Annotated in this window: 91 protein-coding genes, 4 tRNA genes and 3 pseudogenes (2 of these 98 cut by a window edge); 49 read left to right on the plus strand and 49 right to left on the minus strand. The window is 55.7% G+C overall.

The features are described 5' to 3' along the window. On the plus strand, positions 1-168 hold the end of the coding sequence (locus H4317_RS02515; protein ID WP_185888624.1) for a lipopolysaccharide biosynthesis protein. 1,092 nt of this gene lie to the left of the window's left edge; 168 of the gene's 1,260 nt are visible here — the last part of the coding sequence; its start codon lies beyond the left edge, outside the window; the stop codon is at positions 166-168. Between the two features lie 8 nt (positions 169-176). Here the strand turns inward: H4317_RS02515 and H4317_RS02520 are convergent, their stop codons facing one another. Then, a complete protein-coding gene (locus tag H4317_RS02520) occupies positions 177-998 on the minus strand; it encodes a class I SAM-dependent methyltransferase (RefSeq protein ID WP_185888625.1) in 822 nt (273 codons plus the stop codon). A 249-nt stretch (positions 999-1,247) separates the two neighbouring features. Between H4317_RS02520 and H4317_RS02525 the strand changes: the two genes are divergently transcribed. The 3 genes from H4317_RS02525 to H4317_RS02535 all read left to right on the plus strand — a co-directional run bounded on the left by H4317_RS02525 (position 1,248) and on the right by H4317_RS02535 (position 3,129). Continuing rightward, the gene (locus H4317_RS02525; RefSeq protein WP_185888626.1) at positions 1,248-1,808 is read left to right on the plus strand and encodes an RNA polymerase sigma factor; all 561 of its coding nucleotides are present in this window, start codon (positions 1,248-1,250) and stop codon (positions 1,806-1,808) included. Then, complete coding sequence (locus H4317_RS02530) at positions 1,805-2,653, plus strand: hypothetical protein (RefSeq protein WP_185888627.1); 849 nt, start codon at positions 1,805-1,807, stop codon at positions 2,651-2,653. The genes H4317_RS02525 and H4317_RS02530 overlap by 4 nt, the downstream gene beginning before the upstream one ends. A gap of 197 nt (positions 2,654-2,850) precedes the next feature. Next, the gene (locus tag H4317_RS02535; protein ID WP_185888628.1) at positions 2,851-3,129 is read left to right on the plus strand and encodes a hypothetical protein; all 279 of its coding nucleotides are present in this window, start codon (positions 2,851-2,853) and stop codon (positions 3,127-3,129) included. Between the two features lie 46 nt (positions 3,130-3,175). Here the strand turns inward: H4317_RS02535 and H4317_RS02540 are convergent, their stop codons facing one another. Next, complete coding sequence (locus H4317_RS02540; protein ID WP_185888629.1) at positions 3,176-4,165, minus strand: AAA family ATPase; 990 nt, start codon at positions 4,163-4,165, stop codon at positions 3,176-3,178. A 326-nt stretch (positions 4,166-4,491) separates the two neighbouring features. Here H4317_RS02540 and H4317_RS02545 point away from each other — a divergent pair, with 326 nt between their 5' ends. The 4 genes from H4317_RS02545 to H4317_RS02560 all read left to right on the plus strand — a co-directional run bounded on the left by H4317_RS02545 (position 4,492) and on the right by H4317_RS02560 (position 11,011). Then, a complete protein-coding gene (locus H4317_RS02545) occupies positions 4,492-9,531 on the plus strand; it encodes a beta strand repeat-containing protein (RefSeq protein WP_185888630.1) in 5,040 nt (1,679 codons plus the stop codon). 76 nt (positions 9,532-9,607) lie between these two features. Next, entirely contained in the window at positions 9,608-9,817 is a 210-nt protein-coding gene (locus tag H4317_RS02550; RefSeq protein WP_185888631.1) for a PID-CTERM protein-sorting domain-containing protein, read from the plus strand. Positions 9,818-9,930: 113 nt separating this feature from the next. Next, positions 9,931-10,479: an exosortase X gene (gene xrtX / locus H4317_RS02555; protein WP_185888632.1), complete on the plus strand. Its 549-nt coding sequence runs from the start codon at positions 9,931-9,933 to the stop codon at positions 10,477-10,479. Positions 10,480-10,552: 73 nt separating this feature from the next. Continuing rightward, on the plus strand, positions 10,553-11,011 hold the full coding sequence (locus H4317_RS02560) for an XrtX-associated membrane protein (RefSeq protein WP_185888633.1): 459 nt from the start codon (positions 10,553-10,555) through the stop codon (positions 11,009-11,011). A gap of 216 nt (positions 11,012-11,227) precedes the next feature. Here H4317_RS02560 and H4317_RS02565 read toward each other — a convergent pair whose 3' ends face one another. From H4317_RS02565 to mutS, 4 genes are all read right to left on the minus strand, one after another. Then, a complete protein-coding gene (locus H4317_RS02565; RefSeq protein ID WP_185888634.1) occupies positions 11,228-15,478 on the minus strand; it encodes a DUF8693 domain-containing protein in 4,251 nt (1,416 codons plus the stop codon). A 385-nt stretch (positions 15,479-15,863) separates the two neighbouring features. Then, positions 15,864-15,946, minus strand: a tRNA-Leu gene (locus H4317_RS02570). A gap of 133 nt (positions 15,947-16,079) precedes the next feature. Next, positions 16,080-16,155, minus strand: a tRNA-Gly gene (locus H4317_RS02575). A gap of 251 nt (positions 16,156-16,406) precedes the next feature. Continuing rightward, on the minus strand, positions 16,407-19,133 hold the full coding sequence (mutS, locus tag H4317_RS02580) for a DNA mismatch repair protein MutS (RefSeq protein ID WP_260625877.1): 2,727 nt from the start codon (positions 19,131-19,133) through the stop codon (positions 16,407-16,409). A gap of 199 nt (positions 19,134-19,332) precedes the next feature. On the opposite strand from mutS, the gene H4317_RS02585 reads away from it, so the two are divergent. The 4 genes from H4317_RS02585 (at position 19,333) to H4317_RS02600 (ending at position 24,070) form a co-directional block, all read left to right on the plus strand. Beyond that, positions 19,333-19,875, plus strand: a complete 543-nt coding sequence (locus tag H4317_RS02585) for an RNA methyltransferase (RefSeq protein ID WP_185888636.1) — start codon at positions 19,333-19,335, stop codon at positions 19,873-19,875. A gap of 182 nt (positions 19,876-20,057) precedes the next feature. Further along, positions 20,058-22,736 (plus strand): T9SS-dependent M36 family metallopeptidase, encoded by a 2,679-nt coding sequence (locus H4317_RS02590; protein WP_185888637.1) that lies wholly within the window; start codon positions 20,058-20,060, stop codon positions 22,734-22,736. 93 nt (positions 22,737-22,829) lie between these two features. Next, on the plus strand, positions 22,830-23,255 hold the full coding sequence (locus H4317_RS02595) for a hypothetical protein (RefSeq protein WP_185888638.1): 426 nt from the start codon (positions 22,830-22,832) through the stop codon (positions 23,253-23,255). Beyond that, positions 23,252-24,070, plus strand: a complete 819-nt coding sequence (locus H4317_RS02600; protein WP_185888639.1) for a J domain-containing protein — start codon at positions 23,252-23,254, stop codon at positions 24,068-24,070. Before H4317_RS02595 ends, H4317_RS02600 begins: the two co-directional genes overlap by 4 nt. A 93-nt stretch (positions 24,071-24,163) precedes the next feature. Here the strand turns inward: H4317_RS02600 and H4317_RS02605 are convergent, their stop codons facing one another. Next, entirely contained in the window at positions 24,164-24,934 is a 771-nt protein-coding gene (locus H4317_RS02605; RefSeq protein ID WP_185888640.1) for a TerC family protein, read from the minus strand. 147 nt (positions 24,935-25,081) lie between these two features. Beyond that, complete coding sequence (locus H4317_RS02610) at positions 25,082-25,579, minus strand: YajQ family cyclic di-GMP-binding protein (RefSeq protein ID WP_185888641.1); 498 nt, start codon at positions 25,577-25,579, stop codon at positions 25,082-25,084. 133 nt (positions 25,580-25,712) lie between these two features. Here H4317_RS02610 and H4317_RS02615 point away from each other — a divergent pair, with 133 nt between their 5' ends. Continuing rightward, positions 25,713-26,150: a GNAT family N-acetyltransferase gene (locus H4317_RS02615; RefSeq protein WP_185888642.1), complete on the plus strand. Its 438-nt coding sequence runs from the start codon at positions 25,713-25,715 to the stop codon at positions 26,148-26,150. Positions 26,151-26,233: 83 nt separating this feature from the next. Continuing rightward, positions 26,234-26,710, plus strand: a complete 477-nt coding sequence (locus H4317_RS02620) for a PaaI family thioesterase (RefSeq protein WP_185888643.1) — start codon at positions 26,234-26,236, stop codon at positions 26,708-26,710. An 87-nt stretch (positions 26,711-26,797) separates the two neighbouring features. Here H4317_RS02620 and H4317_RS02625 read toward each other — a convergent pair whose 3' ends face one another. The 4 genes from H4317_RS02625 to H4317_RS02640 all read right to left on the minus strand — a co-directional run bounded on the left by H4317_RS02625 (position 26,798) and on the right by H4317_RS02640 (position 31,243). Beyond that, the gene (locus tag H4317_RS02625; RefSeq protein ID WP_185888644.1) at positions 26,798-27,808 is read right to left on the minus strand and encodes an NYN domain-containing protein; all 1,011 of its coding nucleotides are present in this window, start codon (positions 27,806-27,808) and stop codon (positions 26,798-26,800) included. Between the two features lie 686 nt (positions 27,809-28,494). After that, a complete protein-coding gene (locus H4317_RS02630; RefSeq protein WP_185888645.1) occupies positions 28,495-29,235 on the minus strand; it encodes a metal-dependent hydrolase in 741 nt (246 codons plus the stop codon). Between the two features lie 138 nt (positions 29,236-29,373). Further along, complete coding sequence (locus tag H4317_RS02635) at positions 29,374-30,852, minus strand: toxin-antitoxin system YwqK family antitoxin (protein WP_185888646.1); 1,479 nt, start codon at positions 30,850-30,852, stop codon at positions 29,374-29,376. A gap of 178 nt (positions 30,853-31,030) precedes the next feature. Further along, positions 31,031-31,243, minus strand: a complete 213-nt coding sequence (locus tag H4317_RS02640) for a hypothetical protein (RefSeq protein WP_185888647.1) — start codon at positions 31,241-31,243, stop codon at positions 31,031-31,033. Between the two features lie 201 nt (positions 31,244-31,444). Here H4317_RS02640 and mfd point away from each other — a divergent pair, with 201 nt between their 5' ends. The 5 genes from mfd to H4317_RS02665 all read left to right on the plus strand — a co-directional run bounded on the left by mfd (position 31,445) and on the right by H4317_RS02665 (position 39,253). Next, complete coding sequence (gene mfd / locus H4317_RS02645; protein ID WP_260625789.1) at positions 31,445-34,975, plus strand: transcription-repair coupling factor; 3,531 nt, start codon at positions 31,445-31,447, stop codon at positions 34,973-34,975. A gap of 59 nt (positions 34,976-35,034) precedes the next feature. Beyond that, on the plus strand, positions 35,035-36,462 hold the full coding sequence (locus H4317_RS02650) for a DUF3696 domain-containing protein (RefSeq protein ID WP_185888648.1): 1,428 nt from the start codon (positions 35,035-35,037) through the stop codon (positions 36,460-36,462). 1 nt (position 36,463) lies between these two features. After that, the gene (locus tag H4317_RS02655) at positions 36,464-37,393 is read left to right on the plus strand and encodes a hypothetical protein (protein WP_185888649.1); all 930 of its coding nucleotides are present in this window, start codon (positions 36,464-36,466) and stop codon (positions 37,391-37,393) included. Positions 37,394-37,859: 466 nt separating this feature from the next. After that, entirely contained in the window at positions 37,860-38,543 is a 684-nt protein-coding gene (locus H4317_RS02660; protein ID WP_185888650.1) for a hypothetical protein, read from the plus strand. A 194-nt stretch (positions 38,544-38,737) separates the two neighbouring features. Next, positions 38,738-39,253 carry a hypothetical protein gene (locus tag H4317_RS02665; RefSeq protein ID WP_185888651.1) on the plus strand — a complete coding sequence of 172 codons (516 nt, stop codon included), beginning with the start codon at positions 38,738-38,740 and terminating at the stop codon, positions 39,251-39,253. 19 nt (positions 39,254-39,272) lie between these two features. Here the strand turns inward: H4317_RS02665 and H4317_RS02670 are convergent, their stop codons facing one another. After that, on the minus strand, positions 39,273-40,901 hold the full coding sequence (locus H4317_RS02670; protein ID WP_185888652.1) for an amidohydrolase: 1,629 nt from the start codon (positions 40,899-40,901) through the stop codon (positions 39,273-39,275). Between the two features lie 82 nt (positions 40,902-40,983). On the opposite strand from H4317_RS02670, the gene H4317_RS02675 reads away from it, so the two are divergent. The 3 genes from H4317_RS02675 (at position 40,984) to H4317_RS02685 (ending at position 42,890) form a co-directional block, all read left to right on the plus strand. After that, a complete protein-coding gene (locus H4317_RS02675) occupies positions 40,984-41,565 on the plus strand; it encodes a GNAT family N-acetyltransferase (RefSeq protein WP_260625790.1) in 582 nt (193 codons plus the stop codon). A 111-nt stretch (positions 41,566-41,676) separates the two neighbouring features. Continuing rightward, on the plus strand, positions 41,677-42,252 hold the full coding sequence (locus H4317_RS02680; protein ID WP_185888653.1) for a hypothetical protein: 576 nt from the start codon (positions 41,677-41,679) through the stop codon (positions 42,250-42,252). After that, the gene (locus H4317_RS02685) at positions 42,249-42,890 is read left to right on the plus strand and encodes an OmpA family protein (protein WP_185888654.1); all 642 of its coding nucleotides are present in this window, start codon (positions 42,249-42,251) and stop codon (positions 42,888-42,890) included. The genes H4317_RS02680 and H4317_RS02685 overlap by 4 nt, the downstream gene beginning before the upstream one ends. A 53-nt stretch (positions 42,891-42,943) precedes the next feature. On the opposite strand, the gene H4317_RS02690 is transcribed toward H4317_RS02685, so the two are convergent. Beyond that, a complete protein-coding gene (locus H4317_RS02690) occupies positions 42,944-45,466 on the minus strand; it encodes an MG2 domain-containing protein (protein WP_185888655.1) in 2,523 nt (840 codons plus the stop codon). A gap of 320 nt (positions 45,467-45,786) precedes the next feature. Between H4317_RS02690 and H4317_RS02695 the strand changes: the two genes are divergently transcribed. Then, positions 45,787-46,083: a hypothetical protein gene (locus tag H4317_RS02695; protein ID WP_185888656.1), complete on the plus strand. Its 297-nt coding sequence runs from the start codon at positions 45,787-45,789 to the stop codon at positions 46,081-46,083. Between the two features lie 90 nt (positions 46,084-46,173). Here H4317_RS02695 and H4317_RS02700 read toward each other — a convergent pair whose 3' ends face one another. Both H4317_RS02700 and H4317_RS02705 read right to left on the minus strand, forming a co-directional pair. Continuing rightward, positions 46,174-47,160, minus strand: coding sequence for an ATP-binding cassette domain-containing protein (locus tag H4317_RS02700; protein WP_185888657.1), 987 nt, complete (start codon positions 47,158-47,160; stop codon positions 46,174-46,176). Between the two features lie 94 nt (positions 47,161-47,254). Next, entirely contained in the window at positions 47,255-47,755 is a 501-nt protein-coding gene (locus H4317_RS02705) for a DUF1905 domain-containing protein (RefSeq protein WP_185888658.1), read from the minus strand. A gap of 129 nt (positions 47,756-47,884) precedes the next feature. On the opposite strand from H4317_RS02705, the gene H4317_RS02710 reads away from it, so the two are divergent. Next, a complete protein-coding gene (locus H4317_RS02710) occupies positions 47,885-48,577 on the plus strand; it encodes an SGNH/GDSL hydrolase family protein (protein ID WP_260625791.1) in 693 nt (230 codons plus the stop codon). A 23-nt stretch (positions 48,578-48,600) separates the two neighbouring features. On the opposite strand, the gene H4317_RS02715 is transcribed toward H4317_RS02710, so the two are convergent. From H4317_RS02715 to H4317_RS02725, 3 genes are all read right to left on the minus strand, one after another. Continuing rightward, complete coding sequence (locus H4317_RS02715) at positions 48,601-49,233, minus strand: hypothetical protein (protein WP_185888659.1); 633 nt, start codon at positions 49,231-49,233, stop codon at positions 48,601-48,603. A 221-nt stretch (positions 49,234-49,454) separates the two neighbouring features. Next, positions 49,455-49,883, minus strand: a complete 429-nt coding sequence (locus H4317_RS02720; RefSeq protein ID WP_185888660.1) for a hypothetical protein — start codon at positions 49,881-49,883, stop codon at positions 49,455-49,457. A 115-nt stretch (positions 49,884-49,998) separates the two neighbouring features. Continuing rightward, complete coding sequence (locus H4317_RS02725; protein ID WP_185888661.1) at positions 49,999-50,931, minus strand: hypothetical protein; 933 nt, start codon at positions 50,929-50,931, stop codon at positions 49,999-50,001. Between the two features lie 202 nt (positions 50,932-51,133). Between H4317_RS02725 and uvrA the strand changes: the two genes are divergently transcribed. The 4 genes from uvrA (at position 51,134) to H4317_RS02745 (ending at position 56,241) form a co-directional block, all read left to right on the plus strand. Further along, positions 51,134-53,968: an excinuclease ABC subunit UvrA gene (gene uvrA / locus H4317_RS02730; protein WP_185888662.1), complete on the plus strand. Its 2,835-nt coding sequence runs from the start codon at positions 51,134-51,136 to the stop codon at positions 53,966-53,968. A gap of 155 nt (positions 53,969-54,123) precedes the next feature. Further along, on the plus strand, positions 54,124-54,918 hold the full coding sequence (locus H4317_RS02735; protein ID WP_185888663.1) for a TspO-related membrane protein: 795 nt from the start codon (positions 54,124-54,126) through the stop codon (positions 54,916-54,918). A 49-nt stretch (positions 54,919-54,967) separates the two neighbouring features. Further along, positions 54,968-55,732, plus strand: coding sequence for a triose-phosphate isomerase (gene tpiA / locus H4317_RS02740; protein WP_185888664.1), 765 nt, complete (start codon positions 54,968-54,970; stop codon positions 55,730-55,732). Positions 55,733-55,887: 155 nt separating this feature from the next. Further along, on the plus strand, positions 55,888-56,241 hold the full coding sequence (locus tag H4317_RS02745) for a 7(1) septoil knot domain-containing protein (RefSeq protein ID WP_221899180.1): 354 nt from the start codon (positions 55,888-55,890) through the stop codon (positions 56,239-56,241). A 71-nt stretch (positions 56,242-56,312) separates the two neighbouring features. Here the strand turns inward: H4317_RS02745 and H4317_RS02750 are convergent, their stop codons facing one another. Further along, complete coding sequence (locus H4317_RS02750) at positions 56,313-56,576, minus strand: OmpA family protein (RefSeq protein WP_260625793.1); 264 nt, start codon at positions 56,574-56,576, stop codon at positions 56,313-56,315. 77 nt (positions 56,577-56,653) lie between these two features. Further along, the gene (locus H4317_RS02755) at positions 56,654-57,361 is read right to left on the minus strand and encodes a hypothetical protein (RefSeq protein ID WP_185888665.1); all 708 of its coding nucleotides are present in this window, start codon (positions 57,359-57,361) and stop codon (positions 56,654-56,656) included. A 178-nt stretch (positions 57,362-57,539) separates the two neighbouring features. Here H4317_RS02755 and prmA point away from each other — a divergent pair, with 178 nt between their 5' ends. Further along, entirely contained in the window at positions 57,540-58,373 is an 834-nt protein-coding gene (gene prmA / locus H4317_RS02760) for a 50S ribosomal protein L11 methyltransferase (protein ID WP_185888666.1), read from the plus strand. A gap of 76 nt (positions 58,374-58,449) precedes the next feature. Here the strand turns inward: prmA and H4317_RS02765 are convergent, their stop codons facing one another. Continuing rightward, positions 58,450-58,791 carry a hypothetical protein gene (locus H4317_RS02765; RefSeq protein WP_185888667.1) on the minus strand — a complete coding sequence of 114 codons (342 nt, stop codon included), beginning with the start codon at positions 58,789-58,791 and terminating at the stop codon, positions 58,450-58,452. A gap of 337 nt (positions 58,792-59,128) precedes the next feature. Here H4317_RS02765 and H4317_RS02770 point away from each other — a divergent pair, with 337 nt between their 5' ends. The 3 genes from H4317_RS02770 to H4317_RS02780 all read left to right on the plus strand — a co-directional run bounded on the left by H4317_RS02770 (position 59,129) and on the right by H4317_RS02780 (position 67,236). After that, positions 59,129-64,633, plus strand: coding sequence for a hypothetical protein (locus H4317_RS02770; RefSeq protein WP_185888668.1), 5,505 nt, complete (start codon positions 59,129-59,131; stop codon positions 64,631-64,633). A gap of 138 nt (positions 64,634-64,771) precedes the next feature. Then, positions 64,772-65,413: a glycerol-3-phosphate 1-O-acyltransferase PlsY gene (gene plsY, locus H4317_RS02775; RefSeq protein ID WP_185888669.1), complete on the plus strand. Its 642-nt coding sequence runs from the start codon at positions 64,772-64,774 to the stop codon at positions 65,411-65,413. A gap of 461 nt (positions 65,414-65,874) precedes the next feature. After that, positions 65,875-67,236, plus strand: coding sequence for a dipeptidase (locus H4317_RS02780; protein ID WP_185888670.1), 1,362 nt, complete (start codon positions 65,875-65,877; stop codon positions 67,234-67,236). A gap of 79 nt (positions 67,237-67,315) precedes the next feature. Here H4317_RS02780 and H4317_RS02785 read toward each other — a convergent pair whose 3' ends face one another. The 5 genes from H4317_RS02785 to H4317_RS02805 all read right to left on the minus strand — a co-directional run bounded on the left by H4317_RS02785 (position 67,316) and on the right by H4317_RS02805 (position 71,282). After that, on the minus strand, positions 67,316-67,930 hold the full coding sequence (locus H4317_RS02785) for a porin family protein (RefSeq protein ID WP_185888671.1): 615 nt from the start codon (positions 67,928-67,930) through the stop codon (positions 67,316-67,318). A gap of 248 nt (positions 67,931-68,178) precedes the next feature. After that, on the minus strand, positions 68,179-68,760 hold the full coding sequence (locus H4317_RS02790; protein WP_185888672.1) for a porin family protein: 582 nt from the start codon (positions 68,758-68,760) through the stop codon (positions 68,179-68,181). 172 nt (positions 68,761-68,932) lie between these two features. Beyond that, entirely contained in the window at positions 68,933-69,514 is a 582-nt protein-coding gene (locus H4317_RS02795) for a porin family protein (protein WP_185888673.1), read from the minus strand. 183 nt (positions 69,515-69,697) lie between these two features. Continuing rightward, positions 69,698-70,315 carry a porin family protein gene (locus H4317_RS02800; protein ID WP_185888674.1) on the minus strand — a complete coding sequence of 206 codons (618 nt, stop codon included), beginning with the start codon at positions 70,313-70,315 and terminating at the stop codon, positions 69,698-69,700. Between the two features lie 259 nt (positions 70,316-70,574). Next, the gene (locus H4317_RS02805) at positions 70,575-71,282 is read right to left on the minus strand and encodes a porin family protein (protein WP_185888675.1); all 708 of its coding nucleotides are present in this window, start codon (positions 71,280-71,282) and stop codon (positions 70,575-70,577) included. A 471-nt stretch (positions 71,283-71,753) separates the two neighbouring features. Here H4317_RS02805 and H4317_RS02810 point away from each other — a divergent pair, with 471 nt between their 5' ends. Together H4317_RS02810 and H4317_RS02815 are read left to right on the plus strand one after the other, a co-directional pair. After that, positions 71,754-72,713, plus strand: a complete 960-nt coding sequence (locus tag H4317_RS02810) for an acyloxyacyl hydrolase (protein WP_185888676.1) — start codon at positions 71,754-71,756, stop codon at positions 72,711-72,713. Between the two features lie 146 nt (positions 72,714-72,859). Further along, positions 72,860-73,546 (plus strand): DUF2306 domain-containing protein, encoded by a 687-nt coding sequence (locus tag H4317_RS02815; RefSeq protein WP_185888677.1) that lies wholly within the window; start codon positions 72,860-72,862, stop codon positions 73,544-73,546. An 11-nt stretch (positions 73,547-73,557) separates the two neighbouring features. On the opposite strand, the gene H4317_RS02820 is transcribed toward H4317_RS02815, so the two are convergent. Continuing rightward, a complete protein-coding gene (locus H4317_RS02820) occupies positions 73,558-74,601 on the minus strand; it encodes a quinone-dependent dihydroorotate dehydrogenase (RefSeq protein ID WP_185888678.1) in 1,044 nt (347 codons plus the stop codon). Between the two features lie 235 nt (positions 74,602-74,836). On the opposite strand from H4317_RS02820, the gene H4317_RS02825 reads away from it, so the two are divergent. After that, positions 74,837-74,912 (plus strand) — tRNA-Lys (locus H4317_RS02825). A gap of 160 nt (positions 74,913-75,072) precedes the next feature. Here the strand turns inward: H4317_RS02825 and H4317_RS02830 are convergent. From H4317_RS02830 to H4317_RS02865, 8 genes and pseudogenes are all read right to left on the minus strand, one after another. After that, positions 75,073-75,525 (minus strand): annotated as a pseudogene (locus H4317_RS02830) (magnesium chelatase subunit ChlI family protein); the annotation flags it as partial. Between the two features lie 381 nt (positions 75,526-75,906). Continuing rightward, the gene (locus tag H4317_RS02835) at positions 75,907-77,016 is read right to left on the minus strand and encodes a hypothetical protein (protein ID WP_185888679.1); all 1,110 of its coding nucleotides are present in this window, start codon (positions 77,014-77,016) and stop codon (positions 75,907-75,909) included. A gap of 113 nt (positions 77,017-77,129) precedes the next feature. Next, on the minus strand, positions 77,130-83,384 hold the full coding sequence (locus tag H4317_RS02840; protein WP_185888680.1) for an ATP-binding protein: 6,255 nt from the start codon (positions 83,382-83,384) through the stop codon (positions 77,130-77,132). A 280-nt stretch (positions 83,385-83,664) separates the two neighbouring features. Further along, positions 83,665-84,525, minus strand: coding sequence for an SMODS-associated NUDIX domain-containing protein (locus H4317_RS02845; protein ID WP_185888681.1), 861 nt, complete (start codon positions 84,523-84,525; stop codon positions 83,665-83,667). Beyond that, complete coding sequence (locus tag H4317_RS02850; protein ID WP_185888682.1) at positions 84,522-85,412, minus strand: ATP-binding protein; 891 nt, start codon at positions 85,410-85,412, stop codon at positions 84,522-84,524. The genes H4317_RS02845 and H4317_RS02850 overlap by 4 nt, the downstream gene beginning before the upstream one ends. Further along, entirely contained in the window at positions 85,413-85,916 is a 504-nt protein-coding gene (locus H4317_RS02855; protein ID WP_185888683.1) for an HORMA-1 domain-containing protein, read from the minus strand. It lies immediately after the preceding gene. Between the two features lie 12 nt (positions 85,917-85,928). After that, the gene (locus tag H4317_RS02860) at positions 85,929-86,897 is read right to left on the minus strand and encodes a CBASS oligonucleotide cyclase (RefSeq protein WP_185888684.1); all 969 of its coding nucleotides are present in this window, start codon (positions 86,895-86,897) and stop codon (positions 85,929-85,931) included. A 248-nt stretch (positions 86,898-87,145) separates the two neighbouring features. Next, entirely contained in the window at positions 87,146-88,612 is a 1,467-nt protein-coding gene (locus H4317_RS02865; RefSeq protein WP_185888685.1) for a sigma 54-interacting transcriptional regulator, read from the minus strand. A 1,236-nt stretch (positions 88,613-89,848) separates the two neighbouring features. Here H4317_RS02865 and H4317_RS02870 point away from each other — a divergent pair. The 4 genes and pseudogenes from H4317_RS02870 to H4317_RS19510 form a co-directional block, all read left to right on the plus strand. Then, positions 89,849-90,403 carry a TnsA endonuclease N-terminal domain-containing protein gene (locus tag H4317_RS02870; RefSeq protein ID WP_185888686.1) on the plus strand — a complete coding sequence of 185 codons (555 nt, stop codon included), beginning with the start codon at positions 89,849-89,851 and terminating at the stop codon, positions 90,401-90,403. After that, entirely contained in the window at positions 90,400-92,319 is a 1,920-nt protein-coding gene (locus tag H4317_RS02875; RefSeq protein WP_185888687.1) for a TnsB C-terminal domain-containing protein, read from the plus strand. The genes H4317_RS02870 and H4317_RS02875 overlap by 4 nt, the downstream gene beginning before the upstream one ends. Beyond that, entirely contained in the window at positions 92,303-93,190 is an 888-nt protein-coding gene (locus H4317_RS02880) for a TniB family NTP-binding protein (protein ID WP_185888688.1), read from the plus strand. The genes H4317_RS02875 and H4317_RS02880 overlap by 17 nt, the downstream gene beginning before the upstream one ends. Further along, a pseudogene (locus H4317_RS19510) lies at positions 93,190-93,600 on the plus strand (TniQ family protein); the annotation flags it as partial. The gene H4317_RS02880 and the pseudogene H4317_RS19510, both read left to right, overlap by 1 nt. Before the next feature lie 459 nt (positions 93,601-94,059). On the opposite strand, the gene H4317_RS19335 reads toward H4317_RS19510, so the two are convergent. Further along, positions 94,060-94,320, minus strand: a complete 261-nt coding sequence (locus tag H4317_RS19335; RefSeq protein WP_260625794.1) for a hypothetical protein — start codon at positions 94,318-94,320, stop codon at positions 94,060-94,062. Between the two features lie 169 nt (positions 94,321-94,489). Further along, a complete protein-coding gene (locus tag H4317_RS02890) occupies positions 94,490-94,687 on the minus strand; it encodes a hypothetical protein (protein WP_185888690.1) in 198 nt (65 codons plus the stop codon). A 647-nt stretch (positions 94,688-95,334) separates the two neighbouring features. Here H4317_RS02890 and H4317_RS02895 point away from each other — a divergent pair. After that, positions 95,335-95,535 carry a helix-turn-helix domain-containing protein gene (locus H4317_RS02895; RefSeq protein WP_260625878.1) on the plus strand — a complete coding sequence of 67 codons (201 nt, stop codon included), beginning with the start codon at positions 95,335-95,337 and terminating at the stop codon, positions 95,533-95,535. A gap of 69 nt (positions 95,536-95,604) precedes the next feature. Here the strand turns inward: H4317_RS02895 and H4317_RS02900 are convergent, their stop codons facing one another. From H4317_RS02900 to H4317_RS02935, 8 genes and pseudogenes are all read right to left on the minus strand, one after another. Further along, complete coding sequence (locus H4317_RS02900) at positions 95,605-97,428, minus strand: hypothetical protein (protein ID WP_185888692.1); 1,824 nt, start codon at positions 97,426-97,428, stop codon at positions 95,605-95,607. Between the two features lie 196 nt (positions 97,429-97,624). After that, a pseudogene (locus H4317_RS02905) lies at positions 97,625-98,719 on the minus strand (YifB family Mg chelatase-like AAA ATPase); the annotation flags it as partial. A gap of 106 nt (positions 98,720-98,825) precedes the next feature. Next, a complete protein-coding gene (gene lpcA, locus H4317_RS02910) occupies positions 98,826-99,419 on the minus strand; it encodes a D-sedoheptulose 7-phosphate isomerase (RefSeq protein WP_185888693.1) in 594 nt (197 codons plus the stop codon). 18 nt (positions 99,420-99,437) lie between these two features. Next, positions 99,438-99,839 carry a hypothetical protein gene (locus H4317_RS02915; RefSeq protein ID WP_185888694.1) on the minus strand — a complete coding sequence of 134 codons (402 nt, stop codon included), beginning with the start codon at positions 99,837-99,839 and terminating at the stop codon, positions 99,438-99,440. Between the two features lie 121 nt (positions 99,840-99,960). Next, positions 99,961-100,314, minus strand: a complete 354-nt coding sequence (locus H4317_RS02920; protein ID WP_185888695.1) for a hypothetical protein — start codon at positions 100,312-100,314, stop codon at positions 99,961-99,963. Positions 100,315-100,357: 43 nt separating this feature from the next. Then, positions 100,358-102,199, minus strand: a complete 1,842-nt coding sequence (locus H4317_RS02925; protein WP_185888696.1) for an ABC transporter ATP-binding protein — start codon at positions 102,197-102,199, stop codon at positions 100,358-100,360. A gap of 68 nt (positions 102,200-102,267) precedes the next feature. Further along, on the minus strand, positions 102,268-102,627 hold the full coding sequence (locus H4317_RS02930) for an ADP-ribosylation/crystallin J1 (protein ID WP_185888697.1): 360 nt from the start codon (positions 102,625-102,627) through the stop codon (positions 102,268-102,270). Between the two features lie 55 nt (positions 102,628-102,682). Then, positions 102,683-104,626: a hypothetical protein gene (locus H4317_RS02935; RefSeq protein ID WP_185888698.1), complete on the minus strand. Its 1,944-nt coding sequence runs from the start codon at positions 104,624-104,626 to the stop codon at positions 102,683-102,685. 291 nt (positions 104,627-104,917) lie between these two features. Between H4317_RS02935 and H4317_RS02940 the strand changes: the two genes are divergently transcribed. The 3 genes from H4317_RS02940 to H4317_RS02950 all read left to right on the plus strand — a co-directional run bounded on the left by H4317_RS02940 (position 104,918) and on the right by H4317_RS02950 (position 107,124). After that, positions 104,918-105,859, plus strand: a complete 942-nt coding sequence (locus tag H4317_RS02940) for a GNAT family N-acetyltransferase (protein ID WP_185888699.1) — start codon at positions 104,918-104,920, stop codon at positions 105,857-105,859. After that, positions 105,847-106,539 (plus strand): uracil phosphoribosyltransferase, encoded by a 693-nt coding sequence (upp, locus tag H4317_RS02945; protein WP_185888700.1) that lies wholly within the window; start codon positions 105,847-105,849, stop codon positions 106,537-106,539. Before H4317_RS02940 ends, upp begins: the two co-directional genes overlap by 13 nt. A 126-nt stretch (positions 106,540-106,665) precedes the next feature. Further along, positions 106,666-107,124 (plus strand): hypothetical protein, encoded by a 459-nt coding sequence (locus tag H4317_RS02950; RefSeq protein ID WP_185888701.1) that lies wholly within the window; start codon positions 106,666-106,668, stop codon positions 107,122-107,124. 94 nt (positions 107,125-107,218) lie between these two features. On the opposite strand, the gene H4317_RS02955 is transcribed toward H4317_RS02950, so the two are convergent. Continuing rightward, on the minus strand, positions 107,219-108,649 hold the full coding sequence (locus H4317_RS02955) for a DEAD/DEAH box helicase (RefSeq protein WP_185888702.1): 1,431 nt from the start codon (positions 108,647-108,649) through the stop codon (positions 107,219-107,221). Positions 108,650-108,792: 143 nt separating this feature from the next. Between H4317_RS02955 and H4317_RS02960 the strand changes: the two genes are divergently transcribed. From H4317_RS02960 to H4317_RS02970, 3 genes are all read left to right on the plus strand, one after another. Beyond that, positions 108,793-108,866, plus strand: a tRNA-His gene (locus H4317_RS02960). A gap of 203 nt (positions 108,867-109,069) precedes the next feature. Next, positions 109,070-110,002, plus strand: coding sequence for a PfkB family carbohydrate kinase (locus H4317_RS02965; RefSeq protein WP_185888703.1), 933 nt, complete (start codon positions 109,070-109,072; stop codon positions 110,000-110,002). 137 nt (positions 110,003-110,139) lie between these two features. Beyond that, the gene (locus tag H4317_RS02970; RefSeq protein WP_185888704.1) at positions 110,140-110,382 is read left to right on the plus strand and encodes a hypothetical protein; all 243 of its coding nucleotides are present in this window, start codon (positions 110,140-110,142) and stop codon (positions 110,380-110,382) included. 64 nt (positions 110,383-110,446) lie between these two features. On the opposite strand, the gene H4317_RS02975 is transcribed toward H4317_RS02970, so the two are convergent. Together H4317_RS02975 and H4317_RS02980 are read right to left on the minus strand one after the other, a co-directional pair. Next, on the minus strand, positions 110,447-111,211 hold the full coding sequence (locus H4317_RS02975) for a hypothetical protein (RefSeq protein ID WP_185888705.1): 765 nt from the start codon (positions 111,209-111,211) through the stop codon (positions 110,447-110,449). Between the two features lie 73 nt (positions 111,212-111,284). Further along, positions 111,285-113,021 carry a M61 family metallopeptidase gene (locus tag H4317_RS02980; RefSeq protein WP_185888706.1) on the minus strand — a complete coding sequence of 579 codons (1,737 nt, stop codon included), beginning with the start codon at positions 113,019-113,021 and terminating at the stop codon, positions 111,285-111,287. Between the two features lie 242 nt (positions 113,022-113,263). On the opposite strand from H4317_RS02980, the gene rpmH reads away from it, so the two are divergent. The 3 genes in view from rpmH to H4317_RS02995 are tightly spaced (at most 28 nt apart) and all read left to right on the plus strand, a layout consistent with a single transcriptional unit that may run on beyond the window. After that, positions 113,264-113,422, plus strand: coding sequence for a 50S ribosomal protein L34 (gene rpmH, locus H4317_RS02985; RefSeq protein WP_044015888.1), 159 nt, complete (start codon positions 113,264-113,266; stop codon positions 113,420-113,422). Between the two features lie 16 nt (positions 113,423-113,438). Beyond that, positions 113,439-113,882, plus strand: coding sequence for a ribonuclease P protein component (locus H4317_RS02990; protein ID WP_260625795.1), 444 nt, complete (start codon positions 113,439-113,441; stop codon positions 113,880-113,882). A 28-nt stretch (positions 113,883-113,910) separates the two neighbouring features. Next, positions 113,911-115,343 carry the 5' portion of a S41 family peptidase gene (locus H4317_RS02995; RefSeq protein ID WP_185888707.1) on the plus strand. The gene runs 259 nt beyond the window's last position, so 1,433 of the gene's 1,692 nt are visible here — the first part of the coding sequence; its start codon is at positions 113,911-113,913; its stop codon lies off the right edge, out of view.

A 115,343-nucleotide genomic window follows, 5' to 3' on the forward strand; every position in this document is an offset into this window, starting at 1 on the left:
CCAAGGCTAGGCATCGTGGGGGCCGCCATGGCGTCGTCGCTGTCGTATCTGGCTTCCACCACGTACCTGCTGCTGCAGTTTGGGCGGGCTACCGGAACCGGCTGGGCCGACTGGCTACCGAACCGCACCGACGTCGCGTATGCTCGGGAGCTGGTGAAGAACCGCTAACCGAGTTCCTACTGCTGGGGCCGGACGGTTACCTCAAACCACGTGGTTGGGTCGCCGAGTGGGTCGAAGGTGTGCGTAGGCAGCGGGTGAGGTGAGTAGAGGGCGCAGAGCGTGTTTTCTACCTGCACCAGCTGGCCGGTGGCCGTGGCGGGCAGTCCGTTCAGAATGCCGGCCAGTACCTCCCAGCGGGGCTGGCCCGGCTGGCGGCTGGCATCATGCCATACTACCACCGTAGTAGGGCCCACCAGATGCTCAAATACCCGGCGCGTATCAGTCCGGACGGCTTCGTAGCGGTGGTCGCCGTCAATGAAGATGACATCGAATGGCTGCCCGAGGCCGGCCAGATTGAAAGTAGCGGAGTTGCCATGCAGGTGATGCACGTGGGCGAGAGGGCGCGAGAAGAAGCCGTGCAGCTCGATGTACCGCTCACTCAGCCCCAGTGTCCGCATTTCTTCGCCCGACAGGTTGAGGGTGTACACCTCAGCCGCCACTTCGGCCACGTTGGCCGCACTTTCCCCCCGCCACGTCCCGATTTCGAAATAGCGGCACTTTGGCACGCGGCGGGCCAGAGCGCGCAGCAGCAGCAAATCCGTAGGCAGGGAGCCGCCTTCCCGAAAAGCGAAAGGCCGCACCGTGTGGTCGTCGGGAGTCAGAAAGTGCGTGAGCGGCACAGCGGGCAAGCCTTGCGGCGTGAGGCGTCGCGCCGTGTGGGCCAAAGCGCGCTGCTGCCAGGCAGTTTCGTCGGCGGCCAGCACATGGTTGAGCAGCCAGGGGTTACGAATAAGGCTGCTAAGGCCGCGCAGGGTTTTGGCAAGACGGGACACAGGCATACGGCTGAAGAGCCGCAAAGCTAACAACTCCCGCTGCTCCTTGCCTATAAAGTGCCACGCCGGGCACGCAATAAGAGCACAAGGTGGCTACGAACTGATGGTAAGAAACTTATGCGTGCTTGAGAGGGAAAATCAGGTAAATTGCCTGGTATACGGCCTGCTGCTTACTCGAAATAATAGCTCCACAGCAGCCTTTTTGTGCCGTCGCCTGTCTCCCCTTCACAACCACCGAGAAGAACACTTTCGCGCATGCCGGTTTCTTCCGACCTCGACGCCCTGCTGGCCCGTTGTCTTCGCCGCGAACCGGCGGCCCAACGGACCTTGTACTCCCGCTATGCCGGGCGTATGCTGGGTATTGCGCGGCGGTACGCCTACACGCTGCCCGAGGCAGAGGACATTCTGCAGGATGCCTTCGTGAAAGTGTTTACCCGGTTAGGCGAGTTTCGCTCGGAAGGCTCGCTCGAAGGCTGGATCCGGCGTATTGTGGTTACTACGGCCATCAACCACTGGCAGAGCGGCAAGCTGCGTCGCCAGAGCCAAGTGGAGTTGCCGGATAGCTTCGATGTATCTCCTGCGGTTTCTGCTTCGGCCCTCGACCAGCTGAACGTGCTGGAAGTGCTGAGCCTGATAGAACAACTGCCCGAAGGCTGCAAGGTGGTTTTGCTGCTTTACGCCGTCGATGGCTACTCGCATAGTGAAATAAGTGAAATGCTTGGAATACAGGAAAGTACATCCAAGGCACAGCTCAGCAAAGCCCGAAAACAACTGCTGCTGCTCTACCAGCAGCAGAATAACTTCATCCGATTATGACCCAGAACCCCGAAGATGAGCTGTTGGATGAGTCGCTGCGTGAAACGTTCAGTGACTTTACCCTATCTCCTTCCAGCCGGCTTTGGGCGGGGGTAGAAGGGCAATTGGCGGACATTCCTAAAGCACCTCGCGCGCTACCCTACAAGGTATTGCTGCCGCTGGTAGGACTGGTAGGGTTGGGAGTAGGATGGCTACTGCCGCATCCGGAAAGCACAAAGCCGACACCCAAAACGGAGCAACCAGCCGTGAGCCGGACCGAAGCGCCAGCTGCGGCACTCCAGCCAGCACCAACTACAGTTTCTCCCGATATTCTTTCTGCCGTTGCTCCAACCAAGCCGGAGGCAGGCCGCGAGCAGGCGGCAACAACTGCTGAGAAGCGGATGGCTGCACGTCATCCTCGGTTCACTGGTGTGGAAGCCCAAAGGATAACGGCTGCCCAGACGCCGGAAACAGATACGCTGGTACTGGCTGCATCTGCCGCATCACCACTGGCTGCGCTGCCACCAGCTGCAGATACATTGACAGCTACTGCGCTGCCAGCGCCGGCTGCTGTATCTGCTGACTCGCAGTTGTCGGCTGCTACTATGCAGCTATCCGCTTCTGAGGTGCGGGAAAACGAGCGTACCGGCACAGCGGGAACCGGCGCTGCTACCCGAGTGGCTACGGCAGGTGTGCTAAAGCCGGGTGAGGCGCCACGTGAATGGCGCACAGAATATCGGGTGCCCACGCACCGCATGGCGGAAAAAGGGCGGGGCTTCCGGCGGCGCATTACGCACCTCACGCAACAGGTGCGGCACGTATTCAGCCCGCGTCGGAGCAAAGCGGCAGCGCAGCCCGACTTTTAAGCCCTGTAGCCGCGGCCGCGCCACTGTTGGTCGATCTGTGTTCTGTTTAAAACAAAATTTTGCCCTACAGCAGCCTTTTAAACGGCAGCGCTGTCTGGGAAAATACTGTCCCTTCACCGGACCTGCTGAAGCACAGCAAGTCCGGTTTGTCTGGTAGCCCGAGGAAGCTGAAGAATCTTCAGTTGATTTTACTCTTTATGCCCATAGCTATGACGCCCAGTACCCGCTCCGAAGCTCCTTCGCAGCACCTTGCCCCAACTGAACCTGCCCATGACAAGTGGACTTGGGTAGTATTCGCCGTGTTGTTTGCTTTGCTGGTTGTAAGCCGGTTTGCTACCCCAGAAGCTGCTTCGGTGCTGGCCGCCGGCAAATCGGTGCTGGTAGCATCACCTGTTCCTGCCCGCCAAACCAACGCCTGGCCTCATCACACAACGTACTACACTTCTTCTACTGCGCCGGTTGTAGTGCAGCAGTAGATTACCGCCGGCCTATTTGGCACTTCACAGCGAATAGCGGAAGAAGTTAGCTGATGGGCACTTTCCGCAGGATGGCATCAATCAGGTCCTGCGTGCGGATGCCATCAGCCTCAGCTTCGTAAGTAAGCAGAATCCGGTGATTAAGGACGTCGCCGGCCACATCCTTGATGTCTTCCGGTAGCACATAGTCCCGCTCGTCGAAATACGCTACGGCTTTGGCGGCCCGGTGCAGCGCAATACTGGCCCGCGGGCTCACCCCAAACTGCACGTACTGCTGAAACTCGGGCAGGTCGTAGTCGGCGGGGCGGCGCGTGGCAAATACCAGCTCGATAATGTATTTCTCCAGCGTCTCAGAAATCTGGACCTGGTTGATCTGGTTGCGGATACCAAAGATGTCTTCTTTGGTCAGAATGGGGCTTACTTCACCTACGTAGCTCATGTTGGCCATGCGGCGCATCACTTCCAACTCGTCGGTTTTCTTGAGGTAGTCCACAAACACCTTCATCATAAACCGGTCTACCTGCGCTTCGGGTAGCGGATAGGTGCCTTCCTGTTCCACCGGATTCTGCGTGGCCAGTACCAGAAACGGCAGGTCCAGCGGATAGGTAGTCTCGCCAATAGTCACCTGCTTTTCCTGCATGGCTTCCAGCAGGGCGCTCTGCACTTTGGCCGGGGAGCGGTTTACCTCGTCGGCCAGCACCAGATTGGCGAAGATAGGCCCCTTTTTCACCTCGAACACCGACTGATTCTGGTTGTAAATCATGGTGCCTACCAAGTCGGAGGGAAGCAGGTCGGGTGTGAACTGCACGCGCTGAAAGTGCAGGTGCAGTACTTTGGAGAGGGTGCTGATGGTAAGGGTTTTGGCTAGGCCCGGCACGCCTTCCAGCAGAATGTGCCCACCGGTGAACAAGCCAATCAGCAGCCGGCCCACCATGTACTGCTGGCCCACAACCACCTTGCCTACTTCCGCAAACACCTGTTTTATTTTCTGCTGATAATCGGGAACGGGCAGGTCAGGCGAGGAAAGCGGCAGCATACGCGGAAGAAGGTAGGAAGGTTAAAGGTAGAAAAAGCGGGGAGTATCTGGGCAAATTGTATCCCGGCCGACTGGCAAATAGCTTGATGGTGGCTATATAACACAATCAATATAATTGAAAGATTTTATTTAGCACTATTCTAATTTTATCTGGTTCTGTATGGACGAAGAGTTTAATTTATTTATAGGTATATGCTTGTTATTGAGCGGGGAAATACTCAAATAGATGAACAAAATTCAGATTTTCTTCTCTTTCCGCGGCTGTTCTGCACCCGAGTGCAGTGGCCGTGGGCTACGCTTTTTTTCCAACCACTTACCCCCTTTATATGCACACACCTTTACAGTTTAACGGGCACACCACCACCCGGTGGCCCGGAACACCAACTCCGCAGCCGTGGGCTACACGGCTTCTGCTCCTGCTGGGCCTATGGCTGGCTGCCGCTACCGGCGCCTGGGCACAGGTATCCGGATATGGATTTGCTGCCTCGTCAGGCACGTATACGACTATTGAAGGCACAGCCGGAGCTACCAACGTAGCTGGTGTGCAGGTTGATACTGGCATTTCCGGGGCATTGCCCATTGGGTTTAGCTTCGTATTCGATGGTGTTACCTACACCGAGGTGCGAGCTTCCTCCAATGGCTTTCTGTCGTTCAACGCGGGAGCTGCCAGCCAAAGCACAAATAACCTGAACACGGTAGCCACCAGTAGCCGCCCACTGGTAGCACCGCTGTGGGACGACTTAGATGGGCGGGCTACCGTGGGTGGCGTAGCAAACAGTAGCAGAGCTATTTATAGCACGACGGGTACGGCGCCTAACCGGGTTTTTACCTTTGAATGGAAGAACTGGGAGTGGAACTGGAACTCTACTAACCCAGTCGTATCGTTTCAGGCAAAGCTCTATGAAGGTACCAACGTGGTGCAGTTTGTGTACCAGCCCGAATCGGGTGCGGTAGCATCTGGTTCGGCTTCGGCCGGGTTGTCAGGTATCAGCTCAGGTCAGTTCTTGTCCCTGAACAACCTTGGTGCCACTGCCACAGTCAGTTCCACTACCGAAACGACTACAATCAACGCCAAGCCGGTAGCCGGACAAACATACACCTTCACGCCGCCCAGCTGCGCTGCCCCATCCGGCATAGCCACCAACAGCGTGACCAGCACGTCGGCGAACGTAACGTTCACGGCCTCGGCTTCGGCCACGAGCTACACGGTGACCTACACGCCCGCCGGCGGCACGGCCACCACGGTTACGCCCGCTCCGACGGCATCACCGGTGGCCCTGACGGGTCTGACGCCGGGCACGGCCTATTCGGTGAGCATTGTCAGCAACTGCGCTGGCGGCTTGACCTCGTCGGCCGTTACCACCTCCTTCACCACCCTGAGCCCACCGCCCGCCAACGACAACTGCGCCGGTGCTATCAGCCTGACTTCAGATGAAACCTGCGCGCCTGTTACAGGCAGCACGCTGGGCGCTACCCGCTCACTGACCGGAACCTGCGCTGGTACTGATGACGATGATGTCTGGTACTCATTTGTCGCGACGAGCACGCAGCATACGGTGCGCGTAGTAGGGAACAGTAGCTTTGATGCTGTAATAGACGCGCGCTCCGGGAGTTGCGCCAGCAGCACAAATATTGGTTGTGTTGATGCCACAGCCAGCGGATCGGCAGAAACGCTTGTGCTCCCCGGCCTTACTGTAGGCGCAACTTACTACGTTCGGGTATACAATTACTCTTCTACGGCTCCTTCCACGGCTGCCAATGGCGGTTTTACCATCTGTATAACCAACCCGGCGAACGTTCCCTGCGCCCAGGTCACGAATGCAGCCGTAACGGCAGCATCCACCACCGGGCAACTGACCTTTACGGCTGCTACCGGCGCTACTAACTACACCCTTACGCTGGCTCCAACGGCAGGCGGCACAACTACCACCGCTACTCTGAGCAGCAGCCCGGTGAATTTAACCGGCCTGACGCCCAGCACTGCGTACACGGTCACCATCACTACGAACTGCTCCAATGGCGGAGTTTCTACGCCAGTCACCGTCAATTTCACAACGTTGGCTCCGCCTCCGGCCCCTGCCAACGATGAATGCGCGGGCGCTATTTCCTTGTCTTCCTCCACAACGTGCACCCCTACTGCGGGTTCCACGCTCGGAGCTACGGCCTCCACGGCCGCAGGCACGTGCGCAGGCACGGCCGATGATGACGTGTGGTACTCGTTCGTGGCTACCAACACCAGCCACACCATCCGGGTGGTAGGCGCCACCGGCTTTGATGCCGTCGTGAATCTGCGCTCCGGGGCCTGCCCCGGCGTGAACGTGGGCTCGTGCCAGGATGACAGCGGCGACGGCGGTACGGAAACTATTACCGCTACCGGTCTGACGGTAGGCGCCACCTATTACGTGCGTGTGTTTGATTACTACGCGGGCTCCGGCTCCGGTAATTTTACCATCTGCATTACCAACCCATCGTCCTGCACGGCTCCGACGGCTATTGCCACCAACAGCGTAACGCAGACCTCGGCCAACGTGACGTTTACGGCCTCGGCTTCGGCCACGAGCTACACCGTTACCTACACGCCCGCTGGCGGCACGGCCACCACGGTGAGCCCTAACCCCACGGCCTCACCTGTTGCCCTGACGGGCCTGACGCCCGGCACAGCCTATTCGGTGAGCATTGTCAGCAACTGCGCTGGTGGCCAGACCTCTTCGGCTGTTACCACCTCTTTCACCACGCTGAGCCCACCGCCCGCCAACGACGACTGCGCTACTGCTACGCCGATTAGCAGCATTGGGGTAGGTACTTGCGGCACGGCCGTGGCCGGCACTAACGTGGGTGCTACCGCCTCCACCGGCACGCCCGCTCCGGGCTGCGCTAGCTACCTGGGCGGCGACGTCTGGTATTCGTTGACGGTGCCTGCCAACGGCATTGTACAAGTGGAAACCAGTCAGGGCAGTGGCACCAGCATTTCAGATACGGGCTTGGCACTGTACTCGGGTAGCTGTGGCAGCCTCAGCCTGATTAGCTGTAACGATGACATTAGCAGTGGTACTAACAACTTCTCGCGTGTGCGGGCAACCGGCCTCACGCCGGGCTCGACCATCTACGCCCGCGTGTGGGAGTACAGCAATGACGCCTTTGGTACCTTCAGCATCTGCGCTCAGACCGATGCGCCATCCTGCACGGCTCCGACGGCTGTTGCTACTAACAGCGTAACGCAGACCTCGGCCAACGTGACGTTCACAGCCTCGGCTTCGGCCACGAGCTACACCGTTACCTACACGCCCGCTGGCGGCACGGCCACCACGGTTACGCCCGCTCCAACGGCTTCGCCTGTAGCCTTGACGGGCCTGACGCCGGGCACAGCCTATTCGGTGAGCATTGTCAGCAACTGCGCTGGCGGCTTGACCTCGTCGGCTGTTACCACCTCCTTCACTACGCTGGCGGCCGCTCCGCAGGATCTGACGGTAAGCAATCCGCAGAACGTGCAGGGTACCTACAATAACGTAACCATCACGAGCAGCGGTGTGGCTACCCTGACGGGCCCGCTGACAGTAAACGGTGTTCTGACGGTGCAGACTGGCGGTGTGCTGGTACAAAACTGCCAGACCATCAATGGCGCTGGCAGCTTCGTGCTGCAGGCTGGTGCTGAGCTGCGCATCTGCGACGTAGCTGGTATTGCTGCTACTGGTGCTACCGGCGCCGTGCAGGTAACTGGCACGCGCACGTTCAGCAACGATGCCAACTACGTGTACAACGGTACGGCTCCTCAGGCTTCCGGCCCCGGCCTGCCGGCGCGGGTACGCAACCTGACGGTGAACAACGCCACTGGTCTGCGCCTAAGTCAGGCGCTGAGTGTGGCTGAGGTAGTGCGCCTGACCAGCGGCAACCTGACGCTGAACAGCAATGCCCTGACGTTGCTTTCTAGCGCCGCCGGTACTGCTCTCGTGGATAACGCGGGTGGTGTGGTCACTGGCCAAGCTACCGTGCAGCGCTACATCGACCCAAGCCTGAACAGCGGCCTGGGCTACCGCCACTACTCGTCGCCGGTACAAAGCACTACGGTGGCTGATCTGACGACGGCTGGCTTCTCGCCAGTTGTGAACAGTGACTACAACGTTAGCGCTACGCCGCTGGCAGTTTCACCATTCCCAACGGTATTCAGCTACGAGCAAGCACGTGTGGCTACCAACAATGGCGCCGGCCTCACGCCCTTCGATAAGGGCTGGACTTCGCCGAACTCCACGGGTGAGCCGATGGCAGTAGGCCGTGGCTACACGGTGAATATTGCTGCTTCGGCACTGGTTGATTTCGTCGGTAGCCTCAACAGTGGCACCATCAGCACGCTGCCACTGGCCCGTGGTACGCAGGCCGATGCTGGCTGGCATCTGGTGGGCAACCCGTATCCGTCGCCCCTCGATTGGAGCACGGTGAGCATTCCGGCTGGTTTGAACGGTGCTATTTATGTGCACCAGAGCCCCAGCCAGTATGGCACCAACTACCGCAGCTACCAGAACGGTGTAGGCGGTAACCCGCTGATTGCTTCGTCGCAGGGCTTCTTCGTCCGGACCAGCACAGCAGGAGCTACTCCCACTCTGACGTTGACCAACGCCAACCGCGTAACGTCGTTTGCCCAGCAGGTGAGCTTCAACCGGGGCCCCGAAACACGGCCGCTGCTCCAACTGGCTGTGCGTAACACGGCTGGTACTTCTCTCGATGACACGTATGTGTACTTCGAGCAGGGAGCCACGGCTGGTATTGACGACCGGTACGATGCCTACAAGCTGCGCAACACGTCTTCCAATCTTTCTACGGTAGTAGGCAGCGAGGAAATGAGCATCAATGGCCTCGCTCCACTCACGGGAGCCGAAGTAGTGGTTCCGCTCAAGCTGAGTGTGCCACAGGCAGGTACCTACATCTTCCAGGTAGCTCAGTTGCTGAACTTTGGCACCGGTGCCGAGGTGTTCCTGCGCGATGCTCAATCGGGTACGCTACAGAGCCTGAGCCAGCAGCCGAACTATACGTTCACGCTGGGTTCAGCCTCCTCCGCTACCCGCTTCTCGCTGGTATTCCGCGGCACTACTGCTCTAGGCACCGGTGCTGGTTTGCTGGCAGCCCAGGTGGCGGTATTCCCGAACCCTGCTCATCACAGCTTCCAGCTGACGATGCCAGCAGTGGTAGGCGGCAAGTCGGTGAAAGCAACGCTGCTCAACAGCCTTGGTCAGATCATCACCGAGCGGACTCTGCCAGTTACCTCCACTGGAGTTCAGGCGCAGTTTGATGTGCAGAATCTGGCTCAGGGTGTTTACATCCTGCGTATGGAAACGGCCAGCGGCCCGGTTACCAAGCGCGTCACGGTAGAGTAAGTACTGCAATTGTTAGAAAGGGCCGGCTCCAATGCCGGAGCTGGCCTTTTTCTTTTCCTCATCTGACCTTCCTTATATGAAGTCTTCTCTTCTTCGTTACTTTCTTCCTGTAGCTCTGGTGCTGCTCACAACTGGTTTGGCTACTGCTCAGGGCCCTGGTTCCGGCGGCCCCGAGCCTGACCCACAACAGCCCACGGCGGTTCCTATTGATGGTGGCGCTTCACTACTACTAGCTGCCGGGGTAGGGCTGGGCTTAAAGAAGCTCCGCGACAAACGCCGCCGCTAAAGCAGGTAATTTCCGGACATTGTAGTAAAACGGCCTCGCCTTTTTGTTGGCGGGGCCGTTTGCTGTTTTGAGCCGGCTGGCTAAAGTGGGCCGGAAAACACTATTTTCGTTGTATGCCTGTTGCTGCTCCTTCAATGCCTACCCGCTCGCTCCGGCGCTTTCTGCTGCTGGCAGTTGGGTTATATCTGGTCTGGTTCTTTGGGTACGAGCAATGGCTTCGGCAGGATAACCGGCTTGATACCTTCCTTTCCATCAACATTGCTAAAGTGTCGACAGCCGCCTTGCAGCTGTTTGGCTTTCCGGCCAGCCTCGCCGCCAACAATCCGCAACTACTGCTGATTGAGCAGAAAATGGCCGTTTTTGTCGGAAACCCCTGCAATGGTCTTGTGCTGTATGTATTGTTTGCGGGTTTCGTGCTGGCTTATCCCGGGCCAGTACGGCGCAAGTTGTGGTTTATTCCGGCTGGTATTTTGGCTATCTACTTGCTGAATGTGGTACGCGTCGCTGCTCTGGCTCTCAACCACTATTACGCCCACCAATCCGTCGATTTCAACCATCATTACACCTTCACATTTGTAGTGTATGGCTGTATTTTTCTGCTCTGGATGCTTTGGGCGCGCCGGTTAGCAGTTTCCGGCGAACCAGAAGTTAGCATTAGTTAAGCAAAAAGCTATGGCTAATAGGATGCCTTCTGTCAAAGCAACACGAGGCTTCAGTAGGCTTGTACCTCGTGTTATGGCTGCTCTGGCTTTGGTTGCTGTGCTTTTCTGGGCCGGTGTCTACGATGAATCCGTGTTTGCGCTGCTCACCAACGCTTGGCGCAACCTGCTAGCAGCCTTAGGTGCTACGGATCAGCTAACGTCTATACAGCAAAATGTAAGCGGCGAAGTCACAAAGCGTAGTCTGCCAGTCGTGGCAACGTATGCCGTGGCCTACACCGGGGTGTGCCTGTTGTTGTTGCGGCTGCTGGTGCCGGCCGGCCGTATGCGACTCGTGTTCCTGCTCTATGTTGCTGTATTAGGATGCTGTGCGGTGCTGCTGGTAGCAGGCAAGCTGGCCGGCGACGTGCCCTGGCTCTACCAGCTTGGCCGTCACCTCATCGATTTTATCGTATCGCCGCTGCCCGTGCTGGTACTGGTGATACTGTTGCGTTGGTACGTCCCTGCCGCAAGTTCTCCAAATCAGGAGGTATAGCTCTACAACACGAAAAAGCCCCCTTTCCGCGAAGGGGGCTTTTTCGTGTTGTAGAGTCAGTAAATAATTTCACCCCTGAGCATTAGGCAGGAGCTTTTATCTTTAATGGGAGCGTTATAAGAACACATCCATCAGGCACCTTTTTTACCTCGCTTGTGCTATAGCCTAACGCCCTAATAACTGGCCGCAAAACCCTGATAACGGCTCAGTAATGCGTTATTGGATGACAATACGCTTGGCTACGCTGGTGGCGCCGGCTTGCAGATGCAGGGTATAAACGCCTGGTGCCAGACCAGTCGTCTCGATGGAGAACGAGGCACCGTTGGTGGAAATGACAACTGCCTGCTGGCGCACCACTTGGCCTAGGTTATTGAGCAATTCGATCTGCCCCAGTTTGACGCCGGACACAGCCGGTATATTCACTTGGAAGGCTCCGTGAGCCGGGTTAGGATAAATTGCGACTTGGGCTGATGTAAGGGCAGAAGCTGTGGCCAGTGTCCCGCGCGTAGCAAAATGCAAGATGAAACGCCCGGTGAGTGGAGTAGCGGCTTCGACAACACTCACGCCGAAAACATAGGCTGGCTGCTGGCTCAGGTTTGTAATTTGCCCTGTGGCCACGTCGGTTAGATAGGCGTCGAGGCCAGTGGGCAGGTTGCGCAGGGCAGCGGCGGTGAGGGTGTAATTTCCGGCTGCAGGTACGGCGACTGTCAGAGGTAGTGTGGTGGTAGCAGCGAAGGATGGGCGGCCGTCGATGGCCAAAAACTCGCCGGTAGCTGCTTGGCTTGTCACGTTCAGTCTGGAAGTATTTGGCAGTTTCACGGCGTCGTAGGCAGCGTCTGCCCCAGGTGTAGCCCCGGTTTCGGCATAGGCATAAAAAGTATCGGACAGGCCGGTAGAACTGCGCAATTCCAAGTGTGCCAAGGGGCGCAGGTCAACGGTGCTACGTTGGAAGGGTGTGTTGTTGTCAGGTGCAGTCAGGCGCTGGGTGTTGCGGAAGGTGAGTGTGCCTGCAGTCTGGCCCGCGCTAACCCGAGCAAAAAATCCTTGTGCCATGGGCAGCACGGGGTTGCCAATGCCATTCACATAGGAGCGGTACTGTCCGCCATATGCACTGCTGCTCTCAAATACATACATCGCAGCATCTAGGTTAGGCCGGTCGGCTGGGTCTACCAGACTCCAGTCAACCGGTGCCGGGTATGGGTTACCTAGCAAAGCCCAGCCGCCGGCAGTGGCACCAGCGCCACTGTTGCGAGCTAGTGCTACCGTCACTGGGCCGGTTTGCAAAGACCCTACGAAGTCAATGGTCTGGCTGGCATCAATGTTCACAGTGTAGCCGTGGCCAGGAAGCAGCGGGTCAGTGGCTGCAGGCGAAAACCAGCCTTGGTCGAAGGCAGCTAGATTGTTGGTTGCTGATGCCAGACGGTTTTGGTTGTAGCCAAACACCGTCGGGAAGGGAGTCACCGCATTTGGTGTGGCTGAGGTGTTGTATGCTTGGTTGGTTACTGGTGCGAAGCCATTCGTTGCTAAGTCGGCTACCGTAGTATTTTGTACTGGGGAGCTATAGTGGCGGTAACCCAACCCAGGATTGAGCGTGGAGGAAATGGCCCGCTGCACTGTCACGTTGCCGAGTACTGAGCCGCCGCTGTTCACTACCAGCGCCGTCTGTGCCGATGTTGACTCCAAGGTTAGTATATGGCCATTGGTGCTTAGGTTCCCGTCGAGCGTCAGCAGACCCTGCACCGTCACTGGGCTGCCCAGAGCCGCGCCGGCTGCACCAATACGCAGGTTCCAGAACCGGGTGCCGCTGCTGCCGCTTACGCCTTGGCCGAGGGCACCCGTAAATTCCACGGAGCCGCCAGCCGCGCTAAAAGTGCCGTTGTTGCTAAACTGGCCCTGTAAGTTCAGGGTTCCGGCGGTCAGGGTCAGGCTGGCGCCGGCGGCCAGAGTCAGGTTGCGAGCTAGGGCCGTGCCGCTAGCAATGACCGGGTAGCGCGGAGCGCCAGCGGGCACGGTTGCGTCCAGCGTGGCGGTGGGTACGCCTGCCGTCCAGTTGCCGGCTGCAAACCAGTCGGTTGAGGTTGTTCCTGTCCAGGTTGAGGCCACTGGCGGGGTGGCCGGATTGTAAATTCCGAAATAGAGAGTTGGTTTGCTACCGTCGCCTACGGCGGTGAAGTTTCCTCCGGCGTATACTTGGCCGCTACTATTGGTAGTCAGGTCGAACACAAGCGCATTGAGGCCGGTGCCAAGCGTGCTCCAAGTGGTGCCATCCCACTTGGCAATGCGGCTGGCGCTAGTGCCGCCGGCGGTGGTGAAGTCGCCTCCGGCATACAGGTTGTTGCGGCTGTCCACGGCCAGGCCCCAGATGAAAGCATTCGTGCCGGAACCTACACTGCTCCAAGCGGTGCCATTCCATTGAGCAATGTAGCTGGCGGCGGTGCCGCCCGCGCTGGTGAAGCTGCCGCCGGCGTAGAGCGTGCCGTTGCCGTCCACGGCCAAGGCAGTCACCCCAGCTTGAAACTGCGTGGCGGGGCTGAAGATTACTCCTGTGCCGAGGGCGCTCCAGGCGGTGCCGTTCCATTTGGCAATGCCATTGGTACCAACTCCGCCGGCCGTGGTGAAATAGCCACCGGCATATAGTTGCCCACCACCATCCACCACCAAGGCCTCAACGCCCCCATTCATGCCGGTGCCCAAACTGCTCCAGGCCGTGCCGTTCCACTTGGCGATGCGGCTGGCACTTATCCCCCCAGCAGCAGTGAACTCGCCTCCCGCGTACACATTGCCGCTGCCGTCCACTGCTACAGTCGCCACGTTGCTGTTTAGGCCGGTGCCGAGCGTGCTCCAGGTGGTGCCATCCCACTTGGCAATGCGGCTGGCGCTCAGGCCCCCGGCGATAGTAAAGCCTCCCCCGGCATATACGTTACCGCTGCCATCCACCGCCAGGGCATTCACGTTGGCGTTCAGGCCCGTGCCAAGGGCGCTCCAGGTGGTGCCATTCCATTTGGCAATAAAGTTAGCCGATATGCTGCCGGCGGTGGTAAAGTCTCCGCCTACGTACACATTGCCGGCGCCGTCCAGGGCCACAGCCCGCACGCGCGCCCCCATTCCTTCACCCGCCACGCCGCTGTTCAGTGCGCTCCAGGCGCTGCCGTTCCACTTAGCCAAGCGGCGCGCATTTAGGCCTCCGGCCGCCATGAATACTCCCCCAGCGTATAGGTTTCCGCTGCCGTCCAGCGCCAACGCCCAAACAATGTCATTCAGGCCTGGACCCAGACTGCTCCAGGTAGTGCCGTTCCATCTGGCGACGCGGTTGGCGCTGACGCCCCCGGCCGTGGTAAAAAATCCACCAGCATACACATTGCCGCTGCCATCCACTGCCAAGGCATTAACTTGTGAATTCGGACCCGCTCCCAGACTGCTCCAGGCGGTGCCGTTCCATTTGGCCATATTGTTGGCCGCCACACCGCTTATTGTCTGAAAGTTCCCCCCGGCGTAGAGGTTGCCTGCGTTGTCTGTTTTTAAAGCGTAGACCGGGCCATTATAGCCAAAAATGGCGCTATCGAAGCTGATGTCATTCCAAGTGCTGCCATTCCATCGGGATATATTGTAGTCGTAGAACTGCACAAAGTTGTAAGCACAGGAAGCGTATACGTTGCCATTGCCATCGACCGCCAGCGCTAAAACATCAGTAGAATAAGCGCCGTAGGACTTTGGAGGGCCGCCCAGGCTGCTCCAGGCGGTGCCGTTCCATTTGGCAATGCCACTGGCACCAACTCCGCCGGCGGTGGTAAAATAGCCGCCAGCGTACACGTTGCCGGCGGCATCCAGGGCTAGGGCCTGCACCACACTATTCAGTCCGGTGCCTAGGCTACTCCAAGCGGTGCCGTTCCACCGCGCAATACGGCTGGCGCTGATGCCGCCGGCCGTGGTGAAGTTTCCCCCGGCGTATACGTTACCGTTGCCGTCTACTGCCAGCGCGTAAACGGCTCCATTCAGGCCTGTGCCCAGGCTGCTCCAGGTGGTGCCGTCCCATTTAGCCAGGTAGTTGGCACTGACATTGCCAACATTTCGAAACATCCCGCCAATATAAACGTCGCCGTTGGGCGCCACTACCGTCGTCCGCACTTCCGCATCGGGGCCAAGGCTGGGGCCAAACGCATCCTGCCAATTCTGGTCGCCCGCGCCGGCCGTGCCCAGGGTCCGGAACAAGGGCTTGCCATCGGGCGCGGTTTGCAGCCGGTAGCCTGCCGCGTTGAACGAGCCAGTTGCGCCCGGTCGCAACGTGCCCTCGAGGGTGAGAACCTCAGCCAATGACCGGCCGCCGGCCGGAGTAGGAGAGGGACGTAGCGGTGGGGTAGTGGCCCAAGCCCGACCAACCAACAGCACCATGCTGAGCAGGATTATTAGTTGGCCGACAGCTCGTAAGGAAGGAAGGCTACAGATAGCCGAAACAGTAGAATTATGCATAGAGGGCAGGAAGCATGGGATGAAAAATAGCCAACCGTGGTACAGGTCAGCACCTATGACCGAAACTTGATTAAGTACTCACAATATAGGGCATCCGATGCAAGCAGCTAACGGTATAGTGCCAACGCATGATGGCAGAATTGGCTACTGTGCCAAATAGGTCGCAATTAGGGGCGGAGCAACTTCCAGCTCTTGCTGGGAAAAGCTAGTAAAACTAAAAAAATGACTGCTTCTACCATGGTTAACTTTCTAAAATCCAGGTCAATAGTGTGCTTGATTGCGCTCCTCAAATCGTACACCTTATTCGTGACCGGTTATACTCAGTGACAGTAAGCTGAAGATGAAAAAGCCTCCTTTCCGCGAAGGAAAGGAGGCTTTTCGATTGTACCAGAGACGGGACTCGAACCCGTACGTCCGTGAAGACAAGGGATTTTAAGTCCCTCGTGGCTACCATTACACCACTCTGGCAGGAATTTTATGCTAGCAATAGCCGGAAAGCAAGTTGAGCAAATAACTCTGAATTCCTGCTCCAGCAGCAACTTTTAGCTGCATGATACTTACCATAAAACAAAAAAAGGATGCTTCCGAAGAAGCATCCTTTTGGAGCGGGAGACGAGGTTCGAACTCGCGACCTCGACCTTGGCAAGGTCGCGCTCTACCAACTGAGCTACTCTCGCTTTTGATCTTGGCGCCGTAGTGGCGTTTTGATGTGACAAAGGTACAACGTCTTTTCTTTCTGTCAAGACTTAGGCTGCAAAAAAGCGCAATATTCTCCTTGGTAACAGTGTTTTCGGCTCATTCTCAGAGAGAAAAATTTCATAGACAAGCTATGTGCAGGCCAAATCCCACGTGGTGCAGCTGGCTAAAACCGTTCCTCAGCCAGCTACGCAATTGGGTATAGGTTCTCGCTGGGTACCCATCACCAGTGTTACCTACCGCCCACGGCCAGCTTCAGCTCATTGAGCTTGAGCAGCGCTTCGATGGGAGTAAGGGTATTTACGTCCAACTTTTCTAGCAGCTCCCGGACTCGCTCCAGGGCCGGATCAGCAGGCTCGAACATGCTGAGCTGCAGACTAGGACGGGGGGCATTGTGTACGGCCGCTGCAGGTTGGGCCTTAGGGCCACGCCGGGCCGACTCGGCGTCTGGAGTTGCGGCGGATACAGCCGCGCCATTCATTGCCACTACCTTGCCGCCATCTGGTTCGGAATCCAGACCTGTTAGCACATCGTCAAATTCAGTCGGGGCATCCGCATCTATGCCAGCGGAGGTGCGCTCCTGCTCCAAGTGGTGCATGATTTCGTTGGCGCGCAAAACGACAGACGTAGGCATGCCAGCCATCCGTGCCACATGAATCCCGAACGAGTGCTCGGAGCCGCCTTCTCGCAGTTTGCGCAGGAACAGGATGCGTCCGTCGGCTTCTTTCACGGCCACGTTGTAGTTGCGCACCCGGGGGCAGTCGTCGGCTAGTTGGTTGAGCTCGTGGTAGTGAGTGGCAAAGAGGGTTTTGGCCCGCGCCCTGGGCGAATTATGCAGGTGCTCCACAATGGCCCAGGCAATGCTGATACCATCGTAAGTGCTGGTGCCCCGCCCAATTTCATCCATCAGCACCAGGCTCCGGTCCGAGAGGTTGTTGAGGATGCTGGCGGTTTCGGTCATTTCCACCATGAAAGTGCTTTCGCCCTTGCTCAGGTTATCGGAAGCGCCCACCCGGGTAAAAATCTTATCGATGACGCCAATGTGGGCCGCGTCGGCGGGCACGAAGGAGCCAATCTGGGCCAGCAGCACAATCAGGGCCGTCTGGCGCAACAGCGCCGACTTGCCGGCCATGTTCGGGCCGGTAATCACCACAATCTGCTGGTCGTCCTGGTCGAGGCAAATATCGTTGGGGATATATTGCTCACCGGGCGGCAACTGGCGTTCAATGACCGGGTGGCGGCCCGCCCGGATATCAAGCAGCGTGGAATCGTCAACGGTGGGCTTTACGTAGCGGTGCTGGCGGGCCGTAGCCGCAAACGAAGCCAGACAGTCGGCAACGCCAATGGCGCGGGCGTTCTGCTGAATCTGGGCTACATATTCGGCGGCAAACAGCACCAACTCATTGTAGATGTTCTGCTCGATGACGAACAGGCGTTCCTCGGCGTGCAGAATTTTCTCCTCGTATACTTTCAGCTCTTCCGTGATATAGCGCTCCGCATTCACCAGCGTCTGCTTCCGAATCCAGGAGGCAGGCACTTTGTCTTTGTGCGAGTTCGTCACTTCCAGATAATAGCCAAACACCTTGTTGTAAGCCACTTTCAGCGACGAAATGCCGGTTTCCTGGATGGCACGTTGCTGCAGTTGAAACAGGTAGTCCTTGCCCGAAAAAGCCATGGCCCGCAGCTCATCCAGCTCTTTATCCACGCCATCGTTCAGCACGCCGCCCTGGTTGGTCAGGACGGGCGCATCTGCCTTGATTTTCGCCTGGATTTCGTCGCGCAGAGTAGCACAGGGATTCAGCTGATCGGCCAGCTTCTGCAGGGCCCGAATGCCCGAGCCGGCCAGCTCCGTGCGGATAGGGCCAATGGCTTCTAGGGCGCGGGCCAGCTGTGTCAGTTCGCGTGGGTTGATACGGCGTACCGCCACCTTGGAAATCAGCCGCTCCAGGTCGTTGATCTGGCGCAGGTGCTGCAGAATATTCTCCAGTAGCTCCGGCGTCTGAAGTAACGCTTCCACGGTTTCGAGGCGACGCTGAATCTGGGCGGGCTCTTTCAGGGGCAGTACTACCCATTTGCGCAGCAGCCGCGCCCCCATAGGCGTTACAGTCTGGTCTAGGATGTCAATCAGCGGGACACCACCAGGGTGCTGGGCCTGTACCAGCTCCAAGTTGCGCACCGTAAACCGGTCGAGCCACACGTACTTATCCTCCTCCAGCCGCCCAATGCTGCCGATGTGTCCCACGTCGGTGTGCTTGGTTTCGGCGAGGTAGTGGAGGATACAGCCGGCCGCTGTAATGCCTTCGCGCAGCCCGTCAATACCGAAGCCTTTGAGGGACGTGGTATTGAAGTGGCGCGTAAGCGTGTCGTGGCCATAGTCGAAGCCGAATACCCACTCATCTAGTGCAAAGTGGCAGTAATCAGGCCCGAAGTGGCTTTCAAACTCCTGGCGGCTTCTCTTGCAGAATAGCACTTCTGCCGGCTGGAAATTCTGCAGTAGCTTGCCCAAGTATTCGATAGTACCCTGGGCCACCAAAAACTCACCGGTGCTGATATCGAGAAACGAAATACCGGCTTCCTGCTTCCCGAAATGCACGGCGCAGAGGTAGTTGTTGGAGCGGCGGTCCAGCACATTGTCGTGCAGGCTCACGCCGGGCGTTACCAGTTCCGTAATGCCGCGCTTCACGAGGCCCTTAGCCAGCTTGGGGTCCTCGAGCTGGTCGCAGATGGCCACGCGCTGCCCGGCCCGTACCAGCTTGGGCAAGTAGTTGTCGAGGGCATGATGGGGAAAGCCGGCTAAGGGCGTTTCGGAGGCCGTGCCCGCTCCACGTTTCGTGAGGGTGATATCCAGAATGCGCGAGGCCGTCACGGCATCCTCACCGAAGGTTTCGTAGAAGTCGCCGACGCGAAACAGGAGCACTGCGCCGGGGTGAGCCTGCTTCAGCTCGTAATACTGGCGCATCAGCGGCGTATCGACCACGGGAGCGGGACCGAGTGTGCCGTGCGTGCGGATGGGCTTTTTGTTGGGGTCGGCGACTTTGGGCATGGAAATGTGGCGTAAGCTTTAGCTTGCGCCCGTCAGAACATTCGTTTACTAAAAATAGCTCGGCCTACGGTGCCTTTTTCAGGGCTGCCGTGGTGCCGGCTGAAGCTCCCGCTGCATGCGCAAACTTTCGATGGAAGAACTGAACCGGCTGACGGTGGCAGACTTCAAAAATACGCGAAAATTCCCCCTCACCCTAGTGCTCGACAACGTGCGCAGCCTGCACAACGTGGGCGCTGCATTCCGCACCGCCGACGCGTTTGCCATTGAAAAGATCTGGCTCTGCGGTATTACGGGCCGCCCACCGCAGCGCGAAATCACCAAAACGGCGCTGGGCTCCACTGAGTCGGTAGCGTGGGAATATGCGCCTACCACGCTGCAGGCGCTGCACCAGTTGCGAGCCGCCGGCTATGTGCTGGTGGCGGTGGAGCAAACAACCGGCAGCCAGCTGCTGCCCGCGTTTCAGCCGGATCCGGCCCGGCGCTATGCGTTGGTAATGGGCAATGAGGTATTTGGCGTGGAGGATGAGGTGCTGGCACTCTGCGACGCAGCTGTAGAAATACCGCAGTTCGGTACCAAGCACAGCCTGAATGTGAGCGTAGCGGCAGGCGTAGTGCTGTGGGATTTCATGACTAAAATGGGGTGGTCGAACATGCAATAAGCCAGATGCTTAGCCTTGTTTTAGGGGGCTGTTTGGCTTCTGTAAAACAAGTGACAGTATTGCCTGTCGCGGCTATCTGAAATTCCCGATTTCCTACGTAGATTTGAGACGAGACACCTGCTGGCAGGTGTAGTTTGAACCTAACGACTTTTCCAATTTCCCATTTTTACTTTCCTAACCGGATGAAATCAACTTTTACAATGCCAGGCAGCCGGGCGCTGTTGCTGGCGGCTATGCTGGCGGTGCCCGGCTTGGCTGCTGCCCAGCAGGCGCCTGTGACCCAGGCGCTGTCGGCTCTAACGAGCAAGGCAGTACGCCAGGGGCTGAGCGAGCAGGACATGGCCAGCCCGGCCATCACCAGCCAGTATACTGATGCCAGCACTGGCCTGACGCACGTATATCTGCGCCAGCGTCACCAGGGCATTGAAATTCATGGAGCAGTAGCTAACGTACACGTGGCCAGCAATGGCCGTGTGGTAGTGTTGCACCACAATTTTGTGTCTGGTGTGGCGGCTAAAGTACGTTCTACTACGCCTTCACTCACGCCTGCACAAGCCGTAGCTGCTGCGGCCCGGGCCCTGAATATGCCTGCGCCCCGCTCCCTGAGCGTGGAGCAGGAAGGCCGTCCGGCCGAAGGCATGGTTTTCAACGATGGTGGCATTTCGCTGGATAAGATTCCGGTGAAGCTGATGTACCAGATCAAAGCCAACGGCGAGCTTGCGCTGGCCTGGGACGTGACGCTGGCTCCGCAGGATGCCATGCACCACTGGAATGTGCGCGTAGATGCACAGAGCGGCCTGCTGCTCGACAAAACTGACTACACTGTTTCGGAGCCCGTATCGTTTGCTGAAATGACCCAGCAGGCGATGGCGTCGCGCGGCTGGCAGCAGGTGCTGGCTACGCCCGCTACGGCCAACCGTGTGAACGTGCCCAACTCCTACAACGTGTTGCCTCTCTCGATTGAGAGCCCCAGCCACGGTGCTCGTCAGTTGGTAGTAGACCCTGCCGATCTGACGGTTTCGCCCTTCGGCTGGCACGATGTGAACGGCATAGCCGGCGCTGACTCCACCAACACGAAAGGCAACAACGTGTATGCCTATTTGGATCGTAACGGTGTAAACGGATTCCGCAAAGGTGCCAGCCCTGACGGTGGCCCTACGCAGATCTTTGACTTCCCCTTCGCCACTTCGGCGCAGCCTGAAATCAACAAAGACGCCGCCGTAACCAACCTGTTCTACTGGAACAACGTGATGCACGATGTGATGGCCAGCAAGGGCTTCACGGAAGCAGCCGGCAACTTCCAGGTTAAGAACTACACCACTACCAACGGTACAGCTACACCCGGCGGCAACGACCCGGTGCGGGCAGAAGCACAAGATGGTGCTTCCCTGGCAACGCCTAACCTGAACAACGCTAACTTCTCGACTCCAATTGACGGCTCGGCTCCACGGATGCAGATGTTCGAATGGTCGGGCGTTACTTCTGTGACCGTGACGGCTCCGGCTTCTGTGGCTGGCCCACTGTCGGCGCAGGAAAGCGCGCAAGGCCGTTCTCTGTCTGTGGTTGGCCCTATCACGGGTACGCTGGTTCCGGTGAATGATGGTTCGCCTCAGCCTATGCGGGGTTGCAACGTGCCATTCGTAAACGCGGCAGCTGTCAATGGAAACATTGCCTTCATCCGTCGTGGCAAGTGCAACTTCTCAGCTAAGATCAAGAATGCCCAGGATGCCGGCGCCCGCCTTGTGGTGGTAATGGACAGCATCGTGGGTTCGACGGCCCTCGTGACGATGGCTGGCACGGCTCCCGATTCCATCGGTATCCGGATTCCTTCGCTGTTTATCAACTACGTGGACGGCTCCCGTCTGCTGGCGGCCATCACGGCTGGCCAGACCGTAACGCTCACGGCTGGCACTACGCCTCGCCGCGACGGTGACTTCGACAACGGTATCATCTCGCACGAGTATGGCCACGGTATTTCTACCCGCCTCACTGGCGGCCGCCTGAACTCAAGCTGCCTGCCCAACACCACCGGTTACGAAACCATGGGTGAAGGCTGGAGCGACTTCTTCGGCTTGTGGATGACGACCAAGCCCGGCGACGTAGGTACTACGCCCCGCGGTATCGGAACGTACGCCGTTTCGGAGCCGGTTGCCGGCGCAGGTATCCGCACGCAGCCGTATACCACCAACATGCAGATCAGCGACCTGACCTACGATAATCTGGGCACTCCTGGCTACACCGAAACGCACTCCGTAGGTGAAATCTGGTGCACGGCGCTGTGGGATATGAACTGGGCCATGATTGCGCGCCACGGCTACAACGCCAACCTCAAGGCGCTGACCGGCGGCAACAACATGACGCTGCGCTTGGTGCTGGAAGGCATGAAGCTGCAGCCCTGCACACCTGGCATGCTGGACGGCCGCAACGCCATCCTGAAGGCCGACTCGCTGCTCTATGGCGGCTCGAACTCGGACATCATCTGGCGTGCCTTCGCTCGTCGGGGTATGGGCTTCGATGCAATCCAGGGTCTGGCTACCAGCGTAACCGACAACTTCGCCGGTTTCGCGCTGCCTACTACGCTCAGCACCAACAAGCAGCTCAACGAGCAAATGCTGGAAGTATATCCTAACCCCGCTCGTGACCAGGTATTGGTTCGCACGCAGGTGAGCAGCAAATCGGCCGTATCGGTAGAGTTGCTGACCATGATGGGGCAGGTAGTACGCACGATGTCGGTACCGGCTTCTACTATCCAGCAAGCTGGCGTGAAGCTGAACACGGCCGAATTGGCTAACGGTGTGTATGTAGTACGCCTGACTACTTCGGAAGGCACTATCACCAAGAAAGTAGCGGTGCAGCACTAAGCCAGCTGGCTTTCTGTTGCTACCAGAGCAAAACCCGTCCGGCAGTATGTCGGGCGGGTTTTTTGTGCTACTTGCTTCCTGAATTCTATTCTGATGTCTATTGAAATGCCTCCCACCAGCCGGCCCGACTCGGCGCTGTTGGCCCTGCGGCCTACGCTACCGCAAGTGCAGCCAGCCTCCGGCGACGCCACGCCCGCTGATTTTCTGCACCATACGCTGCGTCCGGTTCTGAAGCTGCAGAACGACGTTCTGCTAGCCGTTGTGGCTGACTTTGTGCGCGACCATCATATTCCGTTAGCCTCCGCTTCACTTACTGAGCAGCAGCGGCTAGTGGCCGAGTTACTGACCCGCAATACCAAGCTGCGGTACACTGTGGTCGGAGTGGTAATTGGCCTGTTTACGACACCCGAATTGGCATATTACCGGCAGTACCGTTCAGAGTTGAATCGGCGTTTGTTGGAACTGGCTACCCGGCGTGTGCAGGACCAGACAGCCACGGTAGTAGCCTTGGCAGCATGAGCACTCATTATATGGTACTGGGTGTGAGCGAGCAGGCTACTGCCGCCGAAATCCGCCAGGCATACCGGCGCCTCGTGCTGCTCACGCACCCCGACCGCACGCCCGATCCGGCTGCTCACCGCCGCTACATAGCCATCAACGAAGCCTATGAGACACTAAGCAATGCTACCCGTCGCGCTGCCTACGACCAGCAACTGCGCCGACTGGTTCAGCCGGCTCCAGAAACAGATGCTGATACCGAGCCGCACCCGGACCCGGCCTTACGCCGCCGGGGGTATCGCCGTGCCAAGGCAAGTGCCCGGCCTCCTCTTCAACCGATGCACATACGTTACGCCGCCGAATTTCGGCGCATTTTGCCCCGCTTTCGGATTGTGGCCTATCTGAGCCTACTGAGTGTAGCGCTCCTCACCGTTGACTTCAATCGAACAGAAACGCTATCTGACGAAACAGTGCAAGAATTCGAATACGTGACCCGAAGTAGTAAGAGAGGCTCGTCATCTTACTTTATTGTGTACACTCAGAATTCCAATTTTAAGGTAGATAACGATACGGAGCTTGAAAAAGGCGACCAAATACGAGTGCTGCAAACGCCATGGTTTGGCAAAGTGAAAACTGTAATGATACGCTCTGGCAAGATGCAGGGCGATACACTGCAAATCAGTCGATTCGACTTCCTGTGGATGCTGTGCGTGGTAGTGGCAGGTAGCGCCCTATTGTTTTTGTGCGTCAGCCTTCGTCCCGACCGCGCTTTTAATGTGGGGTTTACCAATTCCGTCGCTGTTTTCTTTTTATTTCTCTACCTGTGTTTTGTCTAACAAATCAGGGAAGGTTGGTACAAACCCGTAATCAAAAACGCCCGCAACCAGAGTTGCGGGCGTTTTTAGTAAGTAGTAAGCCACTGCCGGCGCTTAGTCGTATTGCGAGTCGCGCAGATGAACTGGGGTGGCTTTCTTGCGCAGGCGCATATTCAACACTTCTACTACCAGCGAGAAGAACATAGCGAAGTAGATGTAGCCTTTCTCGATTTCCTTGTGGAAGGCTTCCATCACCAGCATTACCCCAATCATGATCAGGAAGGAGAGGGCCAGCATTTTGATGGTAGGATTGCGGTTCACGAAATCGGCCACTATACCCGAGAAGACCAGCATTACGCCCATCGACAGAACGACAGCCAGCACCATAATCAGTACATTATCCACAAGGCCCACGGCCGTCAGGATGGAGTCGAAGCTGAACACGATGTCGATGACGATGATCTGCAGAATGGTGCTGGCCATGGTGGCTTTGCCTTTGCCGCCATGCTCTTCTTCTTCCTCACCCTGGAGCTTGGTATGAATTTCCGTAGTGCTTTTGCCAATCAGGAACAGACCGCCAGCCAGCAGAATAAGGTCGCGGCCCGATACCCCGAACGGCTCTGCCATCCACGGCAGGTTCACGCTGAATAAAGCGGCTTTCAGGCCCACAATCCACGTGATACTCATGAGCAACCCGATGCGGCACACCAGCGCCAGCAGTAGTCCGATGCTACGGCCGCGGGCATGCTGCTCTTTGGGCAGCCGGTTCACGATGATGGATATGAAGATGATATTGTCGATACCCAGCACGATTTCCATAAAGGTCAGCGTGAGGAGGCTGATCCAGGCCGGAGCGCTGGAGAAGACCGAAAAATCGAAGTTCATGGAGTGGTAGGCTGGTAAACGTAAAGGGGAGAGGAGTAGAGCTTTGGCGACTTAGGGGCCGGTAGGGGCCGGAGTGCAGGTACGCGCCTGCCACTGAAAGCTGAAAGTGCATCAGCCTCGCTAGGGCAGCAGATGCTGTGGACCCACTTAGCTTTTCATATTCACGAACTGCAGCGGCTGGCCAATGTCGGCGGAGTGTTGGCGGAGCACAGCAATGGCAGCCTGCAGGTCGTCTATTTTCTTGGCCGTCACGCGCATTTGGTCGTCCTGCATCTGCACCTCCACTTTCAGCTTAGCGTCTTTGATAGCCTTGCTGATTTTGCGGCCCGTGTCCTTGTCCACGCCGGCGCGCACTTTGATGGTCTTCTTCACGAGGTTGCCGCTGGCTTGCTCCTCCGCCGAAAAGTCCAGCGCCGTGCCATCAATTCCCTGCTTCACTACGCGACCCAGCAGAATATCTTCCAGCGCCTTCACCCGCATGGAGTTTTCGGAACTGAGCAGAATAGTATTGGCCTTTTTATCAAGGTCAATACCTCCTTTGGTATCGCGCAGGTCGTAGCGGGTCTGTAGTTCTTTTTTCGCCGTGTTTACCGCGTTTTCCAGCGTTTGCGGATCCACTTTGCTTACAATGTCGAAAGATGCCATGGGGAGGAAAGAGAAGGTATGGAAGCCAATACGCCAAACCAGCGGGCCGGTTGAGGCGAAGGCCAAAGGTAGGAAGTTGGGGATGATTCAGCGGGTGCTACTTTTGCCGGTATCATCCTTGGCCAGCCTCCCCATGTCCGTTCATTCTCCTGCTACTCCTGCCGAGTGGGCCGCCTATTTCCGGCTCCGCTACGAAGTGCTGCGCCAGCCCTGGCAGCAGCCCGAAGGCTCTGAGCATGCCGAGGATGATGCCGCCCCGACTACCACACACGCCCTGCTGCTTGCTCCTGATGGAAAGGCGCTGGGCGTGGGGCGCCTGCATCCTTCCGGCCAGCGGCAGGGCCAGGTGCGCTTTATGGCGGTAGCATCAGCAGCGCAGGGCCAGGGCGTGGGGCGCCAGATACTGGAATTTCTGGAAGCCGCCGCCCGCCGGCAAGGTCTCACGGAAATAGTGCTGCACGCCCGCGAAAATGCTGTGCCGTTTTACCAGCAGCTCGGCTACCTAGTAGTGGCTCCGTCGCACACGTTGTTTGGCACTGTAGCCCACCAGCTGATGCGTAAAGCTTTGTAGAAGTAGCGGCCGCCACCGAATAGTCGCGTAGGTGTTGCCCAAAGTAGCTACTTTTCCTGCCACTTACTTCTCTCTTTCTCAACATGGAGCAGCTTCCTGACGTTGGCACGCTGATAGCCATCTACAACCAGATAAATAGCTACGGCCGCACCAATGGCATGGTGCTGACCGTCTCGGAGCCCGGCGAAGTGCGGTATGCCATGACCATCCGGGAAGAGCACCTCTCCTCACCAGGCACCTGCCACGGTGGCGTGCTGGCGGGCCTGATGGATGCTGCGCTGGGAGCTGCCGCGTTGTCGTTGGCCTTCACCCGCGGCGAACTGGTATCCACGGTCGAATTCAAGATAAACTACCTACATCCGGTCCGGCTCCATGACCATCTGCTGGCCCGCGCCCACGTAGAACATGCTGGCAACACGTTGGTAGTCACGAGTGCGGCCATTGAATGCACTACGCGGAGCCTAGTTGTGGCGCGGGGTATGGGCACGTTCAACCGCTACCCAGCAGATAAGCGCGACTTTCACCGGCTGCTCTTCCCCGATACTGAGCCAGCGGAGTAGTTGCTTTGAATCAGTAGAAAGCAAAAAGCCGCCAGCGCTCAGGGAAAGCAGCCGGCGGCTTTTTATAGCCGAACCAAGGGCAAAAACTTACAAGTGCTCGGATGAGTCTGCCGACTCATGCTCGTGCGATTCTTCATCATCGTACTCGTCGCCTTCTTCCATAGCAGGAGCGGCCACTTTGCGTACGTTGCGGGCACAGTCCTCGTCGCGGTGGTTGCGGCCTACCGTGAATTCTACCCAGTCGCCTTCGCGCAGCTCGTTGAAGTCGCCTTCCGCCATATCGGCATAGCTGAAGAACAGGTTATTGGGCGGCATCACTACGAAGCCAAAGCCGTTCTTGAGGTTCTTGATGGTGCTGATGCCAATAGTGCCAACCGGGCCGGCAGCAGTAGGGCCGGTGGGGCGCACAGGTTTCGCTACGGCTGGGAAAGGAACCGGGTCCGGCGTGTTCACAAACATGCTTTCGATCAGCTCATCAGTATCGACGAGGCCTTGATCAATGATTTCGTGCATTTGCACCGGGTAGGTGGCCTGCTCGAGCAGGTGCTGCGAAGCGCGGGTTACGCGGGCTTCGCCTTTGAAATCCACGTACTTGAAGTCCCAGTTCAGCAGCATCACACGCGTGCCGATGGTGTTGAGCTTCTTAATAAGGGGCACGTAGTCCGAGTCGCCGGCAATAAGAACGATAACGTCGTAGCTTTTGTGCAGGGCCAGTTCCAGCGCTTCCAACGATAGCCACACGTCAATGCCTTTTTCCTGCAGGCGCCCATCACGCGTTTTCAGGGGCATATAGTGCGTGGCGATGCTCATGTTCATGAGAATATCGTCGAGCAACCGGTCATGGAACAGCCGGTCTTTGTCGCGCGCTTCTGTGGCCGAAAGGCGGCCACGGAAAAAGTGAGCGTCGATGATGCGGCTCAGGCGCACATCAACATCTTCTTCTTCCGCTACCTGATGCCGGATAAACTCGTGCAAACCTTCTAGGCTAATACGGGCCTTGCGGTCATGCTGGAAGTAGTAGTAATCACTGATCTTCAGGAAATAATTGCCGTCATAAAAGACGCCTATCCTAATCAGAGGGCTATTTATCTGGTTCATACAGAAAAAGGTTTGAGGGTAAGCAGGAGGTGTGTAGGGGGTAGAAGAGGCAGATAATTCGGTTCGGCTGCGGCTGGTATGGCACAGTCTTGTGCCAAAGATACAATACCCAAGTGTTTAGCTGCCTGAAGCACGTAGTATATTGGGTGAGTACCATCATATTACAGCACAGGTAGTTGAATTCTTTGCCTGGCTAGCGTCCACGCCGAAGGCCGGTACAAAGGCGCTACTGCATCGGCGAAAACCACTCTGTTGCCTGCTACCGGGGAAACAGCCTAGTAGATAAGCGGCTGCTCCTGCCTTAGCAGGCCCTACACATTTACATGTTGTAATATTAAATAAAATATATCTTACATAAGAATATCGGATGCTTTATTGCTGTCTTCGTTTAGTGCATTTCGCCGCTAAGCTAAGAGACAAAAAAAACTACTGCAAGAATTATCCTCACTTAATGTCTGCAATGGGATAAATACAGTTAGGCTTGCCGAGTGTTTTGTGAGAATCAGATAGGATAAAAGTTGTTGATGGCTGTACATGAACATAAAATCCTGCTGGGACTTATTGCAACGCTATTTAGAGGGTGTTCAGTTATGGCCGAGCTTAACAAAAAAACGTCCTATTACGGTGAAAAGTGGGATAATGTTTTCTCACCTGCGCTATTTGCTGATTCGCTATATTGATTTGTATTAAAATCCAATTTTTCCTACCACTAGCCCTAGCACCAGCAGACCGTAGCCGACGCAGATAGCCACCTCCAGCATGTTGCCACTAGCGGAGCCGGTACGGATGAGCGGAATCTTGAACGAATAGTCTAGCAAGGGCATAAACCACTTGACGCCGGCTTTGGTGAGAGTATCGGCCAGCAGATGCGACACATAGCCACCGCCCGCAAACAACGCCACGCCATGCCAGCCCAGTGTTTGGTTGGCCAGGTGCCCGATATAGGTCCAGAGGCCGGCAGCCCAGATGGTGTGCGTCCAGGAGCGGTGCGACGTGAAGGGTGCTACCGCCACAAAGCAGCCCAGCATACTCAGCCACAAAAAGCCGGTATAGAGGCCCGCTACCACCGTGCATAGGCCCGTAAACATAAGCGCCAGCTTGCGGGTGGAGTCGCCTTGCATAGCCGCACCGATAAGCCCGAAGGCTAGTGCTGCCGTGAAGCCCATGCGCCTGTCAGGCCCAATAGGCAGCTGGAAATGGGTGTAAGCGGCTAATAGGAGTGCCGCTACTACAAAGGCCCAGCGCACATAATTCTGGGCGAAGCCCAGCCGTTTGCTCAGGCGCGAGCCAGGGTGGTCGAGGTCAGGAGCCAGGGATGAGAAGCCAGCCAGTGCAATGCCAGCCACGGAGAACGGGACGCCAGGAACGAGGCCAGCCACAGCCACGCCAGTAATAAGGCCAATGGCCAAGTGAGAAGAGCCGCGCAAGAGAAATACAGAGAAAGTGAATTAGGGGCCGAAGGTACACCACTGCCAAAGCACTAGAGCAGGCAATGCCGCCTGTACGGCCTCCGGAATCCGAACTAGGAGATGAATGCAGTACACAGGGCGAAGCAACATAGCTGCCTAATGTGGGTGCCAGTTGCGCCTGCGTTTTTTGGATTCCCATAGGCGCGGCCGGGTCTTGTAGCTGTAGGTGCGGCGGCCCTGCTGTTTTCGGGCAACACGCACCTGCACCATGCGCACGCCCAGCAGCCGGCTAAACTCGGTGCCGCTGCTTCGCCCGTCTTCCTGCCACACCCGCTCGTAAGAAGCCAGTAGTCCCTGCCGCATTACGTCCTGCCGCTGGCCATTGGAGAAGTAGCCGCGTTCCAGCTCACGCCCCAGCCACCGCTGGTGTTCCACCAGTTGCAGCTTCCCGTCGGGGTAGTAAGTGCGGGTGCTGCGCTTGGTAGCTAGTACCCGTCGGCCGTCGGCCAGCCGCTTCTCGCGGTGGCGTAGGGGGCGGTGGGTAGCACCCGTCGTATCGGCCTCGCCCAGCATCCAGCGGGTGTGGCGTGGGCCGGGCTGTAGCTGCAGCGAATGGTCCTTATGCAGTTGTTTTTGCGGGCCTTTTTGCGGGCCTTGGCACGCAACAGGCCGCGTGTCTGGGGCAGGTGGGTGGCGCAGGGGTGGGGCAGTGCGGACCGGCTGCGGCCGCTGTTTCACGGGTTCCAGGTGCAACACGGTGGTAGTAGGCTCGCCTCCTTCCGGCGACCAGCGCCGGAGCACGAACAGCGGCTGCCGGCTTACAGGCTCCCATTGCCAGAAAGGAGCGCTGGGCACAATACTGTCGCGGCGGGTGGCGTCGTCGAAATCCTGCAGCAGTTCGTGGTGCCGCCACGCTGCCGGGTAATACCGCGTAACCTGCCGCAGCCGCCCCTGTGAAGTAAACGACAGCCGCACGATGGCCTGCCCATCGGCGTCGCGCTGGGTGAAAGCGCCTGTTAGCCGGCCGGCTCCCAACTGCCCGGTCCAGTAGCGCCGCGGGTCGCGGGCCGGGTAGGGGTTGCTGTAGGAAGAGTAGGGGCTCGGAATCCAGCTTTGGTTGAGTGCCTGGGCCGTATAGGAGTTGTTCCAGAGCCGGAAACTGCCCTGCAGCCCTCCGGTTGGGCTTTCAGTGAATAGGCCCAGCAGACGCGGTTGGCCGGAGGGTTTCAGCGTCACCAGGGAGTCTACTAGCTGCCCGTTTCGGTAGGTGCCGCGCTGGGCCACCCGGCCGTCAGGGTGCCAGACCACAAAAGCACCATCGGGTTGGCCCCCCTGCATCAGAAGGTGCCGCGCTACCCGGGGCGGCTGGCCGGGCTGGGTAGGGTAGAAGCGGGTCCAGGTACTGTCGGCCTGACCGTGAGTGAAGTGGCCGACTTCGGCCAAGCTGCCATTGGTCCAGAAGCGTCGGAAAGAACCATGCGCAACCGTGTCAGCCGATGAAACGCGGTGGTAGGCCGAGTACGTGCTGCGGGGCTGGGTGCGAGCCGAATCGTAGAACGTGCGCATAACGAACGGTGCGTTCTGGGCCCAAGCGGCTAGCGGTGTACCCAGCAACAGGCCTCCGAGCACAAGCATACTCCGCAATAGGATACTTCTGCCCCGGCCGGATAAGGAATGCATAGAATAAAGCACCGCAAGGGCCGCAGCCCACAAATAGGAGTTGATGGCGCAAGCTAAACAGCTGGCACGCAATCAACAAGTGCACTACTCGTAGCAGGCAATAATGGAAGGGTTTAGAAGAGGTTGTGGCCGGCTACCACTTACCGGAGCTGCCTTTCAGGTTGCCGCGCATGTCGCGGGCCTGCCCTTCCAACAGCGCCAGGCCCCGGTGGAACGCACTAGTAACTTCTGCCTTCTCCGCTTCCGGTAGCGGCCCCTGCTCCCGTACCTGCTGCCGCACCTGCCGTAAATGATTCAGAATATCGTCCCACTCGGTGCCGTCTTGTTCGTTCTGCTTATCTGTCATTGCCCTGTGCCCCCCCGGGCTGCTTCGCTGCATGAACTCGGAAGATACGGCAGCCACAATGAAAAGCTGTGGAAACTTTCGGGGCGTGGGCGTGGTATTGACTAGCGCACCCCACGGGTGCCTGTCAGCCTGCTTCGCCCGACCGGATTTTCATTCGGCCGGGCTTCTACCTTTGCTTCCTCTCCTAGCCACACTGCTGTTTTGAAGGTCTCCGATTTACTTAAGCTCTATACCCTCGACCCCACGGGTATGACGATTGGCGCGCGCCTCAACCCCGCCACCCGCCACTCGCTGAAGCCCGCCGCCACCGCCGAAGCCTCCGTACGCCTGCACCTCAAAGGGCTGGTAGGTTCGCAGGATGCGCTGCTGGCGGCTGCCATGCACCAGGAGTACCCCGACCAGCACCACCTGTTCATTCTGCACGACCGGGACGAGGCCGCCTACTTCCTGGCCGACCTCCAGCACCTCGTGCCCGACGAGGAGCCGTTGCTGTTCCCAACCTCCTACAAGCGTCCCTATAGCTTCGACGAGACGGAAAACGCCAACGTGCTGATGCGGGCCGAGGTGCTCAATAAGCTCAATAGCCACCGCGGCCCGAAAACCACCGCCGAGCAGGAAGCCGACGACGCAGCCGACGCGGCAGAAACCGACGGCCAGCCCAAAGGCAAAAAGCGCGGCAAAGCCAGCGCCAAGGAAACTGCCGGCGTCCTCATCGTGACCTACCCCGAGGCGTTGTTCGAGAAGGTTATCAACAAGAAAAGCCTGGTGGCCAACACCTTTCTGGTGAAGGTGGGCGACAAGCTGGATGTGAACTTTGTGAGCGACATGCTGGCGGAGTACGACTTCGAGCGGAGCGACTTTGTGTACGAGGCCGGCCAGTTTGCCGTGCGCGGCGGCATCGTGGACATCTTCAGCTACGCCAACGAGCTGCCCTACCGCATCGAGCTGTTCGGGGATGAGGTGGAGACGATTCGGACGTTTGACCCCGAGACGCAGCTGTCGGTGGAGAAGCGCCAGCAGGTGAGCATCATCCCGAACGTGCAGACCAAGCTGCTGCAGGAGACGCGGGAAGCGTTTCTGGAGTTCATTCCGAAGAACACCGCCGTGTGGGCCAAGGACGTGCGCCAGACCCTGGACGTGGTAGACGAATACTTCGACAAGGCCGAGGCGGGCTTCCAGGAGCTGCTGGCCGTGGCGGGCGGCACCCAGGTGGTGAGCAAGCCCGCCGATTTGTTTGAGTCGGCCAAGACGCTGCGCAAGCTGCTGGAAGGGTTTGCGGTGGTGGAGTTCGGCAAGCGGTTCCACTTCAAGACCGGCGCCGAGGAGTTCCAGTTCAGCGCCAAGCCCCAGCCCAGCTTCGGCAAGGACTTCAACCGCATCGTGAAGAACCTGCACGACAACCAGAAGAAGGGCTACACCAACATCATTGCCGCCGAGCAGGTGCGCCAGGCCGACCGCCTCCGCACCATCTTCGACGAGCTGGACAACAACGTGCAGTTTCAGCACCTGCTGCTGGGCCTGCGCGAAGGGTTCATCGACGAGACGCTGAACCTCGTGGTGTACACCGACCACCAGCTGTTTGAGCGCTATTACCGGGCTCAGGAAACCCGCAAATTCTCCAAGAAAAAGGCCCTCACGCTGAAAGAGCTGCGCACCCTGGTGCCCGGCGACTACGTGGTGCACCAGGACTACGGCATTGCCCGCTTCGCCGGCCTCACCCAGGTGGAAATCAACGACCGGCTGCAGGAGGCCATCCGGCTGGTGTACCGCGACGACGACGTGCTGACCGTGAGCATCCACGCCCTGCACAAGATTGCCAAGTACAGCGGGGCCGAGGGCACGCCGCCCACCATGAGCAAGCTGGGCTCGCCGGAGTGGGAAAACAAGAAGAAGTCGGTTAAGAAGAAGGTGAAGGACATTGCCGCCGAGTTGATCCGGCTGTACGCCAAGCGCAAAACTGCGCCCGGCCACGCCTTCGCCCACGACTCCTTCATGCAGGCCGAGCTGGAATCCAGCTTTATCTACGAGGACACGCCCGACCAGGCCAAGGCCACCGAGGACGTGAAGCGCGACATGGAGGTGCCCCACCCCATGGACCGCCTCGTGTGCGGCGACGTGGGCTTCGGCAAGACGGAGGTGGCCATCCGGGCCGCCTTCAAGGCCGTGGCCGATGGCAAGCAGGTGGCCATTCTGGTGCCCACCACCATCCTGGCCATGCAGCACTACAAAACCTTCCGGGAGCGGCTCGGCAACCTGCCCGTGACGGTGGAGTACGTCAACCGCTTCAAGAGCACCAAGCAAATCAAGGAAACGCTGGGCCGCGTGGCCGAGGGCAAAACTGACATCCTCATCGGCACCCACCGCCTCACCAACAAGGACGTGCAGTTCAAAGACCTGGGCCTCTTGGTGATTGACGAGGAGCAGAAGTTCGGGGTGAAAACCAAGGACAAGCTCAAGGAAATCAAGGTGAACGTGGACACGCTCACGCTGTCGGCCACGCCCATTCCGCGCACCCTGCACTTCTCGCTGATGGGTGCCCGCGACCTGAGCGTGATTGCCACGCCCCCGCCCAACCGCCAACCGGTGCAAACCGAGCTGCACGTCTACGACGAACTGCTGATCCGCGACGCCGTTTCCCGCGAGTTGAAGCGGGGCGGGCAGGTGTTTTTCGTGCACAACCGCGTGAAGGACATCGAGGAGCAGGCCAGCATGATTCTGCGCCTCGTGCCCGATGCCCGCGTGACCTACGTGCACGGCCAGATGGACGGCGACCTGCTGGAAAAGCGCATGATGAAGTTCGTGGACGGCGACTACGACGTGCTGGTGGCCACCACCCTCATCGAGTCGGGCCTCGACATTGCCAACGCCAACACCATCCTCATCAACCGCGCCCACATGCACGGCCTCTCCGACCTGCACCAGATGCGGGGCCGCGTGGGCCGCTCCAACAAAAAGGCCTACTGCTACCTGCTCACGCCCCCGGTGGCCGGTTTGCCCTCCGACGCCCGCAAGCGCCTGAGCACCCTCGAAGAATTCTCGGACCTGGGCGCGGGCTTCAACGTGGCCATGCGCGACCTGGACATCCGGGGCGCGGGCAACCTGCTGGGCGGCGAGCAGTCGGGCTTCATCAACGACCTGGGCTTCGAAACCTACCACCAGATTCTCGACGAGGCGGTGCAGGAGCTCAAGGAAACCGAGTTCCGCGACCTGTTCCTCGGCGACCCCACCCAGCGCCTCCAGCAGGCCGCCGGCACCAGCGGCCCCAAGGAGTGCAACATCGAAACCGACCTGCAGGTGCTCATTCCGGACCGCTACGTGAGCAGCGTCTCGGAGCGCCTGCAGCTCTACAGCAAGCTCGACCGGGCCAAAAACGCCGAGGAGCTGCGCAAGCTGCTCACCGGCATCGTGGACCGCTTCGGGCCGCTGCCCGAGGAAGTGGAGCAGCTCGCCGACATCGTGCGCCTGCGCTGGCTGGCCTGCCAGACCGGCTTCGAGAAGCTCACGCTCAAGAAAAACCTGCTCAAAGGCTTTATCCCGGCCACCAACAACGAGCCCTACTTCCAGGGCGCCACCTTCGGCAACATCCTCAGCTACGTGCAGACCCACCCGCGCTCCGCCTCCATGAAGGAGCGCAAAGAACAGCTCATCATCTCCTTCGAGGACGTGAAAAGCGTCCAAGCCGCCAAGCGCATTCTGAGCGAGCTGGGCAGTGAGGAAACGGTGGGAGTGTAAGTGAAAACAACCTATATTACAACGACAAAATTTGGCCAAACACTTTAACATCAATCTTAATGAAAATTCATTTAAATAATTTCAGGAGTTTTAAAAAAGAAGTATTTGATTTTTCTAGAATAAATATTTTAATTGGAGAAAACAGCTCTGGCAAAAGTAGCTTATTAAAGTTTTTATTGATGCTTAAGCAAAGTGCATTTAATTCAAATGACTCTAATTTGACATTGTCAGGAAATTTAGTTGATTTAGGGAACTATAAGGAGATGATTCATTACCAAGATGTGAGAAAGAAATTGTCATTTGCTTTTTCTACAGATATAGAATATAAAGATTATTTTTTGAGTTTTATGTCTGATTTTGAAGAAGATCAAGAAGAAAGTGAGGAGAATTTAGCAAAAAAAAGATCAACATTAAAATCTATAAGTGCACAATTTGACAAAGCTTTTAACAATGAAACGACTGTTTTCATTGAGTTGAATAAAGAATTGAATAAACATGAGAATATAAAAACAGTTATTAAAAATAAGGCTTTAGGGACATTGGAGATACATCAAATTAAGAAGGAAACATTAACAAAATCAAACTTTGTAAATGTTCTAACACCTAGATGTCACATTACGTATTTTAGAAACAACAGTCAAGCTATAAGAATTGAAAATCTAAGATTTGATAAAAATGCATGCTTTACTATTGTAAATGGCATAGATATAGAAGATGCTATTCAAAAAGAACATAATGTTTCAGCTTTTAATGAAATAGCGTTTTTGTTAGTTTCGCAAAACTATTTCATTGATTATTTTAGTAAAATAGAATTTGTAAGCTCAGTTAAAAATATTCCTGAAAGGTATTATTTTGAGAGAGATAAAAAAAGATTTATTAGGGCAAATGATATTCAGTCTATAATAAACGTTATTGGGGATAATGATGTGCCAAAAGCGGTTTTAGATAAATTTATACAAACAGTAAATAAGTTTGGAATTGCCGAAGATTTGAAAGTTATAAAAGGAGATAAGGTGGCAGTTAAAGAATTGCGAGTAAAAGTATCTGATTTATTCAGTAACATAGTTGATGTAGGATATGGCGTAGGGCTACAATTGCCTATACTATTCCAAGCTTGTGTTTCAGAAATAATGTATAAAGGAGAGATAATTATAATTGAACAGCCCGAAGTTCATCTACATCCATCGCTACAAGCTAAATTCATTGAGGCTCTACTCAGCATTGGAGACAAAAATAAATACTATATCGAGACGCACAGTGAGCATATAATCAGAAAATTACAGATATTAATCAAATCTAAATTTAGAAATATTAGACCAGATGACGTTTCTATCTATTATTTGAAAAAAGGTGATCAAAAATCAATAAAAAGCAGGCATGACATATCTGAAGATGGCAGAATTAGCTCGCCTTTCCCAGATGGATTTTTCGACACTAGCTACACATTAGCAAAGGAACTTGTGTTTAACAAGATAAATATTGATTGAAATGAATGTAATATTTCTCTGCGACATTTTTGAATATTATTTCAGAATAAAACAAAAAAACTTTCCAAGTCAAAGTGAAGTTGAAATTTTGAATGTTTTTCAAAATCCAAAAAACAGATTCGTTGTTTCTGAAAATTATGTGGAATTATTAAGAAATAATTTTAATAATGCACCTGATACTTATGAATTTATAGAGATGTTTTTTATGGAGTTATTTGACTCTTCGCTTTCTGATAGATTGGTTATAATACCTGATCAAAATAAATGCACAGCAGAAGATGAGTTTATTAGATTGTCAACAATATTGCATAGTGAGCCAACTTTAAGAATAGCTAAATCTTCTAGCCCTAAGCTTTTAGCTTTGAGTAATATATTATTCGTTGATAATCCAGAGCATTTTAATACTAGCAATTCTATAAAATTGCACTTAGCTTCAAGAAATAATCATCAGCTTAGATATTTTGATTTTCATAGCAAAAAAGAAGTTGATGATTTTATACTTAATTTTATTAGAATAGATGAGGAAATTAAATCAAAAACAATACATATATTTTGTAGAGATTTTTCAATTGACACATGTGGTCATTTTGATATAATTAGGTCAAAAAGATATGATATTAATTTTTATAGTAGATCTTTTAAAAATGTAGAAAGAAAGGAGCAATTCATGACAGAAGAATTGCAAGTATTTAATAAAAGATTGCATGCGTACTTTGGAAGTAATTTTACTCTCTACTTAGCATCTCACGTCAATTTAATTCATGAAAGAATGGTAATAATAGGAGGTCTTATACTTACTCTTGACGACGATTTTAACAACACTGACCCTTCAAGATTTACTTGGTCTCTATCAATTGAATATTCTATATCAAGTGCGCTACTGTTGTTGCAGAAAGCTGGTAGATTTAGAGAATTTAGACTGCGTGCATAAGCTGATTTATCTCACATTTACTTACCATCCTACGCATAATAACGATGGGGTTGTTCTTCATCTGTCTCAACGCGACAGGGCAGGGCTGCGCCGTTAAAGACTGCTATACCCCGCCACAACCAGTCACGCCGCTGCTACAGTCTCTGCGGCGGCGGGCTGAGGGCGTTGCGCCCCCGTTACCAACTGATGCGCTACAGTCAGCAGGACTTGTGAGGCGGTTAGATGGCAGTGTGAGCCGGTCAGATACCATTGTGCAGAGGTCAGATGGAAATGTGCATAGGTCAGCGGGCTTTATGAGCCGGTTAGATGCCATTGTGCGCAGGTCAGCAGGCAGTGTGAACAGGTCAGCGGCCGTTGTGAAGCGGTTAGCAACCATTGCGGCCCCGGCAAAAAAAAGTTGCGGCCCTGCTTAGCCGATGCTCCCGCCGCCGCCTATCTTCCCGAGGTACTTTAATCCTTACCCTATATGACTGATAAGCAACGCGCCCGCCTCACCATGATGCAGGCCACCCTCGCCGTCCTCGACCAGTATGCCGAGGTCTATGCCGCCAACAAAGCCCTCGGCACCGCCCGCGCCGAGCTGGCCGCCCTGGTCCAGGACCTGGACCCCACCGCCGAAACTCAGCAAGGCGCCGCCGCCCCCCGCAGCGCCGGGGCCGTGAAGAAGGCCACCAAGCTCCACCTGGCCCAGCGCGCCGCCGAAGTAGCCGCCGCCCTGCTCGCCTACGCCGACGAGCAGCAGGACATCCGCCTCCACACCGACGCCGACTACTCCGAGTACCAACTCCGCCGCGCCCCCGACAACGACCTGGCCCGCATCAGCAAAAACATTCACACTCAGGCCACCGCCCACCTCACGGCCCTCCAGGAGCAAGGCGTCACGAAGCAGGAGCTCACCGAGCTGGACACGGCCCTCACCGCCTTCCAAGCCGAGCAAACCGCCCCCCGCGCCGCCATTGCCGACGGCAAAGCCCAAACCAAAGCCCTGGCTACCGACCTGCGCGCCGCCGTGGCCCTGCTCCGCAACCGCCTCGACAAGTACCTCGTGCGCTACCAGCGCCCCGAGCCCCGCTTCTACACCGCCTACCAGTCGGCCCGCCAAACCATCAACACCGCCCAGCGCCGCGAGAAGCCGGCCCCCGCTATCTAAGCAGTGCCTGCGGCACCGTGCTACCACGGCCGCTCCTGCTCAGGGGCGGCCGTTTGCGTAGGGGTAGGAGAGTAGGGGAGAGGAGGCCGCACAGGCAGGCGCACAGTTCCCGAAGCGGCAGGAGCGGCCTAGGGTAGCCGGGCAACGGCAAACGCCTTTCTTTGCGGCCGTATTTCTTCGGCACTATCCGCACAATGGCTATTCACCTGAACCCTATCAACTGGCGTTTGCTGGCCCTGCACCTGCTGGGTATTCCCTTTCTGGTGCTGGGCATGCAGGAGCTGTTCCTGATTCGGCACGTATGGTTTATCCAGCTTGCGCTACGCTACGGTACTGCCAATGTCGGGCAGCATATACCGGCGGGCTATTCAGGGGCTCAACTGATTTCGGAGCTATATCTGCGGGAACCACTAGCTGCTTTTGTGGCTATAGTCCTGGCTTGTGTGTTGCTGAGCAGCATCGTATGGCGGCGGCGCGAAAGTTGGCTGCTGCCGTTGCTGCTTTTCGTGGGAGGCGTAGTGCTCAACTGGAGTCAGCTGTACAGCCTGTCATTCGTCCAGAACCTGCCGAAAGTGTTGCATGGCTCCTTGGAGGCACCAACAGCGCAGTATCGGCTAGCCGTAGTCGGGCTACTATTACTCGCAATTGGGTTGCTGCCGTTTCTGTACACATGGCGCAAACCGGTTGCCCCCGCTACTGTACCCGCGTAAGGCGGCACAGCCAGCCCGGCTACTTCAGCACCTTGGCGTCATAGGCCACCTGCCCACCTATCAGCGTCAGCAGGCTGGCGGTTTTGGGCAGCTCCGGGGGCGGCACCGCAAAAATATCCTGCGACAGCACCACCACGTCGGCCAGCTGGCCCACCGCAATCCGGCCCTTGTCCTTTTCCGCAAATTCGGCGAAAGCCGAGCCATAAGTATAGGCCTGCACCGCCTGCTCCCGCGTAATAGCCTCCTTCGGATTGGCCGGCGTGAGGCTGGCCATCATGATGTTCAGAAACGGGTTCAGCGGCCCATCGGAGCCCAGCGCCACCGGCACCCCCGCCGCCAGCAACGAGCCCAGCGGCTGCATGCCCGGGCTCCAGCGCTGCCGAAACAGCTGCGGCTCGGCGAAGTGCATGGGGTTCTGCACCACCACTACGCCCAGCTTTTTGGCGCGCGGCAACAGGTCGGCCACCACGCCGTCGCCGTGCTCGATGCGCATGCGCCGCGCGGGCCAGCTGGCGGCGGGGCCGTTGTTTTCGAGGGTCTGCAGCACCACTTCCGCGCTTCGGTCGCCGGCGCAATGCACCAGTAGCTGCTGCTTCAGCTCCACCGATTCCTGCACCATACGCGCCACCTCGGCCTCCGTGAAATTCAGCCGGCCTTTCCAGTCGGGGCGGTCGAGGTAGGGCTGGCGCAGGGCCGCGCCCCGCTCGTAGGGCGTGCCATCCAGCACCCACTTCATGCCGCTGGCTTTGACTTTGGCGTTGGCCGCCGCGGGCTTCGGCAGTTGCCGCACCTCAGACAGGTCGCGCTGCTGCGGCGTAGTCGGCGAAAACGGAATGGCCCGCACCCGAATCGGCAGCTTTGCCTGTTCCAGCAGCCGCACAAACCGCTCAAACGGTAGCTGCGAAAACAGCTGCATCGACGTGATACCCAACCGCACAGCTTCATCAGACAGCTGCCGCAGCTCTGTCAGCGCCGCCGCATCGGATACTTGGGCCGTGAGCGTGCGGCTGGGCTGCCACTGCGCATACTCCCAGAAGCGCCCATTGAGCTGGGGCGGCGTAGTAGCGGTGTGCTCGAAATACCCACCCAGCGGGTCGGGCTGCTGGTCCTGGATGTTGAGTTTTTGTAGCGCCAGCGTGTTGGCAATGAAGCCATGGCCATAGTAGGCACGCAACAGCACGGGGTGGCGCGGCACTAGTTGGTCGAGAGCAGCACGATTCACCTGTTCATTCAGCACTACCTGGGCACCCACCGTACCGAACAGCCACGTTCCCGCCGGTGCGTTGGCAGCGGCGGCCGTCAGGGTCTGCGCGGTTTCTTCCCAGCTGGGCTCCATGGTTTTGAATGCCAGATGCACCCCGGGCGCGTCGGGGCTGAAATGGTTGTGCGCATCGTTGAAGCCGGGCGTAATGGTGCGGCCCTGCACATCAACGCGCCGCGTTTTTGGGCCCGCCAGCTTGGTTATTTCCGCCGTGGTGCCCACCGCCACAATCCGCTCCCCCCGAATAGCCAGCGCCTGGGCCGTGGGCTGGGCCGGGTCGGCCGTGAAGATCTTGCCATTCAGCAGCACGATATCAGCGGGTTGCTGGGCCCGCACCCCGGTACTTATCATCCACAAACTCCACGCGGCCACCAGCAGCTTTTTCATAGGTCAACAGGATTTCGGTATCATTGAATCATCTGATTAGCTGAATATAAAGAAAAGCATAGGTATTGCGAGCCACCAGGTAATGCCTCGTTATCCTTGCCCTACTGCCACTGCCATGTTCCAGGCCCTGCATTCCGACTCCATCACCCTGCACCTAATCAACGAAAACAACCTGTCGGAGGTGTACGCTCTCTTTCAGGGGTTTCCTGATTCGCAGGAGATGCTGGACGAGTTGTTCCGGAATTACCTGCCGCGCTACGAGCAGGGCCGGCGTACCAACTTCGGCTTCTACTCGCTGCTGGGCCAGGAGCTGGCCGGCATGACCCTGCTCACGGTAGACAGTTGGGAAGAGCGTACCGCTTCCACCGGCGCCGATGTATTCCGGCACATGCGGGGCCGGGGCGTGACGCCGCGCAGCAAGCCGCATCTGTTTTATCTGGCCTTCGAACTGTTGGGCCTCAACCGCGTTGCCACGGGCTGTCTATTGTCCAACATTTCCTCGCGGCGCTCCATCGAAAAGACGGCCGGCTTCCAGCTGGAAGGCATCATGCGCGAATCGGGCGTGAACGACGCGGGCGAATTTGAGGACGAATACCTCTACGCCATCCTGCGCCGCGACTGGCTGCGGCTCTACGATAAAACGCTGGTAACGGTGCTGGAGTAGCAGCTTGCAAACTGGGCAGCTGGCATAGCACAATGGCGGGCAGATGGTACTGACGTGCTAACCTCTAGCGCATTGGCTTCGTACCGGTAAGCTCCACCACTCTCTATTCCCATGCAAAAGTCCTTTCTAGTAGCCAGCGCCTTCGCCCTGAGTCTGGCCGCCTGCAGCCAGGAAAAAACCGCCGAAACCACCACCGCCCCAGTCACCACCGACGCCCCGGCTGCGCCGGCTGCTCCCGCCGATGCTACTTCGGGCGGCGTTGAGCGCGCCGAAACCGCCGCCCCAGCACCTGCTGCTGCCCCGTCGCTGGGTACCCAGCCCGGGCCTAAAGGCACCCAGATTTCCCTTACCAAAGCGCGCGTCATCGGGGACATCCTGACCGTGGAGCTTCAGGCTGCCCTGCCCGCAAATGCGGATGCCAACTATGAAACCGTGCGTGCTGACATCGACCAGGTATCCTACATCGACGATGCCACCTCGCGCAAGTACAACGTGCTCAAAGACCAATCGGGCATGTACATGGCGCTGCCCCTCGACTACAGCAAGAAAAGCGTGGCGACCGATGCACGCAAGACGGGCCCCGGCATCATGAGCTTCAAGTTCCCGGCTCCGCCGGCCACCAGCACCACTATTTCGCTGAGCCTGCCGGGCATGGGTTCCTTTGACGGCATCACCATTCAGCGATGAGCTGCGCCCTCCGTGTGGTAGGGCCGCTACTGCTGGCTCTGCTGGCCACCAGTTGCTCTGACCAGCAGTCCGCTACCACTGCTACAGGCCAACCTGATGCCGGCCAACCCCTGACGGGCACCGCCAACGCGCCCGTTGGCTCGTCGCCGCCCACCACGGCCACCGAAGCAACTCCCGCCAGTGCCTCCCGCCCCGACCAGGGCCAGAAGCTTACCGGCCAGGTCAGCGACCTGTCGGGCGCAGCCAGTGACCTGGGCGGCAAGATGACCGACATGGGTCTGGTCATCAACTTCGATACCGACGTGCTGTTCGACTTCGACAAAGCCGACATCAAGCCCGGCGCTACGCCCACCCTGGAAAAGCTGGCGGAGGTGGTGAAGCAGTACACCAAGAGTCGCGTCGTCATCAATGGCTACACCGATGCCAAAGGCGACGACACCTACAACCGTACCCTCTCGCAGCGTCGCGCACAGGCCATTGCCGACTGGCTCACGCAGCACCAGGCTGGCGCGGCAGGTCAGCTGCAGGTACAGGGCTTCGGCGAAGCCAACCCCGTGGCCCCCAACACCAAACCCGACGGCTCCGACAACCCGGAAGGCCGTCAGCAAAACCGCCGCGTAGAGGTTATCATTTCCTAGCAGTACTTCTGCCGCCCAGACCTGCATGGCCACAAGCCGGCTGGTCTGGGCGTCTATTTTGACGCTTCTATCTTGAACAGTTCTGTCGCGCGTACCGGCTCGTTGGTGCGTGTAATACCTTCTGCCACCACCCGGAACGAACCGGACCTGGTAGCACTACCAAACGAGACGGTAGCTACCCCGCTGGCATCGGTTTGCACGCTAGGATTCCAGTACAGCGTAGCACCCGAGCGAACGGCCGGGGTGGCATTGGCCTCGGCATTGGGAGCAGGAGTATAAAACTCGCGTACGCGCTGCAGGCGGGGTGGGGCATACATCGGAGCCAGTACTGTAGGAGCAGGCTCTTCTCCTGGCCGATAGTTGGGGTTGCCATGCTTGGTAAGGAAAGCAATGGCACCCGAAGCTCCCCGCTCCCCAAAAATGGCGGCCGACCCAGGTTTCAGCACCTCAATAGCCTCGATATCCACCACGGGTATTGAGTTAATCATGTTGATGTCCGTCGGGATGCCATCAAGCAGAAACAGGGGTGTTGCAGTCGGCATGGTGGGCGCATCGCTGACCATGGGCCGGTTGCGGGAGTTGGTGCTTTGCTGCATAGCTGGTGCCATCTGGGTCTGGCTGGAACTGCTTTTGCCGCGCATCGTTATCCGTACGTTGTCCTGGTTGGCAACTACAGTGAGGCCCGCCACGCGCCCCTGCAGCACCTGCACTACATCTTTGTAGCTGCCGATTCCGGCAATGTCCTTGGTCAGAATGGTAGCATCGGGCCGGCCGTAGATGCGGCGGTTATCTGGCCGGGTAGCCTGCGGAGCACGGTCCTGCACGACCACCTCGTTCAGCAGGATGTTTTTATCGCGCATGCTCACGGTGTTGCGGCCACCCACAGTCTGGAACTTCAGCGCCGAGCTGTCGGCGGCCCATGGCCACAGTGCCGCGCCCGAAGCTGCAATGGCAGGCAGTTTGTCGTCCAGCACCAGTTGCGGATGCTTGACGCTCTTGGTCGGCAGCGCCACCACCCGCACCGCCGCCGAATCCTGCCCCGAAAAGCCGGAGAACGTGAAGCGGCCTTCCGCGTCCGTCAGGGTCTGATACGATTTGGAAGGGCGGAAGCTGGTGAGCACAACGGCAGCCTCGGCAAGTGGCTCCATGCGCTTGCCCAGCACCTGCCCGCTCATGCTCAGGCTTTGCTCACGGGCATAAGGCATCGGGCTCCACTGGTCGGCTAGCAGCGCCTTCCACACAAAACGGCGCCACCCTTGGGTGAGCAGCAAATCGTCGAGGGCGCGGGTAGTAGTGGGAGTTGTAGTCGCGAAATAATAGCCAGGCTGCTCTACAACACCCTGCAGGTCAGAAGTCAGGAGCAGGCTGCTCCGAATATCGGTGGCGTTGCGTAGCTGCGACGTACCAGCAACGTCCGTAACGGCCAGCGAGAAGCTGCCTGCCAAGGGCTTGCCGGCTGCATCCTGAGCGGCTACACGCAGCGTTACGCTTTCCTGGGGACCGTAGGTTTTCTTGGTGGGCTGCACTGTGAGGCGGGCGCCGGTACCGGGGGCACTGAAGGCCAGCCGCTCACAGCAGGCCACCTGCTGCCCATCGAACACAGTAAAATGCAGAATGCCGGCCGGCAGCTGGCTTTTGGGTACCAATACGGTCAGGGGTGCGGCAGTGCTCACCTCGGCCTGCGCGGCATGAGCCAGCGTGTCGCGCACGTGCGCCACCAACGCAATCCGTTCCGTAGGTGCTTCGCCGGCAGCAGCCTTGCGCCGGATTACTACCTGAAACGCATCAGCTTTCTCCTGCACCTGCAGCGTGAATCCGGCAGGTTGGGCAGCCGGCAACTCGTAGGTGGCCTCCTGGCCGCTGGGGTAGCGCACCTTAGCAGAGTACCGGTGGCCAGCAGTGGGCTGCAGCTCAAAACGGCCCATGCCTAGGTGATGAGTGCGGAGCTGGCTCACCACAGTACCTTTCTCGTCCTGCACGGTGCCGTTCACGCTGATGCCGCGCCCATCGGGGCCGGTGGCTTTGAAGGCAACTACGCTTGGTAAGCCGGCTATCAGTTCGCCACCTTCCGGGAAGAACTGAACCTGAGCACCGGCAGACGTTTTTTCCGGCTGCTTGGGGGCAGAACCAGCCGCCGATGCCAATATGGGGAGTGTCCGGGTGAAGAAATAATCGGGTGTGTTGCGCATCCAGTTGGTGTAGGCCCGCACAGTGTACACGCCCTCGGGGAGGTTGCCGGGCAGGGAGTAGCTGCCTGGGGCTCCACCGGCCTGTACAGCCAGCGTCTGGTGCACTAGCAGCCTCTGGTCGGGCCCAATCAGATCCACATACAGCACCTGACTTACGCTGTCGGCCTGCTGAGGTGCCTCAGCCACTACATAGCCTTTGAACCAGAGCGTTTCACCGGCATTATAGACGTCTTTATCAAACTGCAGGTATACTTTTTCAGGACTCGTAAGCGTGTAAAAGCGCTTCAGCTGCGCCGCTATGCGCTGGGTAAACTCATCAGCTGGTGCAGTAAAAGAGACAAGAACGGCTAACGTCGCCGCAGCCCACAACGGGCGCCGATAGTTCATAGGACAGGAGTTAGGAAGGGATAGACAGACACAAGTATACAGGTATTGCCAGAGAGTTTGTGGGCGGTATTCATGGTCCGTTTAGCCAGCCTGATTTGCCGGTTGTCGGGCTGGTGAGCTACCCGCCTGAATCGTCAGAATACTACTTAGTTAAGGGGCTGCTAGAGTCTATTGATTGTGCTATATAGTATTCAGTATCAAGCTCATCGGTATGATGGAAATGCCAAAACCTTGTACCCATTAAGATGCGTCACTTGCCAACGCGCCGCCGAAAGGTGCGTATGAGAAGACATCATTCGTCTTTATCCAATCCTGATTCCATGAAAAATTTCCTCGCCTTCGCCGCTGCTTTCGCCCTGAGCGTTACTGCTGCCTCTGCCCAGACTATGCCCCAAAGCACGCCTACGCCTAGCGGCAGCGTGAGCCCACAGTCGTCGCCACCGGCGCAGGCTCCGGGGTCGTTGGGCACGTTGCCTTCCAGCAACACCCAGCCTGCCAGCGAGCAGTCGACCCTGACACCCGGCAACAGCCAAGACACCCGCCGTACCAAGGAGATGAAAAAGCCGCGTGCCAAGAAGAAAATGAAGTCCACTTCTACCAGCGGTTCATCGTACTAGAGTCCTTCTGATTCTGACAACAAAGGGCTGCCTCCAAGCGAGGCAGCCCTTTTTGTTTTTGTGCGGAGCTGGTACTGCGGCCACGCTTCTCTACAGATACCACGCGCCGGCAGGAGCCAGCGCAACGCCCACGGCTGCGCCGACGGGTAAGTCTGTGGCGGCGGTTTTCGCCGTCACGCGGGTGCGCAGCAGCGCCACTTCCACTTCCGAATAGCTCCCGAAAAACCGTACTGCCCGCACCGTACCCGGCACAGCAGCCTCTGTGGATGCTGGCAACAGGCGCAAGCTTTCCGGCCGGATGAGCAGCGGCTTGCGGCGGGGCGCGAGACCCGCCAGCTCGGCAAACGCCGTAGCGGCTGCCCCACGCAGCAGGTTGTAGTCGCCAAAGAGGCCCGCCACATATTCATTCGTGGGCTGAGCATATACCTGCCGGGGCGGCCCTTGCTGCACCAGCTGGCCCTGTTGCAGCACCAGCAGCGTATCGGCCCAGGAAAGCGTGTCGGCTGGATCATGCGACACCAGAATGCAGGTCAGGCGCAGTTGCTCCCCGATGTCGTCAATTACGGTTTTCAGGAGCTGCTTGTGCCCCCGATCTAAGTTGGAAAACGGCTCGTCGAGCAGCAGCAGCTTCGGCGACGAAAGCAGCAGCCGGGCCAGCGCAATCCGCTGCCGCTCGCCACCCGAAACCTGGTCGGTACGGCGCTCCAGCAAATGGCCGATGCGGCACAACTCATATAGCTTCTGGCTTTCGGCGGCGGGCAGCTTGCTGGCGTAGCGCAGCACCTGCTCCACGCGCAGGGAGTGAGGCAGCTCGGAGTGCTGTGACAGATACGCTACGCCCGGATGCCCCGGCACCAGTACTTCTTGCGGGCCTTTCACGCGTTGGCCGTCAAACAGCACAGTTCCGGCTTGGGGCTGCGCCAGTCCGGCCACCACCTGCAGCAGCGTGCTTTTGCCGGCCCCCGTTTCGCCGGCTATGGCCAGCTTCTCAAACTCCCGCTGCTGAAAACTGATGTGCTGCAACGCGAAGTCCCCTCTTTCCTGCAACGATATTCCCGAAACGCGCAATAAGCTCATAAGTACCCGCTTGCTAACCTGTGGGCAACCTCTGCCCGCCCCGCAAAGCTACGCCGTTCAGCCCCGCACCCTACGGGGGCAGCTGTACGGTAGCTCAGGTTAGCGGCAGGCAATGGGCGGGGCCGGTGTGGTAGGCCAGGCGCTGGCAGGCAATTTCCACGCGTGCCACTTTCTGCTCATCAGTAGGGGCGGCGGCCACCCACGCCACCCAGGCTTGCTGGTCGGCGGCGGGCAGCTGCTGATAGGTGGCCAGGGCGGCTGGCACTTCGGCCAGGCATTCCGCAAAGTCCTCGGCCGATACCGAAAGTGGTGCATCCTCGTCGGCGCAGAGCAACAGTAGCTGCACCACGTCGCCGGCTTCCTTGCCGAGTTGCTTGCGGATGGCGGCGCGCACTGGCAGAAACAGCCGGCCCTTGCCCATCGACATCAGGTTGGCGTTGTAGAGCACGAAATCATCAATCTGCCCGCTCACCCGCAGCTGGTTGAACCACGACTTGGGGGCCGACACCGTGGCCGGCAGCGGCGCATACGTCCAGCCGCCTTTGCCGGAGAATTTCTCTAGTTTCACCTCGGCGTTGAAGAGTTCGATGGGCATAGGGCTGGCCGCCTGGCAGTTTAGCTACTGCAAATACAACAGAATTTGTGCAGCCTGCCACATGTCGCCGTTACCTTCTTCTGACAACCTGTTTTTCGTGAGGCCCGGCCCTCTTTAGCTGTTTCCCCTATGCTGTATCTGATGCGTCGAGTAGTGATAATAGGTGGCTTCTGGCTGACAACCCTAGGGGCTAGCTGGGCGCAGTCGGCGGCTGTGCCTCCGCTCAACCCCGCCCAGTGGACCGACGAGTTGCGCGCCTTTGCCCGCCAGGACAGCCTCACGCCGCCGCCTGCCCGGCCCATCCTGTTCTACGGCAGCTCCTCGGTGCGCAAATGGACAACGTTGCGCGAGGATTTGCCTGGCCGCCCGGCACTCAACCGCGGCTTCGGCGGCTCCCGCTTTCCCGACGCCCTGCACTTCTTCGATAAGCTGGTGGTGGCTTACAATCCGCGCCAAGTGGTGCTCTACGAGGGCGACAACGACATCAATGCCGGGGCCACGCCGCAGGAGGTGTTCCAATCGTTTCTGGCATTTGAGCAGCTGATGCAGCAGAAGCTGCCGAAGGTGCCGCTGACATTTCTGGCCATCAAGCCCAGTCCGTCGCGCTGGGCGCTCTACCCTCAGATGCAGGAAGCCAACCGCCTTATCCGGGAGTACGTGGCCGCGCACCCCAAGCGCCTGCGCTACCTCGATACCGCCACCCCGCTGCTCGGCCCCAACGGCCGCCCCCAGCCGCAGTTCTACGAGTCCGACAGCCTCCACCTAACCCCCGCCGGCTATGCGGTGTGGAAGCAGGTAGTAGGGAAGGTGCTGAAAAAGTAGCTGCCGGTGCGCGGCCTGCTGTGCTACAGCCGGCAGAGCGCCGATTCCAGTTGGCCACTGCGGAAAGCCGCCAGCACCCGGTAAGGCCGCGACGAACGGCTAAAGGCACAGGGTGAGCAGGGAGCCGGACGCTGGTTTTTTAGGAAGCGGATGGCCTTATCGTTCTGCACGTAGATTCGCTCATCGTTGGTGGTTTCCGGCTCCCCAGCGGGGCCACCGGTATAGGTTTCGTAGAAGAAGATAAGCTTCCCGGCCTGGTAATAATACTCGGAGACGGTAGACCCATCCCCCAGAAAGCCCCAGTTGATGAGGATTTTGACCACCTGGCCTTTCTCTGAGTAGAACGTCACCGTGCCATCTGTGTCGCAACGGAACGGCCGCTTTACGCTGTCCAGCGGGGCGGCGTTGATGCGGCTGAACTCGCGGCGAATGGCCAGCACGGCCGCTTCGTGTGTCAGGTCTGCCGCGGGGTGGGCCGTGCTGGGTGGAGTAGGGGAGTTGGCCGGTATCTTTGGTGCGGCGGGCTCTGGCGGGCGTTGCGGCAGGGCCTGGACTTGCTCCGTGGGTTGGTTGCCTTCCTGGCAGGCCGCTAACGCCAAGAAACAGCCCAGAAGTGAGGCTAGCAGTGAGGCGGAAACCGCGGGGCGCTTTTTCATCCTAATTAACTTTACGTGAAGTGTTTTCGGTGGGCAACCGACAACCTGTTCTCGGAGCCGCTTAACAAAAGCCATGAGGGTGCTGCCCCATTACGTTGCCGCCGGACACGCCCACGCCCGGCACATAAGCCGTCAGTTTATGCCTGACCCATAGGTATTCCGGCAGCCACGCCAGCCGCTTACTGTAACTGGCTCGGTAGTCACGAAACGGTAACTACTGCTTAGCCTTTGTTCACGTGCTGTATGATAGCCGGCAGGTTTTCAATGGGAGAGTACCAGCCATTCAGTTCGTTAAACCGCACCCCGTACACGCCTTGCGCAGCGAGAGCCAGCAGGTAGTCAATGGCCTTTTGCGTGTCAGTGGATATCACCAGCACGTTGCCGCTTTCATCGATAAACCCGCCGTTGGGGATAGTTCTGGCGTACTCCTGCGCCCGTTGCCTGTCCGTAAACAGGAATACCCAGGGCTTGCCATCCATAACCCCCACAAATGGTTTTCGGTCTTCGATATGTGCCGTTTGCCGCGTGATAAAATGCCATTGCGGCAAGCTGAGAGCCGCTTTCCACAAGGCGGAAAGGTCGTCAGTTCTTCCGGAACTTTTGGCTTGCGCTAAAAGCCGGTCAATATCCTCGTGGGCAGATGAGTCCATAGGTCCTTGTTAGAGTGCCATTAAAGCGCTTACTGCGGTTGACATACTACGTGTAGGGCCTTTAGTTGTGCGCACAGTTGCTTGGAGAGGATTAATGAAGTCAGAAAGTAGGGAATTAAAATGCCACAGCGGGAGAAACTTGCTGCAGACTTATCGGCACCAGTTTCAGCAGATACAGCGCATTGGCAATACAAGCGGGGGCACTGTAATTGGTATACAAGAACAGCGGCTTGTTCTGATAAGTGAAGGTGCTGCTGCTCAGGCCTGCTTTCGGCTTCTGTACGGAAAGCAAGGCTGTTTTCTTACCTGCTTTGTCAGGATAGGGAAGTGTAATGGCTGGCTGTTGCGCTAGTACAAACTCCCCGACCTTATGCAAGATATCTTTCCATGTTTTCAGCGCTACCACTGAGCCATCGGGTAGCCGTAGCTGTCTGGGTTTTTGGTTGGGTAAGTCAGGAAGCGTGTTGAGGTGAGTCAGCTCAATAAATTCTGTTTGCACAACTGCTTCTTTCGGTAGCTTTGGCTGCTTGGTAGCTTTGACAACAACCGGAGAAGCAACAGCTGCTTCCAGTGCTGAAGGCGTAGGGAGATTGATGCCATAACCACTCTGCGCGGCGTCCAGCCACTGGATTAAGTGCAAAGCGGCAGGAAGCAGGTCGTTTTCAGCCAAAGAGAAGGTAGTGGCTTCCGTGTTGCCTTTGTGCAGGTTGGAGTAGCAATGCCAGTGCAGGCCATCGGTGATGAATACGGTTTGCACTTTGAATCCCAACGCGTAGCCCAATACTTTGCTCACGTAGCCGTGTTTGTCGAGGCTGGCCCCGAGGCATTTTGCCTCTACTACCAGGCGCGGCTTGCCCTCCGAATCGTGTAGCAGATAATCTACGCGTAGCTCGCTGCCAATCGTTCGTTCCGGTTCCACCATCTGTACGTTGGCCGTATCCCAGCCCAGAGCGCGCAACACCGGGTCTATGAGGGCAGCACGCGTAGCTGCTTCGTTTTTGCGTAGTAAAGAAGCATTGGTTTCCGCACTGCTATAGACGGACTGCAAAACGGTATAAAGCGAAGCTAACGGACTCGTAAGGGACATCGGACAACGGTAAAATGGCGTAGCACAATGTTAAGAATTTGCGGGCTCCCAATAGCTGTTGTTGGGATACTGGTTCCGCCTGCTCTCATTACCCCGTACCTTCGCTACCCCAAACCGCAGCGGCAGGAAACCAAACCCCGGGCTGCAGCTGTTTACCCGTTCTATGGCCGACAACTCCGTTCTGCAACTGGCTGCCCCCGCGGCCGACCCCATTGACCAGCTCGATCCGCGCGAGTTTATCCTCATCAAAAACGCCCGCGTCCACAACCTCAAGAACCTGAGCGTGGCCTTGCCGCGCAACAAGTTCATCGTGGTAACGGGCCTGTCGGGCTCAGGCAAGTCGAGCCTTGCATTTGATACGCTGTACGCCGAGGGCCAGCGCATGTATGTGGAGAGCCTCAGCAGCTATGCCCGTCAGTTCCTGGGCCGCATGGACAAGCCCGACGTAGACTACATCCGGGGCATCTCGCCGGCCATTGCCATCGAGCAGAAGGTCAGCATCAAGAACAACCGCTCCACCGTGGGCACCAGCACCGAAATCTACGACTACCTGAAGCTGCTGTTTGCGCGGGTGGGCCGTACCTATTCGCCCGTAAGCGGGGAGCAGGTGAAGAAGGACAACGTGGCCGATGTGGTAGACTACCTCATGCAGCTGCCCGAAGGCACCCGCGTGATGCTACTCGCGCCCCTGCAGCCCGCCCAGGATGGCCGTCCCATGAGCAAGGAGCTGGACTTGCTGCTGCAGAAAGGCTACAGCCGCGTGGTAGTGAACGGTGAAACCGCCTTCATTGAGGAGTTGATTGCCGAGGGCCAGCCCGAAGTGAAGGGCGAGGTATACATCATGATTGACCGCGCCGCCATCATCCCCGGCGACGAGGACCTGACCTTCCGCCTCGCTGACTCGGTGCAGACTGCCTTTTTCGAGGGCCACGGCACCTGCCTCGTGAAGATGGACGACGAGACCCGCACCTTCTCCGACCGGTTTGAGTTGGACGAACTGGTGTTTGAGGAACCGAGCGTCAACTTTTTCTCTTTCAACAACCCGTACGGCGCCTGCCAGACCTGCGAAGGATTCGGCTCGGTGCTGGGTATTGACGAGGACCTGGTGATTCCGGATAAGAGCATGACCGTGTACGAGGGCGCCATTGCCCCCTGGCGCACCGACAAGCAGAGCGAGTGGCTCAAGCCGCTGCTGAAAAATGGCATCCGTTTCGATTTTCCCATTCACCGCCCCTACAACGAGCTGAGTGAAGCCGAGCGCACCTTGCTCTGGAAAGGCAACAAGTACTTCGATGGGCTGGACGACTACTTCAAGTGGGTAGCTACCCAAACCCACAAAATCCAGTACCGCGTGCTGCAAAGCCGCTACCGGGGCCGCACCACCTGCCCCGACTGCCGCGGTACGCGCCTGCGCAAAGACGCTCAGTATGTCAAGATTCAGGACCACAGCATCACCGACTTGGTGCTGCTGCCGGTGAGCCGGGCGCTGGAGTTTTTCCAGACCCTCAACCTGCCCACGCACGAAGCCAAAGTAGCGGAGCGCCTCGTAACGGAAGTCACCAACCGGCTGGAGTACCTGAACCGCGTGGGCTTGGGCTACCTCACGCTCAACCGCCTCAGCAGCACACTCTCGGGTGGCGAGAGCCAGCGCATTTCGCTGGCTACCTCGCTCGGTTCGGCGCTGGTAGGCTCCATGTACATTCTCGACGAGCCCTCTATTGGGTTGCACCCTAAAGACGCCGAACAGCTGATTGGTGTATTGCGCTCCTTGCAGCAACTCGGCAATACGGTCATTGTGGTGGAGCACGAGGACAAGATGATGGAGCAGGCCGACCAGATCATCGACATTGGGCCCGAGGCCGGCAGCGGAGGCGGCATTCTGCAGTTCCAAGGCACCTACGCCGAGGTGCTTAAGTCGGATACCTACACCGGCGAGTATCTGAGTGGCCGCCGCGAAGTAGCTGTACCCAAAACGCGCCGCCCCTGGCGCAATACCTTGGAGCTGACCGGTGCCCGTGAAAACAACCTCAAAAACGTGAGCGTCAAGTTTCCGCTGAACGTAATGACCGTGGTGACGGGCGTTTCGGGCTCCGGCAAAAGCACCTTGGTGAAGCGGATTCTGGCGCCGGCCCTGCTCAAGCAACTCGGCGGCGGCGCGGGCGAAGCCACCGGCAAGTTCGACCGCCTCACTGGCGTAAACGGCCAGGTAACGCACGTGGAGTTCGTAGACCAAAACCCCATTGGCAAGAGCAGCCGCTCCAACCCCGTAACGTATGTGAAGGCCTACGATGCCATCCGGAGCCTGTTTGCTGACCAGCCGCTGGCCAAAGCGCGCGGCTTCAAACCCTCGCACTTCTCCTTCAACATTGATGGGGGCCGCTGCGAAGTGTGCCAGGGTGAAGGCCAGGTAAAGATTGAAATGCAGTTCATGGCCGACATCTACCTGACCTGCGAAGCCTGCGAGGGCCGCAAGTTCAAGCAGGACGTGCTGGACGTGAAGTATCAGGACCTGGCCATCAACGATGTGCTCGACATGACCATTGAGGACAGCATCGAGTTCTTCAAGGGCCAGCCCAAAATCGTGGAGCGCCTCAAGCCGCTCGATGATGTGGGCCTGGGCTATATCCGGTTGGGACAGTCGGCTAACACGCTTTCCGGTGGCGAAGCCCAGCGCGTGAAGCTGGCCTCCTTCCTGACTAAGGGCAATACGCTGCAGAACGATAAAATTCTGTTCATTTTCGATGAGCCCAGCACCGGCCTGCACTTCCACGACATCAATAAGCTGATGACGGCCATGAACGCGCTGGTGGAGCAGGGCAACTCGGTGCTCATCATCGAGCACAACATGGACATCATTAAGTGTGCCGACTGGGTGATTGACCTTGGCCCCGAAGGCGGCCTGAACGGAGGACACTTGCTCTTTGAAGGCACCCCCGAGGACATGGTGAAGCTTAAGGACACCAACCACACGGCGCGTTTCCTGGCCGAGAAGCTGTAAGCTTTGTAGTTGTTAACAAGAAAAAACCCGGATGAAGCCATCCGGGTTTTTTTGCAGGAAACAATCGTGCGGTTGCCCGGCCATATGTCCAATGGGTCGGGCGTGCCAACATCTCCCGGAGCTGGCCCGTAGTAGGAAAACACAATTTCCACTATATGCCTTCGAGCCACACTCCCCGTCCTGCCACCGGATACAGCCGCATCTGGCGCTGGCTGGCTGCCATTAGCGTATTCGGCAACATCATCCTGAATTACTATTCCAATGCGTTTCCCTTCAACGGGCAGAGCATGGGCGACGTATCGGCCAAATACCCCACGCTGCTCACGCCGGCTGGCTATGCTTTCAGCATCTGGGGACTAATTTTTCTGAGTCTGGCTGTCTACTCAGTGTGGCAGCTGCTGCCGGCCCAGCGCACCACCGGGCTGCCCGATGCCGTAGCCAAACCACTCACACTGGCCAGCATTGCCACGGCTTCCTGGGTCGTGCTGTTTGCGTATGAGCTGATTATTCCGAGCGTCGTAACCATGCTCCTGATTCTGGGGGCACTGATTGTTGCGTACGGGCGGGCGCGGCGGCGCACCATCGACCACAAAGCGCCCCGCTGGGCCAGCCTGCCGTTTGGGCTTTATCTGGGCTGGATTTCGGTGGCTTCTACCATCAATATCACAATTGGACTGCGGCAACTGGGCTGGCAGCCGGGCGAAAATGTACTGGTACTCCTGACGCTGGCGTTGCTGGCGGTAGTGGTAGTAGTAGCGCTACTGCTCAGCCGGCAGTTTCAGGAGGAAACCGTGGCGCTGGTGGTAGCATGGGCGTTGGTAGCCATTTGGGTAGCCCGCCGCGCTGAGTATCCGGAGTTGGCCTGGGCCGCACTGGCCGGTGCTGTGCTGGCAGTGTTGGGCAGCTTCGTGCTGGCTTCGCGGCGGCGGCGCCGTAGCCTTGGCGTGTGAATTGTCCGTATTTTGCGGCCCATCCATTCCCCACTCTACCTTTCTCATTATGCGTAAGAACATCGTTGCCGGCAACTGGAAGATGAACATGACCCTCCAGGACGGCTTGGCGCTGGTATCGGAAATCACCAACATGGTGCAGGACGAAGTAACCGGCTCCGATGTGCAGGTCGTCATCTGCCCGCCGTTCCCATTTCTGTCGGCCATTGGCAAGCAACTGCCTGAGGGCGGCCGAATTCATCTGGGCGCGCAGAACTGCCACCAGAAGGAAAGCGGCGCCTTCACCGGCGAGGTGTCGGCCAAGATGTTGCAGTCGGTGGGAGCGGAGTACGTGATTCTGGGCCATTCGGAGCGCCGCCAGTACTTCCGCGAAGACAACGAGCTGCTGAGCCAGAAGCTGAAAGCCGCGCTGGCAGCCGGCCTCAAACCGATTTTCTGCGTGGGTGAAAGCCTGGAAACCCGTGAAGCCGACGATACTTTCAGTTTCATCAGCCAGCAGTTGAAAGAAGGCCTGTTTCACCTGTCCAATGAAGAGTTCGACGAGGTGGTAGTGGCCTATGAGCCTATCTGGGCCATCGGAACGGGCAAAACAGCCACCAGTGCCCAGGCGCAGGAGGTGCACGCCTTTATCCGGGAGCAGATTGCCGGTGCCTACGACGCTGAAGCGGCGTTGAATACTACCATTCTATACGGCGGCTCGGCCAATGCCCAGAACGCCCGGGAGCTGTTCAGCCAGCCCGATGTAGACGGCGGGCTTATTGGCGGTGCCTCCCTCAAGTCCCGCGACTTCACGGAAATCATCAAGTCGTTCTAAGCCAGAACTAAGAAGTAAGAGTTTAGAACTTAGCGTAATGCTCCGGTGGTGTAGAGGCTACTTAGGCAGGTTCTTTGCAGTGAGCAGTTTTTCTGATTTCTAAGCTTTTGTATCCAGGTTCTCACCTTATGTTCTCGTCTCTTCTCCTTTCTAGTATGCTGGCCCTAAGTCCGGTGCAGCCCCAGCCGCGGGTGCCGTTTGTGGCGGTAGCGCCGGCCGGCTCGCTGGAACCGTGCCGTATCTATGGCTCAGTATATCTGGAGCGTGACCCGCGCCGCCGGGGCTTCTGCTTCGGAGCTGTGTATGAGGAGCCGGAAGAAGCCTTTGCCGATGTGCTTGTGTTTCCCGAATCGAACAAGCTCTTCGCCGATAAGGCCGGCCTGTGGTACCTCACCGATGCCCGCGACTTTGCCGACTACGTGCTGTTCGTGTCCGACAACCGCTCGTTGGCCGACTTTAGCATCCATTATACCAAGGTGCGCTCCTTCGCCGGCTGCCGGAAAAACTAGCCGTCCTACTACCACACAAAAAGAGGCCACTCCCAAACAGGAGTGGCCTCTTTTTGTGTGATTTAATTGGTCTAAAGCTTCACGAGTTCTACGCGGCGGTTTTGGGCCTTGCCTTCCTCAGTAGTGTTATCAGCTAAAGGCATAGTCTGGCCGAAGCCGGTGGCTTGCAACCGGCCTGCGGCAATGCCTGCCTGCGTGAGCGACGCTACCACGGCCCGTGCCCGCCCCTCAGAAAGCTGCTGATTGTGGGCTGGTGTGCCGGCATTGTCGGTGTGGCCCTGCACGCCCAGGCGCAGCGCCGGATTCTGCTGCAGCAGCGTCACGACTTCTGCCACTGTGGGTTCCGACTCAGGCAGGATGCTGGTTTTGTCGGTGTCGAAGTTGACGTAGAGCGTGACCCGGCCTGTGGATTCTAGTTTTTTTTTAGCTCGTCGGCGGGTATTACTGTGGCCTGCTGGGGCATGGCAGCCCGCTCGGTTACGGTCAGGTTGTAGTTTCCGTCGCTACCCAGGGCCGTTACCTGCGCCCACACCTCTTTGTCCTTCTGCCGAATAACGTAGGTGTCGGTTTCGTGGTCGGAGCTGACGCTCCATTTGCCGTGCTTATACACCTCGTCGTACCCCAGCTTGTCGATAACCTCGCGGGGAACCTTGACTGCCGAAACCTTCTTAGCACCCAGGTTCTGCAGCAGGGTTTCGTAGTTGCGGCGTATCATCAGTTCCGACGCTTTGTTCTGGCCGCTTTCGGGCCCAATCAGGCGCTGTGATACTTTCCCCTCAACTGGCACCAAGTTGCTGCCATCGTACACGTATGCGCGCTCAAACTCATATTCCTCGCTGTTGCTCGTGTTAACGGAGTAGTTCTTCAACACGCTCAGGTATGGAAACTGCCCCAGGCTGGCCGAGGTAACCGGCACGGTGTTGATATCGAAGCTCGCATCGGGGGTGGTGTTGGTGGCTGCTTCGGCAGGTGCGGGAGCTTCGGTTGTGGTGGTGGGCTCCGTAACTGTGGTAGAGGTTTCAGTGGTAGCCACCGTTTCTTCCGGTTTGTCTTTGGAGCCGCAAGAGGCCAGCATACCCAGCAGAGCGCAGGAAGCTACGAGGCGAATCGTTGTTTTCATCGAACAGTGGTTGGAAGGAAAGAATCTGATTTTCGCCTCAAAGGAAGTGATATTTATATAAAACAATACCTGCATGAAGAAGCCGTGTGCTTTGCCGCTGGCATTGGCGCACCCGGTTTTTCCTGCGACCTTTGCGGCCCGGTTCTGCCGGTTTCCTCCGAACTGTTTCTTTCTGACTATGGATTTTGTTGAAGTACGCGTACAGGCTCCCGCCGAGCTGTCCGATATTCTGGTAGCCGAGCTGGCTGAAGTAGGCTACGACACCTTCGAAGACAATGACGAAGGCTTCTGCGCCTACATTGATGAGGACAAGTTCTCGGCCGATGCTATTGCCGAGGTCATGAGCCGTTACGAAGGCCAGGGAGAGCTGACGTATGAGCACCGTGTGATTACGCGCCAGAATTGGAACTCCGAGTGGGAAAAGAACTTTCAGCCGCTCGTTATTGCCGATAAGGTGTCGGTACGGGCGCCATTCCACGAGGCTCGGCCCGACCTGCAGTATGAAATCGTCATTATGCCGCGCATGTCGTTTGGTACCGGCCACCACGATACCACGGCTCTGATGATTACCAACCAGCTCGATATCGACCACCAAGGCAAACGGGTGCTGGACATGGGCTGCGGCACCGGTATCCTGGCCGTTATGGCCGTGCATCTGGGCGCTAGCTACGTGCTGGCCGTGGATGTGGAGCCCTGGACCGCGGAAAATGCTGCCGACAACGCCGCCGAAAACAACGTGCAGGACAAAGTGGAAGCCCGCCTCGGCGACATCACGGCGCTGGAAGGTGAGGAGCCATTCGACATTATTCTGGCTAACATCAACCGCAATGTGCTACTCGAGGACATGGGCGCTTACGGCCAGTATCTGAAGCCAGGCTGCCCTATTCTGTTCTCCGGTTTCTATGAGGAGGACTTAGCCCTGATCCGCGCTGCCGCCGAAGCACAGGGACTGCGCTACGAAAGCCACCGCACCCAGAACCATTGGGTTTCGGCCATCTTCCGCCAGCCATAGAGAAAAATTGCTGCTCAACAAAAAAAGCCCGTTCAACTTAATTGAGCGGGCTTTTTTGTTGGATATATTGTTCGGCTTAGAGGCACAACGCCAGCCATTCCTCATCGGAGAGGCCGTAGTCAACGGGATTCTCATGCACTAAGGCCTTGCGGCTGAGTTTGGGCAGAATGTCGTGCGGAGGCACCAAGTAGTGGCGGGCTAGTCGGTCGAGGGCTGCTTTGCCGCGGCGCACGATGACGGTGCCGCATTCGGGCCGTACCTGCACCTCTGGGTCAACCAGCAGGAGCATATCCTTCCATTCTGAGACAGTAGCAGATGACTTGCCCAGCCGCTGCGTAATATCATCGCGCAAGGTCTGGACTGCGCGTAGCAGCGCGTTCGGGGCGAGGGCAGAAAGCCGGGAAGCAGCGTTGAGCATGAGACAAGAATACGGTGGGTGGTCTGCTATAAGGATACGCAGATGCAGTTTGGAAAGATACCCTTTTCGGCAGTGCGCGCCACTAGTTCACCAATAAATCTACAAAACCTTCACACGGCGCCTGTTTTGTTCGGTTTATACTTCAGGCAATGCAGGGGTAGTGGCAGCACTGAATTTTGGCACACAGCCGCCGTGATACGGTGAAGGTGTGATTGGATAGTATTTACCCTAAACTGGCTAAAACTACGAATACGCTCAGCCGGAGTGTATTGCCATGAGAATACCGTTCGTTTTACCGAAATTGTAGGCGACTAATCAGGTTCCGACGGAATTTTCTATGAAGCAATCCGCTTTCGGTTGGCTTTGCGCCATGGTGCTGACGCTCAGTGCGCCAGCGCTGGCCCAGCAGACCAAACCGCAACAACCAGCTAAAACGCAGCCTGCCGGCACACCGGCGCCGGTTGCCCGCTTTACCGGCAAACTATCCACTGACCCTGCCCAGTTTATGCAGGATGTGCAGTTGATGATGGCGGCTACTAATAACGCTGCCGCCAAAAATACAGCCGCTAAACTGCAGCAGCTATGGGCCAGTAACAAGCTCACCGCTACACAGCAGGGCAACATTGTGACTCTGTCGCAGCAGATGCTGACGCTGGGCTACAAGGCGCGCCCGCACTTGGAGGCCTTGTTTAATGCGGTGGTGGCAGGAGCTACAGTTCAGAACTTCTCCGACAAGCAGATGGACGAGTTTCTGGATGTGGCCACTAAGACCGTGCGCACCGATCCGGGCCCAGAAGCAGCCAAGTTTCTGAGCTCAGCCGCGCAGTTTCTCGATACCAAAGTCCTTTTCACTTCCCGCTACAACACGTTGCGGGTAATTGGCGGCACCTTCTCGTTTGCTTACAACGACCAGGACATGCCAAGCATGGCGCCGGCTGCAGCGCCGGTTGCGGCCCCGCCAGCCGCCGCCGTTGTAACGCAGCCACTCAATACTAAGCCCGGTGCCAAGACACCCGCTAAAAAGGCCGCGCCCAAAAAACGCAAGTCTGATGGCTGGGACTCTGCCGACCTATGGAGCAGCAGCGGCGGCAGCGGCTGGGGCGACAGCAACGACGGCTGGGGCACGCCGGCCAAGAAAACACCAGCTAAAACTACCCCTGCCAAAGCCGGGGCAACGCCTGCCGCCAAGGAGCCGGAACCGGCGCCTGCCTTCGAGCCAGCGCCCTATTTTGACAGCTACGTGGCGCCACCTACCCGTGGACCAGTTCTGGTGCTGAAGGATGCTGACCTGTTCATGTCGACCGGGGGCGACTCTATCACCATCAAGAAAACCAGCGGGGCCGTAGTGCCTCAGACCGGCAAGTTTGTGGGCTACGGCGGCCAGTATGGCTGGCAGGTAAACGGCAACCCCGCTACCGCCGACCTCACCACCTATGACTTCGACTTGAACAAAGCCGAATTCACGGCGGAGCCCGTAACGCTAACCTATCCGGCGGTGCTGGAAACGCCGGTAAAAGGTGCGCTTTCTTACAAGAGCCTAAAAAAGAAACCCGGTGCCGCCGACTCCGGCTACCCGCGTTTCATCTCCCTCACCAACGATGCCCGCGTCAAGAATATCGGCGAAAACATTCGCTACTACGGAGGCTTCTCGCTGGCCGGCAGCCGCGTGTTGTCGGCGGCGCTGGATGGCTCGTTGTCGCGCATTTTCGTGGATTTGGACGGCAAACCCAAGTTTCGGGCTTCGTCGCGGGCCTATGTGCTCGGCGACTCGCTGATTACCGCTGAGCGGGCTTCGGTTACTATTTTCGAGGACAAAATTGACTCGCTTACGCACCCTGGCGTGAAGCTGAAATACACGAAGAAAGGGCAGGTGCTGCAGTTGGCGCGCGAGGCGGGCCTCTACAAATCCACGCCTTATTTCGACAGCTACCACCAGATGGAAATTACGGCGGAGATGTTGAGTTGGCCTATTCGCACGCCCGACATCAACTTCTCCATGCTGACGGCCAAGAACCAGGTGACGGCCAATTTCGAATCGAAGGAGTTCTACACCAACACCCGCTACCAGCAGATTAAGTCCATCAATAAGCTGCATCCGCTGCAGATGGTAGTGGGCTACAGCGCCGAAAACGGTAACAAACGCCGCTTCACGGTGCAGGAAGTAGCTGACTTCCGCAAGCTGAAGCCCGAAAACGTGCGCTCTGCCGCCGCCGGCCTCGCCCGCGACGGATACGTGGACTGGAACCCCCAGACCCAGCAGATTACGCTGCGCCCTAAGGCTACGCACTACGTGAATTCAAGCCGCGGCAAGAAAGACTACGACCATATTGCCATCAAGAGCCTTTCGCCCTCGGGCAAGAACGCCACGCTCAACCTGAACACCAACGACCTGATTGTGCGGGGCGTGGACCGCTTCAACTTCTCCGACGACTCCGTAACGGTGTTCGTGAAGCCGGACTCCAGCATCATCCGCATCCAGAAAAACCGCGGCATCCTGTTCAACGGAACGGTAGTGGCCTCGTCGTTTGTGTTCAAGGGCAAGGAGTTCAAGTTCGACTACGACGGTTTCTTCATCGACCTGGCCCAGATTGACTCCATCATCGTGAAGGGCAAAGGCTCGAAAGGCTCCGTCATGAAGGCCCGCAAGGACACCGACTTTACGCTCACCAATAAGAAGAAGACCTCAACGGGCAAGCTCTATATCAACCACCCCAACAACAAGTCGGGGCGCAAGAAGCTGGGGGCTTATCCGTCGTTCGATGCCACTACCGGTGCCTACGTGTACTTTGATAAGCCCGAAGTGCTGGGCGGCGCTTACGATACCACAGTCTACTTTGACATTCCGCCTTTCAAACTCGACTCGCTCAACAACAAGAACCGTTCGGCAGTAGGCTTTAAAGGCACATTTGTGTCGGGCGGTATTGTGCCGGACCTGAAAACCAAGCTGGTTCTGCAGGACGATGGCTCATTGGGCTTCACCTACGACCTGCCCAAAGAAGGCGTGCCGGTATACGGCGGCAAAGGCAGGCTCTTCAACAAAGTGAAGATGAGCAACCGCGGTATCCAAGGCATCGGCGACATCAAGTACCTCACCAGCACGCTCAGCTCCGACCAGTTCATCTTCTACAAAGACTCCGTCGTGACGGTGGGCAAAGCAGGAACCATCCTGCCGGGGCCGCTCAATGGCACCGAGTTTACGAAGGTGACGCTACCGGCCGGCTACCAGATGAAGTGGGCCGTGAAGCAGGACTCGATGTACCTGAGCACCCAGCCGCAGGGTTTGGCTATGAAGATGTATGGCGACCAATACGGCTTCAAGGGCACGGCTACGCTCACGCCTGGTGGCCTCTACGGCGACGGTGGCGTAGATGGGCCGCAGTCCTTCATCCGCTCCACCCAGATTGCCTTCAAGCCCACCAGCTACACCGGCAAAAAATCCACGCTTAGCATCAAGTCGGCGGAGCCCAACAAGCCAGCCCTCACGGCCAATAACGTGGCTTTCTCCTATGACGTGAAGAATGGCAACACGTCCTTTGCCCGCGAAGAGGGTGACTCCAAGTCGAGCATCGACCTGCCGTATTCTGACTACAGAACCACGCTTTCGGGCGGTAAGTGGGACTTCAAGAAGAAGCTGGTGCAGCTGAAAGTAGCGCCCGGCGCCGACTCTACGCGGTCCTACTTCTACTCGACCAAGCCCGACCAGAAAGGCCTGAAGTTCCGGGCTGCTACCGGCCAGTACGACCTGACCCGCTACCGCCTCATTGCGGGTGGCGTGCCCCGCATTGCGGCCGCCGACGCTTGGATTGAGCCCGACTCAAACAAAGTGTACATCTTGGCCAACGCCCAAATGCGCACGTTCCAGAACGCCGGTATCGTGATGGATACGCTGGCCAAGTTCCACAACCTGTACAAGGGCGAAATTAAGGTGCTGTCGCGCACGGCTTTCACCGGCAACGCGCTGTATAGCTACAAAAACGCCTCCGCCGACTCCTTCGCCATTAAGTTCGCCAACTTCCAGGTCGACTCAACGGCTATGCTGGCGGGCGGGCCCAAAGGAGCCAAGAAGGGTGGGCTGCTGAAGAAAGGCAACGGCCTGGAGGATGCGCCACCTTCCCCGGCTACTATGGCCGTGGCCTCGATTGATGCCAAGGACAAGTTCCATCTGGCGCCACGCATTGCGTACCGGGGCGGCGTAAACATGAACTCCAAGCGGCGTGGCTTCATCTTCGATGGGCAGGGCCGCCTTGAGTTCAGCAAGGTGCCAACTGCCGCCGACTGGTTTGCGGTGCAGGATTCCATCGACCCCAAAGCCATCCGGTTGCGCATTCCGGACCCCGTAGCGCCGGCCCGCAACAAGGCCGACGAAGTGGGCGACGCCAGTGCGCTGTTCACGGGCCTGTTCATGTCGGAAGGCACGGGCAAAGTGTACCCGCTGTATGCTGGTCCTAAGCTCGATATCATCGACCGGAACCTGTTCCAGGTGGGCGGCTACTTGTCCTTCAACCAGAAAAAGGGCATTTACACCATTGCCAACCACGACCTTACCGACCCCAATATCTATGAAGGTTCGGTGCTGACATTCAACGATTCGACCGGCGGCCTCAGCTTCCGGGGTAAGCTCAACCTGATTAACTCCAACAAGGACTACGGTATCACGGCATCCGGGGTAGGCACGGCCAAGCCCGACAGCAACCGCTACGACCTGGATACTTTCATGGCCTTCGACATCAACATGCCGGAGAAAGCCGTGGAAGCTATGGGAGTTGACATGGCCACGAATACCAAAGGCTCACCGGAAGCCCTCAATGGCTCGCAGGAAGAGTATTACAAGCTGGGCGAGTTTCTAGGCAGCAAAGCCGTGCAGTCGTATTCGGAGCGGCGCGGCAAGTATGAGCCACTCCAGAAGATTTCGCCAAAGATGCTGCACACTGTGGTGCTCAACAAGGTGGATCTGCGCTGGAGCGAGAAGTTTAAGGCCTGGTACTCGGTGGGCAAAATTGGCCTCGTGAGCATTGGCAAAAAGGATTTGAACGTGCTCATCGACGGCCACATTGAAATCCATAAGGGCGACAACAACACCGACGAGGTGAACCTCTACCTCGAAGCCGAACCGCAGACCTGGTACTTTATGAAGTATTCGGGCACCGCTATGCTGGCGAAAGCCCAGCACGGCTCGTTCGATGAAATTATTGGGCGTGCCGCCAAGGGCGACTACAACACGGCCACGCAGTATGGCTTCTACCTCGGCGACGACCAGGAGGTGCAGCAGTATCTGGTGCGCTTCCGCCGCGATTACCTCAAGGAAGACCCCAAGAAGAAACGCGCCGCGCCGGTTTCGGCCGCCTCGCAGAGCACCGGCAACTTCGACTTCGACCAGGATGCCAGCAAGAAGAAAAAGAAGAAGGGCAACGAGCCTGCTTTCGATGCGGATGGCATGCCGATAGAGGAAGTGCCAGTGGATAAGAAAAAGAAGAACAAGAAGGAAACCGCCGCCGACCCGAACGACCCCTTCGGTGGGGGAGATGCTGGTGCTGCTCCGGCCGAGGCTCCTAAGAAAAAGGAGAAAAAAGCTGACCCCGTAGCCGACGAGCCGGCTCCGGCGGAGGATACCTCCAAAAAGAAAAAGGAGAAAGCCGCCGAGCCCGCGCCAACTCCCGCTAAACCGGCCGCTACTCCGGAGCCCGCCGCTACTGAGCCATCCATAGACCCCAAGCAGGCGAAGAAGGAAGAAGAGCGCAAAGCCAAGGAAGCCGAGAAGCTGAAAAAGGAGGAAGAGAAGAAGGCCAAGGAAGAAGAAAAGAAGAAAAAGGCCAACGAAAACGACCCCTTCGGCGGCTCCTAAGCCCCACCAAAAATACCCCGGCCACATGGTCGGGGTATTTTTTTGTTGCCTGGGCGCAATGTTTCGGTCGGGGGCCGCTGGCTGCAGACCGGGCCATACTTCTATCTTTGGCCTCTTCGCTTTCTGCTCTCCCTCCCCATGAACATTCCCATCATCCTCGGCCTGCTGGTGGCCGCCTACCTGCTTGGCTCTATTCCTACAGCCCTGTGGGTGGGTCAGCGCTTCTTCGGCCTCGACATCCGGGAGCATGGCTCCGGCAATGCGGGTGCCACCAATACCTTCCGGGTACTGGGCAAGAAGCCCGGCTCCTTTGTCATGGCCATTGACGTGCTAAAGGGCTGGGCCGCCACGTCGCTAGCGCAGGTGATGCTCAATCAAGGCGCCATCGAGGCTGGGCAGCTACTGTACTTCCAGCTGGCTTGCGGCATTCTGGCCATTCTGGGGCACATCTACCCGGTGTTTGCAGGCTTTCGGGGTGGCAAGGGCGTGGCCACGGTGCTGGGCATGATGCTGGCCATTGCGCCCGCCACGGTGGGCGTCTGCATCCTCGTATTCCTGGCCGTGCTGGCTACCACTCAGTACGTGTCCCTATCCTCCATGACGGCTGGCGTGGCCTTTGCGCTGCTCCAGCTGCTGCCCGCCTTCCGCCCTCAGAATCAGTTGCTGGTGTGGTTCGGCTTTATTCTGGCGGCCCTGCTCATTTACACCCACCGCGCCAACATCGGGCGGCTGCGGGCCGGCACCGAAAGCCGCGTGCCGCTGCCATGGAAGCGGAAGTAAGAATGGAGTAATTCCCTAAGATCGTGCGGGAAAGAGCAAATGATGCTTTCCGTCAATTTGACTTAGTACTAGAGGCTACACGGGGTCAGTAATTATGGCTTGCGTTGCTGTTTATGACTTTTACGATATTCATAAACAGAATAGCTAACCACAAAAATCATGATAAGACCTAGTACTAGCAGACCCTGTTGCCCTGCCGAAGAAGACCAGTCAACTCCACCACCACCACCAAAGGCTTTATTATGTAGACTTCTCATAGTAACGCATAGATAACCAATTCTAAGTGGATAGGCTGGTTATATAAGCTCCTAACTGTTTTCCAATTGTCAAACGAATTTAAGTATCGAACCTACCGAATATACAGCCCGATACACTTAATGTGGAGTTGCTGATGACCTGCTAATTCAGTTGATCCATCTGCTACCTTTACCTCCACATTCCCAACTAACCCCTGTGCCCGCATGGCTGCTACCCTCGAACAGAACCAGGACCGTTTTCTGAGTGAGCTACTGGACTGGCTCCGTATTCCCTCGGTTTCCGCCGACCCCAAGTTTCACGGCGACGTGCTGCGCGCCGCTGAGTTTCTCAAAGCTCGCCTCGAAGAAGTAGGCCTCGACAACGTGGAGCTGTGCCCCACGGCCGGCAACCCCATCGTCTACGGCGAGAAAATCATCGACCCCAGCCTGCCCACGGTGCTCGTGTACGGCCACTACGACGTGCAGCCCGCCGACCCCTATGAGCTGTGGACCTCGCCGCCGTTTGAGCCCGTTATCAAGGACGGCAAAATCTACGCCCGCGGCGCCTGCGACGACAAAGGCCAGGTGTACATGCACGTGAAGGCGCTGGAAGTAATGAACCAGGAAGGTGGCCTGCCCTGCAACATCAAAGTGATGATTGAGGGCGAAGAGGAAATCGGCTCCAACAACCTCGGCATCTTCGTGCGCGCCAATAAGGAGAAGCTGGCCGCCGACGTGATTCTGATTTCGGACACCGGCATGCTCGCCAACGACGTGCCCAGCATCGAAGTAGGGTTGCGCGGCCTGAGCTACCACGAGGTGGAAGTAACCGGCCCCAACCGCGACCTGCACTCCGGCCTCTACGGCGGCGCCGTGCCCAACCCCATCAATGTGCTCTGCAAGATGATTGCCTCGCTGCACGACGAAAACAACCACATCACCATCCCCGCCTTCTACGACAACGTAGCCGTGCTTTCGGCCGAAGAGCGCGCCGAGCTGAACCGCGTGCCGCACTCCGACGACGAGTTCAAGCAAAGCATCGGCCTGAAAGACATCTACGGCGAGAAGGACTACACCACCGTGGAGCGCATCGGTATTCGGCCCACGCTCGACGTGAACGGCATCTGGGGCGGCTACACCGGCGAAGGCGCCAAAACGGTTATTGCCAGCAAGGCCTTCGCCAAGATTTCGATGCGCCTCGTGCCCAACCAAACCTCCGAAGAAATTACGGCCCTGTTTCAGCAGCACTTTGAAAGCATTGCGCCGGCCGGCGTAACGGTAGTCGTGAAGCCCCACCACGGCGGCGAGCCGGTCGTGACGCCAACTGATTCGGTGGCCTACAAAGCTGCTGCCGATGCCATGGAAACCACCTTCGGCAAGCGCCCCATTCCTACGCGCGGCGGCGGTTCCATCCCGATTGTGGCCATGTTCAAGAGCGAGTTGGGCTTAGATACCGTGCTGCTCGGCTTCGGTCTTGACTCGGACGCCATTCACTCGCCCAATGAGCACTATGGCGTGTTCAACTTCCTGAAAGGCATCGAAACCATCCCGCACTTCTACCGCAATTACGCCGCGGCTATGAAGTAGGCTTTCGAATTGTCACTACAAAACAAAAAGGCCTCCGCACATCGTGCGGAGGCCTTTTTGTTTGGGTACTTAGCGTCGGCTAGTTGCTAAACTCGGGTTCGGGCTGTAGCGACTGGAGCAAACAGCTCAGCTGCAACTGAAACACCGAGTTACGCAACCCACTCCCGCTGCTGATGTCGCTGACGGCACCATTATATCGAACTCCAACCCCGAAGCCGCCGGGTGCGCGGTAGCCTACGCCTAGAACGTAGCCAATCTGAAACGACCGGAATCCGCCAGTTTCCACGCTTTTGAGACGGTTGCCGCGCCCGTCGGAATATTCGGTGTTTTGCGCCAGCAGCAATCCGAACTGCGGCCCCAGTTCCAATTCCATGTGGCCCGGCCTAAACTGTAGCAATACCGGCATATCAAGGTAGTGCAGGCGCTGCGTGAGTTGCTGGTTGCCTTCCTCAGCCTTCGTGCCTTTGCCTGAATACAGCAACTCGAACTCCAGCGCTGTGGTACCCGCTTTATTAAAAGTAGACGTAACCGTAACACCCGCCAGCCCGCCTACAAGCGTAGAGCCGCCCCGGGAGTTGGGCCCAGCGTAGCGGGCTAGGTTTAGGCCGCCCCGCAGCCCTATAGCAGACTGCTGGGCGTGGGCTGCCAGCGTCAGCCCAGTACATAATAGAGTAGAGAGAAGAAGTTTCTTCATAGAAAAAGAGAAGATGAATACAGAAATATCCGGTGGCCTGTACCAGGCACAGATGGCGCAAATTACGAACAATGACCTGCTTTCCAGAGCAGATTGGGGGAGTTTGCCGCAGGAGGGACATAGCCCGCTACCGGTTCGGGAGAAAATAGCCTGCGGAAGCCTGAAATGCTGAATGTATTCCGCCGATAAGAAATGAAAAAGGCCCGCTCCTACAGGAAGCGGGCCTTTACGCAGGAATACGGGGTAGCTTACTTGCCGCCGAACATGTAGCCTACATAGAACTGGAAAGCGCTGTTACGTACTTTTGGCTCTTCTTCCAGGTCCAGATCAAATACGTTTGCGATACCGCCATTGTAACGCAGGCCCAGGTTCAAGCCACCGTCGAGTTGATAGCCCAGCCCGGCTGCGTACCCGAAGTCAACCGTTTTGAACGTGTCTTTCACATCATCCGACTCGTCTTCGTATTTGGATTTGGCTGAAGCTAGAATGCCCAGTTGCGGGCCAAGCTCAAAGAACAGGCCGCCAGCATTTACTTTGAGCAGCACCGGAACATCGATGTAGTTCAAATTCAGCTTTGCTTTGCTGTCCTCGTCGCTCTGAGTGCCTTTCACCGAATACAGCACTTCCGGCTGCACCGAGAACATGTCGTTGATACCCAGGTTCAGGGCAACCCCAGCCAGAGGGCCTACTTTCGATGAAAATCCCTCGGCATCGTCGCCTGAGAGAGTTGCCAAGTTGATACCGCCTTTGATTCCAACTTTCACTCCTTGAGCGTGGCTCCATGAAGTCATGCCGGCTACCATGGCCAAGGCGAGGAATACTTTTTTCATAATGAGGATAATAGTGAGAGGAGAAAAATGGAGCTGCTTTTTGCAGCGCGCAAAGGTAGTACTGATTCTATATTTCAGCTTTCACCCGTGCTAAAAAATAGAAGAGAAGCACAAAAAATAGCGGCCCTTCCAGAGAGAAAGGGCCGCTGCTTTTCATGAGGTACCGGGAGGCTTATTTGCCGCCGAACATGTAGCCTACATAGAATTGGAAAGCGCTGTTACGCGTTTTCGTCTGGTAGCCCATAATTTCTTTGGGAGGGTTGGTAATGCCGCCATTGTAGCGCAAACCCAGGTTGAAACCGTTGTCGAGCTCGTAGCCGAGGCCCGCCACGTAGCCGAAATCAACCGTGTTAACGGCATCCTTGATGTCTACTTCTTCGCTGTCGAACTTGGCTTTGGCTGAGGCCAGTATGCCCAACTGCGGACCTACTTCGAAGAACAGACCATCAGCATTTACTTTCAGCAATACTGGGATATCGATGTAGTTCAGGTTCTGCTTGAAGCTGCTATCGTCTTCATCTTGGGCGCCTTTCACCGAATACAGCACTTCTGGCTGCACCGAGAACATGTCGGTGATACCTAGGTTCAGGGCAACACCAGCCAGAGGACCTACTTTGAGGGCGGCACCATCGGAATCTTCACCGGCAAAAGTGGCCAAGTTGATACCGCCTTTGATACCAACCTTTACTCCTTGGGCGTGGCTCAATGAAGCCATGCCGGCTACCATAGTCAGGGTGAGGAATACTTTTTTCATGATGATATAGGGGGAAATGAGGAACTGCTTTTTTGCAGCGCGCAAAGGTAGCGTTGTTTCTATACTTCAGCTTCTATCCATGCTAAAAAATATGTGCGGCGGCGCAGACTGACACCGGACCACACAAAAACAGCGGCCCTTCCTGAACGAAAAGGCCGCTGATTGCAAGAGTAAAAAGAAAGCTTAATTGCCGCCGAATACGTAACCGAGCTGCAGCTGAAACACAGAATTGCGCACTTTGCTGTCGTCGCCGCTGCCATCTTCGTTTTCGAAGATGTTGCCAATGCCGCCATTGTAGCGTACCCCAACACTCAGGCCGCTTTCCAGCTGGTAGCCAACGCCAGCAATGTAGCCGAAGTCCACTCGGTTGTAGCCGTCTAGGTCCGAGTCCGAGTCCGAGTCTACTTCTTCGCCGTCTACCGTCACTTTCGATTTCTGGCCCAGCAGAACACCTACCTGAGGACCCAACTCGAAAAATGGACCATCGGCATTTATTCTGAGCAGTAGCGGGACATCCACGTAGTGGTAGGTCTGCTTGGCTTTGAGGTCAAGGTCGTCTTCCTCGTACTGGAAGCCTTTCTGCGAGTACAGCAATTCGGGCTGGAAGGAGAGCAGGTCGGAAAAACCGAAATTGGCCGTCAGGCCCCCGTTGAAGCCTAACTTGTACTTCGCGTCCTCGGTGTCGTCGCCGGAAATACTTGCATACGAAGCGCCTACTTTCACACCAAGTTTCACGCCTTGCGCATGGCTGAACGAGGCTGCACCAGCAGCCAGAGCTAGAGTGAGAATCAGTTTTTTCATAATGCGATACCTGAAGAGTGGAAAAGGGGTAATGCGAGACGCCTCGCGACGCCCTAAAATACTATTTGTTTCAGTAAAAGGTTATGTATCTATATATGAATTATCTGAAGCGCGTGAGTGCAAGCTCATGGTTTACAATACTGTATGCGCAGTATTCTCGTGCCATGCGCCTTAGCAATGGCTTTTCAGAACTGCAGCATACAAAAAGCGGCGGCCCCACACTGGGAGCCGCCGCTTTTTGTATGTTAGTCAGACAGACTTATTTCGTCGGAATCAGGTAGCCTAGCTGCACCATATACGCCGAGTTGAAAGCCCGATCCTCATCAGAACCGTTTACATTCTTGGTGTCGAACAAGGTTTTGAAGCCTTGGTTGTAGCGTACTCCTACGCTGAAACCGCCGGCAGTCTGGTAGCCGAGGCCAGCTACACCGCCAATATCAAAGCTGGCGAGGTCCTCTTTTGAGTCGCTGGTGTCGCTTTCGTTTTTATCCTTGGTTCCGTCGCGGTACTTGGTAGTATACTGGATTTCTTGGCTAGAGCGCGCCATGTAGCCTACCTGCGGGCCAAGTTCGAAGAACAGGCCGCCCGTATTGATTTTGAAGAGCAGCGGAACGTCGATGTAAGTAAGTGACCGGTTGTATTCAAACTCTTCTTTGGCGATGTTGCCGCTAGCTGGGCCATCCACGGTGCTAGTGATGCTGTACCCCTTGCGGTTTACCAGAATTTCTGGCGCAAACGAAGCAAACCCGTCGCTGGTAACAGGAATCGTGAAGGCCAGACCGGCGTTGAAACCCGGCTTGTATTTCACGTTGCCATCAACCCCGGTGATTTTCTCAGAGTCGCGGCCATTGATATTGGAATAGGTACCGCCGACTTTAACGCCGATACGGAAACCACCTGCATCCTGGGCATGGGCAATAGAGGCAACTGACGCCAACGCCAGCGTGAGGGCAAGAGACTTTTTCATAAAAGGAGGGGGGGTGAGGTAGAAACCACAGGCCAGCAACACTACCAGTGCTACATTCAGCATGGTTTTCAAGGACTCATATCGGAAAAGGATCTGCTGAGGTTTCAGAATAACACAAAATTCTTAAATAAGTACTGTTTGAGTATCAACGTGTTTCCACCAAAGCCCAACAGCACTAATGGCTTATGCTTTGCCGCCCTCCAGGTGAGTTTCCGTCACGTGGCAAGAGAATTTATTGCGGAAACTGCCCGGCGCCGTGGTTCCTTCATGTTGCATCAAGCACGTTTCGCTACTTTTGAAGGGCTGGCTAGTAGCACTATGATGATTCGATATGGTTTAGGTTTGTTGCTTCTGCTGGGAGCCACAGCCCTCTGCAGCTGCCCGGCCCAGGCACAGACAGAAAGCGGGAAAGGGCCACTGATACTTGGTGCGTATGCGCAGGGTAGCTTCGTTATTGCCCATACCCCGGCCGTGAAGCACTTAGCTGTGTCGCACCCCACCGGGGTTGAGCTGAATCTGCAGCGCCAGACCAATGGCTCGGAGCCATGGCATAGCTGGTACCGCTACCCCAAACTAGGTGTGGCGCTGGTTTATTACGACTATCACAATCCGGTGCTGGGGCGCTCCTATGCTGCTACAACCTATATCAATAAGAGCTTCCTACGGACTCCCCGGCACGAGGTGAATTTCCGGATTGGGACGGGGTTGGCTTACTTCTCCAATCCGTTCAACCTCGAAACCAATCACAAGAACACCATCGTCAGTTCGCGGCTGAACGCCACGATGCAGATGCGGCTGGAGTATGATGTGGCCGTAGCCGAACACCTGGGTCTTTTGGTTGGGCTGGGCCTGAACCACTATTCCAATGGCGCTACCACCAAGCCCAATTTTGGCATCAATCTGCCCACTGTTTTTGTGGGTTTCAACTACCATCAGCAGCGGCCGTTTGTGCCCACCACTGTCCCAGCTGATGATACGCCCGCTGACTTAGGCCATAATTTCCTGAACCTGAGCACCAGTCTGGGATTTAAGCAGCGTAGCCCCATCGACCGGCAGAAATACCTGGTGCATTCCGTGTCGGTGCTGGGTGGGCGGCGTGTGGGGCGCAAAAGCAACCTGCTGGTAGGACTAGAAGGTTTCTACGACCGGAGCCTCATTCAGGAGCAGCGCGACACGGCCCGTAACGCTGACACGCTGCCCGACGTGAAAAAAGCCGGCGTGCTGGTAGGCCACGAATTGCTTTTCGGCCGGCTGGCTGTCGTCACGCATCTGGGTTTCTACATCTACAATCCATACAAGTCCAATAAGTTCTACTACGAGCGAATCGGTCTGAAATACCACGTGACTGACCGGCTGTTCGGTGCCGTAGACCTGAAAGTACACCGAGGCTCCGCCGATGTGATAGAATGGAAAGTAGGCGTAAAGCTGTAAATGGGAAAATGTTTCAGGAGCGGTTTGAGTAGTTTCAGAAGGTGAATCTGACGATTGGGCGAAGTAGAGTTGCGCCTGGCAGACCGAATGCGGACTTTGCTTCTGTCGTTTGGCTCGCAACTCAACTCTCCTCGTCCTTGTTACGCATGGAAACTCTCCTGCTCTACAATCGTTGGCTGCACATTGCAGCTGGTTTTCTGGGCTTTTTTGTGGCGCCGGCAGCGCTGTACGTGCGTAAAGGTGGGGCCGCACACCGGCTGTGGGGGCGCGTCTTCTTTTGGGCAATGGTAGTAGCCGGGTCTACGGCTATCTTTTCGGCTGTAGTGAATGGCCTTACATTTCTGCTTCTGACAGGCATTTTCAGCCTCTATCTGGCCTGGTTCGGCTACCGTTCTCTGTATCTCAAAAAGCTCCATCAAGGCCAGCGGCCCGCGCTTGTTGATTGGGTAGGAGTAGGGGCCGGGTTGCTGGTTTTCGGCGGCACGCTGGCATATGGCTTCCTATCCGGCACGGTGCCTTCATTGGTATTTGGTGCCATTGGGCTGATGACTACCGGCCGGCAGTTGTGGTCGTACGTGCAGACTACGCCCCCAGCACCGGGCCAATGGCTCCTTAACCATATATCGGGCTTCGTAGGCTCCTACATTGCAGCTGTTTCGGCTTTCTCGGCTACCAGTTTGCATTTCATCCCTTGGCCCTGGAATTTCCTATGGCCCACGCTGCTCATGGTGCCACCTATGATTTGGGTACAGAACCGCTACAAGGCCAGATTCCGGCAGGGCCAGCACCCCGGTGCCGTAGTAGAGGTGCGGATTCAGCCGGAAGCCGCCTGACAGCCGCCTGATTATACTGCCTGCCTGCGTGCTAGCTGCTGGTTGATACGTTTAATTAAGCCTGGCCCTTCGTATACAAACCCGGTGTATAGCTGTATCAGCGAAGCGCCGGCATCCAGCTTTTCCAGTGCATCGGCTGCCGAGTGAATACCGCCCACTCCAATTATGGGTAAGCCTCCTTGGCTATGGCGGTGCAGATAACGGATAACCTCTGTAGCCCGCTGGCGCAGTGGGCGGCCGCTCAGGCCACCTGCTCCAAGGGAAGCTACATGTCCGGCTGGCGTTTGTAGCCCCTCCCTACTGATGGTTGTGTTGGTGGCCACTAGGCCGCTGAGTTTGGTTTCGCGCGCAATCAGTAGGATATCGTCGAGCTGCGTATCGGTGAGGTCGGGCGCTATCTTGAGCAGTAGGGGGCGGGGCACGGGCAGCGTGGCGTTGCGTTCCTGCACCTGTTGCAGCAACCGAATAAGCGGCTCCCGTTCCTGCAGCTGCCGCAGTCCCGGCGTATTCGGCGACGACACATTCACTACAAAGTAGTCGACTACCGCGTGCAGGGCCTCTACACAAGCCACATAGTCATTGGCTGCCTGCTCGTTGGGGGTATCCTTGTTCTTGCCAATATTGCCGCCGATGATGATGCCGGCCGGCCGGTCATGGCGCAACCGTTCGGCTGCGGCAGTTGCCCCCTCGTTGTTGAATCCCATGCGGTTGAGCAGGGCCTCATCTTGCGGCAGCCGGAATAAGCGAGGTACCGGGTTTCCAGGCTGCGGCCGTGGCGTCACGGTTCCTATTTCTACAAAGCCAAAGCCCAGTGCTGCCAGCTCCGTCGTAAACTCGGCATTCTTGTCGAGGCCGGCTGCCAGCCCTACTGGGTTTCGGAAGCGCAACCCAAATACTTCTCGCTCCAGTCCGGGGTACTGGAAATCGTAGATCCTCCGCAACAGCGCTGCTGCACCGGGTATGGCATGGGCTCGTTTGAGGTTGTCGAATACCAAGTGATGCGCTTTCTCCGCATCTAACCGAAAAAACAGAGGTTTGAGTAAGGCTTTGTACATAATGCGTCGCAAAGTTGCCGGCATGCAAAGCTCCCATTTATTCCGTTAGCAAGCATTCTGACGCTTGTCTTGCTCACCGGAAAATTTATTTATGGTATATAGTGCTGAAAGCTAGTGGTATTTGGCTGCCAAAATCCTGCGGCAGCCAGCAAAGACAACGAAATGTTTGGAGGAAACGAATACAGCTAGTACTTTTGCAATCCCTTCCGCAGAAAGCGTTTTTCTGGAGGGAACTGATTCTGTAGCTCAGCTGGTAGAGCAATACACTTTTAATGTATGGGTCCTGGGTTCGAATCCCAGCGGGATCACCAAAACCCTCATTTGCGACGCGCAGATGAGGGTTTTTTGTGCTTGTTCTATTGGGCTTCAGTGTAAGCCACGTGCAGGTGGAGCAATTGCTTGAATTTTTCAAACCACACGTGCGAACTCCCTACAGATCTGGGGCCTGTTGCAACCGAACTTGAAAATCTGTTAGCCAGCCCAACCCTCCCTATCGAGGCTGCGGTATTGGATGGCTTCGGCTAGATGTTCGATGCGGATGTCATCTGCGCCGCCCAAGTCGGCGATGGTGCGGGCTACTTTTAGAATTCGGTCGTAGGCACGGGCTGAGAGGCCGAGACGCTCCATAGCGGTTTTGAGCAGCGTACGGCCAGCATCGTTAATCTGGCATATGTCCTTCACCATCTGGGGCGGCATCATGGCATTGGAATGGATGTCGGGGAAATCGGTGAAACGTTTGGCTTGCACCTGCCGTGCTTGGTCTACCCGCAACTGAATTTCCTGACTGCTCTCCGCCTTGCGTGTTTCCGTCATCTGGTCAAACGTCACGGGCGTCACTTCCACGTGCAGGTCAATGCGGTCTAGGAGTGGGCCGCTGACCTTGTTGAGGTAGCGCTGCACCACGCCCGGTCCGCACACGCATTGTCAAATTTAGAAACCAACGATAAAATACTGAGGGATTCGGGCACTTTCGCACTAGAAGTAAGTGAGAATTTTACAAAAGTCCGTGATACTATCTTAGAAAATACTACTACTCAATGATTGTGTCTTGAAATAACACGGCGGCCTAGACAAGGACAAGATTGATATTTCTACACCTTATAGGGCAATGCTCTTGGCTCGACGGTCAAGTAATGGCGCAGTTCATCATTACGCTCAGCCTTTAGCTGATGAATTTTTTTGCATTAGCAGAGTTTGTAAAAATGAAAATAATGCAATGTGCTGATTTTCTTCGGAAGGAGTATTTACTGCTATAAGCCGAAGAGGCAACGTTCAACAACTACCTACAGTAAGTCAACAATTATATTATGAGCTTTCTATTAAGGCCAACAGTTGATTAATAGCATTTTCGTCTATCGGCCGCTGATGTGCTAATTCGACCCTACAGTGCCGCAATAGTTTCAATTCTTCTACAAGCACGTTTCCGTACTTGCTTAGTTCTGGCTTAGTGCGCAAGTAAAACAAATCACCTAGCTCTAGTTCTGCTACGTCATTTATCTGCACAGTATGTGTTTTGCCTAACGGCTTTGTATGTGGCAAAAGATTATTTAAGTCTTCTCTATATAATTCTAGTAAGTGATGACGCCGCTGTTCTAAAAACGGGAGAATAATTTTTAACTGCCCCTCCCAGATTCGACTTTGAATATAATCGTAACGTTCATGTAGTGCCAGTAGCCCCGGATGTAGACAGGACCTTTCTTCAAGCGTTGCCCACTCGCCTGTATACCATAGTTTCAGCGCGATTTCAGGTGGAGGTTCTGGTGTTTGTAATGCTAGCGGCTGGGACTGCCAACCACGCTTTTCTGCAACTTGGCGTAGGAAAGAAGTTGGATTTAGCAGCGTAGCAAGGGGTTGATTTACTAAGCTAATGGCTAATAAAGGGTCGGTCGGAGCTAGTGCCGAGGCGATGGCTTGGCGAAGTTGCTGGAGTAGAGGTTGCATTGGTTGCAACGTATCTAAATTCGCAAAGCGCATGAATAACTTTAAGTCATCAAACGCAATTTGGCTGCCATAGCTATGAACCAGCAGATTTGTATTTGCTGTTGGAGCCAGTGTAGCTGCTTCTCCTTCTAAAAGCAATAGAAAAGTTGTTCTGTTGATTTGTTCTTGGTCTTTCAATTCGTGTTGATAGTTTTCCAAGAAGTTGCTCCATAAACGCACGGCGGGTAATGACAAATTACGCAACAACAAACGGCACCCTCTGAAGCCTGGCTGGCAACAGAGATGAGCATTGCTTTTGTCGTGGATAAAGTCATGCTCTTCCAAACCGAATTGCTCGTACAACCAACCGAGTAATTGCCATTCCTCCAGGTTTTCTGTTGTAATCGTCGGCAAGCGCTTCCATCGCTGTGGTTGGCTGCTGCACCACTCTAATTGCTTGGAGACTGCTTCATAAAATCCCGCGGGTAGATGCATTGGCAACCGCACTACAACACACCGTCCACGGTCTAAGTCATCGGCTACAGTGGCCACTAATTGGTGTGGCCCCGGGAGTTCCCACCAACTGCCTGGGCCTTGTTGTATCGCCCTCACTTGTATAATGATGCTATGTGCTGTTCAATGCGAATAGTACCGCGTTCTGCAGCAGGGACTACTAAGCCTAAAATCTCTGCCCATTTCAGTGCTGATGCGATAGCGCCAACAGATTCTTCTGGTAAAAAACCTTCTAAATCCGCCTGCGATAAGGCTTCGGTTGCAGAACTGAACGTGGCAAGTATGCGCAACACTTTGTCTTCTGTCGAGTTAGAAAGAATACCCCATTGAGCAGCCTTAGCATGCTCCTGTACATAAGCTTCTAGCAACTCAAGAGAATCTGCCGGGCTGTCGTGTAGTGCCAGATGCTCCAGGAAGTAAAAGAGTGCATCATACCATCCACCCGTTAGTTCACGAATACGTGCTGTGTAAGATGGTATCTCTGCAGCTTCCTTCATCCACTGGGTCAGGGTTTGAGATTGCCAAGCATGCAACTCTAGCAGATTCACCCTAGCGTTGAAGAACAACTCGAAATGCTTTGTTTTATGATTTAAAACACGCAAGAGTTTAGCGGGGTCCATTAAAAAGACTACGTGCATTCGTCGCATATCCGACGTTAAACCACGCGTCAAATCAACAGTAAACTTGACGAGGTCCATGCTGTAGCGATCTCGAACCAAGACCACTGTTGTCTTAAAATTGGGCCGGGCATCCTTGATTTCTTCTAATTCTTTGCGGCATCGTCCCTCATCATTTGCATCTTTCAGCAATACAAAATGAATGTCGCCTTGACTCTTCAGAAAATCTTCAACCTTTTTCAGTCCTGCCGCTTCACTGCCGCGAATAATAGTAGTGCCATTAGCGCGAATGATGGCATATTGAGAAGCGGTTAAAGGACTGGGGAGACGCGTTTGATGACCAGTTCCGCCATAGAAATCACGTGCTAAATCAGCTTGGTAAGCGCCTGGAATGGGGGTGTGGTGGAAGGTAGATAACTCCCGTTCAATATCTGGAAGCGTCCCTAGTAGTTGACGCAGGTTGGGTGTGCGCAAGTGGTAGGTTTCAGTTGCTGGAATACGAGTCGCGATACTTAACTCCTCTACTTCTTCCAGTAAAATTTGAAAGTCAGCATCCGCACTGTGTGGGCCAAAGGCTGCGGGCCAATAGTCCCGTGCCGCTTCATGCAGTTGTCGGTTAGTAAGTCCTTCAACGGCGGGTTCACTGTATAGCTCTGCTACCTCATGTGAAGCTAGCAAATACGCAAGTAATTTAAAGCGCGGGTTCAAATCCAGCGTAAGCAAGAACTTAGCACGAATGTCTCCTCGTGCTTTTATGGACGCACTAGTGACATCGTGCTCTCTGATACAGTAATAAGGTCGTTGCCCAGCTTCAGGCGAAGGATATGCGGTGTATAGATGTGTAAGGAGCCGGTCACAAAACAGTTGAATCAAACTAGGGAAATAATTAGTGGCGACTAATATTTCAGTTACTAATTCGTCTTTCTCAAACTCGAATCCTAAGCTCTCCAGGGGGCGGCGAACCAATTCCTCGGCTTGGCGGGCCTCATAGTTTGCAATAAGTGGCCCAATACATACCGCTGTGCCCAATTGTGACAAAGGCTGATTGGGTAAACGATAAGTACGTTGCACGTTGTGTGTACCTGAAAAGACTACCTTAAAGCGACGGTCGGTATCGTCCATAAGGCTTTTGAACAGGTTCGTGTACTCGAATTGCTGAGCCGCGTCTTGGTTAAGAAACTGGTCGGCTTCATCCAAGAATAGCAGCATGCGACGTTTAGATTCGCCTTGTATCCATCGCCGAATATAGTCCAATACTTTTTTCGGCCCGACATTGGAAAGGCTCTTAGTGGGTAGAATAGGTAAATTTGTGTTTTGTAGTAGCTTAACTAGTTCTTCTACCAAATTCTTTATTGGGTGGCCTTCAAAGCCAAGCAGCCTGATATCGAGAAAAAGTACTAATTCATCTTCTTCCGGGCAGTGAAATTCGCGTTGAATATCACGCAGAATAGCGGTTTTCCCAAGTTGCCGCCCACCATATACTAGGCAAGAAGAATTAGAGGAGCTACTTCTCAATTGCATCTTTTCTTCCTCTCTGCCATAGAACATTTCTGGCGGGAGGTTGCTACCACCGGTTATGTAAGGCTTAACGTAAGTGAAAGGCAATGTCAACTGAAAAAACAATGGCAACCGCGGCCGTTGCAAGCCAGCAGTTGCTAGATACAGCAGCAACAGCCGGTCAAAGACTAAAAATGTTTTTTTGCGTTCGCGACTCAAACTGGCTAAATCGTTCCGCTGAGCGGCATTTAGCGCATGAAAATAAAAAACAATAATGGGCTTGCGAGATAGGCCTCGCTCGCTAATGGAGTCTACCCTTTCAAAAAGTTCTTCTACGTCTCCTACTCGCGTCCACACCAGTAAAAGCCTATATGCACCTTTTGCATCGGAAGCAAACGCAGCAATCGGACATAGGTCTTTACCACGCACAAACATCTTTTCGACATCCAGCGCCTCAAACCCTTGACGTCCAGAGGAAGGAGCCGTTAATACTAATTCGGGCTGGGGAAATCCAACGAACTTTAACAATTGGACAAGTGCCTGCTGGTTAGGTCCGCCGATAGCAGTACGATTGGCTCGAAGTTCCTGCCAGTCAATCAATGCTTGGCTAGCTTCTAGCCTTGCTTTCTCATCTATTGATTCTAAATCTTGACCAGCTAGTGTTTTCCCCTCTCTCAAAGCTTTTACATGTTCGTCGGGCGACGCTCCGGTAAGAGCAGATTCAAGTAAAGGGAAACGGTTTACGAAGAATGTTTTGAATTCTGATTGGTCGATGTTATTTGTGGTTATGTCAACATCGTTCATGAGTTGAGCCACATAATGGTGCGCAACACTGACGGAGCTCTCACTAAGGGCTCGCGCTACCCGTTCGGTATTTGCCTGCTGTCTAGACTCAGGCAATTTCTCAATAAGTCGTGCCAGTTCTTCGCTTACAGTAGCAACGCTTGATTCACGCGTTGTTTCCAAGCGTTGCTGCCAAGCTTTTAACTGACGGTGCAGATAAGGAAAATTAAGGGGTAAAGTCTCCGGCAGTGGTTTAGCAAGGAGGAGATTACGCTGATTATCTAATAGAAGGCTGCATTCTGCGCGCATTTGCTCGCTTATGTAGCCCTTTCGTACTCCTGTTTCAACAGCTTGCGCTGTTAGATTAATCGCGTGAGTTAAGTGTTGCTCTTGGGCACGCCAATCGACTAAGTAGCTTTGACGAGGAAAATCAGCTGACCCTCCTAATTCTCGCAGTGCTGGCAAGTAGCTTCGGATATATTGGCATGCTTGAAAATTGCCTTCCTTTAAATGATATTGATAGGCTGCCACCCAACTGAGTTCACCTTCCTTGGCCGCTTGCTGTAAATTGGATAGTTGATAACTAGGTTCACCTACCAATTCACTAGTGGGCCCCAACTCGATGCCTTTGCTTCGGAATAGGGGCAGCGTAAGTATTTGAAATGCACTGGGCTCTGGTAGTGTGCTGATTGGCGTTCCCCCTAACAATTTTTGCACCTGGTCTAAGGCATTCGCTAATAGCTCCAGCGCAACCAGTGAATAGCTGGCTGTTTCGCGCTTGCGGCTATCGACTATATCACCTTGAGCCAAGGCCAGCAAGCGCGTGAGTTCACGGCAAAATTCTTGGTCTTGGCTCTCTTGATAGGGTATGCCCTCTGATGTGGGGCGCTTGGCCTGCAAGTCCAGCCAGGCGGCAGAAATATCAAGTAAGGGAGCTAGATGGGTTCTAAACCAAGGCCACACATGCCGGTTAGGCGCTAATTCCAGATTTGCTTCGTGGAGCTTACGTTGCAATGAGGCCTCATTTTGCAATTCAACAACCAATCGCCGTGCTGTATCCATCTGCCCTTGCGAGGCTGCTGGTCGGGTCAAGACATTCAGTAACTGGCCGATGGGCTGCTCACGCTTCAAGCAGTGGCGCCAGAATACTGTAATCGGATGGTTTTTCCGTTGCCTAAACTCCGCGTGTTGGTATTGGTCAGCCCATTGATTAAGCTTTGTCTGTATTTCCTTGAGCTGTTGTTGCCATTGCTGGTCGGTCTGGTAGTGCTGCAGTAGCGCTGGCTGCAAAGGCTCTAATGCATTGCGAGTCAAAATGTGCAAACACAAATTATTCACGTTCGCAAAACCTGGCAGCCCATTACGAAGCAATTCCTGCGCTTGGGTGATTGGGGCCACGAGTGCAGGCCATAAGGCCGCGGCTAACACAACGGCTCTCCCTTGCCAGGTCAGAAAACTAGAGCCAGCAGGAAGGTCTAAAACCGGTTGAATGGCTTCTGAAAATACAGTACTCAGCGTGGTTGGCCCAACGCGCAGTTCTTGGGTAACAGCCAAGCATTTCAATAGCCAAGCAGGTAGTGGATTGTGTTGATTCACCACTTCCACATGATGGGGGCCTGTAGCGGCTTCAGTTAAGCGCCAAGCAAGTGCAAATCGACGTTGTTCAAGCAAATCCCACTGTAAAGGCACTAGCCATTCCGGATAAGTGACCGTCGTCTGAATATCTCCTTCAAAATCGATTATTGAAGGGTCGTTAATATCATCTTCGACCTTTTGTGGAATCGTTATTAAGGGTGGATGAGGGTATTCATGCTGACTTTGTGCGCGTGATTTCTCCCCGGCAGCAGGCAATGAGTCGGTAGGTAATTCTAGAGGGGTGGGCCGTAAATCATGTAATAGATCTACCGGTGTGCCTTTTACTTCTTCTTCGACCTCGGCTGTGCCTTGATGAACATCCGTCACAAACTCCTTGCCGTCCATGCCTTGTGATGGTTCAGAAATAGGTGATGTGACTGGATGCGGAGCTTCTATTGCTGTTTCTAAGGTCACCTCTTGGATTTCTTCCGCGATACCGAGTGGTGACTTTATTTCTACTCCGACCTCTACGGTCTCGGATGCAATTGCTTCCTCGCTGGCTAAATACAAATTTCCTCGAAGCAGGGCTATTACGACGGGAGTAGACAATGCCGCATATAGCGCTTGTGCAGCTGAACCATCATCAGTTATGCTATGTGCCTTTTCGGGAGAAGCAGCGATTGCCACTAACAGCGCCAGCGGGTGGGTTCCTGTGGCTATCTCGTGACTACTAGGGTGTTCAGACGGGGGGGGGGTAGCCGCTATTTTTGTAGATAATGTGTTCGCTGTCTCATAAACGTCCGCTAGAGGATTGAATTTTGCAATCGATTGGTGCCTGACATAATGTACCAGTGCGAGTACTTCCAATGCCTTTTGTTGCGTATCGACTGCATGTTGCGCTTGCTGGTGGGCGACATTCACTTCCGTCAAGCCCAAGCGCAAGTAGTTCAAGTTTGCATCGGGTGGCGGTACTGGCAGGTTAATGGCCGGATGAAGCGCCGCTGTTGCATTGAACCAAGTGATTGCTGCCTGGTAGCGCGTATTAATCTCGGCAAGCATGTCCACTTCTTTGTCAATTGAGAGTGGAATTCGCCCCAGTCTCAACTGCTGCTCGTAATTGAGTAATTTGTCTGCCAGCTTAGCTATATCAACTTCAAGAGCTTCAAACGCAACTTCAGAGAAAGGCTCTGGAGTAGAATTAGACTCAATTTCGTCGGGCCGGGGGAGAGCAGCAGGTTGATTTTTGGGAACTAAGCTGTTGAGCTTGGCGACTGAATGCAAACTTTCGGAAGTGACTTTGATACCGCGTAATAGGTTTGTTTCCGCACTTCCAGCAAGGGAATCCTCTTTAGATTTATTGATTGAATAAATATTGCCTTCTTCCCCCGTTGGCAAATTATTGTTCGTATCGACTGCGATTGCCGACCACCCTAAAAGCGCAGCCATGAGCGTTACTTCTTCATCAGTCGCATCCACCATCAAGGAACTGCCCGCTGGATAGAAGAATTGCTCTTCACCGCGTTGCAATACATCGGTCTTAATCAGCGATTTAACTATTTGTGCTGGTTTTTGGCTAGGTACAGCAGGTATTGAATAGCCGGCTTCACGTAATGCATTGGAAACCTGCCGCCGCAGTATTTTCTGCTGCTGGTACCAACTGTCGAGCAGCAGTTTGCTCACCTTGGGTTGGCCGTGTGTACCGTAGTAAATAACGCTTTCGAGCAATGATTTATGAGAGGAATTGCTCCATGCATACACCTGTCCTGTTTCAGGATGACGTTGAGGCAAGGACCTTAGGATACTGGTCCGGCTGCTGGCGATGGTTAACGAAGCAATTTTGCGCTTTAAAGTATTGCTTATGTATCGGTAGAAGTTCATCAAATTAAGACGTGTTGAACCCGGAGTGGTTAGATGGCTTTAACTCCTAATACGGAGGCAGGAAAAGTGGTCGGAAAACGTAGAGCTTATATCTATTGTAGTATTTTGTTAATAAAATATTTCTTTAAGAATAGGGATAAGTGATTGATTAATAGCGGGTGAACAATTCAGTTCTTCTTGAGCTAGGCTTAAGGACATACAATATATGACAATCACCAACAAGTGAATGGACTGACGACTAAACGGTTGGGCCTCCCGCAAATACGGGAGGCCCAACCGTTTAGTCGTCAGTCCATTTCTCGTTGAGTGCCCATTTAGTATGGGGACCAATATCGTAAGCCGTCACTTCAGTGCGGTGATCAGTACCTAGGGAGTCGATAAGCTCCGCACTTGCCCATTTCACATTATCTGTATCCCCCTTCGCAAAAAGGGCTTCCAGCGAAGCTTGTTGCTCAATATTGGGAAGCAAGTCGTATATCTCGAAAAGGAGAATTTCTTGGTTAGGCAGCCGTTTCGCCCTTCGCATAGGTGCTTGAACGGTACACGCATAAGTATAATCTACATAACGGAATTCATGCTTTGGCAAAATATCCGTGGTTAGTAGTTCTTCGCAGAATTCACGCCATTGGTTGGTTTCGCGGTCCTTTTGGGATTGGAACCAGTCAAGCATTTTCAATACCCACCAGCCCCGAACAAGGAATCGCAAATCGCTTTTTGCAATACCATGGTCCGTAGCAAATTGCTTATCGGGTTTAACATGGTACTTATTGAAGACTTTAATGGCTCCTGGAAAAGCCTTGTATGCGCCACCAACCAGTTGATAGTAGTCGCGCTTACGGTTCTTGACGAGCAAGTACTTGCCCTTCACTTTAATGCGAAACAAGTACGAAATGGATAACCGTACCTCCTGATTTCGGTATATGACCCGTGCTTTAAACCACAAAGGGAATCGATGCAGGTTGTAAAACATCTCCACTAATGCAGCAAAGACTGGCGTCGATATCAGGTTTACCAGCAGACTAACTCCCAACGCTGCCCAAGGGCTAGTTGCCTGCGGATAAACTTGAATCAGGAAGACAACCGTTACACTCAGTGGTATGACCAAGAGCAACGCCAGTGTTGTTTTTGTAGCCTGGCTCATTTGATTTGTGGACTAGGAACGGTTTGTGTCAAAGCATTGTGGAGCACCTTGAAAGTCAGTGGGCTATCGGGGTAAGCAGCAGCTACTGCAGCAGGTAGCAATCGCAGTCGGAGGTCGGAAAAGGAATACCCTACCCCTTCATTCTTTTCCGGCCCGGTCCGGTCGACTAATTCTTCCACCTCTTTGGGCGTCAGTTTAACGCCTGCTAGCTCCTGAGTCAGCAACGCCCGACGCTCTTCGGCTGTTGGCCGGTCAAACTTCATGACCACGGCCGCCCGGCGCACAATTGCTTCATCGAGAAAATGCAAGCGATTGGTTGCTAAAAACACAATCGCGCGACCAGCTAATGCCCGGGTGTCGTCAATCTTCTGGATTAGGGTATTGACAGCTGCCTTTTCTTCTTGGTGCATCTGTGCGGTAGCGCGAGTGGTGGCGATAGCATCGGCTTCGTCGATGAATAGGAAACCAATACGTTTTTCGCCAGCGACTTTTTTCAGCTCTTCAAATGCTTGATTGACAAGCTTTGCCATTTGCCCGTGTACTCCGTCGCCCCGCACACGCGTGCTGAGCTTCATGAAGTACCCTGTCTTGTTCAGCTCTACTAGCATCTGGTTGGCGATAACCTCCGCCGACACGGTCTTGCCTGTACCCGCGTCACCTTCAAGGATAATAAGAGGATGGCGGTCGGTTAAGGAGCGCAAAATGGGCAACTCACAATGGTGGTGCTTCTGGCTCCACACATTGAGCCCTTTCGGGTCAAGCAACAGCTTTAAGTTGAAGTGAATTTGCTTAAATCGGTCGTCGAAGCCAACTAAGTGTTTGGCACGCTCAACCAATTCGGCGTTGGGCAACTCGGTCGTACTATCGAAAATTGTGGTGGTTACCATCTAGCGAAGATTTTGTTTTTGAAGTTCGTATCCATTGGTGGCGTACAACTGCGCGGCTTCGCGCTGCAGGTGGGGATAATTGCTATCGATTGCCGAGGGGCCCCACGAGCCCTTGAGCTTTTGCTGAAAAGCCTGTTTCGCAACTGCTCCGAGGTTGTGCCAAGCAGGCGTATAAAAAAGGAGCAGAGACAGGTGCGTGTTCGCTTGATTTGGCCAATCATTACCCCCGGCGCGGCCCCCGTTAGGAGCCGTGCCATCGTTGTTGACCGTGTAAGACGCCACACGCATGGGCCGTCCGGTCAAACTGTCGTGTAAAATGATGTCGACCTGCGCCAAATAATATTGTTCGGCCAAAGCCAAAACATCATGAAAGTAGAGGTCGACTTGTGCCGGCGTCCACTTTCCTGTGCGCATAGCAATCATGCCCAAGTCAGCTTTGAAGCTAGCAAAGGTTTTCTGCACATCCGTCGTGGTGCGGGTAAAGGTTTGAGAAGTAGTACTCATGTAATGAATCGGTTAGGCTTCGATATTAAAAGAGGGGCCGAAGATTTCTTTCCATTCTTCTACCGTGCTGTCGAGGTCGGCTTGGGTGCGAGCGATGTGCAGTACCTCGTAGGCAGTTAAAGCCTTTTCTCGCACCTTGTCCCAACCTACTTTTGTCAGTTTGGACGCCACATTATTCTCGTTATTGGTTGGGTCTGCGATAAATACTGGGTTCGTGAATTGACCCGGCACCTCATGTATTGCCCCAGGAAAGGAAACTATGGGGAAACTCGTGTCGCTGAGGAGGCGATAAAACCGCAGAAGCGCGTGTTCAACATTAGCATCGACTCCTTCTTGACTATCGAGATAGGCAACAATGAGTTCAATGGTAAAAGAAGACAGTAGCTCCAACTCTTGATAGTTGCGCCAGTATTTAGCGGCCCGCACAATTGAAGTGTAGGAACTGTTGCGGTCCCGCCACGCTTTAGCTGTAGCTAACTGGTTGGTAATGCTGGTATGGTACCGGCCTCCACCGCCACGTTCAGGCTGCCAGACATAGTCGACAGGTGATTCCAGTGGCACAACGGGCACAATGTCCACGTAAAGGCCTGTTCCCACGAATTTGATGGTTATCGCTTTCGTCTTGCCTTCCGCATCGACATCTTTGCCGATGTCTTTTGTAGGGTAAATTTCCTCCAGGTAGGAAACGACAAAGTCGTGTAACTTGCTGACATCGTCACGTAACGTGTCGTCGCCGGTGACAAACAACACCAAATCAATATCAATCGGGCTGAGGCCTGATGCACGCAAGATGGTGCGCTTGCTCCACGAACCGGCAATGCGGAAGCCGGAAACACGCATGCCCGTGCGTTTATCGTTCTTTATTTTGTCGGCGAGTTTCGTTTGCAGGTTTTCCACCTGGTCACGGTACTTGCCCATACTATCACGCGGCAACTTGATGCGGTCAATAAATTTGGAGAGCCGCGAATTGGTCAATTCCATAGGGATTGGGATTAGAGTGGTTTGTCTCGACACCTGTTTTTGTGTAGAGACAAACCACTATTTTCCAATACCACGCCAAGATGAAAAACATCTGATTTGAGCGTTTCAGGGGCATTGCCAAATTAAGAGCATGCATAATATGCTTGGTGGCACACATAAAGTGCGTGATGCTCTGCAATGGTTGTTTAAGAGGAGTATCGGACCATAATTGCCTAATGCCAGCGCAAATCGAGAACGTGATTGGCGAATCAACCGGACTTAAGCGCCTTATTTAGAGTACGAACGTCAATCCCCAGGGCAGTGGCCGCTTGTGCCTTTATTCCTTTGTGACTGGTTAATGCCCGGACTGCATGAGCACGTACAACATCTTTGAGCAGAAGCGGCTCAGCAGCCAACACACTCGTGGGCGTACGAAGGCGAGAAGGCAGGTCTTCCGGCTGCACCAGTGGATTATTGATAGGAGAGAAGATATAAAGCCTCGTTATCAAATTCTCTAGCTCGCGCACATTGCCTGGAAACGAATGTGCCATTAATACCCTGCGTGCAGCATCCGAGAACTGAAGCGGCTGCGGTTTGTGTAACGCTCGTTGTTGCTTCTGGATTAAATGGCTGACCAGTGCTTCGCGTTCCTTATCAGACCATTCTCGCAGAGGTGGTAGTTCGAGTTCCGCTATCGCTAAACGGTAATATAAGTCCCATCGGAATAGGCCTTGTTCGCACTGTTGCTCTAAATGGGCATGGGTCGCGGCCACTACACGCACGTTCACCTTGTGAGGTTCCCCGCCTAAAGGTTGGATTTCATCTGATTGTAATACACGCAGTAACGTCACTTGCAACGCAGGGGATATGTCTCCTATCTCGTCCAAGAATAAGGTTCCGCCTTCAGCGGCCTTAAATTCACCTTCCGTATCGCGGTCGGCTCCCGTGAACGCACCTTTTCTATGCCCAAAAAGTCTGCTTTCCAGCAGGGTGTCCGCTAACGCAGCACAGTTCAACGCTCGAAACGGCCCTTTACGCCGGGCGGATTGTTGATGTACATAGTGGGCCAAATGCTCCTTACCGGTGCCGCTTTCCCCACGTATGAGCACGGTTACGTTATCGGTTTGTGCTACCTGACCTGCTCGACGGTACACCGTCTGTAGACTATCCCCGATAAGATGAGCTGTTTCGGTTGACGTGCTGGCTCCAAGTTTGAGTTGTCGTTCTCGGATAATGGCTGTTACCGGAACGGTCGACCTCTCGACGTCTAGTCGCATCAGGGCTGGTAACTTATCAGGGCTAAACTTGCCCGCTCTGGTTTGCACCAGGTGGGTGTTCAAGCCAAGGGTTGTGTGGCATATATACCAGGCCAATTGCATGATAGGAGTGCCAGGCGAAAAAAACAGTGTTATCTCGTGACTGGTAAGGTGCAATAACCAAGTTTCCACTTTGGTTTTTATCTCGGCCAAGTCGATGACATTGGTTAATGCCAGCAATTCAGTGCGAATTTGGCGCTCTGGATGCTGACGGCGCAAAAAGGTGAGCAAATGCTCAGCCCAGAGCTCCTGCTTGGCATCGGCGTAAAGCAGGATGTGCTCATCAAATCCGCCAAGCGTGAAGAAATGCTCATGAAACTGAATGTTTGGCCCATTCAAATTAACCGAATTAAATAATCCCTCCGGTGTTGTGTCGAAATCATTGTTCCGTGCTATCCATGAGATAAGTGAGTGTGCCATATAACGCTTTGCTTACTTATAGTATGCAAAAAAGGTGACTAGTATAGGGAGATGTAGAGAAAGAAATTGCACGACTGATAATTACTCGCAATTGGTGTTATGGAGTAGTACTCGACGTAATACTTTTGACTTAGCTATGCATTGCCAGATAATTATAAGTTGTATTAAATGCCTTTCCAATAGAGGAAGCAGTTTTAGCCAAGCGGTGCAATTTTAGAATCGCACACTTGATAACATTCTCGGTGCGCCCGATTACAACTGGGGACGTAGCTGCGATACACACCAAATTTTTGACTTCTCCTCGTCGGCGGCCGTTGAACCGTTGCTGCCAGACAGTACTTCCGGCCCTAGCCATCGGTGTTATGCTAAGGCCTGTAACCGCCAAGTATCGTACGCAATGTACTGCGTATTGACGATAGGAAGACTGTGGAAAGCGCTGCCTAGGAGCAGTCTCCGCGGTCCAGACCCGTTCCAGCAACGACCCCATGCTGGGGTGAGCAGGAGAATTTGGTCCAGTGGCTTAGTCGATGTACGCCAAACTCACCGTTTAGCCCGTCAAGGCCGTCACTTCCTCAGCCAGCGCGTTCAATTGAGTCCAGTTCTGGGTGCTGGCTGGGGCACTAAGCGCAGCCCGTAAGTGTCCCAACGAGTCGACGGCCACGTGAACCTTACTGCCTTTATGCCCTTTGTCTCCGTCGCATTCAACACATTGATGTCATGACTCCGGAAATATACGTCCTGCTTCTGTGCGTCTCGGCTAGACCACCTTACAACTTTTTTTCGAGATAGGTACCCACATTTTTCACCCTGCTATCCGAGTGTAATGGGTACTCGTGTTCAAATTGATAGACTGCAAGATACCCCTTATTTAAATTGTGTCTATTTAGATACATTGTTCGTATTCAATCACATAGTGTAGAATTTGGTTTTTGCTTGGATGATAAAAAGGGTATAGGTTGCCTTTGTAATGGTCTTCGGGATACCAATTCTAAGCTACATTATTTCATTGAAGGCTTTCACAATGATGCATCTGTCTTTGTGAGCCATAGTTCTGCTGACCTTGCCTGACTGCAAGCGACAGTCTGGCTAATTCGTGGATTTATTAATCAGTTGATGAATACAGCTATAACAAATCCGGTTCGTAGGATTCAGCCCTCAACGCGTTCCATTCGTGGTCAAATCAGCAGTAATAAAAACGGACGGGCACCGCAATACGAATCTTCTCTGGAGCGAGACTTGCTGCAACTTCTGGAATTCGATGATTGTGTGGAATCCTATTGTGAGCAACCCATTACCATCGAGTACGTGCACGAAGGAACTGTGAGACGCTATACCCCCGATGTGCTGGTATACTATCGTAATGACCCAGCTGTCTCAACTGCCATCAAACCGATACTTGGTGAGGTGAAATATCGAGCAGAACTTAAGCAGTGCTGGACTGACCTGAAACCAAAATTTATGGCTGCTTCGCGTTATGCTGCCGGGCGGGGATGGCGATTTAAGCTATTAACCGAGCGCGAAATTCGTACGAATTATTTGGTCAATGTGCGATTTCTGCGCCATTACATTGGGCCTGAGTTGCAGGTTCGGCAGACGAATCAAGACTTGCTGATGAGCCTGATGGAAGACGTTCACCGCACGACGGGGAACGAGTTGCTGCTACTGGCCACCACCGACCGTACCAAGCGTGCTGAATTACTCTATACGCTCTGGCAATTGGTAGCCATGCGATTGATTCATTGCGATTTAACTGTTGAATTATCCCTGCAAGCCGAGCTATGGATTCCGTGAACGAATTCCCCATACAGCCCGGTGACCGGGTTACCTACCAGGGTAAGCCTCATCAGATTCGTCAGCTGACTGGCAACATGAATACGGTGGTATTGGAAGACCCAATTTCGGGGCGCTTGCTTACTGTACCCGTCAGATACCTACGGTCGCCTGCTCCGGAAGCCGAAGCCGGCACGGTGCCAGTGGTTCCCTTGGAACTGGTTTCCGATGAACAGTGGGCTGAGGCCAAGCGGCGCTTGGCCATCATCGAGCCTTTACTGAACCGCCGAGGAGATGGGAAATTAGTGCATACCGTCGCCCAGCAGCACCAACTAGGCGCGGCGACCCTTTATCGTTGGATGAATCAGTTCGAAGCTACAGGACAAGTTTCCCAACTTATCCCGCGTGGGTCCAGCGGGGGAGAGGGCAAGAGCCGGCTATCCCCTGAGTTGGAAGCAATCGTGCGCTCCTCGGTGGAGGAGATTTACCTTAACAAGCAGCAATACCCGCTTAAACGTGTCTACCGCGACGTGACGGCCCGTTGCCAGCGGCTCGGACTGACGGCCCCTCACCTAAACACCGTAAGCAATCGGGTGAAGGCCATTCGCGAAGAGAAGAAGATTCGCTTGCGGCATGGGCATAAGGCCGCCGACGACCAATTTCGCCCTCACCCAGATAAATATCCCGGGGCGGACTTCCCCCTGGCGGTTGTGCAAATCGACCACACGCCGGGTGATGTTATCCTAGTGGACGACGAAACGCGCATGCCCCTTGGTAGGCCCTGGATTACGATGGCCATCGACGTGTACAGCCGTATAGTGGTTGGCTTCTACGTGTCTTTCGAAACACCTGGCGCACTAGGCGTTGGCATGTGCGTCGCCAACAGCTTGTTGCCAAAGGATTCCTGGCTTGACCGGCTGAACGTACTAGGCGAGTGGCCCTGCTGGGGCAAGATGCGGAAGATTTACGTCGACAACGGTAAGGAGTTTCGGGGCAATATGCTCATGCGTGCCTGCGAGGAATACGGCATCGACTTGGAGTGGCGGCCCGTCCGTAAGCCCAACTACGGTGGCCACATCGAGCGGCTACTGGGCACGTTCTCTCGGGAAATTCACGAGTTGCCAGGCACGACGTTTTCCAACCCGCAGCAGCGAGGCGAGTACCCTTCCGCTGACAAGGCGGCCCTGACGTTGAAAGAATTCGAGCGGTGGCTGCTACACTTGGTCGTCAACATTTACCACAAGCGCACTCACTCCGCTTTGGGCCAGAGCCCGCTGAAGGCGTTCGTGGACGGCATTTACGAGAAAACGGGTTTGCCGCCTCTCTTGCAGGACGAGGAACGGGTCAAGCGCGACTTTTTGCCCTATTATAAGCGCACCGTACAGTACTATGGGGTCGTCCTGGACCACATTCACTACTACAGCGACGTACTCCGTCCCTGGGTCCACGCCCGGGAGGAAGAATCACCAAAAAACAGGCGCAAGCGCAAGTTTATTTTCAAGCGAGACCCGCGCGACATCAGCATCCTATATTTCTACGACCCCGAGGCAAAATGTTATTTCGATGTTCCCTACCGCGAACTGAAGCGCCCGCCCATGACGCTGTGGGAGCACAAACAGGTGATGCGGCAATTGGAGAGCAAAGGCGTGACAGAGGTGGACGAGCCGACATTCTTCGCAGAGTATGACCAGCTGCGGGAAATTGAGGCGCAGGCCGTTAACCAGACGCGACTTGTGCGCCGACAGCGCCGACAGGCTAAGGCCAAAAGCAGCCTGTCGAAAAGTGTCAGGCAGGAAACGATTTCTGCTGTGCCTGCCCCGGATGGTCTCACGCCTAGTGGCCAGATACGGGGAGCCTCCGCTCTGGCCCAAGTACCACTGCCGAGTACCGGAACCATTCAGCCCTTTGACGAACTCGAGTATGGAGCATTTGATTGAGGGGCTGTATGCCGTCGCGTTGGGGGATACGCCCTCCCGCATCCATTTTATCCAGTCAAACCGCTGGATTAAGTACCCGGCAGCCGAACGCATTCTGGAGCGGCTGGAAGAACTGCTGGTTCACCCCAAGATTGCCCGGATGCCGAACCTGCTCCTGGTGGGCGAGACAAACAATGGCAAAACTTTGCTACTTAAAAAGTTTTGTCAACAGCACAAGCCCTATGCTACCCCCGGCGACGAAAAGATGGTTCGCCCCGTCATCACCGTGGAGGCCCCACCCAAGCCCGATGAGAAGCAGTTTTATCGCAGGTTGCTGGACCAACTCAACGCACCCTACCGGCTAGCAGACCGCATGGATCGCATGGAAAGACAGGTCTTCCACGTCATGCAGCACTTGAATGCTCGGATGCTCATCATCGACGAGATTCAGAACCTACTGGCAGGAAGCAGTACCAGCCAGCGGGTGTTTCTGAACGTGCTCAAGGGCATGGCCAACGAACTGCAAATCATTATTGTCGCAGCCGGCACAATGGAGGCGCGCAATGCTATGAGCGCGGACCCCCAAATGGCCAATCGCTTTGTGCAGAAATTCTTGCCCAAGTGGCATTACGCTGAGGATTACCTGCGCCTGCTGGCCAGCTTTGAGCGGCTGTTGCCTCTGCGTAAGGCATCGGGCTTGTCTGAGCCAGCTATAGCCGAGCGCATCTACGCAATGAGCGAGGGGACAATAGGGGAGATTTCCGCCGTTATCACTGCGGCGGCCGTGGCAGCCATTCGTTCGGGAAAGGAACACATTGACCGGAAGCTGCTGGACCAAATTGACTACGTGCTCCCCTCGGAACGCAGGCGCTTTCAAGGCGTTTCATCCTGATGTCGTCCACGACCTCTGCGGACATCTTGCGGGAGAGGCATATTCTTCCATGTACGTTTCATCCGGGCGAAGACGAATTATTGTCGAGCTGGCTGGTCCGACTGGCGCAGGCCCACCAAGTAAAGGTGCAGACGTTCTCTCATTACCTCTGGCCCAAGTTCGTCGTGTGGAAGCGGGACATCGACAAGCTTGCCCCAACTCTTATGCTGGATACCCTGGCAACCCGCACCCTAACTCCCTCGCACCGCATCGCCCGGACGATGCTGGCCCCAGTTGTCGAGCGCCTTACGGGGACCTCGTTGCTTACGGCCAAACAGGGCCCCACCAGTTGGCTGATGCCCGTGGGTATATTTCACCGCACCCACCAAGGAAACGGGCTCGTGTATTGCCCGCGTTGTCTGCAACGGGATGGGACTGACCCCTACTATAGAACTAATTGGCGACTGGCTTTCTATGTGGCCTGTCCAGTCTGCGGCGTCTACCTGCGCGAGGAATGCCCAGTTTGTGGCGCACCAGTTAATTTTTTTCGCCTTGATGTGGGCCATCAGAGCGTCGCCAACCAACCCCTGTCAACCTGTTTTAAGTGCGCCTTCGACCTTAGCCAAGCTCCCACAAAACTAGTCCCCCCTCAAGAGTTACGCCGTTACCATTCCCTATACCGCGTCAGTCGAGAAGGGTGGAATCAGGCTGTGCCTTATCCACATCAGTATTTCCGAGTACTGCGGCAATTAGTCAGGATACTATCCTGCCCATTTGGGGAGGCCTTACGGCTACAGACCGATATAAGGCTTCGGTTGGGCCAGTCGGCGGAGTGGGCGGCAGGCGGAGGGGCATTCGAGCAACTGCCCATCGCCAAACGCACCTACTTATTAGAGCAGGCTACTTGGCTGCTGGAAGACTGGCCGGTGCGGTTTATCGGCGTCATGCACGACAATAAAATCAAGAGTTACACCATCCGGAGGGATATGGCCGAAGAGATGCCGTTTTGGTTCGGCACCGTTTTGACCGAGCATTTCTTTGCGGTCAGAAACAGGAGTTGTAGTTGTGGCGTTCCTATGAATGTTGAAGCGGTTTAAGTACTTCTTGCGAGTGGCGGACAGCGTTCTGCCTGCATTCACTTTTTCAGTCATGGGTAGTGGAATATAAAAATTCGCATTGTCTGTCTCGGCTAGACCACCTCACCGCCCCCCGATTGTTCTAACAGCCGGGGGCGGGCATTTACAGACTGTCGTGCCGGCTTAGCTTGGCCATCACTGTAAGGCATGGTTGTTCCAGTCGCGCCTGAAGAAACCTGTCTGGCTACTTATCATTACTTGGCTTAGCGTCCGCGTACTGCTTGTTTGCATCAAGGAAGCGTTCTAGAGCCTGGTTCACCACGTCAGTTGTTCGGGCGCCACCAGGCTTATTTGCTTGGTAATTAGCGAGCCGTCGATCGTTCTCTATCGTAATCGTCGTCGTGAAGCTGCGCTTTTCTTCTTTCTTATCTTCTTTTTTCATTGGTTTTGCGGGCTCGGTTTTGTATCAGGGATCAAGGTATTGGTAGACCAGAAGTCATTCTTGGCAGCAGGCTTCTGCTGGCAACTACTGCAGTGTCCAAGCAGCTCTCTAACCGTGTCCGCCTTACCTAGACTGCTTTAATCTCTCTAAATGACTGGAACCTTCGAATAGGATCAGGTAATGTGTGCCAATTCTTTGTTAACAAATGATTCTTTGACCTTTTGCGACCAGTGCTCCAATAGGCTGAGTTATCCAGTGCCACATTATTTGCGTCCGTAATAACGACGGTGAAGGCATGTATGCAATGAGAGCGAGCCTCAGTAGCTTTCCCCGAGGCAATGGGGGCTTCTTAGTAAATGGTAGGCTCAGAACCTGTTACTTGGTAGATGGATAACTCCATCTCAATGGGTTTCTAAGTGCCGCCAACGTCCCTTACCCGCGTAACAATGTTAGCAATGGTATATGCTTCAGCTTGCACGCAGTACGGTGAGACAGGAAACTGTTTTCTTAACCCTTACTCATTTAAGGACGCAATTTACGTCTTTTTTGTAGACTACTGACAACAACAGGTGGCTGTTAGGCACCAGTAGCTTGCCGCCAATATGAGCGGCGAACCAATCAAAGCATTTGGCCTGGTCGTCAAGGAGATGCGTAAGGCGCGAGGATTATCCCAGGAAGCGCTTGCTGACGAGGCCCAGTTAGACCGGACCTTCATTTCTCAATTGGAAACGGGAACCAAACAGCCCTCACTCACTACTATTTTTCGGTTAGCTGCTGCTTTACGACTACAGGCGTCCGAACTACTTCGCCGGGTCGAAGACATGCATAGCTCGGATAAAGCAATTTGAAGTGCTTCAGAGGTTGGGCTAGTCTTAGGAAAAGATGGTTTTGGCTACACTGTGGTGCTAGTGGCGCTCCTAGCGCAGCCAGAGACTGTAAATAGCTGCTGTCCAGAGCGAGTCAGGTGCTCTGCATATGTTCGCGCTCAACCGCGTTATTTTCCCACGCTGGCTATCGGTTACGCCGGCTGGGTGTTTAAGGTTGGTAGCTACGTAAAATTGTAAACGCTTTCTAAATCTGGAAAGCAGGTGATTACTTGAAGATACGCATAGGTCTACTGTAATTTTATTTAAAGGGATGGCATGCGCTATCAATGCTGAATTTGTAGAGACACTGCCCCTGTTTAAGTTTGAGCAGTTCTTATAAAAAACGGCGTAATCTCTAGAATCGTGAATTGGGTGAACTATACTGAAAAGATTGTTCCACTCTAAGTCACTGGGGTGAGTCAAATTTTGTTTTTGGCATAACAGAATAAGGTTCGGATTTTTTTCAGGGAAAGGTTGAGCCAAAAATATTGGGCCGTTGCCGAGTGATACTTCGGCTACGGTAAAAATACCAGTCAATTTTCGATGGAATGCAAGCGGTAAAACCGTGTGTCCATCGACTGGAAGTATGGAGGCATTGATTCCAAAAATGCCGTCTGGGTTATTTAAAGAGAGCAATTTTACAGCATGCCCGTTCGCTGTGAATCTTTTTAAAAGCTTGCGAAAAGCTGGTGTGCATTTAACAGCACTTTCGTACAGATTTTTATCTACGTGTTGGACCTGTTCTGCTAATGCCCTATCGAGCCATAAGAATTTAGACTTTGCTACTGGTAAAGTAGCCCATGGCAGCGCGCAGGTGACACTTGGAAGAATGGAGCTTACAGAAAATAAATGCTTTTTAGACCTTTTATTGCGCGAAGTCGAAAGCTTACGTCCAAAATCGGTGTTTCCATGCAGACAGCATTGTAACGGCATTAATCTACAATGATTAATATTATCTTCAAGTAAGTCCGAACATATAACGGGATTGGAAATGCTTAAGGAATTAGCTTTATTATAGCCAATAGGATGAAACAACAGATGTTTGAAATTATAAGGCGAATTGACAATTTTTAATGAATCAACCCAAAAATATTGTTCATTGTTATAATTGAAATTATATCCATTTGCATGTAAAAGTATGCTCTTACTAAACTTTCCTGCCAGTTTTTTTGGCGTTAAAGCATTGCCAGTACTGAGCCAATGGTTTTGACTTAAATCAAAAATTTGTTTTAATGATGGGTCAAATAACAGCCCTCCCAATACCCGGGCTTCTGACTCTTTAAGATTTTCACTAGCCACGTAAAACCGGGCAAGTAGTGATTTATCATCGCCTGGAAAGACAAGGGGGCGACATAACAACTCAAGTGGCAGATATGATAGAAAAAATTGCGTTAAACGCTTGCTCGCCTGGTAGAATAGTACGCGCAGTAATTCAAAATATGGGATTATAATCTTCTTGTTATTGAACTCAATACAAATAATCCATGTGTCGCCCTTCTTAATCCAGAATGATGATGGCGATAGTGCTCCCGGGTTAATTACGTTTTTGAGCAACACGGCAAAGAGGGCTTTGCTGCCCGTCCAGAAAACTTCGAAATCGGAGTTGTTATGATAAATAGGCTTACTGGTACCTACTGTGTCTGTCCAGAGTGAACCACAAACCAATTCGCCGGCCTTGTTACCGTTTACTAAATGGGCAGATATGGGAAGGTCTGCGGGCAGATTTTTCGTGTGCAACCAAGGCTGAAAATAGCAGGGAATGGCGTAAATATCGGACTTGGTGTCCTTAAAAGGACTCCCTACATAGATTAGTTTGTGAACAGTAGCAGAATAGTGACTTTCCTCGTACTGCCCGTCGCCGATGATGTTTGCCAAAGTTGTAGTAGGCTGTTTTCTCGCCCTAACAAGGGGTTTGGTATAATAACTAGGTTACCATTGCCCACTCAAATCATTGTTGAGTGTGACAGTGTCAGTCATGGATTAAGAAGACGGCTAACGCATACATAAGTCATTGATACCGTTTTGGAATTATCATCGACTTTTATGTATTATCATCGACTTCTGTATTTGACACGCATTCTTTCTCCGGATGATTGTAGTAGCCACAGGGACAAGGGTTCATGCTGGCTATGAGCATGAAGTTTGCCGGGAAATCGATGCTGACTTTGGCCCGCGAAATCGTGACGCGGCGCTCCTCAAGCGGCTGGCGCATCACTTCCAGCACGGTGCGCTTAAACTCCGGCAACTCATCCAGAAACAGCACGCCGTTATGGGCCAGTGAGATTTCGCCCGGCTGGGGGTTGCCGCCGCCACCCACCAGCGCCACATCCGAAATAGTATGATGCGGGGCCCGGAACGGCCGCGTGCCCAGCAAAGAGGCATTGGTGCCCAGCTTGCCCGCCACTGAATGGATTTTGGTGGTTTCCAGCGCTTCCTGAATCGTGAGGGGCGGCAGAATAGTAGGCAGGCGCTTGGCAAGCATAGTCTTGCCCGCGCCGGGTGGGCCTATCATGATAACATTATGGCCACCGGCCGCCGCAATTTCCAAGGCCCGCTTAATATTTTCCTGGCCCTGCACATCGGCAAAGTCGGCGGCGTACTGGTTGGCGTCGTGCTGAAAAACGTCGCGCGTGTCGATTACCAGCGGTTCGATGGCAAGGCGGCCTTCAAAAAAGTCGATAGCCTCCTGCATCGTCTCGACGGGAATAATGTCGAGGTTGTTGACGATGGCTGCTTCCCGTGCGTTTTCACGGGGCAGAATAAACCCTTTGAAGCCTTCCTTGCGTGCCTGGATGGCAATAGGCAACACACCCCGGATGGGGCGGAGGCCGCCATCCAGCGCCAGTTCGCCCATGATGATGTACTCCTCCAGCTTCTCGGTATTCAGTTGCTGTGAGCCGTGCAGAATGCCCAGCGCAATGGGCAGGTCATAAGCGGAACCTTCCTTTCGGATATCGGCGGGAGCCATATTCACGACCACCTTGGTACGCGGCATTCGATAGCCGCGGAATTTGAGGGCTGCCTCTATGCGCTGCTGGCTTTCTTTGATGGCGTTGTCAGGCAGGCCCACCACATAGAAGTTAGTGCCTTGCGATACAACTACTTCAATAGTAATAGTGTAAGCATTGACGCCCTGTACGGCAGAGCCGAAGGTCTTGGTAAGCATATAGTAACCAGGAAAAATATAATGTCGGTAGCGAAGATATAGGAAATGCACCATGAAAAATGCCCGGCCATGTGGCCGGGCTTTTTTCATGGTGTACATACTTTTTCTATTCGGCTACCAACTGCTCGATGAGCATAATCATGATGTGGATGGCCTTGATGTGTATCTCCTGAACCCGGTCGGCGTAACCGTGGTGTGGGGCTCGGATTTCTACGTCGCAGAGAGCGGCAAGCTGGCCCCCGTCTTTGCCGGTGAGCCCAACTACCTGCATACCGGCGGCTTTAGCGGCTTCGGCGGCACGCAGCACATTTGGTGAGTTGCCGCTGGTACTGATGGCGAGCAGTACGTCGCCGGGGCGCCCCAGGGCCTCTACGTAGCGGCTAAAGATGTAGTCGTAGCCGAAATCATTGGCGACGCAGCTCATGTGCGACGCCTCTGTGAGGGCAATGGCCCCTAGAGCTGGCCGGTTCTGGCGGTAGCGGCCGGTTAGTTCTTCGGCAAAATGCTGAGCGTCGCAGAGGCTGCCGCCATTGCCGCAGGTTAGGATCTTGCCTTTGCTGCGCAGGCTGCCAGCCATAAGACGGGCGGCCTGCTCAATGGCCATGAGGTTGACGGGGTCGGCTAGGAAACGGTCCAGCACAGTTCGGGCTTCGGTCAGCTCCGCCCGAATGAGGTCGGTGAGGGGGGAAGTGGTAGTCACGCGGCAAAGATACGCTGCCTATACCAGCGGCGCATCGTCGCGGCGCGGGGCCGGCGGCGGCACGGGAGTAGGGGCCACATAGCCTTCAGGATGCACCGTAGTGCCGGTGCGGGTTGCGCCGGCTGCAGAACCACGCTGCTCTAGTTGCTGGTCATATAGACGAGCCTTCAGCTCGTTGATTTTCCCTTCGCGGGCGGCCACGTCGCGGCGCAGCAGCGTGCTGTCGAGGTTTTCAGTGATGAGCTGTAGTGCCAGTAAAACCGCTCCTATGATGAACAGGGCGTAATAAAAACCGGTGGCGTTGGTGCCGGCCGTTACAGCCATCAGGCCGTCGCGGGAGCCGGGGCTCAAAATGAGCAACAGCGCCAGCAGCACATAGACCATCACCAGAATGGTAACCAAACGTTTCAGAACAAGCATGAGTCGGCGGAGCTAGGTGAAGAGAACAATGGGCCCCTGTACGCGAAAAGGCAGTAGGCGGGTTAAATATAGGGGTTCGCGCATTCTATCCGTTTATACAGGCCAGCTCGTTGCGCACCCGCTAGCGGCGCTGAGGCGGCGAAAGCGCACGTACTGAATCAAGGCTCTGCTGCAGGCGCTGTAGCTTCTGGCGCTCAATCGGGAACAGCCCGTCTGTTGACTGCTGACTGAGTGAGTCTAGGAGCCGCGCCGCGGCGGCCGTATCAGCTGATGCCAAGAGAGAATCGGCGGCCATTAGAGCGGTGTCGTAAGCCATGCTGGCCTCTATTTTGTGTTTTAGAGCCGCCGCCGATTTTAAGGCCGGCTGTTGCTGAAACTTCTGGTATTTGTGCCAAGCCCAATTGCCGGCCTGGAACAGTAGCAGCAGCACAATAAGCGTTGCCACCCAGCGGTGAGAGGAGTCAGAGGTAGACATGGCAGCTTACATTAAAGAATATGGTGGCTGTGGCTTCGTTTGACTACACCAGCGCCGCGTTGCTGGCCTGCATCTGGCTCAGGCGCTGATACAGGCCGCCGGGCTGGCGCAAGAGTTCTTCGTGTGTCCCGCGTTCCGCAATGCGGCCTTCGTTCAGTACAATGATTTCGTCGGCGTGCTGCACGGTACTCAGGCGGTGCGCAATAACCAGTGAGGTGCGGTGCTGCATCAGGCGGGTCAGGGCCTCCTGCACCAGCTTCTCGCTTTCCGTGTCGAGGGCCGAGGTAGCTTCGTCGAGAATGAGAATGGGCGGGTTGCGCAAAATGGCCCGCGCAATGCTCAGGCGCTGCCGCTGCCCACCCGAAAGCCGGCCGCCTCTGTCTCCAATCAGTGTCTGGTAGCCCTCAGGTGTAGCCACAATAAAGTCGTGGGCATTCGCAATGCGGGCAGCTTCTATCACCTCGGCCTCGGTGGCCTGGGTATTGAAGCGGATGTTGTTGAAGATGGTGTCGTTGAAGAGGATACTTTCCTGCGTCACGATGCCCATCTGTTCCCGCACCGAATGGATGGTACAGTCGCGCACGTCGTGGCCGTCGATGAGAATCTGACCGCCGGTAGGGTCGTAGAAGCGGGGCAGCAGGTCGGCGAGGGTGCTTTTGCCCGAGCCGCTCGGGCCTACCAGTGCCACAGTTTTGCCTTTCTCGATAACCAGATTGATATCCTGCAGCACGGGCACTTCGCCGTAAGCAAACTGTAAGTTGCGCAACTCAATCTGCTGCTTGAATTCCGGCAGCAGCTTCGCATCGGGATTGTCGCGGATAACGGGTTCGGTATCGATAATGCTCAGCACCCGCTCGCCAGCTACTAGGCCCCGCTGAATGTTGCCAAACGACGACGACAGCGACTTAGCCGGCGTAAGCACCTGCGAAAACATAATGATGTAGGTGATAAACGCCGCCGCCTGCAGGTCGGAGGTGCCGCCCAGAATGAGCGTGCCGCCGAAATACAGCAGCCCGGCCACTACTAGCACGCCGGCAAACTCGGAGAAGGGAGAAGCAAGGTCGCGGGTGTTGTCGATGCGGCGCGAGGTGCGGGCATACAGGTCGTTCTGGTCTTCAAACTTGCCCGTAATGTACTCCTGCGCGTTGAAGGCCTTGATGACGCGGATGCCACCGAGCGTTTCGTCAATCACCGACAGCATAGAGCCCAGCGTGCCCTGGCTGGTTTTGGCCTGGGTGCGCAGCCGCTTGGCCAGCGCCGCAATGATGCCGCCTGAAACCGGCAGCAGCACCAACGAAAATAGCGTGAGCTTCGTGGACATGTAAAACAGCACCACGAAGTACGCCAAGATGTAGAGCGGGTCCCGGATAACGCCCTGCAGCGTATTGACCACCGATATTTCCACTTCCTGCACGTCGTTGGTGAAGCGCGACATCATGTCGCCTTTGCGGCCCGTGGAGAAGTAGCCCAGCTGCAGCTTCAGCACGCGGTGGTATAGGTGGCGGCGCAGGTTGCGGATAACGCGCGACCGGACGCGGGCCGCAATGCGCAAACTCAGGTAGCGGAATACGTTGCTGAAAAACACCGACGACACCAGCACCAGGCATACAAACAGCAGCGCACCGAGCTTGCCATGCTCCGCAATAACCTGCGCAAAGAAGTAGTTGAACGTGCCTGTAATATAGTCGAGCGTCAGGGCGAAGGCGGGCAGCTGTTCTGGCGCCTGCAGCTTGTTAGTCGTCTCGAACAGCACGTTCAGCATCGGAATAACCAGGGCGAGGTTGCCAATGCCAAAAAAGATGCCCAGCACTGTGTACAGCAGGTACAGCGGCAGAAAATCGGCGTAGGGCCGGGCGTATTGCAGAATGCGGAGGTAGGTCTTCATCGGAAGCCGCAAAGGTAGCGCATTCATGGGGCTGCGCCGGTGGTCTGCCGCACAACCTTCTCAGGGGCTTACTCCGCGCCAAAAACAGCTACTACTTCAATCTGCCCCAGAATCTGGCGGTTGAAATCAGCAAGCTCTTCGGCGGGCACCCATAGCTCGTTGTACTCCCGCAACCCCACGTTCTGCACCGGGAACGTGGCGGCATACTCGGCATCCAACGCAAAACGCAGCACATAGCCTACGCCATAGTCGGAGCCGTGCCAGTCGCAGGCAATGCGGGCTGCCTGCGCCTCATCCATCACCAAGTAGAAAATGGGTTGCGCTGGCACGCATGACGGAAACTCCAGCCACCCCGAAGCCGCTATCAAATCCAGCTCCTGCTGATTGACGGGGCAGTACAGCAGCAGCGCTTCCGGCTCGTGGCGCATAGAAGGTATAGTAGGTGCCTGGGGTACCCGGTATGAAGTAGCAGTACCCCAACCGTTAAAACTCGTGCAGCCGCTGGACAATGTTCCAGCGCAGTGCTACCGTCGGGAAAACGGTGTTCTGCGTGGGACTATCAGTGAAGCTCTGGCGGCGCATGATGAGCTTGGCATCCAGAAATACGTTCTGACGGGGCTGGTACGAAGCGGTAAAGTCGGTGTGGAGCAGTTGGCTCTGGTTGCCTTGGCCTACCGTATTGCCGAACTCGCTCACGCGGGAATTGTAGCTGAGTAGCACATTGCCGCCATAGTTCAGCACGCTCGGGTCGGTAGCATTAGGCCGGTCGAGCCCTTGCACGGTGTAGAAAGCCTTGGCTGTCAGCTGGAGGCGCGCAACAGGCTGGTAGCTCACGATACCGAGCATTTCGTAGAGGTTGGCGCCCATGGGGTGGGCTAGAGGCTGCTGGTAGTGCTGAAAGTTGGTGTACTGGTCTTCGTGCTCGTAGGTGTAGGGGCGAATGTAGTTGAACTCCGCCTGCACATCCAGATTCCGGATTCCGGCTACATCCACGTACTTGCCACCCAGCTGAAACGCCTGCTTGTTGGCCCACCACCCGTTGCCCGACCGGATCTGGCTCAATACAAACTCATCCAGTACCAACTGCCCATACAGCTGCACCCGCTGCCGGATGTTCCATTTAAAATCGAGGCCCAGAATGGCGTTGTCGCCGGAGCCAATCTGCTGCTCGATGGCGCGGTAGAAGATAATGGGGTTTAGGTATTGCAACTCATAATGGCCACTGCGGCGCGCAAACACGATGGCCTCGTACACTCCTACATTGAAATTAGGCGTTACATCATAGCTCAAATGGTGCACGTTCAGGTATTTCTTCTGATACACCGTGTCCATTGGGCTGCCGGCAGCATCACGCGTGCGTTCCACGGTCATTTCGGTGAACAGATTCTGATAGTTCAGCTTCCAGATGCGCGTATTCAGCTTCAGGAAGAAGTAGGGCGCACTATAGTCGGAAAGGATGAGGGAGCGGTAGCCGTTGCCGATGACGTTTCGGTCGTGGCCCAGCTGCACATTGATATGCTTGGTAGCCGCGTAGGTAATGTAGCCCCGCGCCGAAAAGAAGTCGTACTGGCTGCCGCCGATAGTCTTAAAATCCTTCCAATACCCTTCGTGGGGCACAATGGCGTCGCGGCGAATGCGCTGCTGCGCATAGAGCGGCACGGCCATCTGATTGTCGGCCAGAAACGTGTAGAAGCCCAGCCGCTGATCAATGACGCCTTCTACCTGCAGGCCACGGGTATTGAGAAAGCGCAGCCCATCGGTTTCCGAGTCCTTGCCCGCCGCTAGGCCCAGTACCGGATTCACGCGCAACGTAAAATCAGGAGTAGAAAGGCTGTAGAGGTCGGTTTGGCGCTGGTAGAAGTGCTTTAGTACTGGCCGCTGGCTCTGGTTGAGAGCTGTAGCCTGAGTAGAGTAGTTCCAGTTGTCGCGCAGCAGGTATTCCGCGTTGAAACGGTCCTGAACCGAAAGATTAGCTGCATCAGCCAGCATCCGCTCGGCCAGTCGGGCCACGGCTGCGCGGGCATAAGGCCGCACGGCGGTCTGGAGGTCGCCCAGCGAATCGGAACCGTATTTAATGGCGTAGCGGTCAATCAGACGGTACACGTCTGGGTCGAGCGGTACAGTTACAACCCCCTGCAGATAAGAGGAGTTCAGCGCTACTGGCGCGGGAGCCACCACAGGGGGCATGGCCACGGTAGCAGCAACCGAGTCAGTAACAGAGGGAATCACGGCAGTGGGCACAGGTGCCGCAACAGGTGCCACCGGCACAGTTCGGGCGGCCTTGCGGCGCAGCAAACCGCGCCGGTTGCCACGCTGTGTTGAGTCGGCGGGAGGCACCGGCCCATCAAATTTCAGCGACATACTTTGCCCAAAGGCAGTATCCGTCAGCAAGGCACTCAGCGCCAGAAAGAGCAGAAGTTTTTTCATAGGGATAAGGCCGCATACGCAAAACGGCCGGCCGGGTCGCAAACCTACGCAGTTGCCACAACACTCGGACGCGCTACCTCGCAGCCGGTGTGTACTTCCCTCGTCTCACAAACTAGTATTTTCTCTCCTGCTCGGCCTATTTCGCAACTGCCTGCAACACTCCCAACGCCTTTCAGACTACCTGAAAACAACAGCATTGCCTATGCGGTCCGACAGCAGCTTCAGGTGTAGTAAGGAGGTAGCCCTAGCCGGATTATTCATCCAGCGTTTTCAGGACCGTACCTTTAGCCCATGCCACTGCTGCTGCTCCGTCACTATCAACTTGATCTGGCTGCCTGGGATGCCTGCGTGGCGCAGGCTCGGCAAGTGGTGCCCTACGCCCAGAGCTGGTGGCTGGCCGCTACCGCCGGCCGCTGGGATGCCGTGGTGGAGTCGGGGGCGTCGGGCGAGTACCGGGCTGTGCTGCCGCTGCCGGTGCGGCGCTTGCCCTGGGGGCACGAGGTTCAGCAACCGGCTTTCACGCAGCAGCTGGGTTTGCTGACCACCGCTGCCAGCTGCCACGCCGAGTTGCTGGATTTTCTGCCACTGCTACGCGGGCACTACCCCCGATTTTATTTGCAGCTACACACCGAGCAGGAATTAGCCACCGCGCCTACCGGTTTTCAATTAGCTGAGCGCCTCACCTACCAACTGCCGCTAGCACCCAGCTACGCCACGCTGCACGCTGGCTACGCCGCTGACTACCGCCGCCGCCTGCGCCTGAACGCCCAACTACCCATGCCACTCACCGTGGCTCCTCTGACTGCCCTCGACGAAATGCTGGCTCTGTTCCGGCAGCACAGCGGCGAAGCGGCCGGCCTCAAAGACAAGCACTATCAGCAGCTGCGCACACTGTATGCTGCCCTGGAGCAGCACGGGCAGGCGCTGCCGCTGGCGGTGCGGAGCCCCGAAACCGGCGAACTGCTGGCTGGGGCGCTGTTTGTGCGCTACCGCACCCGGCTAGTGTACCTGTTTGCCGGAGCCTCGCCGGCTGGCAAAAAAGCTGGCGCGCCACTGCTGCTGCTCGACCATGTAATTCGGCAGCACGCCGGCACCGTAGGGCTGATTCTTGATTTTGAAGGCGGCATGATACCGTCTATTGCCCGTTTTTTTGCCAATTTCGGGGCCACGCCCGTGCCCTACGCGGCTCTTTCCTTCACCCAACGTCCCTGGTACCTGCAATGGATGCGCTGATTTCTCCTTCCGCTGACTCTGCCGCTGCTCCCGAAAGCCGCGTCCACGTCGTATGTGCCGAGCCTTCGGTGGCCAATCATTTCCTCGCCGAGTTGCGCGACGTGGAGGTGCAGCGCGACTCGCTACGGTTCCGCCGCAACCTGCAGCGCCTCGGCGAAATCATGGCTTACCGCATCAGCTCGCAGCTGAGCTACGTGGAAAAGGCCGTGAAAACGCCGCTGGGCGAGTCGCGGAGCCTGCACCTACACGATTTTCCGGTGCTGGCTACCGTGCTGCGTGCCGGCCTGCCGTTTCACCAGGGCTTTCTCAACTACTTCGATCAGTCGCCGAGTGCGTTTGTGGCCGCTTACCGCATCGAAGGCACCTCGCAGGTGCAGGTGCAGGTCGATTATCTATCGGCTCCGAGTCTGGACGAACGGGTATTGATTCTAGTAGACCCGATGCTGGCCTCGGGCAAGTCGCTGGTGCAAACCTACCGGGCTATGCTGCGCTTCGGCACGCCACGGCAGGTGCACATTGCCGCTGTTATAGCCTCGCCGGAAGGCGTGGCGCATGTCACGCGCGAAATTCCGGAAGCTACGCTTTGGGTAGCCGCCATCGACGAAAAGCTCAACGAACACGCCTACATCGTGCCGGGCCTTGGCGACGCCGGCGACCTGTCGTACGGCAGCAAGCTCTAAAAGCCGCGCTCCGGTTTGGAACGCATTTTCGCGGGCCGACCTTATTTGATAACCTGACTTGCCGCTGGGTTCTTTGTAATTTTAGGCTCCACCCTGTTGCCTGTTCCACCCCTGCTGTTGTCTGTCGTGCTGCCTCAACTTCTCAAATACGCGTCTGTCTTTCTGCTGGGCATGGTCAAGTTCGTGGCCGCGCCAGTAGCCGGTATTGCGGCCGGGCTGCCTGTGGGCCTTATCTGGGTGCTGTCGGTGGCGGGCATGATGACAACGGTCGTACTGATTTCGAGCGTGGGCAAAATGTGGGCCCTGCATCAGCGCCGCAAGCGTGAAGCCAAGGGTAAGCCCCTCTTTAGCCGCAAGAGTCGCCGTATTGTGGGCATCTTCCGGCGCTTCGGGATGGCCGGCATTGCTTTCCTGACGCCCATTCTGTTCAGCCCTATTGGCGGCACTGTCATTGCCACGCAATTGCACGTACCGCGCTGGCGCATCATGCTGCATATGCTTTGGAGTGCTGTGCTTTGGGGAGCTGCTTTTACATTATTGGCCGTTAAGTTCAGCCACTTGCCCATCTTCGACCACTACCGCTAAAATTCAGCGGCGCGTGTTTTATCATCAGTAAGCAAAAAGGCCTCGCGCGAGCGAGGCCTTTTTGCTTACTGATGAAGGCTTGCACGCCAGTATGCTACTTATTACGGCGAGTCCGGGCCTTGGCACGAGCGGCCTTCACAGCTTTGGTGCCGGGGCGCGAGTCGCTGCCTTTGGTCGAATTGGCTTTGCTGCCTTTGGTGCTGCGGGTAGGACCCACCACGAAGGGGCGGCCGGTACGCTTATCGATGGTCACACCGGGCTTGATCCACTCTTTGCGCTCATGAAAAGCGCCCTTGAACTCTGGGTCTTCGCGCTTGCGACGCTCGTCCTTCTCGCGGTCCATGTCCTGCTGTTCCTCAAACATGGTCGGCATCACCGTTACTTCCGGCGGCATTGGCACCAGCGGGATTTCCTGCCGGATCAGCTCCGAAATGCGCTGCATGTGGTGCATTTCGGCCTCGTTGGCGAAGGTGATGGCCGCACCGGTGTGCTGGGCCCGGCCCGTGCGCCCGATGCGGTGCACGTAGTCGTCGTACACCAGCGGCACATCGAAGTTGATGACGTGGCTTACCTGAGGGACATCAATACCGCGGGCTGCCACATCGGTAGCCACCAGAAAGCGGATATCACCGGCCTTGAAGGCTTCCATGGCGTTGATGCGCACGTTCTGGCCTTTGTTGCCATGAATGACGCGTACCTCGCCGTGGGCTTTGCGCTGCAGGAAGCTGGCTACGTTGTCGGCGTGCTCTTTGGTGCGCGTAAAAATCAGAACCCGCTGGAAGGTGTCCCAATCGAGGAACAGATACTCGAGCAGGTTGATTTTGGTGAGCAGATTGGGCACCTCATATAGCTGCTGGGTCACGGTCTGGGCCGAGGTAGCGGCCGGCGTTACTTCCACCCGTACCGGAAACTCCAGAAACTCTTCGCTCAGCACCGTTACCTTATCGGGCATGGTGGCCGAGAACAGCACGTTCTGCCGCTTGCTCGGAATAACTTCCAGAATGCGCCGGATCTGGGGCATGAAACCCATGTCCATCATCTTATCGGCCTCGTCCATCACCAGCGTCTTCAGCTCTTTCAGCACCAAGTCACCGCGCAAGTAGAGTTCCAGCAGGCGGCCTGGTGTGGCAATCAGGATATCGACGCCTTGGGCAATAGTTTCAATCTGGGTCTTTGGTCCCAGCCCGCCATAGATGGCAAAAATGCGCAGGTCGGTGTTGACGGCCAATTTCTTGAGGTGGCTTTCCAACTGCATGGCCAGCTCACGGGTAGGAGCCAGCACCAGGCCGCGCGGATGGGTGCCCTGCGCGTATTTCACTTTCATGAGCAGCGGCAGCCCGAAGGCAGCCGTTTTGCCGGTGCCTGTTTGCGCAATGCCCAGCACATCGTGGCCGGCCAGCAGGAGCGGAATGGTCTGCTGCTGTACAGGCGTAGGTTCCGTAAAACCGGCCTCGGCCACTGCCGTAAGCAGTTGCTTGTTAATCTTGAAATCGGAGAAGGCGAGGGGCTGCGGCGTATCAGACATGCTAAAAGGGTATTACGAACTACAAAGGTACGGGGAATGCTGACGGGCACCGGCAGTAGCCTGCATCTTCGCGGAAAAAAATACCCTTCAGAGTTTGTAAATCTGCCATTGAGCACTACTTTTGTTGCTCAATAGCACACACGGTAGATATAGCTCAGCTGGTTAGAGCGTCGGATTGTGATTCCGAAGGTCGTGGGTTCGAGCCCCATTATTTACCCACTCTAAAAGGCCTCAAACGTAATGTGTGAGGCCTTTTTCTTTGCTCTACCGGCTTCCTCATCTAGCTGTCTGGTTCAACTCGCAGTCCAAGGTTCAGATGGCCCGCCGCAATAATATCTGCCCGACTGCGGAAGGATTTGGATATTTGTGACGTTGCTAGGCAGCAGAATACTGTATGAATCACCTTTTTCCTCTTTGCATATGAGTCTGGTCGTTATCGGGTCCGTGGCGTTCGACGCGCTGGAAACGCCTTTTGGCAAAACCGACAAAATCATCGGTGGCGCCGCTACCTACATTTCGCTGTCGGCGAGCTATTCCGTGAAGCCGGTAAAACTGGTAGCCGTCGTCGGCGACGACTTTCCGCAGTCGGATATTGACTTGCTTCAGCAGCACGGCGCCGATACGGAGGGCCTACAGATTAAGCAGGGCGAAAAGTCGTTTTTCTGGTCGGGCAAGTATGCCAACGACCTGAACTCGCGCGAAACGCTGGTAACGGAGCTCAACGTACTGGCCGATTTCGACCCGGTTATTCCCGATTCGTACCAGGATTGCAAGTATCTGATGCTGGGCAATCTGACGCCCCAGATTCAGCGCCTCGTGATTCAGCGCCTCGTCAATCGGCCCAAGCTTATCGTGATGGACACGATGAACTTCTGGATGGACATTGCGCTGGAAGAACTGAAAACGACCATCGAAATGGTGGACGTACTCAGCATTAACGATGAGGAAGCTCGTCAGCTTTCCGGCCAGCACTCGTTGGTGAAGGCTGCCAAAATTATTCTAGATATGGGCCCTAAGTATCTCATCATCAAGAAAGGCGAGCATGGCGCGCTGCTGTTTGATAAGAAGCAGATCTTCTTTGCACCTGCTCTGCCGCTGGAAGAAGTATTCGACCCGACCGGTGCCGGCGACACGTTTGCTGGTGGCTTCATTGGCTACCTCGCCGCTACCGACGACATCAGCTTCGAGAACATGAAACGCGCCGTTATTCACGGCTCGGCTATGGCCTCGTTCTGCGTAGAAAAGTTCGGCACGGAGCGCCTGCTGAACCTGAGCCAGGAGGAAATCGAAGCGCGCGAACAGCAGTTCGCTGACCTTGTGGCCGTAGCTCCGGTTGCGGTGGCTGCTTCGTAGCAAGCTTCTTAATTCGTATAGGAAACCCCGGGGCGTTAGGCTCGGGGTTTTTTGTTGCCCGTATTTTGCGCAACCCCGCAGCCGGCTGGGCGGTACAAGGAATATTCATCCACCCGTAAATCCCCACGGCCATGAGCATGAGCAAAAAACAAACCGACCTGACGAACGACCAAACTTCTGTCAATCCGGCTGCCAATACCAAAAAGAAAAGCACGCAAGTCCAGAATCCGAACGTGAGTAACGTATCCACGCACGGCAACACAACCGACGGCAACTCTTCGGGCGACAACAATATTCCGCCCATCCGCAACAACCCGCAAGGCAACAAGCCGATGTCGGTTGACGGCAGTGGCAAAGGTCCCGGCCGCAAAGCCGACTAACCATCTAAGCGACAAAAAAGCCCCGCCAAAATATCTGGCGGGGCTTTTTTGTGCAACGAAATTACTACGGAACCACCGTGAGGCGCACCACGCGAGTGTCTACGTCGCCGTTGTCGAAGAAGTCCTGCTCGAAGAGAATGGTTTTGTTGTCGAGCCAGCGGGGCTGCGTGCAGCCCCATTCGGTTTGCCGTTCCCAAAGCAACCGGAGCGTGGTGCCATCCACTGACCAGAGTTGCAGGCCGCTGGGTTCGTAGCGGGCCAGCACATCGGAATTGCCACATACGAAATGCCGGCCATCGGGCGCAACTGCCGGCGGACTCCAAATACGGGTGCGGCGGCCAGTGCGCTGATCAACCAGCATGAAGTAGCCACCTTCATACAAGTGTACCGATACCAGCCATTGATGAATAGTGGGTAGGCTGGATAGATATTCGTAGCCAACGTTGGCATCGGGGTTTTCCGTGGGGTTGTTGCGCAGCTGGAGCGGCTTGGCCTTGCTGGGATACAGCCACAGGGTATTGCCGTTGCGGCGCACCGTTTTGCCGGCCGTGCGCAGGCGCTGCCGCTCTTCGGCCGCAAAATCGAAGGCCTCTTCCTCTTCGGCAGAAGCCGGCGCGGCAGGCAGCACCAGCGGCTGGGGCAGCCGCTCATAGAGCCCGCGCGACGCCTGATGAATCGGGAGGACGCGGCCTGGTACCTGCACCAGCGTATCGAGGTGGCCGAGGCGGTAGATGCGTGGCGGTTGCGGCCGAGGCAGCCGGGGCGCGGGTGCCACTACGGGTACACCGGGCTGGCTCCGCTCGGTGGGGCCGCGGAAGGAACAACTCAACAAAAGCACTGCCAGTGGCAAAACCACTATTAGTGCGCGAAGCCGGAACATGGGAGTAGAGTAAAAGCTGCGCTTAAAATTCCTGCTTTATCCAGCTCTTGAAACTAGCCTGCTGCTCGGCAGTGGCCTCCGGGAGCTTTTCGATGGTAATCTTCTGCCAGAACCGATGGCCTTCCTGTGCCGTCAGCGGCACGGTTAATAGCCGGTTCTGGCGGAATACACTGACTTCATAGTGATGCTCGGGGCTGCTGGAAAGCAGGCTCTGCAGGTTCATGTCCACACGGCGCCCGTTCACCGCTACTATCTCATCATCTACGGTGAAAGCCGCAGCGGCCGGGGAGCCGGGCAGAATGTCCGTGACTTCCGTCCGCTCGTTTTTCACCACCGTCCGGAAGCCGAACAGCCCTTCCGAAGCCGACATGTTTTCCTCGATGCGCAGCGTGCAGCCTACAAAGCTCAGCGCCTTGTCCAGCGGCTCTTCCAGCGGCGCCGTGCCATAAATGAACTTGTCGAAATAGGCCGTCATGTCGCGCCCGGCCACGTCCATTACAATGCGGCGGTAGTCGTCCTCAGTATAACCAATGCCGGTTTTGCCGAACTCTTCCCACAGGCGGCGCATCACATCATCGAGGCTGCGCTGGTGCTGGGAAAGGCGGCGCAACGTGAGGTCGAGCAGCAACGCCACCAGCGCCCCTTTGTGGTACACCGACACTTTGCGGTCCGGAATGCCGGGCTTGTAGCCGTCGAGCCACAGGTCCATGCTGGCATCGGCCAGAGAAAGATGGTAGCGGCCGTAGTCGTCGTAGTGCTTGCGTAGCACGGTGTTCAGTTCCGCAAAATACTGCTCAGCGGTACGCACCTGGGCGCGGGCCAGCAGATACTCGCCGTAGTACGTCGTGATACCCTCCGCAATGAAGCAAGTGCGGAAGTAGTTTTCCTTGGAATAGTCGTACGGCTGCATCTCGGCGGGCCGGATGCTCTTAATATTCCAGGCGTGAAACAATTCGTGGCAGCTGACTCCCAGCAGCTCCTTGTACAGGCCTTCGGTCATCAGCAGTTCGGCCGGGCCCAGCGTAATCACTGTGGAGTTGAGGTGCTCTACGCCGTGGTAATGCTTGTAAGGCAGAATCTGGTTGAGGAAATGGTAGTCCTGCGCCGGAAACGAGCCGAACAGTGCCAGCTGCTCTTGGCTGAAAGCCCGAAAATCCGTCACCAGCCGCTGCCAGTCTGGGGCGCACTCGCCCTGAATCCAGATGTAGAAGGGCAGGCTCTGCACCTCATAGTTGCGGTACTGGAGCGTGGGGCTGGCAATCAGAGGCGAATCGGCCAGGTGGTCGAAGCTCTGGGCCTGCAAGGTGTTGGGGCCGCTCTGGGGCAAGCCACACGCCAGCTGCCAGCCGTCGGGCAGCTGCAGCTGTACCTGGCAGGGCTCATGCTGTCGGCCTTCCACGTACATAAAGCCCTGTACTGGATTCAGGTAGAGCTGCGTTTCATCGAGCCAGGAGCCACCGGCATCCATCTGGTGCGCATAAAAGTTGTAGCGCACCTGCACCGTCCGGCCCTTCGCCGATGCTACTTCCCACCGGTCTTTGGTGAGTTTACGGGTGGGCAAAACCTCCTGCGAAGCTGCATCCACTACCTCCACCCGCTGAATCTTCTGGGCGAAGTTCTGCAACTCGTAGCGCCCCGGCCGCCACGCAGGCAGTTGCAGCTCCACTGTTTCGGGGCCCGCGGCGGGTACCTCGAAGGTCATGTGCAGCTGCACGTAAAAAGTAAGCGGGTTCTCAAACGAGACGTAGTAGTGAATCATAGCCGGAAATAGGGGCGGAGCGGCGGCAAACCTGCTGCGAAGGTACGGCTATCCAGCCGAAAAAAGCGGATAGTATGTAGGGTTTGGTACGGTAAAACTGCCGCTTCATCTGACGCCAACGCCCTGAATTTTCAGCACATGTCGGTTGCTTGGCCCGGAAAAAGGCGGGCGAGGCTTTGTCTTTTCCAACTCAAGCTCTTACCTTTGCCGGCCCTACCTGTAATTGAGTCACCAGACATACCATGAAACGTACTTTTCAGCCCTCGCAGCGTAAGCGCCGCAACAAGCACGGGTTCCGCACCCGCATGGAATCCGCTAACGGCCGCAGCGTGTTGGCCCGCCGCCGTGCCAAAGGCCGCAAGCGCCTGACCGTATCCGACGAAGGCCGTCATAAGCGCTAAACCGCTGTCGACGGCTGTGGCCGTGCCCTCCAAATCGTCTCCGATGCCGGTGGAGCGCTCCTACTCGTTTCCGAAAGAAGAACACTTGTGCCGCAAAAAGCTTATTGAAGAGCTTTTCGGCCGGGGTTCTTCTTTTGGTTTATACCCGTTGCGGCTAGTTTGGCTGCCGGCTGAAGTGCGCACCGCGGCCCCGCCGCAGGTGCTGGTCAGCGTGAGCAAGCGCAGTTTCAAGCGCGCCGTAGACCGCAACTATCTCAAGCGCCTATTGCGCGAGGCCTACCGCCTCAACAGGTACCGCCTGACAGAAGCCGAAAGTGGCCATGCTGTCGGGCTTTTGGCAATTATCTACACCGGCAAAGAAAAAAAGCCTTTCACGCTGGTTGAAAAAAAATTAATTTCAGGGCTGGAGCGTTTGCTGACCGACGCAACCCCGCAAGCTGGGGAAGTGTCTGCTTTGTAGGGTCGTTTATCTGCTCCTTCTCCTGTCTATGCGCAACAAGTCTATACTGGCCGGTACCCTCCTTGGTGGGGCTGCGCTTCTGGTTTCCTTTCGCTCCGACAACGAGCGATACTTCGAAATCGCCAAAAACCTGGACATTTTCGCCACCCTTTTCAAAGAGGTGAACACCTACTACGTGGACGAGGTGCCGCCAGCCAAGCTGGTAAAAACAGGTATCGATGCCATGCTCAAGTCGCTGGATCCGTATACCAACTACATTCCGGAAGACGACATTGAGGATTTCCGGACCATGACGACGGGCCAGTATGGCGGCATTGGGGCGGTGGTGGTGAAGCGCAACGGCAAGACCGTAGTGCAGGCTGCCTATGAAGGCTATCCGGCTCAGAAAGCCGGTCTGCTACCCGGCGACGAGATTCTGACTATCAACAATGTGAATGTTGAGAAGAAGAATAATGCCGATATCAGTAAGCTGCTGAAGGGGCAGGCCAACTCGCAGGTGAAGCTGATGGTGACCCGCTACGGCCAAGATGCACCAGTCGCCATCGATATTACCCGTGACAAGATTCAGGTGGATAATGTGCCGTATTACGGCATGCTCACTACCGATATTGGCTACTTCCAGCTGTCGGGTTTCACGGTAGACGCCGGCAAGGAAGTGCGGATGGCTCTCACCAAGCTCAAAGAGCAAGGGGCCAAGAAAATCGTGTTTGATATCCGCGACAATCCGGGTGGCCTGCTCAACGAGTCGGTGAATATTGCCAACCTGTTTGTGGACAAGGGCCTCGACATCGTGAGCACTAAAGGCAAGGTGTCGGACTGGAACAAGACGTATAAGGCGCTGGACGTGCCGCTTGACACTCAGATTCCGGTTGTCATCATCACAAGCAACCGTTCGGCTTCAGCCTCCGAAATCGTATCGGGGGTGCTGCAGGACTATGACCGTGCCGTGGTAGTGGGAGAGCGGACGTTTGGCAAGGGCCTTGTACAGGCGACCCGGCCCTTGAGCTACAACTCACAATTGAAGGTGACGACGGCCAAATACTATATCCCGAGCGGCCGCTGCATCCAGGAAATCGACTACGCGCACCGCGCCGATGACGGTACTCTGGGTAAGGTACCGGACTCGTTGCGCACGGCCTTCAAAACACAGGCTGGCCGTACCGTATACGACGGCGGCGGCGTGGCGCCCGACGTGGAAGTACAGGAGCGGGAAATTGCGGACATCACGCGGGTGCTGCTGCAGAAAAGCTACCTCTTCGACTATGCTACCCGCTACCGTTCCGAGCACCCTACTATTGTGCCGGCTCGGCAGTTTAAGCTCACGGATGCTGAGTACGCGAAGTTTACTGACTACCTGAAGGGTAAGGACATCAGCTACAGCACCGACGCCGAGAAAGCCATCACCGACCTGACCAAGAAGGTGAAGGACGAGAAGCACTACGACGACGTGAAAACCGAGTT

Source organism: Hymenobacter sediminicola (genome assembly GCF_014250515.1).
In the GTDB taxonomy this organism is placed as follows: Bacteria; Bacteroidota; Bacteroidia; order Cytophagales; family Hymenobacteraceae; genus Hymenobacter; species Hymenobacter sediminicola.

Bases quoted from the DNA above. Each gene is read 5' to 3' on its own strand.
- H4317_RS02980 (WP_185888706.1), bottom strand. From the start codon at position 113,021: ATGATTCACTACTACGTCTCGTTTGAGAACCCGCTTACTTTTTACGTG.
- H4317_RS02890 (WP_185888690.1), bottom strand. From the start codon at position 94,687: ATGAAAAAAGAAGATAAGAAAGAAGAAAAGCGCAGCTTCACGACGACG.
- H4317_RS02965 (WP_185888703.1), top strand. From the start codon at position 109,070: ATGAGTCTGGTCGTTATCGGGTCCGTGGCGTTCGACGCGCTGGAAACG.
- H4317_RS02585 (WP_185888636.1), top strand. From the start codon at position 19,333: ATGCGCAAACTTTCGATGGAAGAACTGAACCGGCTGACGGTGGCAGAC.
- H4317_RS02720 (WP_185888660.1), bottom strand. From the start codon at position 49,883: ATGGACTCATCTGCCCACGAGGATATTGACCGGCTTTTAGCGCAAGCC.
- H4317_RS02795 (WP_185888673.1), bottom strand. From the start codon at position 69,514: ATGAAAAAAGTATTCCTCACCCTGACTATGGTAGCCGGCATGGCTTCA.
- H4317_RS02530 (WP_185888627.1), top strand. From the start codon at position 1,805: ATGACCCAGAACCCCGAAGATGAGCTGTTGGATGAGTCGCTGCGTGAA.
- H4317_RS02800 (WP_185888674.1), bottom strand. From the start codon at position 70,315: ATGAAAAAACTGATTCTCACTCTAGCTCTGGCTGCTGGTGCAGCCTCG.
- H4317_RS02955 (WP_185888702.1), bottom strand. From the start codon at position 108,649: ATGTCTGATACGCCGCAGCCCCTCGCCTTCTCCGATTTCAAGATTAAC.
- H4317_RS02590 (WP_185888637.1), top strand. From the start codon at position 20,058: ATGAAATCAACTTTTACAATGCCAGGCAGCCGGGCGCTGTTGCTGGCG.
- H4317_RS02670 (WP_185888652.1), bottom strand. From the start codon at position 40,901: ATGAAAAAGCTGCTGGTGGCCGCGTGGAGTTTGTGGATGATAAGTACC.
- H4317_RS02615 (WP_185888642.1), top strand. From the start codon at position 25,713: ATGTCCGTTCATTCTCCTGCTACTCCTGCCGAGTGGGCCGCCTATTTC.
- H4317_RS02690 (WP_185888655.1), bottom strand. From the start codon at position 45,466: ATGAACTATCGGCGCCCGTTGTGGGCTGCGGCGACGTTAGCCGTTCTT.
- prmA (WP_185888666.1), top strand. From the start codon at position 57,540: ATGGATTTTGTTGAAGTACGCGTACAGGCTCCCGCCGAGCTGTCCGAT.
- H4317_RS02560 (WP_185888633.1), top strand. From the start codon at position 10,553: ATGGCTGCTCTGGCTTTGGTTGCTGTGCTTTTCTGGGCCGGTGTCTAC.
- H4317_RS02765 (WP_185888667.1), bottom strand. From the start codon at position 58,791: ATGCTCAACGCTGCTTCCCGGCTTTCTGCCCTCGCCCCGAACGCGCTG.
- H4317_RS02865 (WP_185888685.1), bottom strand. From the start codon at position 88,612: ATGGCACACTCACTTATCTCATGGATAGCACGGAACAATGATTTCGAC.
- H4317_RS02915 (WP_185888694.1), bottom strand. From the start codon at position 99,839: ATGCTTGTTCTGAAACGTTTGGTTACCATTCTGGTGATGGTCTATGTG.
- H4317_RS02565 (WP_185888634.1), bottom strand. From the start codon at position 15,478: ATGCATAATTCTACTGTTTCGGCTATCTGTAGCCTTCCTTCCTTACGA.
- H4317_RS02880 (WP_185888688.1), top strand. From the start codon at position 92,303: ATGGAGCATTTGATTGAGGGGCTGTATGCCGTCGCGTTGGGGGATACG.
- H4317_RS02695 (WP_185888656.1), top strand. From the start codon at position 45,787: ATGAAAAATTTCCTCGCCTTCGCCGCTGCTTTCGCCCTGAGCGTTACT.
- H4317_RS02550 (WP_185888631.1), top strand. From the start codon at position 9,608: ATGAAGTCTTCTCTTCTTCGTTACTTTCTTCCTGTAGCTCTGGTGCTG.
- H4317_RS02625 (WP_185888644.1), bottom strand. From the start codon at position 27,808: ATGAACCAGATAAATAGCCCTCTGATTAGGATAGGCGTCTTTTATGAC.
- H4317_RS02745 (WP_221899180.1), top strand. From the start codon at position 55,888: ATGCTGGCCCTAAGTCCGGTGCAGCCCCAGCCGCGGGTGCCGTTTGTG.
- H4317_RS02675 (WP_260625790.1), top strand. From the start codon at position 40,984: ATGCCTCGTTATCCTTGCCCTACTGCCACTGCCATGTTCCAGGCCCTG.
- H4317_RS02895 (WP_260625878.1), top strand. From the start codon at position 95,335: ATGCGTAAGGCGCGAGGATTATCCCAGGAAGCGCTTGCTGACGAGGCC.
- H4317_RS02525 (WP_185888626.1), top strand. From the start codon at position 1,248: ATGCCGGTTTCTTCCGACCTCGACGCCCTGCTGGCCCGTTGTCTTCGC.
- H4317_RS02940 (WP_185888699.1), top strand. From the start codon at position 104,918: ATGCCACTGCTGCTGCTCCGTCACTATCAACTTGATCTGGCTGCCTGG.
- H4317_RS02710 (WP_260625791.1), top strand. From the start codon at position 47,885: ATGCTGTATCTGATGCGTCGAGTAGTGATAATAGGTGGCTTCTGGCTG.
- H4317_RS02920 (WP_185888695.1), bottom strand. From the start codon at position 100,314: ATGTCTACCTCTGACTCCTCTCACCGCTGGGTGGCAACGCTTATTGTG.
- H4317_RS02805 (WP_185888675.1), bottom strand. From the start codon at position 71,282: ATGAAAAAGTCTCTTGCCCTCACGCTGGCGTTGGCGTCAGTTGCCTCT.
- H4317_RS02755 (WP_185888665.1), bottom strand. From the start codon at position 57,361: ATGAAAACAACGATTCGCCTCGTAGCTTCCTGCGCTCTGCTGGGTATG.
- H4317_RS02595 (WP_185888638.1), top strand. From the start codon at position 22,830: ATGTCTATTGAAATGCCTCCCACCAGCCGGCCCGACTCGGCGCTGTTG.
- mutS (WP_260625877.1), bottom strand. From the start codon at position 19,133: ATGCGCCAGTATTACGAGCTGAAGCAGGCTCACCCCGGCGCAGTGCTC.
- H4317_RS02855 (WP_185888683.1), bottom strand. From the start codon at position 85,916: ATGAGTACTACTTCTCAAACCTTTACCCGCACCACGACGGATGTGCAG.
- upp (WP_185888700.1), top strand. From the start codon at position 105,847: ATGGATGCGCTGATTTCTCCTTCCGCTGACTCTGCCGCTGCTCCCGAA.
- H4317_RS19335 (WP_260625794.1), bottom strand. From the start codon at position 94,320: ATGACTGAAAAAGTGAATGCAGGCAGAACGCTGTCCGCCACTCGCAAG.
- H4317_RS02620 (WP_185888643.1), top strand. From the start codon at position 26,234: ATGGAGCAGCTTCCTGACGTTGGCACGCTGATAGCCATCTACAACCAG.
- H4317_RS02770 (WP_185888668.1), top strand. From the start codon at position 59,129: ATGAAGCAATCCGCTTTCGGTTGGCTTTGCGCCATGGTGCTGACGCTC.
- H4317_RS02840 (WP_185888680.1), bottom strand. From the start codon at position 83,384: ATGAACTTCTACCGATACATAAGCAATACTTTAAAGCGCAAAATTGCT.
- H4317_RS02860 (WP_185888684.1), bottom strand. From the start codon at position 86,897: ATGGAATTGACCAATTCGCGGCTCTCCAAATTTATTGACCGCATCAAG.
- H4317_RS02540 (WP_185888629.1), bottom strand. From the start codon at position 4,165: ATGCTGCCGCTTTCCTCGCCTGACCTGCCCGTTCCCGATTATCAGCAG.
- H4317_RS02665 (WP_185888651.1), top strand. From the start codon at position 38,738: ATGGCTATTCACCTGAACCCTATCAACTGGCGTTTGCTGGCCCTGCAC.
- H4317_RS02780 (WP_185888670.1), top strand. From the start codon at position 65,875: ATGGCTGCTACCCTCGAACAGAACCAGGACCGTTTTCTGAGTGAGCTA.
- H4317_RS02820 (WP_185888678.1), bottom strand. From the start codon at position 74,601: ATGTACAAAGCCTTACTCAAACCTCTGTTTTTTCGGTTAGATGCGGAG.
- uvrA (WP_185888662.1), top strand. From the start codon at position 51,134: ATGGCCGACAACTCCGTTCTGCAACTGGCTGCCCCCGCGGCCGACCCC.
- H4317_RS02685 (WP_185888654.1), top strand. From the start codon at position 42,249: ATGAGCTGCGCCCTCCGTGTGGTAGGGCCGCTACTGCTGGCTCTGCTG.
- H4317_RS02735 (WP_185888663.1), top strand. From the start codon at position 54,124: ATGCCTTCGAGCCACACTCCCCGTCCTGCCACCGGATACAGCCGCATC.
- H4317_RS02970 (WP_185888704.1), top strand. From the start codon at position 110,140: ATGAGCAAAAAACAAACCGACCTGACGAACGACCAAACTTCTGTCAAT.
- H4317_RS02785 (WP_185888671.1), bottom strand. From the start codon at position 67,930: ATGAAGAAACTTCTTCTCTCTACTCTATTATGTACTGGGCTGACGCTG.
- H4317_RS02655 (WP_185888649.1), top strand. From the start codon at position 36,464: ATGAATGTAATATTTCTCTGCGACATTTTTGAATATTATTTCAGAATA.
- H4317_RS02605 (WP_185888640.1), bottom strand. From the start codon at position 24,934: ATGAACTTCGATTTTTCGGTCTTCTCCAGCGCTCCGGCCTGGATCAGC.
- H4317_RS02520 (WP_185888625.1), bottom strand. From the start codon at position 998: ATGCCTGTGTCCCGTCTTGCCAAAACCCTGCGCGGCCTTAGCAGCCTT.
- H4317_RS02680 (WP_185888653.1), top strand. From the start codon at position 41,677: ATGCAAAAGTCCTTTCTAGTAGCCAGCGCCTTCGCCCTGAGTCTGGCC.
- H4317_RS02600 (WP_185888639.1), top strand. From the start codon at position 23,252: ATGAGCACTCATTATATGGTACTGGGTGTGAGCGAGCAGGCTACTGCC.
- H4317_RS02635 (WP_185888646.1), bottom strand. From the start codon at position 30,852: ATGCTTGTGCTCGGAGGCCTGTTGCTGGGTACACCGCTAGCCGCTTGG.
- H4317_RS02790 (WP_185888672.1), bottom strand. From the start codon at position 68,760: ATGAAAAAAGTATTCCTCGCCTTGGCCATGGTAGCCGGCATGACTTCA.
- tpiA (WP_185888664.1), top strand. From the start codon at position 54,968: ATGCGTAAGAACATCGTTGCCGGCAACTGGAAGATGAACATGACCCTC.
- H4317_RS02935 (WP_185888698.1), bottom strand. From the start codon at position 104,626: ATGAAAAAACTTCTGCTCTTTCTGGCGCTGAGTGCCTTGCTGACGGAT.
- H4317_RS02660 (WP_185888650.1), top strand. From the start codon at position 37,860: ATGACTGATAAGCAACGCGCCCGCCTCACCATGATGCAGGCCACCCTC.
- plsY (WP_185888669.1), top strand. From the start codon at position 64,772: ATGAACATTCCCATCATCCTCGGCCTGCTGGTGGCCGCCTACCTGCTT.
- H4317_RS02850 (WP_185888682.1), bottom strand. From the start codon at position 85,412: ATGGTAACCACCACAATTTTCGATAGTACGACCGAGTTGCCCAACGCC.
- H4317_RS02610 (WP_185888641.1), bottom strand. From the start codon at position 25,579: ATGGCATCTTTCGACATTGTAAGCAAAGTGGATCCGCAAACGCTGGAA.
- rpmH (WP_044015888.1), top strand. From the start codon at position 113,264: ATGAAACGTACTTTTCAGCCCTCGCAGCGTAAGCGCCGCAACAAGCAC.
- xrtX (WP_185888632.1), top strand. From the start codon at position 9,931: ATGCCTGTTGCTGCTCCTTCAATGCCTACCCGCTCGCTCCGGCGCTTT.
- H4317_RS02835 (WP_185888679.1), bottom strand. From the start codon at position 77,016: ATGCATCTACCCGCGGGATTTTATGAAGCAGTCTCCAAGCAATTAGAG.
- H4317_RS02845 (WP_185888681.1), bottom strand. From the start codon at position 84,525: ATGAGCCAGGCTACAAAAACAACACTGGCGTTGCTCTTGGTCATACCA.
- H4317_RS02535 (WP_185888628.1), top strand. From the start codon at position 2,851: ATGCCCATAGCTATGACGCCCAGTACCCGCTCCGAAGCTCCTTCGCAG.
- H4317_RS02815 (WP_185888677.1), top strand. From the start codon at position 72,860: ATGGAAACTCTCCTGCTCTACAATCGTTGGCTGCACATTGCAGCTGGT.
- H4317_RS02930 (WP_185888697.1), bottom strand. From the start codon at position 102,627: ATGCGCCACGAGCCGGAAGCGCTGCTGCTGTACTGCCCCGTCAATCAG.
- H4317_RS02545 (WP_185888630.1), top strand. From the start codon at position 4,492: ATGCACACACCTTTACAGTTTAACGGGCACACCACCACCCGGTGGCCC.
- H4317_RS02640 (WP_185888647.1), bottom strand. From the start codon at position 31,243: ATGACAGATAAGCAGAACGAACAAGACGGCACCGAGTGGGACGATATT.
- H4317_RS02705 (WP_185888658.1), bottom strand. From the start codon at position 47,755: ATGCCCATCGAACTCTTCAACGCCGAGGTGAAACTAGAGAAATTCTCC.
- H4317_RS02925 (WP_185888696.1), bottom strand. From the start codon at position 102,199: ATGAAGACCTACCTCCGCATTCTGCAATACGCCCGGCCCTACGCCGAT.
- H4317_RS02650 (WP_185888648.1), top strand. From the start codon at position 35,035: ATGAAAATTCATTTAAATAATTTCAGGAGTTTTAAAAAAGAAGTATTT.
- H4317_RS02715 (WP_185888659.1), bottom strand. From the start codon at position 49,233: ATGAAAAAGCGCCCCGCGGTTTCCGCCTCACTGCTAGCCTCACTTCTG.
- H4317_RS02700 (WP_185888657.1), bottom strand. From the start codon at position 47,160: ATGAGCTTATTGCGCGTTTCGGGAATATCGTTGCAGGAAAGAGGGGAC.